The following is a 113,404-nucleotide window of genomic DNA, read 5'->3' as shown; positions in this document are numbered from 1 at the left end:
CCATGCCGTGTTTTTAATGATGCATTGCAACGGAAGGCACCACATGAAGGAATTTCGCGGCATCCTCTGGCGCTATGACCGTGGCGAGATTATCGCCGACGGCATCGTCCATGGCGTCGGCGTCGTTGCCGCGCTGATTGCCGTCACCGTCCTGATCTTTTATGCGACCGTCTGGGGCACCGCATCCAGCCTTGCCTCGTCCTGGATCTATGGCGTCGGCCTGGTGGCATCGCTCGGCATTTCATTTGCCTACAACATTTGGCCGGTCTCACCGGCCAAATGGTTCCTGAGGCGGTTTGATCATTCGGCGATCTTCATCCTGATCGCTGCGACCTACACGCCGTTCCTGGTCGCGGCGCTTCCCGACCGGCTGATCGCCGCAAACCTCATGGGCATCTGGGCCGTAGCGATTTTCGGCGTCGTGCTGAAATGCGTCTGGGCCGGCCGCTTCGACCGGCTGACCATCCTGCTCTATCTCGCCATGGGCTGGAGCGGCATCATGCTGATCTCGCGCCTGCACGATGCGCTGTCGCTGGCGACGCTGGTCCTCATCCTCGTCGGCGGCATCATCTATTCGCTCGGCGTGATCTTCCACGTCTGGGAAAAGCTCCGCTACCAGAACGCCATCTGGCACGGCTTCGTGGTGACGGCGGCGGGGGTGCACTACGCAGCGGTGCTGACCTGCGTGGTGTCGCAGAGCTAGGGTTTACTGGCGTGGCTACTCCCCTCCTGTGAACAATGGAGGACTGCCTTGCGTTAGAAGCAGCCACGAAGCCATTGGGTCTCCAGATTTAGAGCCTGCTAAACGGAGCGAATGTTACGCCGGGCATGGCGATGTTACGGTTGCGTTACTTTACATTCCGCGCTGTGGCACCCTTAGCTTATCCGCGATCAGCGCGATCCTCGCGGACACCAAAACAAAATCCAGACGCGCTCGCTTACATGCACATGGACGGGACCAATCGTAACACTCGGAGAGTGCGAGATGGATATCGCAGTTGCATTGAAGTCGTATGCCGATCTGTCAGAAATGATCGCAATTCCCGGCGGCTGCGCTCCCAACTACTGCAGGCGCTATCGCCCTGCCGCCCGACATGCGCAACCTATCGATACTTCTGCCAGTCACGTTGGATTCAGATGCGTCATTCGAACAGGAGCAAGTCATGACAAAGGATAAGACCCCGACCAATCCGGAAGATGGACGCGCTGTCCCGACAGGGGGCCTGAGCCGCCGCGAATTGCTGGCCGGGACGGCACTGACAGCCGCGGCCGTCACGACCACTGGACTTCCGCTATCGACGGCCGAGGCCGCTACCACCATTATCGTTCAGGAGCCAGCTGTAGTCCCAGCTGGCGGTTATCAGTATGGCGAGGTATTGCCAATCCTACCTCCCAAGCAGGCACCGATTACCGAGCCTGACTGGCGCAAGGTTCCGCAGCCTGCAAATTTCAAGGTCCGTCCTCCCAAGGGTGCGCCGAACGTGCTGCTCGTATTGCTCGACCAGGTCTCTTATTCCGACCCTTCGACGTTCGGCGGGGCAATCAAATTTCCAACGCTTGACAAGCTGGCGGCAGAGGGGCTCACATACACCAATTTCCACGTCAACAGCCTTTGCTCCCCGAGCCGCACAGCCTTGTTGACGGGCCGAAACCAGCACCAGAACAGTCAGGCCGCTGTCGTGGACGGTGCAACGTCGTATCCCGGCGACACTGGAATGCGCCCGAAGAGCGTCGCACCAATTGCTGAAATCCTGCGGCAATGGGGTTACTGCACCTCTATGTTCGGCAAGAGCCATGAGACGCCGCCGTGGGAAACCAGTGTCTCAGGGCCGTTTGATCGGTGGCCTGTACGACAGGGTTTTGAAAAGTTCTATGGCTTTATCGGCGGCGAGAAGTCGCTGTTTAGGCCGTATCTGGTTGATGGCACCACCGAACTGGGTGTGCCTCGCGCAGAGAACTACCATTTCAGCGTAGACATGACCGACAAGGCAATTGCCTGGGTTCGCGCAACTCGAGCGCTCACACCTGATCGCCCCTTCTTCATGTACTACGCCGCTGCTGGTGCACACCCGCCGCACACGCCCCCAAAGGAATGGCTCAACAAATACAACGGTCAGTTCGATAAGGGATGGGACAAGCTGCGCGAGGAAATCTTGGAGCGCCAGATCAAGATGGGCTTGATGCCACCCGGCACAAAGCTCGCGGAAAACCCGCCCGAGATCGCCAAATGGGACACGCTTTCTGCTGATGCTAAAAAGGTCCTTGCTCGACAGATGGAAGTCTATGCCGGTTATTGCGAACATACCGATAGGGAGATTGGTCGCCTGATCCAAGCTGTTGAGGACCTTGGCGAACTCGACAATACCGTCGTGATTTATATTGCTGGTGACAACGGCGGCACAGCCATTGGTGGTCTCAACGGCACGTTCAATGAATGGTCCAACCTCAACTCGGCACCCGAAGACATCCCCTATCTTCTTTCGCGGCTGGCTGAATATGGCGGCCCCAATTCCTACCCGAATTATTCAGTGGCATGGGCAATGGCAGGTTCAACACCCGCGACTTGGTGCATCAACGCTTGCCAAGGCGGTGGCCAGAACCAGGGCATGGTCATCCGTTGGCCTAAGGGCTTCCAGTCGAAAGGCGAGATACGCAAGCAATACACTCACCTGATCGACATCGGCCCAACCATCCTTGAAGCGGCAGGCATTCCCGAGCCCAAATGGGTAAACGGTGTCGAGCAGACACCCATCGCTGGAACGTCCATTTCCTACAGCTTTGACGCGGTCGCCGCACCTGATCGGCATACAGTTCAATACAACGAGTGCAGTGGTAACCGCTCGATGTACAAGGACGGTTGGCTGGCCTGCGTCATGCATCGGGCACCGTGGGAAGATCATCCACGCGTCGATGATTACGCCAAGGACAAGTGGGAACTTTACCATGTGGCCGAGGATTTCGGCCAGGCGGTTGATCTGGCCGACAAATACCCTGAGAAGCTGAAGGAGCTTCAAGACCTCTTCCATGAGGAGGCGATCAAGTACGGCGTCTATCCGTTGGACGACCGTTCCTTCGAGCGGCTGAATGCTACCAATGCAGGACGGCCAGACATCATGGCTGGGCGCACGGAAATGACGCTCTATGCTGGAATGACGGGTATGGCGGAGAACGTCTTTATTGACACGCTCAGCCGCTCCTTTGTCATCACCGCAGACATTGAAGTGCCAAAAGGCGGGGCGGACGGCGTGATCCTGTCGCAAGGCGGCCTGTTCGGTGGTTGGAGCCTTTACATCAAGGAGGGCAAACCGAAATTTGCCTACAATTGGCTGGCCCGCGAGTACTACTACGTCGAAGGCACGGAAAAGCTGCCCGAGGGCAAGGTCACGCTGGTCCACGACTTTTCGTATGACGGTGGCGGCCTTCACAAGGGCGGCACCGGGCGGCTGTTCATTAACGGCAAGCAGGTCGGCGAAGGACGGATCGATAAAACCCAAGGCGCTGTCTACTCGCTTGCGGGGGAAACCGCCGATGTCGGCATGGATGCCTATTCTCCGGTTTGCGACGACTACGATCCCTGGGACAATGCCTTCAAGGGCACGATCAACGTAATCAAGGTCAAGCACAAGGAAGCCTGATCGGCGGCATCATCTATTCGCTCGGCGTGATCTTCCACGTCTGGGAAAAGCTCCGCTACCAGAACGCCATCTGGCACGGCTTCGTGGTCACGGCGGCCGGGGTGCATTACGCAGCGGTGCTGACCTGCGTGGTGTCGCAGAGCTAGGAGTTAAGCGGATAAAATGCAGCTAAAAGTGAACGATCAGGTTCGTGAAGATGCCAGGCTGCTACCGGCTCAAAAGCGCATTCCCCAGGAGAGGATCAGATATATGGTTTGATCCCGCTGACTTTCCGGGCATGACGACATACCCGGAAAGAACCGAGGCAAATTGAACGTGCGATCGTCAGTGTTCCCCAATGTGAAAAAGCACGCAGCTCATATCATCGAGGCAGCACGGGCGGGTGCGAAAACCAGGCACGAACGAGCAGGACACCCAACACCGCGTGAAGCACAGTGGCGGGCAACAGTAGTTTGCCAACCAATGATCCTTCAACGTCAAGCGTGGCGAGATAGACGGCCGCGAGGACATTGTAGGTCAGCATGGCTGCAAGCGCCGGGCTCCGTCCGGGGGCCTGCCGACCGACCCACGCCATGACGGCCAGCGAAAACAAAGCAATGCCGGCAAGACGGGCAACCGCAAGCCCGGTCGCAGATAGCGAATTTCCCAGAAGCAATAGCGCGACCATATCGGGCACCAGAACCAGTGCGATGCCTGTGAGCGCTTCTATGCAGGCTGTTATCAGGATCAACAACGTTCGCGGCATAACCGGTTTCCCCCAGGTGGTTCTCGGTATCATACGCCGTTTTCGCGACCTGAAAGCAAGCAGGTTTACCGGTGTCCGCGGCAAGGGTCCAATCGGCGCTTGAGCCAATGCCGGCCGGCGGCCTTGGCTCGGCTCACGTCCCGCGTATCGCGGCTCATTTTCCCCTGCATAATCCATTTTCGGCTGGTATCCCGCGGTGTCCCACCTTAATGCTTGTGCACAAAGCAGGAGATACCAGCGATTGAGTGAGGCGGGCAACATACTGACGACAGCAGGCCTTTTCCTGCCTCTCGTTGGTGCGGCCATCGCCCCCGTGCTGACCCGCGTCCTCAAGCACAATGCCGCCTGGCCGCTGTCCCTTGCGATGTTCATTCCGTTCCTGATTTTTCTCAGCCACATTGCTGAGGTATCGTCCGGCAGTGCGATCTCCGGTGGCTTTGCCTGGGCACCGTCGCTGGGGCTCGACTATCTCTGGCGGCTCGATGGTCTGTCGCTGACCTTCGCGACTCTGATCTCCGGCATCGGCACGCTGATCGTGCTCTATTCCGGCGGCTATCTCAAAGACCATGAGCAACAGGGGCGGTTCTTTTCCTTTATCCTGATGTTCTCCTTTGCCATGCTGGGGCTGGTCGTCTCCGATAACCTACTGATGCTGTTCGTCTATTGGGAACTCACCTCGATCACCTCCTTCCTGCTGATCGGTTTTGATCACTCCAGATCGGCCTCACGCCGAGCCGCACTGCAGGCGCTGCTGGTCACCGGCGGCGGCGGGCTGTTTCTGCTCGCAGGCCTGCTGCTGCTGGGTGGGATGGTCGATGTGAGCAGCGTCAGCCAGTTGATCGCCAAGGGCGCCGAGGTTCGCGAACATCCGCTTGCGGCCACAGCGCTTCTGCTGGTGCTGGTCGGCGCCTTCACCAAGTCGGCACAGTTTCCGTTCCATTTCTGGCTGCCCAACGCCATGGAAGCGCCGACGCCGGTGTCGGCTTTTCTGCATTCCGCGACCATGGTCAAGGCCGGCGTCTACCTGTTGATGCGGCTCTATCCGGTGTTTTCCGACACGGTGCTCTGGCAGACCTTGCTGCCGCTGTTCGGCTCGGTCACGCTGCTGGTCGGCGCCATTCTGGCGCTCCGCCAGACCGACCTTAAGCTGATGCTCGCCTATACGACGGTCGCCTCGCTCGGATTGCTGGTGATGCTGACCGGGCTTGGTTCCGAAAAGGCGATCGAGGCGGCGGTGCTCTACCTCATCGCCCATGCACTGTTCAAGGGTGGGCTGTTCATGCTGGCCGGCGTCATCGATCACGAGACCGGCACGCGCCACATCACCCAGCTCGGCGGCCTTGGCAAAGCCATGCCGCTGACCTTCGCCGCCGCCTGCCTGGCCGCCATGTCGATGGGTGGCATTCCGCTTTTCGCCGGCTTCATGGCCAAGGAGGAGATCTATGCTGCATTGCTCGAACATGATGGCATGGGGCCGATCCTGCTTCTGATCGCCATCATCGGCAACGCCATGATGTTTGCCATCGGCTTTGCCATTGCGCTGAAGCCGTTTCTCGGTGCTCGACGCGAGACGCCCAGACACGCCCATGACGGCCCTGTATTGCTGATGGCGGGGCCTGTGCTGCTCGCCGTTGCAGGCCTGGTTGCGGGTCTTGCCGCGAGCATCTTGCACGACTGGTTCTCCTCGCCGATGGCGTCGGCGATATCGGCGCAGCCGATCGCCATCCATGTCTCGGCGGTGCCGCATATCAGCCTTGCCTTCGGCCTGTCGATGCTGACGATCCTGATCGGCGCCGGCATCCTCGCGGTACTCGGCACAATGCGGCGGCTGGTCGACAGCAGCATCACCGGCATCGGCTGGGGGCCTGATCATGGCTTCGACCAAGCGGTGCGCGGGCTGATCCGCATCAGCCACCGGATCAGCCTGTTCCTGCAGCCGGGCAAGCTGGAGATCTACCTGACGGTCACCTTCGCGGTCATCGCGCTGGCGCTGCTCGTGCCGCTGTTCCAGTTCGGCGAACTGCCGCAATGGCCGGTCTGGCCCGCAAAGCTCAGGCTCTATGAGGCGGCTTTCATGCTGATCGCGGTGATCGGGCTAGTCGCTGTGCTGATCGCCCGCACTCGGCTGACGGCGGTGATCTCACTCGGCATTCAGGGCTTTGCCGTGGCAGTGCTCTACCTGTTGTTCGGCGCGCCGGATCTGTCGTTTACCCAGTTCATGGTCGAGACGTTGTCGGTCATCATCCTGGCACTGATCATGACGCGGCTGCGGCTGAAACTCACGGATCGTCGGCCTGTCGCCGAAATGATCAAGGACGGAGTGATCGCCGTGGCTTGCGGCCTCGGCTTCACGCTGATGTTGCTGAAGGCGGTGGAGCGGCCGTTCAACACGGAACTCTCGGATTTCTTCGGCCAGTACTCCAAGCTGCTCGCCCACGGCGCCAATGTCGTCAATGTCATCATCGTCGATTTCCGCGGTACGGATACTCTGGGCGAAATCGCGGTGGTGGTGATCACTGGGCTGTCGATCCTGGCGCTGATCCGACTGCGAGCCGCAGCGCCAGGCCGTACCTTCAGCGATCCCGACAGCGAGGAGGGCAGGCAGGCATGAATTCGCTGATCCTCAGGACGCTGGCGCCATTCCTCACCGTGCTGATGCTGGGCTTCTCGGTGTTCATCACGCTACGCGGTCACAATGCGCCCGGCGGCGGCTTCATCGGCGGCCTGCTGGGTGCATCGGCCATCGCGCTCTACGCGCTGGCCTTCGGCGCCGAGGCGGGCAGGCGGGCGCTACGATTCCACCCGCTGACGATCGCCGGGGCAGGGCTGTTCATATCCACGCTGTCGGGGATGATATCGGCCTTTTACGGCGTGCCCTACATGACCGGTCTGTGGTTTCATGTCGGCAGCCTCGATCTGTCCACCGTCATGTCCTTCGATATCGGCGTTTATCTCGTCGTGCTCGGGGCGTTTGCGACCATCCTGCTGGCGCTTGAGGAAACGGAGGATTGATGGAAACGCCCTTCGCCATCCTCACCGGATTGTTCTTCGCCTCTGCCATCTATCTCATGCTGTCCCGGCACATCATCCGCATCATGCTGGGCGTGGCGCTGCTCGGCAATGGCGTGAACCTGACGCTGTTTACCGCCGGCCGCATCACCCAGGATATCCCGCCGGTGATCACCTCGGGCGACACGCTGTCGCGCGCCGCTGCCAATCCCCTGCCGCAGGCGCTGATCCTGACGGCCATCGTCATCTCCTTCTCCTTCTTCGCGTTCCTGATGGTGCTGGCCTATCGCGCCTGGCAGACGCTGGGCACCGACGATACCGACGCGATGCGCTTTGCCGAACCGGCGGAATCGCCGCTGCCACCGTTGGAGTATTGATGGTGGTGCCCGACAAGAGAAGACCCCCTCATCCGGCCCTGCGGGCCACCTTCTCCCCGTTGGGGAGAAGAGGGAATATGCGGAGCAATCGAGGCGGCAGCAAAGCCTTGCGGCCTTTGCTTGTGTTGCGACCAACAAAGCAGGCTCCCTCTTCTCCCCAGCGGGGAGAAGGTGGCCCGAAGGGTCGGATGAGGGGGCGCTTGGTCGTCATTCAGTGTTTTGTGCCGGGGCTTGCCCCATGACCCCCGACCTCGCCAAAACCTTCGTGCCCGCAATCGCGCCCGAATCCTGGCTGGTCATCACGCCCGTCGTGCTCTGCATCCTCGTCGGCGCGGCCCTCGCCGCCATCCGCAAACGCATCGACTGGCATGCACCAATCGCCATCGCGGCCCTCGGCATCCTCACTCTGGTCGATGCAGCACTTCTGGCCAAGGTCGCGACGTCGGGCCCGTTGACCATGGTGCTCGGCCGCTGGCTGCCGCCTTTCGGCATCGCCTTCACCGTCGATGTCCTCGGCGCATTGCTGGCACTGACATCGGCGATCATCGCCTTGGTCGCCGCCATCCATGCGCTCGCCGATACCGACACCAATGCGCGCCGTTACGGCTTCTATCCGATGCTGATGTTCCTGATGGCTGGCGTCTCCGGCGCCTTCCTGACCGGCGATATCTTCAACCTCTATGTCTGGTTCGAGGTGCTGCTGATCTCGTCCTTTGGCCTGCTGATCCTCGGCGGAGAGCGCGAGCAGATTGATGGCGCGGCAAAATACGGGCTGCTCAATCTGGTCGCCACGACGCTGTTCCTGATCGCCACCGGCTATCTCTACGCAATCTTCGGCACGCTCAACATTGCCGACATTACCCTGAAGGTCGCCAGGGCCGAGAGCGGCCTGCCGCTGATGACGCTGGCCACGCTCTATCTCACCGCCTTCGCCATGAAGGCTGCCGCCTTTCCGATGAATTTCTGGCTGCCGGCCTCTTACCACACGCCACGGATCACGGTGTCGGCGCTGTTTGCCGGACTGCTGACCAAGGTCGGCATCTACGCGCTTCTCAGAGTGCTGGTGATGATCATGCCGGGCGAGGGCGAAACACTCCAGCCACTGATCTGGGCTGTCGCCATCCTCACCATGCTCACCGGTTCGATCGGCGCGATCGCGGCAAGCGACATCAGGCGGACCCTCGGCTATTGGGTGATCGCCGGCATCGGCGTCATGCTGGCCGGTCTCTCGCTCGGCGGCCAGGCCGGCCTTTCGGCGACGATCTTCTACATGCTGCACTCGATGGTCACCATGACCGCGCTTTATTTCCTTGCCGGCATCATGGCGCGGGCGGTGGGTGGCTTCGATATCGCTGGGCTGTCGGGCCTCTATGCTGCACGGCCTTATCTGACGGCACTTGCGATGATCCTGCTGTTTGCCGTCTCCGGCCTGCCACCGTTCTCCGGCTTCTGGCCGAAGGCGATGCTGGTGAAGGCTGCGCTGGGGCAGGGCAGCTGGTTGATCGCCGGTTCCATTCTGCTGTCTGGCTTCCTCATGACCTTCGCTGCCGGACGCATCGTGCTGCTGGCCTTCTGGCGACCTGCCGAGGCTGGCCAGTCGCAGCAACCCGTATCGACCGTGGCGATATCCTCGCTTACCGCGCTGGCGGCAATCGTGGTGCTGGCAGGCGCCTGGCCCGAGCCGATCGCCGAGATTTCCGCGAGAGCTGCGGCTGGCCTGCTCGACCCCCAAGCCTATATCGGTTCGGTGTTCAGGGGGCCGCGCCCATGAAATTCGTACTCGCCAATCTCGTGATTTCGGTGCTGTGGATGGCCGTGACGGGCATGTGGTCGGCCGGCGGCCTGCTGCTCGGCCTGGTGATTGGCGCCGTGCTGTTGTCGCTGCTGCCGGGCAGGCAAGGCGGTCTGCGCTACGGCATCAGGCTGCTGCGTGTCCTGAAGCTGCTGCTCGTTTTCCTCAGGGAGTTCTCGCTCTCGGTGTTTCGCGTTGCGGCGATGGTCGTCAGTCCGAAAATGAAGATCGAGCCCCGCTTCTTCACCTTTCCGCTGACGATTACCAGCGACCTCGAAATCACGCTGCTGGCAAACATGATCACGCTGACGCCGGGTACGCTGACGGTCGATGTTGCCGAGGATCGCAAGTCGCTGCTGGTGCATGCCATCAGTTGCCCGGATCCGGAAGCGGCACGACACGACATCGCCAATGGCTTCGAACGGCTGATCAGGGAGGCTTTTGCGCCATGAACGCAGTTCTGGTTCTCACATGGTCCGTTCATCTCGCGCTCGGCATCCTCATGCTCGCATTGCTGCTGACGTCGATTCGGGTGATCATCGGGCCGACGCCAGCCGACCGTATCCTGGCGCTCGATCAGCTCGTGGCGACGTCCATCGGATTTATCGCCTTGGTTGCGATACGGTCGGGCTTCTCATTGTATGTCGATATCGCGCTTGCGCTCGGCTTGATCGGATTTCTGGCGACCGCGGCTTTTGCCCGCTATCTCTATGTCAGCGGCGCAGCCAACGAAAAACAGGATGGCTCCACAGTAAATCCCCTAGAAATCGAGGGGGGAAATCGCCCATGAGCGAAACATTATTGACGCTGCTTGTGTCGTTTCTGGTGGTGCTGGGTGCGGTTGTTTCGCTGATCGCCGCAATCGGGCTGTTAAGACTACCAGACATCTTTAGCCGCATGCATGCTGTTTCGAAGGCTGGGACGGCCGGATCGGGGCTCGCATTGGTTGCATTGGCTGTTCACGCAGCAGAACTCTCAACAACGGTCAAATGTATTGCAGCAGTAATTTTCCTGTTCCTGACGTCGCCAGTTTCTGCACATTTGCTTGCCAAAGCTCAGTTGAAAATTCGAGGCAATCCGCAAGAAACATGGACGCGAGATGAGGATTAGTCGCAATTTCTGCGGAACTGTTACTTCATGCTTGAATGAACACTTTCACATATTCGTGAAGCTATAGATAAATGCCCTCAAAAAACCGGAGTAATGATTTATGGCACGCTTGTAGCCGAACGGTTTCGCTAAGGGAGATCTGATCGACTAGGCAATATTTCGTTAAGCGTGTTTATCGACAACATGCTCGTTATCTGTCATAATGATTTCGTTGTTGTGAAAAGATGAAAATTTTATATTGGACAATCCTCCGAAAAATGTTAATTCGGCAAAAGTAGAGCCTTAATGTCGATTCATTATTGGACTTATTGCATCACTGCTATGGTCTGATCCGCCTCAAGTTCTGTATTTGCGGGCAGTGCTGTTGAAGAATGTGGATTTGTTCGATCGGATCACCATAAGAGCCGCAGGAAAGATGATTGGTCTGGAACTAGGGGTAGTACTGGAGCAGTCTATAATAGGTCTTTCTTGCGGTGTGTTCTGCATTTTTGATCGCTTCGACCAGCCTGGCTGGATGAAGCAGGGCAAGTAGATCAGGAGAAAGAAATGAACGATTCAACGATGACAGGCAGCAGGGAACTGCTTGTTGAATTGACAGCCGAAATCGTCGCGGCCTATGTCGGAAACCATGTTGTTCCGGCAGGCGACCTCGGTTCCCTCATTGCGGATGTCCATTCCGCATTGTCGAACACCTCCTCTACGGAGGCTCCGGCCCCGGCTGTTGAAAAGCCGAAGCCGCCCGTGCCGGTCAAGAAGTCCGTGCACAACGACTACATCATCTGCCTGGAAGACGGCATGAAGTTCAAGTCGCTCAAGCGTCACCTCATGACACATTATGGCCTGACGCCGGAAGAATACCGCGAAAAGTGGGAACTGCCGGCTGACTATCCGATGGTCGCCCCTGCTTATGCGGAAGCCCGCTCGCGGCTTGCCAAGGAAATGGGCCTCGGACAGGGTCGCAAGAAGCGCGCCTGAGGTCTTCCCAACCTCTCGCCGACTGCGGGCAGCCCTCCAGGGCTGCCTTTTGCATTTCAATGATTGCGGTACATAAGAAATAATTCCTATTTCTTTTCAGCCTGTTAGGGCATTCCAGCTAAATATTCAACGAAAAATTGCATTCTGGTCTTCAACTGTGGCGTATTTTGCGCTATTTCTAGGAATATATACCTAGTTCTGTTGGAGTCTCATAATGCGAGCTATTGCCCAGGCTGCCGATGCCACACTATCCGATCCTTTTCATGACCTCGAAAGCGTTATTCCGGTTACCACGCGACAGCGGCTGCTGAAGCGGGCCGAGCCGTGGCGCAGTTCTCTCGCCCGTTGCGCGCCCGGCAGCGTCGCCCGCAAGGGCACCTTGCCGGGTCACCGCCGCACGCTCGCCGTTCGCTCCGTCTGCAAGATGGTGCGGGTGGTTGCCGGCGAGATGGTGTTCCTGATCGGCGATCCCGATGTATCCGCGCGCAATCAGCGCTTCGCGTTGGCGCATATCCAGCAGATCAGCATGTATGTCTGCCATGTCGTGCTGCAGCTGACGATGACCGAGATTGGCGCCGCCCATGGCCGTGATCGCACGACGGTCGGCCACGCCTGCGCCCGCGTCGAGGACCGGCGCGACGACCGCGCCTTTGACCAATTGATCTCGGCGGTCGAGCGCGTGGTCAATGCTCTCTTCAATCCAGTTGGCACGCGGCTTCACTGAAAGGTCTTACTCGATGCAACCCAATCCCGAACAATCGACTACCAAGGAAATCGCCCGCCTGCTGCGGTTCATCGGCAATTCCGGCGCCAATCTGCAGGTATCCCAACAGGAGCAGGTGGGCACGCAAAAATGCCTGTTGTCGCGACCTGGCCGCGCCGCCGAGACCTTTACCGACAGTGCGCTTAAGTCTGCCGCCAAACGCGGGCTGCTACTGGTGCGCGAGGGCAGGATTTTCGCCACTGCGGAAGCCAGACCGTTTCTGCGCCGCTTCCTGGCCGCCCGCGAGGAAGCCTTCCTCGACCAGCACCGCACCGTCGAGATCGCCGAGATCCGCGCCGAGGCAGGCGTCGAACATGTCAGGTTCAACGCCGCGTCATCGCCACTTTCGGCGCTTTCGCGGCTCAAGGACACGGCTGGCCAATGCTGGTTTCCCGGTGACGCGTTGTCGGCCGGCGAGCGGCTGTCGCGCGATTTTCAATATGCCAATCTCCAGCCGACGATCACGCCTTCCTACGAGCCGCGGCTTGGCAACCGCGTGGGCGCGGCGCCGGGCGCCGGCGTCGATATGAAGGACAGCGTCGTTGCGGCTCGTCTCAGGATTTCGCGCGCGGTCGACGCCATGGGGCCGGAACTCTCAGGCGTGGCGCTCGATATCTGCTGCTTCGAAAAGGGATTGGAACTGGTGGAGCGCGAACGCCAGTGGCCGGCACGTTCGGCCAAGCTGATGCTGAAGACGGCATTGTTGCAACTGCATCGGCACTATCATCCCGCTCCAGCCGTGTCGCGCCGCAGCCATAGCTGGGGCGGCGAGGGATACCGGCCGGAAATGGGGTGACGTCGTGTAGGGGTCACTGGCCCGCGACCCTCAGTTCCGCGTGCCGGGGACCAGAAATCTTCACTGCGCGCCGACACGCTCGACATCGGGCAGCACCCACTTCTTTTCGAAAAGCGCCTTCGTCGGAGCGTAGAGCCGGAACATCAGCTCGAAGCCGCGTTTCCCGTCGGTCGGTATCCAGTTGGCGTCCATTCCCTTGGGCGCCTTCGGGCCCATGAATATGTCGATAGAGCCATCGGCATTTTTCTTGAGCTCAGGAATCTGCGATGAACGACTGGCGCGCGGCATGTTGCGGATCAATGCGTGGGTCTGACGGTCATAGGCCGTCACTGACCAATATTGCTCGACCGGGGCGTTCGCCGGTACAGTGAGGCGATAGGTCTTGCCACCGTCGAATGATCGACCGGATTTGTCCTTGATCGATATCAGGTAGAATTGTCCGGCGCCGAGGCGCTTGATGCCGATATAGCCGTAGCTATAGGTAAGGCCGCGCGCATCGACCGGATAGGTATCAGGGTCAGCAAAAGCCGCCTGCGCGGCCTTCACAAGATCAGGCTGAGCAGGGAAGGTCCACTTGCCACCCTCGAAGAACGGTGGCAGACCTGCATCATACCTGGCCTCCAGCAGGTCACGAGCTTCCTGAATGCCTGCCTTGAGCGCCTTGCTTGTCCGCTTGTCCGGATTGAACGGTTTGCCTTTCTCGATGCCGAGCGTTCTCAACTGGTCGATCATCGCCCGGTCTCTGGCCAGCCATGGTTCATCCTGGATGATGCGGTTGAGTGATGCGAAGAAACTGGCGTCATATCGGATGGTCGAATCGAACACGACGTCCTTGGCATCGGTGAATATCGTCTCCGGCGGATTGGCTGCAGCTGAAAGCGGATAGACCTTGAGGCGCTTTGCATAAGCGACCGATGTAGCGACATCCGCGTCGCTGTGACTTTTGAGGTTCGAGCGCAACAAGGCGTAACCGCCAAACGTGTCGGACTGGAGCGGGATATAGCCCTCGGGCACCTTGTCCTTGTAACCTGGCGGCAGGATCAGATATTTGCCGCCCTTGCCCGCGTCGGCGCCAGATGGGCCGGCGTCCTCCAGAGGCATCTGCCAGATATTGACGATATTGCCGTTGATCGAGCCGCCTTCCGCCGCTGGCACCTCGAGCACGAGGGGACCGACGTCCCTGGTGTCGATGAACGTCATCAGGTAAATTGCATCAGGATTGGGCGTCAGCGTCTGGTTATGCCAGTCGAGCGGCCGGGACCAATAGACGATCTGGTTCACCTTGCCCTTGGTCTTGTTGAGCATCTCCTGCAGCATCAAATCATAATTGACGGCAGCCATGCCCCAGATCGTCGCTTCAACCGCCCGCCGTTCAATGTTTTGGTAAGCGAGTTCGTCGGGCGAGCGCTTGTCGGCATATGCGAATGAGACGCACAGCATTAGCACTGCGACAACTGCGATGGCTGGTTTCAGAAGCGTTTTGATCATCACCATTCTCCAAGCAAGATCACCATCAGGTGAAGCTAACCGGAGCAGCCGTATTCGATAAGTACGTTACGGTAACAATGCACCTTGATGCGCGGTGAATGCGTAAAACACGGCCGCTTCGGGTCGACAACTGCGGCAGCAGGCCGCCCACTCCATCCTCGAGGGAGATCCAGGTGGCAGGCCGCAGCTGGGCAGGAAAACTCAGGCGGCGACGCGTGCCGCCGCTTCTGTCTGGATGCGATTGACCATCGAGCGCAGGCCGTTGGCGCGCTGGGCGGAGAGATGCTCGACCAGGCCGATGCCGCGGAACACTTCCAGTGCATCGAGCCGCTCGATCTCGGATGCCTTCTTGCCGGAATAGATGGCCAGCACGATGGCGACCAATCCACGCACGATATGGGCATCGCTGTCGCCGCGGAAGGTCAGGACGGGGTCCGCCCCACCGCCGGTTTCCGTCACCAGCCATACCTGGCTCGCGCAGCCCCGCACCTTGTTGTCGGCCGTCCTGTCGGCTTCGGGCAGGTCGGGCAGCGCCTTGCCGAGTTCGATCACGTAGCGGTAGCGGTCTTCCCACTCCTCCAGATATTCGAAATCTTCCAGTATTGCGTCGATCGATGCCATGGTCGGTCCCAGTCTTATGCTCTCACCCGCATATAAGCCTTCCCGACCTGATTTGAAAGCTTCTAACCTCCTCGCAGACTGAACAAAAAAGAAGCGCCGCGAAGTGGGGTGCTTCGCGGCGTGTCAACAAATTGACAGTCTAGGGCAGGGTAGTTCAGGCAGGCTATTCCCCGATTTCGCAGCCTTAGCTGCGCGGCCGGGGGACCGGAATGGGAATGTTGCGAATTGGATTGTCCGTGGCGATGTCGGTCACTGCGACCGACCCGGTCAGTACGGCATCGGCGACCTTGGTCTTGTTGTCGTCGGCAAATTGATCGTCGAGATAGGTATAGGCGACGCGGGCGCCTTCGCGGGCCCGGCTGCCGAGGGTGGAGAAGGTCTCCGCACCCTTGACGCAGACATCCGGCTTTTCGCTGCACATCGAGCCGACATAGGAGATGGCGCCGGCAGCCGCACCGAGCGCATCGGTAAGCTCGACACCCTTTTCGCTCTTCAGCCGCGTCGATGCTTCATTGTCGAAGATCGGCAGCATCACGAGCACCATTGAAAACCAGAACGCTGTTCGGATCAGAAACCACATTTTCGTCGCCTTGCCCTGTTTAACCCTGTGACCGGTCGTTTCGCCGGCTTGACCGCTTGTCATGCCGGCCTGACCGCTTGTCACGCCGGCTTACTTGTCGTCCGGTCTTGGTGCCGGTTCGATGGAGACCACCCTAGGCGGGCCAAGCGAACAAGCCCTTCCGGCGAAACCGACGATTCGCGTCAAATTCGCCGAAAATTTGAAACATCGGCATTTGAATCGCTTTTGAACGGCACTTTATTCAAATTGTCCGGGCTTTTGTTAAGGATAAAGGCGGACCGATCCATCCATTCCACCGGGTTAGCCGGCTTTGCTTTGCCACAGAGGTTAACGGCAGCGCTTAAATGCCGGATTTTCCAGCAATTACACCCTGTTAACCACGATCCGAAGAGATCGGCCGAACTGTCGCTTTTTGGGAATTTCGGCTGTGTTTTGGCCTCCTGTAGCGCCTGCTTTTATTGTTTCCTTAAGTCGGCAATGCGATTTTCGGAGCGTGGCAGGAAGCCATTGCTGCGTCGCACGTCCGACTGGACACGCAAGGCACGCAGTAAAATTGAAACTGGGCATGTCGCCGAAATCGATATTGATTTCAGTGAAGTGCGCGGGGATCAAGGTCCGGACGCGTTGAGTGTATTGAGTAACATCGCTGCAAAAGCATATTTCCTTGGGGAAGAGGCCGGTTTCGTGTCTGCATCCCAGGGCGTTGTGCGCAGCCGTGCGAAATTGCTACCCATCCAGTTCGCGGTTGCCGCCTCCATTTCCCTCGCCGCGCTTGCCTTGATGATCCTCGGTGGCCACATCTGGTCGACGGCCGTTCCCGCCGCTTCGGCCGTGTTTGCCGCCGTGCTGGCTGCCTGTGCCGCCGTCCGCGACTCCCGTCCTTATAGATTCCAGGGCCAGCCCGGCTTCGAAGCGGCAGAACCCAAGCGCGCCAGCGATCCGCTCGACTTGCTCAAGGGACTGATCACCCGCCATGACAGTGCCGGCATGCTGGTTTCCATCCACGGCGCCGATCGCAAGGCTTTTGGTTTTGCCCATCCGCAGGTCGATCCCTCTGGTTTCATCGACTCTGTCCACCTGACGGGCCGGATTCTCTATCTCACGGCGATCGATGATCTTCGTCAGGGGGCAACCCACACCTCTGCCGACGTGCTGTTTGCAGCGTCGAGCCACGAGGGCGGCTATCGCCCCGTTCGCATCGAGATGTCGGCAGAATATACCTCCGATGGTACATTTTGCGGTTTCCTGGCCCAGACCCGCGATGTCAGCACCGAGACCACGCTTCGTCAGGATGTCGCGTCCTGGAAGGCGCAGGCCCGCACCGCCAACGATGCCAAGACGCGCTTCCTCGCTGCGGTCAGCCACGAACTGCGCACACCGCTCAATGCCATTCTCGGCTTTTCCGATATCCTCACCGGCGAGTATTTCGGTAAGTTCGAAAACGACCGCCAGCGGGAATATGTCGAACTGATCAACCAGTCCGGTCACCACCTGCTCGCCGTCGTCAACACGATGCTGGACATGTCCAAGATCGAGGCCGGCCGCTACGACCTGGTCAAGGAACCCTTCCAGATCATTGATGCCATCGGCACGGTCGATGAGATGCTGTCGCTGCAGGCCCGCAGCAAGGGTGTGGTGCTGACTGCGCGCGTTGCCCGTGGCCTTGACGATGTCGTCGCCGATCGCCGCGCGCTTCAACAGGTGCTGATCAACCTTGCCGGAAACGCTATCAAGTTCACGGATGCCGGCGGTGTCGTCGCCGTCGATGCGACCACCGACGGCCGCAATCTGGTCATTTCGGTCAGCGATACCGGCATTGGCATTCCATCCGACAAGCTCGCGCTGATCGGCAAGCCGTTCATGCAGGTGCAGAACGATTACACCCGCCGCTATGACGGCACCGGCCTCGGCCTGGCGCTGGTCAAGGGCCTGGTGGCACTGCATGGCGGCTCGTTCGACATCGAGAGCGAAGAGGGTGTAGGAACCGTCATCACGGTCAAGGTGCCGATGAATGGCGAAGGCGATGGCAGCGCAGAAACCTTCGAGTTTCCGCCGCGCCTGAACGAAAGGGTTTTGGACGTGGAAGCAGGAGAGGTCCGCCATGGCGCAGCCGAAGCGAAAATCGCCTGAGAAGAGATCGACGAAGCGATCGCCGCCCTCGCGCGCGGTCAGGCTTTTGCACGCGACCGGCTCAAGCCTTGCGCGCCACCCGCGGCTCCTCATCGGGCTCGCGGGTTTCACCGTCGTATTTTCCTTTGTTGCGGCAAATGCACTCTGGTACCAGCCAAAGCATCATCCCGCGCCGTTGCTGGCGACCCGCTCGTTCGAAGGCGACAACATCAACCCGGTGAATGTTGCACAGCTTCCTGAGGCGGACGACGTCGACACCGACCCCGGCGTGACGACATTCCGCATCGAGCGCCAGTCGGACGAGCAGGCCACCGAGAGTGCGCAGCCGGCTGCCAAGGAGGCCTCGCCGCTGGTGAAATCGGTCCAGCAGGGCCTCGCCGCGCGCGGACTTTATGATGGTCCCGCGGATGGCCTGATCGGGCCCAAGACCACCTCGGCGATCCTGTTCTTCCAGGAGACCGAGGGCCTCGACATGACAGGCGAGCCGAGTGCCGAACTCGTCAAGCGCTTGAAGTCCGTGCGCAAGGATGTCGCCGTCATTCCCGATGAGCGTCCGTCGATGGACCAGACGGCGAGCACCAAGAAGACCGTTGTCAAGAATGAAGACGATATCGCCGATCTCATTCGCCAGGCCAATGTCCCGGTGCCGACGCCGAGCGCCACGGACAGCGAACCGCCAGCTGAGATGGTGATGAAGATCCAGAAGGCGCTGTCGGGCCTTGCCTATGCCGATATTAAGGTCGACGGCATCCCAGGCGCCACCACCCGCGCGGCGATCCGTAATTTCGAGAAAAGCTACCGCCTGCCCATCACTGGCGAGCCCTCCGAGCGCGTACTCAAGAAGCTGAAATCGATCGGCGCGATCTGACTGTCCGCTTTGCACTTTGACAGCACCCATCGCTCCGCCTAAACCCGTGGCATGCGCGTCACCTCCGATCTCTTCGTCTCTGCCCTGATCCGCCGGGTTTTCTCGTCCGGCGGCTTTGCCGCGATCGAGCGCAAGGGCGCCGCGGAAGCCGGCGCAATCTTCATCCGCCAGCGTCATCGTGATGGCCTGGAGACGCTCTATGCGCCCGCGCCACAAGCATTCTTCGACGAGGGCAAGCCCAACGATCGCCGCTTCGAGATACGGCTGGAGAAAGCGGAGGGACCGGCCATCGACGAGATCATTGCCCGCGAGGCAAGATTCGACAGCGACCTGTGGGTGGTGGAACTGGAGCAGGACGAGATCGGGGATTTGTTTATGGTCTCCACTTTGGATCATTGATGCGCATACATTGCGCATATATTGTTATCCGGTTATGGTGAGGCTAAATACAGGAGCGACGCCCATGAATCTGTCGATTGGTCCGCGATGGGAAAGATTTGTTGAAGCTGTCGTCAGCGATGGCCGCTATGGCTCCGCCAGTGAAGTGGTGCGCGAAGGGCTTCGGCTGGTGGAAGAGCGAGAGGCTAAGCTAACCGCGCTGCGAAAGACGATAGAGCGGTCAATTGCCGCCGGCGGCGATGTGAGTGACGATGATCTTGGTAGGGAACTCGACCTTCGGGCCGCGGCACTTACTGAGAAAGGCAACTGATCTTGCGCCGTCTCCGGTATCTCGACAGTGCGCGGACCGACATTCTTCATATCTTTGACTACATTGCCAGCGAGAGCGGAAGTGTTGTGGTCGCAACGAAATTTGTTGGCACGCTCAGGGAAAAATGTCGTCAATTGGCTGCTTTGCCAGGGACGATGGGACGCGCTCGGCCCGAACTTCATGTGGACCTCCGGAGCTTTGCGCTTGGAAGCTACGTGATTTTCTTTCGCTATGTCGACGATTGCTTCGAGGTCGTCAACATCCTGGAACGGCATCGGGACATCGATGAGCTTTTCCAGCATCCATTGGCTGATTAAGAGCAGGATTGCCGCAGACATCCTCTTCTGAATCAAAACGGCCGACCGCGCATTTGCGCTGTGCCGGCCGCTCCGTCCCCGCCCGGATGAGACTATTCTGCTGCCTGTGTCGATGCCTGATGACGGCGTGCGGCGTCGATCATCACGCCCGATACAGCACCGTAGGCGGCAATCCACATGGCACGGATTTCTCTTGTGAAGGCGCTGCCGAACGACAGTGCCAGCGTCTGGATCAACGCGTCGCCGACAATAGCGTAGTGGCTCTCTTGCACCCCATAGGCGACATGCTTGACCGCGAGATTTTCGAGCACCGGCGCAACCTTCTCGAAGTTTCTGAGATTGCCGACCACCATTGCCAGTGCCGCCATAAGCTTGGCCTGCTGGGTCTTCATTTCGGTGTTTGTGAAGAGACGCCGTAGCGAAGGGTCGATCGCGAAGAGCCGCTCGTAGAACAAGGCAGCGGACTCTTCCTTGCCCTTGGCGAATTGCGAAAATGTGGCTTCCAGTGTTGAGATCGTATGCTCGTCCAATGCCTTGCTCCTTGAGATCATTGTTCTTCTGATGACAGCAATCTGGATGAGGCATGTTTCTTCCTGACTTCAGCAGGAGGCTATTTTTGTTTCAATTGTTTCCTTGAAGCAATGATGTGCCTGATCAACCGACCAGAACCTGCAGCACCCGAGCGATATCCTCCGGCGTGAACGGCTTTTCGATCACGGGACAGCCGGTGCGGGCAAGGAAGCGGCCGGCCGAGGGGCCGAGCGTGTCGCCGGTGACGAAGCCGATGCGGGTCATCAGTTCGGGGCGGTTGGCCGACAGCCAGTCGTAGAGGCCCGGGCCGTCGCCGTCCGGCATGCGGATATCACAGAGGATGGCAGTGATCGGCGCGCCGCTCCCGGCAAGCAGCTTTTCGGCCGCATGGCCGCTATGGGCAATAAGTGCGCGATGCCCCTGGGATGAGACGATATCGGCGATCAATTCGGCAAGATCGGGTTCGTCATCGACGATCAGGACGTGCGATTGCGCAGCACGGGCCGTGATCGGTTCGGGCGCGGCAGCTTCGGCTGGGTCGTCGCCTTCCCTTGCAGTCACCGGCAGGCGGATCAGGAACTCGGCGCCCGCCTTGGGCTGCGGCTCGGCCAGCTCCAGCGTGCCGTTATGCGCCTCGATCAAGCCGCGTGATACTGCCAGCCCTATGCCTGTGCCATGATCTTGCGGCTTGGTGGTGAAGAACGGATCGAAGATGCGACTGCGGATCGCGGCAGGAATGCCGCCGCCATTGTCGCGCACCCGGATGACGATCGTGTCGCTTGCCGCCTCATGGGTGGCGCTGAGCTCGACCCGGCGGCCTGCGCTTGCTCGTTCTTCCAGTGCCTGCCGTGCGTTGACGATCAGGTTGACCAGCACCTGATGCAGCAGATCGGCATCGGCGAACGTGTCGGGCAGCGGCTCGGCCACAGTGACGTCCAGCGCCGCGTCCGATGTCTTGAGGCTGTAGGACAAAAGCTCGACCGCATCGGCGATCACCTTGCCCAGGGAGACATACTCGCGTTCGGCCTTGCGCTGGCGAGCCATGGCCAGGAAGGTCTTGACGATGCGGGCGCAGCGATTGGCTGCTGTCTCGATCCGCAGCGCCCGCTCGGCATAATCATGGCCGTGCGGGATCGCATCGCCTTCGCGGCTGATCCGCTCGCGCAGCATCATCGCCTGGCCGAGAACGATCGACAGAGGATTGTTGAGTTCGTGGGCGACGCCGGAAAGCAGCGAGCCGAGAGCGGCGAGCTTCTCCTTCTGGTAAAGCGCATCGCGCTGGCGCTCGATCTCGAACTGAGCTGTTTTGGCGGTGGTGAGATCGCGGATATGGGCGGTGAAGAAGCGGCGGTCGCCTTCGCTGACATCGGCGAGCGACAATTCCACCGGCACCATCGCGCCGTGCTTGGTGACGGCTTCGACTTCCACGCGCTGGCCGATGACCGAGGTGATGCCGGTGGCCATGTAGCGCGCCATGCCGGAATGGTGGGCCGAACGGTACTTTTCCGGGATGATCAGCGAGCTGATCTCGCGGCCGACGGCCTCGGCGCGCGTATAGCCGAACAGCTTCTCCGACGCCGGATTGAAATCGATGACGCGGCCTTCGCCGTCGACGATGATGATGCAGTCGAGCGAGGTGGCGATGATCGCCGAATAGAGCGCATCGTTTTCCCGGCCGATGCGATATTGCTGCTCCAGTTCCTGCTCGCGCAGCTTGCTTGCCGTCAGGTCGATGGCGAGCATGAAATATCCCGAAACGCCGTCGCGGCCATTGTCGAACGGCGTAAAGCTTTGACGCACATAGTGCGTCCCATAGGGCGATTTGCTCCAGCCCTCGAGATGGATCGGCTCGCCGGCAAACACCCGCGCAATCAATGGCGCCATGGAATCGACGATGTCCTGCCCGAACAGGCCAATCGTGCTGTTGCCGAGCACATCTTCGGGCGTGAGGTTGAGGCCGGTCAGGAACGCGTCGTTGGCATAGAGAACGGTCTTGTCGCGAGCGACGAAACAGGCGGCACCCGGCATGCCGACGATGACGGCCGATATGGCGCCGTGGTCGGCTGCGGATACGCCCTCGGCGCGGCTCGCGAGCTTTCCAGAGGGCAGTTCGACGAAATCGTGCGGCGCTTCGTTGCTCATGGTTTCCTTGCAGGCGAATAGATGTAGCCGGCGCCGCGCACGGTCTTGATCGTCTGCGGCTTGGACGGATCGTCCTCGATCTTCTTTCTCAGCCGTGTCACGCGAATATCGATCGAGCGGTCGAACGGATCGTCGTTCTTGCGATGGGCGAGGTCGAGCAGCCGGTCCCGCGACAGCACGCGATACGGGTTCTGCAGGAAAACCTCGATCAGGTCAAATTCCATCGAGGTCACCGGCTCCTCGCTGCCATCGGCACGGATCAGCTTGCGTCCTTCCCGGTCGACCAGCATCTTGCCGAAGGCCACGAGTTCGGGATCGGGCTCCGGGCGGACAACAGGGGCAACGATCACAGGCTGCGGCAAGACATCCGTGACCGCCCGACGCAAGACGGCGCGCACCCGTGCCTTGAGTTCACGCAGGTCGAAGGGCTTGGTGACATAGTCGTCTGCGCCGACTTCAAGGCCGACGATCTTGTCGATGACATCGTCCGCCGCCGTCACCATGATCACAGGTACGCGGCCCTTGGCGCGCAGCCGGCGGGCGATCGAAAAGCCGTCCTCTTCCGGCATGTTGACGTCGAGCAGGATCAGGTCGGCACGCCTCTCAAGCAGCAGCGCATCGAGCGCCTTGCCGCCGGATGCCGTGCGCGTCGAAAAGCCCTGGCCTGCGAGATATTCCGCGACCATATCAGCAAGATGCGCCTCGTCATCGACGACGATAATTTCTGGATTGGCCCCTGTTTCCGCCACGTCTCATTTCTCCAAGTCTGCGGCGCACCCCTGATATCGCAATACAGCAATTCATACGGGTATGCGCGTCCATTTTCATCGATGTGACGAATAACATTGCCGGTCTATTTGCCCGTGTGGGCTTATTGAAACAATTGAAACAAATGAAACAATTAAAACCAGGTCGAAGTCCTGGCGACATCCGTTGATGCAGTAGGAACTGCTAACGTTTGGCAAGTTCACGAACCAGTCGAAAGAACGAACCTTTCTGTTCTGATTGTTTCAACATCCTTGTTCCTTGAGGAACTCTGTCGAGCATTCGTTTCAAATACATACGCATCAACTGGATGGCAGACACTGCTGTTCCGAACAATCAAAGGATGAGCCGGTGGACAAGCATACGATCAAGCAGGATCAGACGACAGCGTGGGTCATCAATGACAGCGGCGACGAATGGGTGTTGAACAAAAGTGCCAGCATTACTGTGCACGCAGCAACTGCGATTTATAGTGCTGGCAGCCAGCACGACAACAGGATCGTCGTGGAAGGCGATGTGACGGTCGATAATCCTCTAAAAATCCAGGCTTACAGCGCGATCAGCATCTACGGCGCTGACAACATCGTCGAGATCGGCTCCGACAGCATAATTACCAGCGACTCGGGCATATCCATGTCGGGCGACCATGACCGGCTGGTCAACAAGGGCCACGTCAAATCAACTGCCGAAGGCGTCTACATCCCCGGCGTTCATGCGACCGTGATAAATTCCGGGACCATCGAGGGTTCCATCGGCATCTTCTTGGACGGCGAGGCTTCCAAGATCGTCAACGACGCCACTGGCAAATTGATCTCGACCGGTCGCGCTATCTATGCAACCAGCGACGCCAATTTCTTCATCGACAATGCCGGTCTGATCAAGGGTGGCCTCGGCGCCATCCAGACAGGCGATGGCGAAACCCAGCTGACCAATACCGGCACGATCAAAGGTGATGTGATTCTGGGCGGTGGCGACGACGTCTTCGATACGCGCGGCGGCAACTTCGCGGGCACGGTGGACGGCGGCGCCGGCAATGACACCTTCGTCACCGACAATGCCGCTCTCAAGATCGCGGAGAGCCTGTTTGGCGGTGATGACACTGTCAGGTCCACCGTCAGCTACACCCTGAGCGGCTATCTCGAAAATCTCAGCCTGCTCGGCAACAAGGACATCGACGCGAAGGGCTCGGATTGGGCAAACCTCATCAGGGGCAACTCCGGCGACAATGAACTGAGGGGTCTCGGAGGAGCCGATACGCTGAATGGCGGTAAGGGAAACGACCGTCTGGTCGGCGGCATCGGTACGGACACCTTCGTCTTCAAGACCGGCGACGGCCATGACGTGATCACCGATTTCAATCCGCTTGAGGACAGCATCAACCTCAAGGGCATGAACGCGATCACCAGCTTTTCCGATCTCATGCATCATCATCTTGAGGTGGCGGGCGACGACCTGCGCATCGTGGCCGGCGGCGACGAGATCCTGCTCAAGCATGTCGACAAGGGCGATCTCACGGCGGCAATGGTTGATTTCTGAAGATCTCGGAACTTGGAGAGAAAGCCCGGCCCCGCGCCGGGCTTTTTGCGTTTCTGGTTGAAACAATTGAAACGAAAAATACGATCCGGTGAAGTGCTGCCGAAACAATCCATCCCGATAAAGGCGTCACTGAGATCGACCTGCCCGGGTCGGTCATTTTGATTACGCTAGACATTGCAATGGAGGCTCACATGGCCACGCACACAATCGACCACGACCGCACGACCCAGTGGAAAATCAACCAGGACAACGACACCTGGACACTCGATGCCAATGCTCAGCTCCATGTCACGGGTGCCCCAGCGGTTTTCATCGATAGCGGCTTCGACAACAACACCGTCAACGTCAATGGCGACATCCTGGGTGGGGAAGCAGTCGGAATTTATTCGAATGCGAACAACACGGTGATCAACATCGGCACCAAGGGCGAGATCAAGGCAGTCACCGGCATCTTTAGTGGGGGTCTTGGTATGGCGATCGACAATAAAGGTCAGATCGACGGTTCTCAATTCGGAATCCATGCCAGCGAGTCGGTCGATGTTGAAAACAGCGGCGAGATTAGCGGAATGACCGCCGTACTCTACAACGACAACGCCGTGCCCGGTTCAAAATTCCACAACGTTCTTGAAAATCACAAAGGTGGCGAGATCCTTGGTGGCTTCCTCGGCGTGGACTTTTATGGCGAAGGTCGGCACACGCTCGTCAACGATGGATTTATCACAGGCATGACCGCTGTAAAGGTCTCGTCAGGCATCGCCCACATCGTAAATCACGGCCGGATCGACGGTGTCGTGGAATTCAGCGACGGGAACAATTATCTCGATACCCGTACCGGCAAGATCAACGGCGAGGTACGCGGCGGTACCGGCAATGACACTTATGTCGTCTCCAAGGCGCATGTAAACATCGTTGAAGGTCTCAATAGCGGCTACGACACCGTCAAGTCCGACGCCAGCCATACGCTCGGCGACAACATCGACAGGCTGCTCTTGATCGGCAAGGGCGATATCGACGGCAAGGGCAATGCGGGCGACAACTTCACGCGCGGCAATGCCGGTGACAACCACCTCAAGGGTCTCGCGGGCGCCGATGTCCTGGGCGGCGGCAAGGGCAACGACGTCCTCACCGGCGGCGCCGGTGCCGATACCTTCGTGTTCTACAAAGGTGACGGCAAGGACGTCATCACCGACTTTCAACACGGCACGGACGGCATCAGTTTGCTCAACTTCAACGGCGCCGATAACTTCGATGAGGTTTCCAACCACATGGCCGATCACGGCAAGGATCTGTGGATCACCTACGGCGACGACACGCTGGTCCTCAGAGGCGTCCATGAGGCCGACCTCGACGCCAATGACTTCCACTTTTCTGTCGTGATCTGACGCGTCTCCCTTAGCGCACCTGACACGACATCAACCCCGGCGGATCTAGCCTCTCCGCCGGGGTTTTCGTTTGTTTTCCGACTGAAACAATTGAAACAAAAATGGCTGCGCGAGAATTCTCGCTGAAACGTCTTCTCTACATAACAGGCAAAATACATCTGGAGATCTTGCTGACCGGCGACCGGTGGCTGGGACCTTCTTCGGAAAGCTCAACGCACCAAGGAGGCTCACATGGCCACGCACACAATCGACCACGACCGCACGACCCAGTGGAACATCAACCAGGACAAAGACACCTGGACACTCGATGCCAATGCTCAGTTGTTCGTCACCGGCAAGTCGGCAATTTACGTGGGCACGGGTTTTGACGGCAACACGCTCAACATCAATGGCGACATTCTTAATACCGGCGCAGCGTCCTGGGGCACGTTTGTCTGGGGAGATGAAACCAAGATCAATGTCGGCGCCAAGTCCGAAATCAAGGCCGCTACCGGTGTCTATAGTGTTGGTATCAACACCACGATTGTCAACAAGGGTGACATCGAAGCCAACTACAACGGCGTGTTACTGACCCGCACCGGCCATGTGACCAATAGCGGCGAAATCAGCGGCAATGTCGCGGTCGTCATGGGTTCGGAAAGCATCGATCCGAACGCAACTTTCGAGAATCTAGTCGTCAACCACAAGGGCGGCGAAATCCTCGGCGGCCAAGCCGGGATTCAACTGACCGCAAGTGGCCACCAGACCGTCATCAATGACGGGCTGATCAGCGCGGCTGGTTCGGCGGTCTTGAGCGTCACCGGCGACCTGCATCTGGTCAATCGCGGCCGGATCGACGGCAATATCCAGCTCGGCGACGGCGGCGACGTGATCGACACCCGCAAGGGCGTCGTGCATGGCGAGATCAGGGGCGGCGACAACGACGATGTCTATCTGATCGGCAAGGGCCCGGTTAATATCGTCGAACACGCGGTCGAGGGCTATGATGTCGTCAAGTCGCTGGCCAATGCCACACTGGCCGACAATGTCGAAACCCTGGTCCTGCTCGGCAAGGCCGCCCTGAAGGGGCATGGCAATGCCATGCTTAACAATCTCCAGGGCAATAGCGGCGACAACAAGCTCTATGGCGAAGCCGGCATCGACTTCCTGTCCGGTGGCAAGGGCAACGACCTGCTGACTGGCGGCGCCGATGCCGATCACTTCATTTTCCACAAGGGCGATGGCATCGACACGGTGACCGATTTCGAAAACGTCTTCGACCATATCACCTTGGTCGATTTCAACATTTCCGCCTTCAGCCAGTTGCAATCGCATATCAGCGCCCATGGCGACGATGTTTGGGTCAACTTGGGCGGTGGCGACAAGCTGGTTCTCCGCGATACGCAGCTATCCGAAATGGATGCCGGCGATTACTTCTGACCGCACATCCAACTTTTCGGTCCCTCGCTGCATGAGCGTGGACCAAGTAACCCCGGCGGATCCAGCCTCTCCGCCGGGGTTTTCGTTTCTGAAACAACTGAAACAAATGTCCCGACCTTGAGAGACGCAGCTGAAACAAAAATGAGAGATACAGATCCATAGAAATTCATGCCGCCGAGGGGCCTTAACATGTCAAAGATGCAGATTTACAGCCAGAAAACGCCATTCTCCGCCAATGCCGCCGACACGGATTACGTTCTTGGCCTTCGCAACATCGTGACAAGCACAACTGTGGGTATCGACGCGACATCGGCTGTTTCAGGCCGAACATTTCTCATCAATGGCGAAATTGATGCAGACCAATATGGCATCGTGCTGGGCACGTTAGCGACGCCATCGCCGTCTATCGATATCACCGTTGGTGAGACGGGGGCCATCCACGCTACATCTGGCGGCATCGTTAATAATTCCGATGCAAGCAAGGTAAGCAATGCAGGGGTAATCACCGGGCAATATGGTATTTACTCCGCCGGTGACAGCAATCACTTCAGCAACTCTGGCCTCATTTCCGGTAACCAAGGCGGAATCTACACCGAAGGCGATGGTGGCTCCGTTAGTAATAGTGGAGTAATTTCAGCGGCTTACGGCATCCAAATCGGCTCCGTCAGTGACGAGAAAAACACCGTGATCAACACGGGAACGATCTCGGGAACTATGATGGCCGTCTACGGCACCGGCGGCGATGAGAAAGTCGTCAATTTCGGCAAGATTTACGGAAGTGTCTTTCTTGGCGATGGCGAGGATACCTATGTCAGCAAGGGCGGGTTTGCGACCCGGCCGATCTCCGGCGGCAACGGCAATGATACCTATGTGCTAGACAGGGCCGGGATTAAAGTATCTGAAAACGCTTTGGGTGGCTTAGGAGATACAATAAAAGCGTCGGTCTCCTTCACGCTCGGAGACAATGTCGAATATCTCACCCTCACCGGCAAGGCCGATCTCAAAGGTCATGGCAATGGGCTCGACAACGGTCTCAGGGGCAATTTGGGTGACAACAGACTTTTTGGACTGGATGGCGCCGATGTGCTTCAAGGCGGCAAGGGCACCGATATGCTGATCGGGGGTTCCGCTTCCGATATTTTCGTTTTCCGTCCGCATGCGGACAAGGAAATCGTCTCCGATTTTGTCGATGGGATTGATCAAATCGGGTTTTTCGCGGGCAAGGACGTGACAAGCGTCGAAGATCTCATCAAGCATCACGCCCATAATGATGGCGACAACCTCGTCATTTCCGGCGACGGCACCGAGATGATCCTGAAAAACATGCACAAATCTGATCTTGACGCATCCGATTTCATCTTCTGAACCGTTGTTCCCAACGACCAGAACCCCGGCGGGTCTAGCCTCCCCGCCGGGGTTTTCGTTTGTTTCCGGCCTGAAACAATTGAAACAAAAATGGCTGCGCGAGAACTCCCGCTGAAACGTCTTCTCTACATAACAGGCACTACAAATCTGGAGATCTTGCTGGCCGGCGACGGCGGCTTGAACCTTCTCCGGGGACCAAAACACGGCAAGGAGGCTCACATGGCCACGCACACAATCGACCACGACCGTACCACACAATGGAAGATCAACGGCAGCAACGACACCTGGACGCTTGCCAAGAACACGGAGTTGCATGTCACGGGTGCGACGGCGATCACCGTCGGCGCGACTTCGCATGACAACAAGATCAACATCAACGGCCACCTCGTCAACACAGGCCTAAATTCCTTCGGCATCTACGTTGAGGGGGCCGACAACACGATTACCTTCGGCAAGGACTCGCGCGTCGATTCGGCCTCCGGCGTCTATGGCAATGGCGCCAACACGACGGTCAACAACAAGGGCGAAGTCAACGGCACCTATTACGGCGTTTTCCTGGACAGTGCAGCGCATGTCACCAACAGCGGCGTCATCCGTGGTGTGGATGCCGTTGCCATCGGCCATGACCCGGTAAAAAAGCAGAGTGGCGAAATCACCGGCGGGCCGTTGGAGGACTCTGTCGTCAACCAGAAAGGCGGAGAAATCTGGGGTGGCGAGGCCGGGGTGCTCTTCAGGGGTGAAGGAGACCACAGTTTCGTCAATAATGGCTTCGTCAACGGCGCCGTCACCGCCGTCGCCAATACGCTGGGTAGCTTGCACCTTGTCAATCATGGCCGCATCGACGGTAACATAGTGTTCGGTGACGATGCCGATACGCTCGACACACGGCATGGCAAAGTCAACGGCCAGGTCTTCGGCGGCGGCGGCGATGATACATTCGTGATCGACTCGAAGTCGATCCAGTTGTTCGAAGAGTTCAATGACGGTTACGACACCGTCAAGACGGTGGTCAGCTACACGATGGCCGACAATCTTGACAAGCTGGTCATGCTCGGCAAGGGCAATCTCGTCGGCCGCGGCAACGATACTAGCAACCTTCTCCAGGGTAATGCTGGCGACAACAAACTGTTTGGTGAGCTCGGCGGCGATCAGCTGGCTGGCGGCAAGGGCACCGACTTCCTCACCGGTGGTGATGGCTATGACACCTTCATTTTCCACAAGGGTGACGGCGTGGACACGGTGACGGATTTCAACAATGCCACCGACACGATGAGCCTTTCCGGCTTCGCGGGCGTCGGCAATTTCGCCGAACTGTCCTCCCACCTCAGTGCACATGGCAACGATGTCTGGGTCAGCTTCGGCAGCGACAAGTTGGTTCTTCATGATACCGCGCTGTCCGATATGGACGCAGCCGACTTCAGCTTTGTCCTGTGACAACGATACGATTTCCGGTCCCTGATTGTTTGAGTGGGGACCAAGCAAACCCCGGCGGGATTAGCCTCTCCGCCGGGGTTTGTTTTTGTGGCGACAGGCCTGCAGATGGAGGGGCGGCGACGCCCCTTCGCTATCCTTGCATAGTCCCGCTTATTCGGCGGGCTTCAGCGACGTGATGATGCCGCCGAGTTCGGCGCCATGCTTCTCCTGCGTGCCCTTCGATCCCCAATAGGTGATGACGAGCAGCTTGCCGGGTTTCGGCGACAGCACGGAAAGGCCGATATTGACGTCGCCTTCGCTGTCAGTCCCTGTCCAGTCGAAATTGGTCATGTCCATGCCGTTGATCTTCTCGTCCGACTGCTTCTGCGTCGAACCGTCGATCTTCACGCCGTTCTTTTCGAGGAAGGCGACGGCATCGTCGATGACCTTGTCGCTGGTCTTGGCGTCGGCGATATCGATCGACAGATAGATCGCCTGGTCATCCGAGGTCGCCTCGATGCCGCTCTCGGTTTCGGTCGGCTTCCAGCTGTCGGGAATGGTGATGGTGGCGATCGGCGCGTCGCTGGGGAAGTTGAGTGTCTCGGCAAACGCAGCCGACGAGAACGAAACGGCCAGCACGGCCGCTGCAAACAGGGTCTTCATAGATGTGTCCTTCGGGAACTGTTTTAGGCGAGAAATTCTATACGTTCCGGCCGGTTAAAGCGGCGTGAGGTTTCTTGCTTAACGAAGCACTTTGGCTTTGCGGTTCAGTTAAGTCCCCTCCTAAATCCTCCCCACAAGGGGGAGGACTTAACCAGTCGCACCCACTCGCTCTCCATTCGGCGTCCATTGACATGCAGAGGCGGCGCCGCACATTAAGTCCTCCCCCTTGTGGGGAGGATTTAGGAGGGGACTTTCTTTATCTAAGGAATAATCCCCCTCAGCACCGTCTCGGCGATGGTCTTGGCGGCCATCTCGTAGTCTTCGACCTTGAGCCTGCTCTTGCCGAGCCCGTCGGCGGCGACCGGCTCGAAATCGGCATAGAACTGCGTGGCAGCCCAGAGCATGATGAACAGATGCCGCGCATCCACGGGCAGCATCTTGCCCGCGGCAATCCAGCCCTCGACGATCAGCACGCGCTCGTTGGTGACCTCCTGCATGTGCTGGCGATCCTTCTTCTTCAGGAAGCGTGCGCCCTGGATGATCTCGCTGGCAAACAGCCGGGATTCGGCGATGTTCTTGCGGGTGTAATCGAGCTTGGCCTTGATATAGAGGCGGAATGCGTCGGCAGGCTCTCGATCGGCCGAAATGTATTTCAGCGCATCGTCCCAACTGGCGATCAGGTGGGCGATGATGGCCGTGTAGATCTCTTCCTTGGACGAGAAATAGTAATAGACATTGGCCTTGGGCAGGCCCGAAGCCTCGGCGATCTCGGCAATTCGCGTGCCATCAAAACCCTTGCGCGCGAAGATCTCGATGCCGGCCTTGATGATCAGCCGTCTGTTGCGCTCGCGGATGCGCTCTTCCGGCTCTTTTGCCGTTCTTGCCATACCGGTGTCCTCGCCTCCTTACCGTCATCAACCCCGCGCCATGCAATCGAGCGTGGCACGCCGGTCGTCAAAGCAATTGGCGCGTTTCACGCGGCAATGCAAGCCTCCATCGATTCGAGGAAAGCTGACGTTCCGGTCGAAAAATTTTGACCATTTGGTCACTTTTTCGATTTTCAGAAGTTGACACTTTGGTCAGCTTTTGTCTAGTCTCATCTCAACAAATGAAAACGGGGACGGCGATATGCCGATGCAATTGAGAGAGGCGATGGCGGAGACGCTCGCCGGGTGGGAGGCTGATCTGCCGCATGTCTGGCAGGCAGACCTCGGCCCGGTCGGCGATCATTTCGACCGCGTCGATGCCGATCTCGAATTCGAAGCCTGGGAGCCGATTTTCCCGGCCCGTCGCGGCAAGCATTTTCCCGGCCAGCCCAAGGGCGCACACGCTCTCGCCGCCTTCGACGGCATCACGCCGCATGGCGTCCGTTGCATGATCCTCGGCCAGGATCCGTATCCCGAGCCAGGCTTCGCAACCGGCCGTGCCTTCGAGGCCGGCAATCTTGCGGGCTGGGATGAACTCGACAAGATGTTCTCCAAGAGCATCCGCGCCTACATGCAGTTGATCGTGGCAGCGCGGACCGGCGATGACCGGTTGGCGGCGAGCTTCGACCAATGGCCGGCTGTGCGTGCCATGCTCAATGACCCTGCAATGCACTTCGAATGTCCATCGGCCATCGGCGATCGCTGGGTGGGGCAGGGGGTGTTGCTGCTCAACGCCTCGCTGACGCTGTCGCGCTTCCAGGTCGGCATCGATCCGCACCAGTCTCGCGGCCATCTGCCCTTCTGGCGGCCGTTGATGCTGCGGACGATCGAGATGCTGCTGGCCCGCAATGCGCCCGTCGTCTTCATCGGTTTTGGCGCGGCCGCCGCCGATATCTTCAAGCAAGCCGGGCTTGCGGAAGGCTTGTCTGACGGCACGGGTTGCATCCTGCGCGAACACCCTGCTTTTGCCGACAACGTGTTGGGCAAGCCCAATCCCTTCCTTCTCTGCAACACCTATCTGGAGAGGATGGGCGCATTGCCCATCGCATGGTGACGATGATGAAAGCACCGGAATATGATTTCATCATCGTCGGCGCAGGCTCCGCGGGCTGCGTGCTGGCCAATCGCCTGAGCGCCGACCCGGCCAACAGGGTGCTGTTGCTCGAAGCCGGTGGCAAGGACCGCAATCCACTGTTCCGTCTACCGATGCTGATGGGCAAGCTCTTCCATTCCGGCATCTACAACTGGCACTATCACACCGAGCCCGAGCCCTATCTCAATGGTCGCTCGCTCTACTGGCCGCGCGGCAAGGTGCTGGGCGGCACATCCACCATCAACGGCATGATCTACGTGCGCGGCAACCGCCACGATTATGATCGCTGGTCGCAGCTCGGTCTGCCCGGCTGGTCCTATGACGAGGTGCTGCCGGCTTTCCGCCGCTCGGAAGCCCATGTCCAACGCGATGGCGAGTTCCACAATGTCGGCGGCGAACTGACAGTCTGCCGGGCGCGCGGTAACAATCCCCTGATGGACGTATTCTGCGAGGCGGGCAGCCAGGCCGGCTATCCGCTCAACGACGACTTCAACGGCGCCACCCAGGAAGGTTTTGGCCGCTACGACTTCACCATCAAGAAGGGCAAGCGCTGGTCGACCTCCTGGGCATTCCTCCGGCCGATCCTCGCCCGCAAGAACCTGACGGTGATCACCGGAGCCGAGACCACACGGCTGATCATCGAGAGCGGCCGTGCGACTGGCGTCGAATACCTCAAGGACGGCAATCTCTCCAAGGCATATGCCGCGCGCGACATCGTGCTTTCATCCGGCGTCGTCAATTCTCCCAAGGCGCTGCTGCTTTCAGGCATTGGTCCGGCCGACGAACTCAAGGCATTGGGCATCAATCCAGTCCATGACCTGCCGGGCGTCGGCAAGAACCTGCAGGACCATGTCGATTGCGTCATGAGTTGGGAATGCCGGGAGCCGATCACCCTGTTTGGCGATCTGCGTGCCGACAAGCTGATCCCGTCCGTGGTACAGGGCATGCTGTTCGGTGAAGGCATCACCACCACGTTCCCCTACGAGGCCGGTGCTTTCATCCGTTCCAACGAGGGACTGGTGGCGCCCGATATCCAGCTGCATTTCATGCCGGCTTTGGAAAAGACCGCCAACCTGCACTTCCCCAATCCGTTCAAGAAGGAGGCGGTCGAGGCCAATCACGGTTTCACGCTGCGTGTCGGCCCGGTCAATCCCGCCAGCCGTGGCGAGATCACGCTGCGTTCGAGCAACCCGACCGACAAGCCCAAGATCCAGGCCAATTACCTGCAGGCCGATTTCGACATCCGCACGATGATCGACGGCATCCGGCTGACCCGTGATATCATCAACCAGAAGGCCTTTGACAAATATCGCGGCAAGGAACTCGCCCCCGGCCCGACAGCCATGAACGATGAGGACCTGACCAAGTGGCTACGCGCTACCGCCATGACCACCTTCCATCCCGTCGGCACCGCGAAGATGGGCAACGACCCGATGGCCGTGGTGGATGCGAAGCTCAAGGTTCACGGCATCGAGGGCCTGCGCGTCGCCGATGCCTCTATCATGCCGATCATCTCGAGCGGCAACACCAACGCGCCCGCCATCATGATCGGCGAGAAATGCGCCGAATTCATCCTGAATGCATAAGGGACAGATCCGATGATCCTCGAACACCGCACCTACACGTTCAAGCCCGGCACAACAGACAAGTGGATGAAGAAATACGAAGCCGATGGCCTGCCGGTGCAGAAGAAGCACCTCAACAAGTTCGTCGGGCTCTACGTCTCCGAACTCGGCACGCTGCACACGACGGTGCTGATGTGGGCCTATGACAGCCTTGCCGACCGCGAAGCGCGGCGGGCGGCCATGTATGCCGATCCGGACTGGCAGAAATTCATTTCCGAGGTCTGGGCGCTCGATGCGATCCAGAAGCAGGAGGTGATGATCATGAACCCGGCATCTTATTCCCCGGCTCTTTGAGCAGGAGATATTCTACCCCGCGGCATCCTGGGGGCTGCCGCCGGCCTATAACGACAGACTGACAACAACCAGCAACAGGGAACAAAGCAATGACTGATATCAAGACTGGGACGTCCATCAATTCCGGCATCGATCGCCGCACCTTCCTGCAGGTAAGTGCCGGCACCGCAGCGCTCGGCCTCGCCGCCAACCTGATCCCCAACCTTGCGCATGCCGCAGGCGGGCTCGTGGCACTCGTCCACACCCAGGCCGCCGGCGACAACGGTCCGGTCGATTCCATGATCGGCAAGCTCAAGGAACTGGCAACCGAGAAGGGTTTTGAATACCGCGCCGTCTATGCGCAGGATCCGGCGACCTATGAAACCGTGTTCCGCACGCTCGGCGATGCGGGTGCTGCGATCATCGTCTCGACCTTCAACGAAGTCGCCGAGCCCTTCAAGGCGCTCGCCCCGTCATACCCCAACACCAAGTGGATCCAGCTGTTCGGCGACCCGATCGAGCCGACCATCCCCAACGTCGTCACCGTCTCCTACGATTACTATCTCGGCTGCTACCTCTCCGGCATGTTTGCCGCCAAGGTCTCGAAGTCCGGCAAGATCGGCTATATCGGTGGCGTGTCGCTGCCGCCGCTGAATGCAGACTTCAATGCGCTGAAGGCCGGTGCTCTGTCGGTCAACCCGAAGGCCAGCGTCACCGCCGCTTTCGCTGGCTCGTTCCAGGACCCTGCCAAGGGTCAGGAAATCGCCACCCAGATGTACAATGACGGCATCGAATATATCCAGACGGACTCGGCGGCGACCGATGGCGGCATCATTGCTGCTGCCAACGAGAAGGAAGGCCGCATGGTCAGCGGCATCTCGCCCGCCCAGTACAAGCTGGGTCCGAAATCGGTGATCGCGCTTGTGGCGCTCGATTTCGGCCAGTCGCTCTACAACGAAGTCAGCAGGGCACTTGGCTCCGATTGGAAGGGCGGCCACCAGCCGACCGGCCTCGGCACCGGCGTCATCGATTTCGTCGCATCGCCGGTGTTCGCCGAGCAGGGTCCCGCTGAGCTTTCCGGCAAGGCCAAGGAGATCTGGGCTGAGATTGAAGCTGCCAAGAAGGGCATCATTGACGGCTCTATCAAGGTTGAGTTCAATACCAACCTCTAGCGTAACCCCCCGGATCGAAGATCTCGGGGCCTGGATCGGAGATCCGGGGAAAGGAATTACGCACCACTAAAAACCGGCTACAATCCGCTCTTCTAGGGAGGATTGTCTGCGGTTCGCGGCCTCGTCACTAGCCCTGTTCGGGGCCGCGAACCCATGAATTCCGTTGGGAACCGTTCCATGTCCAATTCCAGTCAGCTCGCTCTGACCTGCCGAGATGTCACCGTCAGATATGGCGAGGTGGTGGCGCTCTCCGATGTCTCGGTGTCGTTTGCGCCCGGCCTGATCCATGCGGTCGTCGGCCAGAATGGAGCCGGCAAGACCACCTTTGCCCGTGTCGCCTCCGGTCTCGTCCAGCCGACGCAAGGGGCGGTGGAGATTTCCGGTCGCGAGATCCGCACCGGCCACGTCAATGACAGCCGCGCCGCGGGCGTCGAACTCGTGCACCAGAGCTTCGCCCTGCCGCCTTCGTTTACGGTCGCCGAGGCAATGGAGTTCGGCTCGACCGGCAAGGGCGGCATCTATTCCAGCAAGGGGCTGGTCGACAAATGGCGCGATCATTTGAAAAGCCTCGACGTACAGGTCGATCTCTCCAGGCGCATCCGCGACCTGCCGGTCGAGACGCAGCAGGGCATCGAAATCGCCCGGGCGCTGGTCACCGATGCCAAGGTGCTGATCCTCGACGAGCCGACGGCGGTGCTGTCGCCCACCGGCATAGAGATGCTGTTTACCTGCGTCCGCAGGCTGAAAGAGCGCGGCGTCACCGTGATTCTCATTCTTCACAAGATCCGCGAAGTGCTTGGAATTGCTGATACAGTGACCGTGCTGCGCGGTGGCAAGCTGATCGATGGTCCCATGGCCTGCGCCGACATCACGGCCGACAAGCTGGCATCGATGATCGTCGGCGAGGCCGCCAAGACTCTCACGCAGGAAGACAAGGATGCGCTGGTCGGCGCCCGAGCCGACCATGGCGACGACGCCGCTGCGACGGCCCGAAATGCCCTGCCGCCAGTGCTGACGCTGAAGTCCGTTTCCACCAAGCCTGACAGCGAGGGGGCGCCGCTCGAAAATGTCGATCTTCAGCTACGCCCCGGCGAAATCCTCGGCATCGCCGGTGTCGAAGGCAATGGCCAGAAGACGCTTGTTCGCACCATCGCCAGCCTTGCCGATCTTTCCTCCGGCAGCGTCACGCTCGCCAGCCGGGATGTCGGCGGGATGTCGCTCGCCGCCCGACGCGCACTTGGCCTGCGCATCATTCCCTTCGAGCGAAATGTCGAGGGGCTGAGCCTGACCAGTTCGCTCTGGGAAAACTGGAGCGCTCGCGAATTGCTTCAGGGGCCGCTCCTGAAGCTGGTCAACCCGTCCTCCATTCGTGCGCTCTGCGACAAGGCACTGAAGAACTGGAGCGTCCACTATCATTCCTCGACGCAGAAGGCCGGTTCGCTGTCCGGCGGCAATGCCCAGAAGGTCATTCTCGCCCGCGAGGTCGATCCGGATGCCAGGGTGATCATCGCCGCCCAGCCGACGCGCGGCCTCGATATCGGCGCCACCGCCTTCGTCTGGCAGTCGCTGCGAGCGGCACGGGACAGGGGAGCCGCGATCCTGCTGATTTCGTCGGACCTCGACGAACTCTTCGATATCTCGGACCGCGTGGTCGTGATGCTCTCGGGCAAGGTGGCAGGCGAATTCACCGCGCCCTACGACATCCAGTCGGTCGGAAGTGCAATGACAGGAGCCAGACAGACCGCCATGGGGGCCGCGCAATGAGAGACCGTATCCTGTCGATTATCCGCAGCCTGATCTTCGTGGTCTTCGCGCTGGTGCTTTGCGCGCTGGTCTTCCAGCTTGCGGGCTACAATGCCGCGCTGATGCTGGGCTCGGTCGCCGACGGCGCCTTCCTGCGGCCGGGAGCCATCGAGCAGAGCCTGCGCTGGGCGCTGCCGCTGTTCATCACCGCAGCCGGCGTCAGCATTTCCTTCCGTGCGGGCTTTTTCAATATCGGCGCGCAGGGCCAGTTCTATGTCGGCGCAATCTTTGCCGCTTTCGCAGCCGAGTGGCTGAAGGGCGGACCCGCCTTCGTCGTCATCCCGGCCTGCTTCATCGCTGGCATGACCGGCGGCGCGCTCTGGGCGCTTTGGCCGGGCCTGCTCAAACTGCGCTCCGGCACCGATGAGGTCATCACCACGCTGATGGGCAATTTCCTCGCCGGCCTGCTGCTGGTCTATGTCACCTCCGGCCCGCTGAAGGATCCTTCCGGCTCCGGCCAGCAGGCCTCCAGCCGGCCGCTCGACGCCGCCTATCGCATCTCCAATTCGCTGGGCCTGTCGCCGACCATCATCGTCATTGCCATCGTCGTCGGCATTGCCATGTGGCTGCTGGTCAATCGCACCGCCTTCGGCGTGCTGGCGAGCCTTGCGGGCCGCAATGGCACTATGGTGCAATGGCAGGGCGCCAAGCTCTGGCAGCTCGGCCTGTCGAGCTTCATCATCTCGGGCGCGCTTGCAGGCCTTGCCGGCACGATCGAACTGATGGGTCCCAACGGCCGCATCGCCTCTGGCTTCCTGCCCACCCATGGCTTCACGGCCATCCTGATTGCGCTGGTTGCGAATCTCTCGGTGGTCGGCACGGCGGTGGCTGCAGTGTTCTTCGGCGGGCTGGCATCGGCGGCGCTCTACCTGCCGATCATGGCCGGTCTGCCGGCGGCGGCGATCGATATCATCAACGCGGCCATCGCGCTGTTCATCACCGCGCGATCCAATTTTGTCGAGAAATTCCTGCGCCTTGGAGGACGTTCCTCATGAACGACATCATCATTGCCATCCTCCGCTCCGGCACTCCGTTGATCTATGTGACGCTCGCGGGCGTTATCGCCCAGCGGGCCGGCGTCTGGAACCTCGGCCTCGAAGGCATCATGATCATTGGTGCCTGCTCGCTGATCCTCGGCATAATGGTCACCAACTCCTTCACGCTGGCGCTGCTGATCGCCATCGTCATGTGCGTGCTGGCCTCGGTGCTGCTGTGGTTCGTCATCGAGAAGCTCAAGGCCAACCCGATCATCGCCGGCCTTGGGCTCACCGGCCTCGGCATTGGCGGCACGGCACTCGCGGTCGAAGCTATCTTCGGCAGCCAGGCGACCGTCAGCGCCCCCTTCGGCGTGCCCAAGCTCGGCCCGGCCTTCGGCTCCTATGGGGTTCTGTCGATCTTCGTCGTTGCCATGCCCTTTGTCGTCTTCGGCATGTGGGTACTCTTGCGCCGCACGCGTTTCGGCCTGCAACTGGCGGCCTGCGGCGAACATCCCTTCGCCGCCCGCAGCGTCGGCGCCAACCCGGCTCGCATGCGGCTGATCGCGCTTGCCATCGGCGGCGTGCTCTGCGCCATCGGCGGGGCGGAACTCGCGGGCGGCAGCCTGCAATTCTTCGCTCAGGGCATGACCTCCGGCCGCGGTTTCATGGCCTTTGCCGCCGTCATTTTTGGCGCAGCACATCCGATCGGCGCGACCTTCGCCGCGCTGTTCTTCGCCGTCGTTGGCGCCATCGGTATCCGAGCGCAGTTGATGTTCGGCGACAAGGTCCCCCACGACCTGCTGCAGGCTTTGCCCTACCTCGCCACCATCTTCGGTGTCTGGCTGAGCGGCAAGCTGCGCGGCGGCACCAAGGCGGCGGGCACTTTCGCCGAGCTCAAGGATCAATAAGCATTCAGGGAAGAGACATCATGAAATTCGCCCAAGTCCATCCGATCCAGGATGTCTGCATCCTCGTGACCGACCTCGAGAAATCGATCACGTTCTACACCGAGAAGCTTGGTTTTGAGCTCAAGCACCGGGCGCCCGGCTTTGCTGATTTCACCGGCGCCGGCCTGACGCTGGCACTCTGGGATCGGACACATATCGAGAAACACGCCGACGTGCGCATAAAGCCGGGATCGGCCTCGGCGGTGCTGATCGCTGTCAAGCTCGATAATCCCGCCGCGATCGACGCAAGCTATGACGCATTGCGCAAGGAGGGGGTTACCTTCGTCAACCCTCCGGCCGACTATCCCTGGAATTCGCGCTGCCTGTACTTCTACGGGCCTGACGGCGAGACATGGGAGCTTTATGCGTGGCTCGAAGGCGGCGCACCGGGCAAGGTGGAGGCTGCGGCGTGAGCAGCACATGTGCGATCCAATGCAGGGCCGGTAGGCGAGCCAAGCTCTCCCTCTTCTCCCCACCGGGGAGAAGTGCCGAGCATAGCGAGGCGATGAGGGGGCGCCGCGCACTGGATGGCCCCCTCATCCGGCGCTACGCGCCACCTTCTCCCCGCTGGGGAGAAGAGGGAGGAAGCGGCAAGATTGGAGTACTCAAATGACTCAGCGAAAACTGATCATCCTCACTGATCCCGGCCAGGACCAGGCGGCCGCGATCCTGATGATTCTAGGCCAGCCCAGTCATTTCGACGTGCTGGGGCTGGTGGCGACGGCGGGCAACATCAATCTAGACCACACCATTACCAATTGCCTGAAGCTGATGGAACTGGCCGCCCGCCCGGACATCCCCGTCTTCGCCGGCTGCCCGCAGCCGATCCTGCGGCCGCTTGTCATGGCCGAACATGTGCACGGCCCGACCGGCCTCGACGGCCCCGACCTGCCGGAACCAAAGATCAAACTCCAGGAGAAACACGGCGTCGATTTCATCATCGACACGGTCCGCGCCCATCCCGGCGAGATCACCATCTGCTCGCTGTCACCGCTGACCAATCTCGCCGTCGCGGTCCGCAAGGCGCCGGATATTGCTGAAAAGATCGTCGATGTTGTCGCCATGCTCGGCGCCTATTTCGAGGTCGGCAACATTACCCCATCGGCCGAGTTCAACTGCTATGTCGATCCCGAAGCCGCCGATATCGTGCTCAGGTCCGGCATCAAGACCACGCTGCTTCCTCTTGATGTGACTCATCAAATGCGCTCGACGCGAACGCGCCTTCAAGCGATGCGCGAACTCGGCAATCGCTGCGGCATCGCAACCGCCGAGATGCTTGAATTCTCCGAAGCCTTCGACCTCAAGAAATACGGCTGGGAAGGCGCGCCGTTGCACGGCCCCTGCGTGCCGGCCTTCATGATGGCGCCGGAAATCTTCTCCGGCCGCCAGATCAACGTGTCGGTGGAACTCAACGGCACACTGACATCAGGCATGACGGTGGCTGACTGGTGGCAGATCACCGATCGGCCGAAGAACGTCTTCTACGTCAGGGATGGCGACCATAACGCCTATTATCATCTGCTGATCCAATCGCTTGGGAACCTGCCATGACCGAAATTCTCATCCGTGGCGCGAAGATCCTCGCCGTCGATGCCGAGCACGGCACCGAGCCCTTCGACGGCGATATCCTGATAGAGGGTGCCATCATCAAGGCTATCGGCCAGAACCTCGTCGCGGCGCCGGATGCCGAGATCATCGAAGGGCGCGGCAAGCTGGTCATGCCGGGCCTCGTCAATTCCCACACCCATTCCAGCGAGACGTTCTTCAGAGGCCGCTATCAGGGCATGCCGCTGGAAATCTGGCTGCTCTATGCCTATCCGCTACTGATGAATGGGGCGATCGGCGAGCGGCTGCTCTATCTCCGCAGCCTGCTGCTGGCGATGGAGTCGCTCCGCAACGGCGTCACCACCTTCTGCGACGATTTCTTCGATCCTCCCAAGCACGATCTCGACCGGCTGGGCGTGGTCTTTCGCGCCTATGACGACGCCGGCATCCGCGCCAACATCTCCAGCGCCGTGATGAACATCCACACGCTCGATGCGCTGCCCTTTGCCCGCGAAGTGATGCCGCAGAACCTGCAGGACCAGCTCGATTTCGGTCCGCCGATCACAGCCGATGCCTATGTCGATTACTGTAAGTCGGCATTTTCCAGCCTGCACGGCAAATCCGGCCGGCTGAACTTTATGATCGCCCCATCGGCGCCGCAGCGCTGCAGCCGCGACCTGATGCTCGCCTGCATGGATCTCGCCGTCGATCGTGGCGTGCCGTTCCACACCCACGTGCTGGAAACCAAGACCCAGGCCGTGACCGGCCACGAACTCTACGGCAAGAGCCTCGTTGCCTATATGAACGACCTCGGCCTGTTGAAGCGCAACACGACCTTCGCCCACTCCGTCTGGGTCAGCGACGACGATATGCGCCTGATGGGTGAGGCTGATATGTCGATCGCCCACAATGCCGTCTCCAACCAGAAGCTCGGCGCCGGTATCTCTCCCATCCGCCGGTTGCTGGACGCCGGGGTCACGGTCGGCCTCGGCACCGATGGCGTCTGCTCCAACGATACGTCGCGTATCTTCGACGTCATGCGCGTCGCCGGCCTGATCCACAGTGTCTCGGGTCCGGATTGCACCAAATGGGTGACCTCGGAAGAGATCCTCCGCATGGCGACCATTGGTGGTGCCCGCACTGCGATGCTGGAGCATGTGACCGGCTCGCTGGAAGTCGGCAAGGCGGCCGACCTGCTGATCCTCAATCTCAACAGCTATTCCTTCATGCCACTCAACGATGTCGCCAAGCATCTCGTCTATTCGGAAAACGGCTCCTCGATCGAGACGGTGATGGTGGCCGGCAGGATCGTGATGCAGGGCGGCAAGCTCACGACCGTTAACGAGGACGATATCTTCGCCGAAATCAATGAACTCGTCCCCGCCCATCTCGCCGAACATGCCGAGCTTGAAAAGCGCAACGCGGTGTTCGAGCCCGTCATGGCCGAGATCCACCGCCGCTCCGTCATGCAGGATATTGGCCTCAACCGATACCAGGGCGACCTGCCTGCCTGGCCGGGCAAGAACTGATGCGGAGCGCGCTCAATCCGGCCTGACGCCGCACAGCATCTCGCGCTTGCCGGCAAAGCCCGGTCGCCGCTCGACGGCAAAACCCGTCGCAACGAGGTTGCGGCGGACAAACCCGGCCGCGGCATAGGTGGCGAAGGAGCCGCCCTGCCGTGTATGGTCATGTACTTCCTGCAGAATGTCCGGCGACCACATCGCCGGATTGCGCGATGGCGCAAAGCCATCGAGATACCAAGCGTCGAAGGTGGTGTCGCTCGAAGCGAGACTGGTGAGCGCGTCGCCACAGATGACGCTGAGCGTCACGTCCTCGGCCAGTTGCAAATGCACCACGCCGGTGGGCTCGTCCGGCCATGCAGCGACCAGCGCCTGCCGCTCCGCGTCGATCTCGGGCCAGCGGGAGAGGGCCTTGTCGATGCTTGTGCGATCCATGGGGTAGAGTTCGAAAGAGATGAAGTGGAGGGTTGGTGTTGAGGCCCTCGCCGCAGGTCTCAAGTCTTTCCACACCCGCCAGGTCTCGCAGAAATTCAACCCCGTCCCAAAGCCCAACTCGCCGATGACAAATGCGCCCGCGCCCCACCGCTCAGGCAGGCCATTGCCGGCAAGAAACACGTGGCCGCATTCGGCGCGCCCGTCCTCGCGGCAATAAAAATGATCGCCAAACGCGGTCGAATAGGGCATATCGCCGTCGATCCATTCCAGCGTCGGTTTTTGAGAAGTGTCGGTGTCCATGCGCTCAGGCGATAGTTTGCTTTCCGCCTCCGGTCAATTGTCCGCCGACATCCTCGTGGTCGGCGGCGGCATCATGGGCCTCTGGGGGGCGGTCAAGGCAGCCAACGCCGGGCTCTCGGTCATCCTCATCGACCGACAGGAAATCGGCTCGGGCGCCAGCGGCGGCGTGCTGGGCGCGCTGTTTCCGTGGATGCCGGATCGCTGGGACGCCAAGAAGCAGTTCCAGTACGAGGCGCTCACCAGCCTGCCGGTAGAACTCGCCGCACTGGAGGCCGAAACGGGCCTCTGCGCCAATTTCCGACGTTCCGGCCGCATCATCCCGCTGCCGAAACCGCATCTCGCCGTCATCGCCCGCCGCCACGAAGCCGACGCGCTGAACAACTGGCATCAGGGCGACAACCGCTTCTTCTGGCATGTGCGGGAGACGCCGGCGGTCGCCGATTACCTCGCGCCGGAATTCGGCGAGGGCGGCTATGTCGAGGACACGCTGGCCGCGCGCTGCGAGCCGCGCGCGCTGATCGCGGTGTTGAAGGCGTCGCTGGCGATGCAATCGAATGTGCGGGTGATCGAGCATGCGGCGCTGGTGGCGCTGGATGCGGCGAAGGGCAGGGCGGAGATTGCAGCGGCGGCCCCCTCATCCGACCCTTCGGGCCACCTTCTCCCCGCGGGGGAGAAGAGGGAGCGGGCGGCGGCGGCAGAGACCTCCTCTCCCCAGCGGGGAGAGGGTGGCGCGCATGCGCCGGGTGAGGGGGCGCCGCAATCTCGGAACATCGCCTTCTCCCGTATCCTCATCGCCGCAGGTGTCGAAAGCTTCCCGATCCTCCAGTCGCTGCTGCCGCCGATGAAAAAGCCGATCGGCCAGGGCGTCAAGGGCCAGGCAGCCCTGTTCCGGGCCGATATCGATCCGGCATGGCCAGTGGCATTCCTTGATGGCATCTACATCGTGCCGCATGAGGGCGGCCGCGTCGCGGTGGGGTCGACCAGCGAAAACCTCTATGCCGATCCGCTTTCGACCGATCATCACCTCGACCATGTCATCGAAAAGGCCCGTACCCTGGTTCCCGCACTTCGCAATGCCGAGGTCATTGAACGCTGGGCCGGCATCCGCCCCAAGGCGATCGAGCGCGATCCGCTGATCGGCCCGCTCCCGGGCCATCCGAATGTCATCTCCCTGACCGGCGGCTTCAAGATCTCCTTCGGCATGGCCCACCGCCTCGCCGAGCGCGCCGTGGATTTTGCGATGGACCGCGGCCCACAAGACCTGCCCGAGAATTTTACGCTGCAGGGGCAGGTGACGCGGCAGGCGCCGGACGCAGAAAGCTCCGGAGATTTCCCGCCGGAGCTTTCTCACTGATCACACGAGCCGCGACGGTTCATTCGTCGGGCAAAATAAAGCATGCTGCGGAAAAGTGTACTGCGGTTTTGCGCGCTAGAGCGCGACAAGCAAATCCGGAGGGGCGGGCTCGCTTTAGCGCGCAGGCGGCACCACATGGCTGGGTGCCGCCTGCCAGAGGATCGGCCTGTGACGTGGCCGATGCTCTCAAGAAGCCGGCAAGGGGTTAGTTGGCAGCCGGCTTCACGGGGGTCTTGTCAGTCGCAGCCTTGACCGGCTCCTTCTTGGCGGAGGTCTTGGTGACAGTGCTCTTCTTGTGGTGCTTGACGACCTTGTGGTGAACCGGGCATTTCTTGTCCTTAGACGGCGTGCAGGTCGGCTTTTTCACCATGGAGGTCTTGGCCGGTGCAGCCTTGGTGGTGGAAGCCATTGCCGGAGCCAGCGGTGCCATGGCAATGGCTGTGCCGAGTGCCAGCGAAGCTGCGAGAGCGAGCGAGGAGAAAATCTTCATGGTCGTGTCCTTCGGTTGATATCAATCTTTGGGAAGGGCAGGCTGGCTGCCCATGATCTTCAATGCCTTGGCGTAGGTCCTGAGCCCCTGCGCGGTCTTGCCTTTCGTGCAAAGCGAACGCGCCTTGTCCGAAAGTGTGCCGACGCTTTTCGGGGCCGGCTGCCTGGATTTCTGCACGACGCCGGACAATTGCTCGTCCAGCGTCAGGCATCGTTTCTGGCCGATCGTCGCCCCCATAGAGGGAGAAGCAACAAGCATCGACGCCAGGGCAAGGGCGACAGCACCACCGAACTTTTTGGCCACTCGTGACATATCTTCCAATTCCGGTCGTGAATCGCTGCCCGACACCGTTCTAGGCCGCGAAAGTCTCAGGCGCGTTTCGGCTTTTCGCAGATTTGTTGCAGCGATGTTTCTGAATGTAACACTTGCTTTTTGAGGGACTTGGCGGTCTATTCCCGGCAAAAAGCCGGAGACGGAAAATGGCCGGATCGCCTTCCAGACTGCTGATCGTGGACGATGATCGGGAGATCTGCCAACTCATCGTCCTCTACTTCGAGAAGCACGGCTTCGAGGTCATCTCGGCCTATTCCGCACGCGAGATGAACCGCATGCTGGCGGCCCATCCCATCGATCTTGTGCTGCTGGACGTCATGCTGCCCGATGCCAGCGGGCTCGATCTCTGCCGCGAAATCCGCCAGACCACCGAGATCCCGATCATCATGCTGACCGCCGTCAGCGATCTTGCCGATCGCGTCGCCGGGCTGGAGATCGGCGCCGACGACTATGTCGCAAAGCCCTTCGAGCCGCGCGAGTTGCTGGCCCGCGTCCGCGCCGTCATCCGCAGGCGGGCACAGGCGCATCCCGCCGAAACGGCCAAGGCGAGCGAGATTTACCTGCTCGACGGCTGGACGCTCGATATCCAGCGGCGGCGCTTCGTCAGCCCCAATGACGTGCTGATCAGCCTGACCTATGCCGAGTTTGAGTTGCTGACGATCCTCTCGCGCAACGCCAATCGGCCGCTGACCCGGGGCCGTATCCTCGAACTGGTCTCGGGCATCGGCTCGGATGTCTATGACCGCAGTGTCGACGTGCTGGTCAGCCGCCTGCGCCGCAAGCTCGAAAACGCCGCCTGTCCGCTCAACATCGCCAGCATCCGCAATGTCGGCTATGCGCTGCAGGCCGAGGTCGAGCGGCGATGACACGCTTCTTTCCACGGTCGCTGCCGGCCTGGATCCTGATCATCGTCGTTGCCGCCGTCATCTCCTTCCAGGTCGCGACCTTGCTGGTTGCCTCTCATTCAGTGGCCGACAATCTGCGCACCGCCGATCTCTTCCGGCTGGCCGAACGGATATCGGGCGTGGCGCGGGCATTGTCGGGCCAGACCAAGGAAAATCGGGCCGAACTGGTTGCAGGCCTGCAATCGGCTTTCGTCGCCGTCAGTATCGACAATGTGCCCGCCGTGCCCAATATCATCGCCGAAGACGACGAGATGGCCGAGCTCGAAGACATCCTGACGGCCAAGCTGGCGACCAGCGGTGTCAACGATCTCCGCATTGCCGAATATGACACCGACAAGCTGGCCAAGGGCCCCGGCCTGCTGTTGCGCGGCGAGAGCGAGGAGGGCATCGAGGCCGAACTTGCCCGCGAATCCCAGCGCTTCGGGGCCGCGGGTTATTTTGCCGCCTCGATGAAGATGGCCGATGCCGGCTGGATCAATTTCGTCGTCAAGAAGACGCCGGACACGATGCCGCTGACGCCGCGCAACCTCTATGTCTATGTACTGGTCGCCGCCGTGCCGCTGCTGATCACCGTCTGGGCCGTCAGCCAGCTCGTCTGGCCCTACCGCCGGCTGGAGCGCGCCGTCCGAAAGCTGGGCGAGGACCTCAATACGCCGGAAATTCCCGAGCGCGGCAGCTATGAAGTCCGCGCCGTCATCCGCGCCATCAATGCCATGCAGGCCCGCCTGAAGGATCATCTGTCGGAACGCGAGCACCTGGCCGCAGCCCTTGCCCATGACCTGCGCACGCCGCTGACGCGGATGAAGATCCGCTGCGAACTCTCCAAGAGCGCCACCGTGCAGCTGGTGCGGCAGGACATCCGCGAGATCGAGCGGATCGTCAATTCGGTGCTGGAATTTTCGCGTGCGGGCGCATCGAGCGGCCCGCTTGAAAAGGTCGAGCTGACCTCGCTGGTCCAGGACGTCTGCGACAATTTCCCCGAGGCAACCTATCGCCTGTCGCCCTCCGGCCAACGCCAGCCGGCCGTCGTGCGCGCCAACGCGACGTTCCTGTCACGCGCCGTCACCAACCTGGTGGAAAATGCCGTGCGCCACGGCGGCTCGGCCGAAGTCTCCGTAAACCTCTCGGACGACTGGGCGTCCGTTATCGTCGAGGACAACGGCAAGGGCATCCCGCCCGAAGAACTCGCCAATGTCATCAAACCCTTCTACCGGGTGGAAAGCTCCCGCAACCGCGACACCGGCGGCACGGGGCTGGGCCTGGCCATATCAGACAACGTCGCCCGCGGTTTGGGCGGGAGGCTGGAGCTAGCCAATAGGGAGGGCGGCGGACTGAAGGCGGAATTGGTGCTGCCTGTGGCGTGAGGATCAGAAGATGAAGTTGATATCCGACAAATTCCCCAGATACTTCGCATTGGTATGCAAATCGATCACAGTGTCGCCGAAGCTTACGAGTCCATCATCGGACAGGTGCGCCTTGAAGTCGCTGATGTTGTTGATGATCTTCGACTTTGAGAAGTCCAGGATGTCCGTCTCGCGACCGTTGTTTGTAAAATCCATTATCCCATCATGTCCCGCATGATCATTGAAGACAAAGGTGTCATTGCCACGGTCGCCTCGTACCTTGTCGTCTAATTTGGTTCCGATGAATGTGTCATCGCCGCGTCCAAGATCTATGCCCTGCCACTCCCGATCTACACGCGTGCGCGACAGGTCAACGGTATCGTTTTGGCTGGAACCGAAGAAACTGACCTTGCCCTGAACAGATTGAGGTTTGAAGACACCCCCTTCGGAAAGGGTTATCGAAATGCGCCTTTCCACGCTGCTTATCTCCGGAATGTCGTTGAGCAGCCTAGGCGATGCGATGATGCCTGCGGACTTCCAGATGTCCACATCGATACGCGCGCTGTCGAGGATTTCGCCGGTGAACTGGAGAATGTCCTTACCGGCCCCGCCAACAATCGTCAAATTACCGCCCAGATCGTAGGAGAGTTGAAAGAGATCGTTGCCCGCGCCACCGTGCCATTCGCCGTTAAGTCCAGATTTCCGACCGAAGCTACTGCCAATGATCAGATCGTCGCCCGCGCCACCGAAGACAGTACTGAAACCTCCTTCACCGACGGTGATCTCATCATCGCCGCCGCCGCCAAAAGCCAGGTTGGTTCCTGTCCCGGATTGTGCCGTATGATCTAGGTTTTCAACAAATATTTTATCATTGCCCCCACCTCCGAAAATCGTGTCGTCGCCGATACCGGCGTAAAGCTTGTTGTCAGCCGAATTCCCCTTGAGAATGTCGTCGCCATCGCCGCCATTAAGTTCGATGCTGTTCACAGCCCGGGAGAAATTCAGGACGTCATCGGAGTCAGAACCCGTTATCGTGCCGTGAAAACTCGCGTCGAAGAGCGTCGCATTAATGTTCGTGGCGTTCGTGAGATAAATGACGGATTTTTGACCCTCATACGAGGAGATACGGGTGATGGTCTCCAACATCTCTGCGGCCAACGTGACGGAATGATTGACCTGGAGTTCTTCTATGCTGTCGAAGGTGACTCTCTGGAGTGAGCCAAAAATGACGACCGTGTCGAGCCCTTCTCCGCCTACGAGGTCGGCGCTATCCGTATAGCCAAAACGCCGGCCAAGAACAAAAGTATCGTTGCCGGTGCCGCCATCAGCCTGTACGTCACCGGTAATCACGATCTTGTCGTTTCCCTCGCCGCCGAACACGGTATCGTGTTCGCCATACGACGCTCGGCTGCGGATAATATCGTCGCCATCGTCGCCAGACAGAAAATCGCCCCCCAGGTTGTCGTTGATAACGTCGTCGCCTTCGCCACCATAGATCGACAGGTGCTGAAAGAACCAGTCACCTATCGGATTTATGGTGTCGTTTCCCCCCAAGCCGTACAAAATCACTTGCTCGTAAATCCCACCCTCCGAATCAGCGAAAGTGTCAAAGACGATGTTGTCGTCGTCGTTTGTGCCGGTAATGGTATTTTCGTCCTTGGTGAACATGAGGCCCTCAAAATTATATATGTTGGTGATTTTGCCTGAACTATTCTTGTGATAAATATTTTATACTTATTCGATCTGCCTAGAACACGAAGGCGCTCTCCTCGAGATTGTTGACTTTAATGTGATAAAGCTCAATCTCTGCGCTGTGAAACTGGATCACCAACCGGTCTCCGTCGCTGGACATCTCGACGTGATGGTCGATCATGTCGTCGAAATCCTTGATCGATTTGACGGCAGACAAATCAATGATATCCCGATCCCTGCCGATACTGTCGTAATCGACGATCGTGGTCTTGCCTGCGCCATCCCCAAACACGAAAGTGTCGCGTCCTCCCTGACCCGCCAAGATACTGTACCCCTTGCCCGCGGTCAGCACATCGTTGCCATCGCCGCCCGAAATTCTCCACGTGTTGTGGCTGGCCCTCATGTCAATGTGATCCACGCGACCGGAGCCGACGATAGTTCCCTTGAGTGGTTCTTCGGATGCCGCATTCCATGTGAAATGGCCTCCCGATGAAAAAACAAACTGCAGGTTTTTTCGGACCGCGACGAATTGGTCGAAACTATCGAGAACATCTGCGTCGGCCGTGATCGAGTTTACACCCCATCCAATTCTCGCAATCTCAATGTCTTTGACCACGATGTTGGATATGTCCCGGCCCAAAACGATTTCGTCGGTCCCCTGTCCGCCGAGAAAGTGACTTGCAGTCGTCGGGTAAAAGCGGAAATCCTTGAAGAGGTCGTTTCCCGCGCCACCGGATACGATCTTGAAATCCTTTTTGCCATCTTCCCAAAACCCGCCACTGGTCGCCGATCCACTCAAGAGGTCGTCGCCGTCCCCACCGCGAATGACATCATCTCCAATCGCTGAGAAAATGCGGTCGTTTCCATTGCCGCCGTAAAGCGTATCGTTCCCCCTGCCTCCGAACAGAAGATCGTTGCCTTCACCACCATCGAGAAAGTCATTGCCCACGCTGCCGTCAAGGGTGTCGCGGCCACTGCCTGTAATGACGGTGTCATTGCCCGCGCCTAATTTGGCGCCGATTCTGGCGTTGCTCTCGGAAATATCGAAAACGTCGTCGAATCTGCTGCCCGAGATCCCAAAGTTGCCGCCGAGAAATGTCACATCGATGACGTTGGCTTGCTTTGAAAAAATAAGGGACCTTCTGGACGACTTGCTGTCCGAGCTGACGAAATCAACGGTGCTGAGATCGAAGTGCCCGATGTAGAGTTCCGGGCTGTACACCACGAGTTTTTCTATTCCTGTGAATTCCAATTGATCGAGAGTTGGATAAAACGCATCCAATTGCAGGGTGTCAAACCCTTCGCCGCCGTCGATCTTATCGTGGCCATCGCCGTAGTTGATGATGTCGTCTCCGCTGCCGCCGTTGAGCGTATCGTCAACATATGAGTCAAAGAGACGATCATTTCCATCCTCCCCAAACAGCTGCACGCCAAAATTGCCGATAATGGCTTCGTCTACGCTCGGCCTGCCGGACAGCACGTCGTTGCCGCCGCCTGCGTAGATAATGTTGTAAACGGATAAGCCGCCGTTTTCCTCGTGCACTACCTTTACAGTGAGTTCGTTCGCTTCCTCGTCCCCCTGAATGATGAAACCCGACATTCTGGACCGTCTCCCTTTTGTGCTAATTCTCTTAGTTGCAATAGCGCCATTCTACATTGCGGATTTGATGGCAGTTGTGAAACTGTTAAGCAAGTGGTGGCGAGAACAAAAGTAGTGGCTGAACTGTATGAGATCTGCGAACACCCACCCTCGACAAACCCATTTCCCCCTTCTAGTTTTGCCTGAAAACAAAATCCGAAGGTGAACCCGCATGCTCGATCTCCAGACCCCTCGCGATCTCATCGGCTATGGCGCCAACATCCCCGATCCGAAATGGCCGGGCGGCGCCAAGATCGCCGTGCAGTTCGTCGTCAACTACGAGGAGGGCGGCGAGAGTTGCATTCTCGATGGCGATGCCGCCTCGGAAAACCTGCTGTCGGAGATCGTCGGTGCGGCGCCTTGGCCCGGCCAGCGCAATCTCAACATGGAGAGCATCTACGAGTACGGCTCGCGCGCCGGCTTCTGGCGTCTGCACCGGATGTTCACCGAGCTCAACGTTCCCGTCACCGTCTATGGCGTGACGCTGGCCATGGCGCGCAATCCGGATGCCGTGGCGGCCATGAACGAGGCCGGCTGGGAGATTGCCAGCCACGGCTATCGCTGGCTGGAATACAAGGATTTCTCCGAAGAGGAGGAGCGCAAGCACATCCTCGAGGCGGTGCGGCTGCACACCGAGGTCGCCGGCACGCGACCGCTCGGCATGTATCAGGGCAAGCCGTCCAGCAACACGCTGAAGCTGGTGATGGAGGAGGGTGGCTTCCTCTATTCCTCCGACAACTATTCCGACGACCTGCCGTTCTGGGTGCCCGGGCTGGATGGCAAGCCGTTTTTGATCATCCCCTACACGCTGGAAACCAACGACATGCGTTTTGCCACCCCGCAAGGCTTCAACACCGGCGACCAGTTCTTCACCTATCTCAAGGATGCCTTCGACACGCTCTATGAGGAAGGCAAGCAAGGTGCGCCGAAGATGATGTCGGTGGGCTTGCACTGCCGCCTCGTCGGCCGCCCCGGCCGCGCCGCCAGCCTGCGCCGCTTCATCGAATATGTGCTGAAGCACGACAAGGTCTGGGTGCCGAAACGCATTGATATTGCCCGGCACTGGCACGAGCATCACAAGCCGCAAGTGTAGATTTCGAAGGCGAGCGTTTCTCACAAGGCCGCGAATCTCGATATCCTGCCGGCGCCACATTTTGCACAGCCGAAGAGGTGTCTGCCGACGCAGGTGCAGCATCAAATCCGGCTCGACAATCCAGCTTGCGGGCGCTACTGCTTTTGTCAAAATCGAGCAGATTTCGAGGCAGGCCAGGAGCAGTTTAGTGGAAAAATCGGAGTTTCTGTCGCGTTTTGGCGGCGTTTTCGAACATTCCGCCTGGATTGCCGACCGTGCCTGGCAAAAAGGCGGGCTGCCCGACACGCTCGACGCCGAGGTGGTCCATCACCATCTCGCCGAACAGTTCCGCGCGGCTTCCGAAGACGAACGGCTGGGGGTTCTGCGCGCCCATCCCGATCTCGCCGGCAAGCTTGCCGTGTCGGGCGATTTGACCGAGGACAGCCGCAAGGAGCAGGCGGGCGCCGGGTTGAGCCAACTCACCGAGACTGAGTTTGCCCGTTTCACCGATCTCAATACCCGTTACCAGACGAAGTTCGGCTTCCCGTTCATTATCGCGGTCAAGGGTCTGGGCAAGGCCGAGATCCTGCACGCGTTTGAGAACCGCATCCACCACAGCCGCCAGGTCGAGTTCGACACCGCTTGCCACGAGGTCGAAAAGATCGCCAGCCTGCGCCTCAATGCCATGACATACGGAGAATAGCATGTTCGGAACCGATGAACGCCCCGGCTTTGCCGCCGGCACCGTCAACCTCGCCTCTGCCCGCCTAGGCGCCAAAGGCATCTTCTCGACGGACGAGTTTTTCGCGCCGCTGTCGCGCATGCTGTCGGATGAATTGCCGCTCTGGGAAGCCACCCGCTATGACGACAACGGCAAATACATGGACGGCTGGGAAAGCCGCCGCAAGCGTGTCGCGGGCCACGACTGGGCGGTGGTCAAGCTCGCCATGCCGGGTCGCATCCACGGTGTCGATATCGATACGCACTGGTTCACTGGCAACTATCCGCCCTTCGGCTCGGTCGATGCCGCCTTTTCGCCGGACGGCGATCCCGATCCCAGCGACGATGCCGCCTGGACCGAGATCCTGGCAAAGTCGCCGCTTGGCGCCTCCGCCCATCATTTCTTCGAAAATGCCGACAAATCCAGGGTCTGGACGCATATCCGCCTGCACATCTATCCGGATGGCGGCGTCGCGCGCTTGCGGGTCTACGGCACTGCGGATTTCGACTGGACCAAGGTGAGGCCCGATCAGGAAATCGACCTCGCATACATCTTCCACGGCGCCAAATCACTGGCCTGGTCGGACGCCCACTATGGACATCCCGACAAGATGCTGGAGCCCGGTCGCGGCGAAAACATGGGATCGGGGTGGGAAACCAAGCGCCGCCGTGGTCCCGGCCACGACTGGGCGATCATCCGCCTTGGCCATGCCGGCACGATCCGGCGCATCGAGGTCGACACCCATTTCTACAAGGGCAATTTCCCCGACACCTGCGAGCTCCTGGGCGCCAACCTGCCCGGACTGGGCGACACGCTGTCCGAGGCGGAAATCGCCGCATCCGAGAACTGGAAGCCCCTTCTTGGTCGCAAGAAACTGCAAGCCGATCATATTCACCACTATGGCGCGGACGATATCGCCGATATCGGCCCGATCACCCATGTCCGCTACGGCATGTTCCCCGACGGCGGCACGATGCGGCTGAGATTGTATGGCGTGAAGGGGTAGCTTCTCGGCTGTTTTCTTATTTGTTCACGGCACCGGCAGCTGCGCGCGTCAGAATGCCAGCCCTGCCTTACGAAGTCCTTCAACGCGGAGCTCGAAGTCCTCGGGGTTCCGGAAGGGGAGGACGCGTCGGCGGTATTCGATGGAAAAATCCGGATTGATCTGCAGCGTATGCGCCCAGGCCTGCCGACTTTCCTCCAACTGGCCGAGATGGCCATAGCAGGACGCGAGCAGGGCATAGGCGGTCTCGGACTGAGGGTTTCGTGCGAGCCGTCGCTCGATTGCGGCAATCGCTTGGTCATATTGCCTCAGGGAAAAGTGTGCGTCGGCGAGAAACTGCAGCGTGATTTCTGGATAATGTGGGTCCAACCGCATCGAGGTATCAAGCGTCTCGAGCGCGCCGGCAGGGTCGCCTGAGAATACCTGAATTCTAGCCTTCAGGAGCAGCATCTCCACGGAGTTCGGCGACAGCGCGAGCCCCCGTCGCACTTCGCCGAGCGCCGGGTCGAGCTGGCCGCTCCATCCGTAAGCCACCCCCAGCGCCCAATGGCCGGTGGGCTCTTCCTCGTCCATCTCCACCGCCCGCTGCGCGAGTTCCAACCCGGTACGCAGCGAGTGATCAGGGTCGCTGGAAAAGCCGTTGACGTAGTCACTGCAGTGGGTGAAGGCGATGAATGCATGGGCTGGGGCATATCGAGGATCAATCGCGACCGTGCGCCCGAGCAGGTTGCGCGCTGCGATATTGCCTGTTCGGGTGGCCGCCCACGCCAGCTCGCGGCCGCGCAGGAAGAATTCGTAGGCCTGCACGTTGACCGCACGTGGCCTGGCCAACCGATCCTGTTCGCCCGCCGTGAGCTTCAGCTTGAGCGCCGCCACGATTTCCTGCGTGAGTTCGTCCTGAACCGCGAAAATATCGGTGAGGTCACGGTCGAAACGGCTAGCCCAGACATGTCCTCCATCCGTTGCATCGATCAGCTGCGCCGTCACCCGAACCCGGTTGCCGGCCTTGCGCACGCTTCCTTCAAGCACATAACGGACGCCGAGCGTCTTGGCGACTTCGGGTATCGAAACGGCGGCCTTCTTGTAGACAAACGACGAGTTGCGGGCGATCACATGCAGTTCGGACAGCTTCGAGAGGTCGGTAATGATGTCCTCGCTGATGCCGTCGGAGAAATACTCCTGTTCGGCGTCGCCGCTCATATTGTTGAAGGCGAGCACGGCGATGGAAGGCTTGCCGGGAGCAGGCGGCTGCGCCGGACGTACCTGCCCGACACCTCCGACCTCAAGTGAATAAACCCGGATCGGCTCAGCGATGTTCTTGAGGTGGGTCGCGCCAAGGTCGGTTACAAGCAGATCGAGCTTTGCCTTCACCTGACGATAAGCGTCTTCCGAAAGGCAGATGGCGCCGGGCCTGGCTATTCCCTCCAGCCGCGCGGCAATATTAACGCCGTCCCCCATGAGATCACCGTCGCTCTCCTCGACCACATCGCCCAGATGGATGCCTACGCGGAATTCGATGCGGCGTTCGGGAGGCAAGCCGGCATTTCTCTCGACCATGGCATTCTGGATCTCGAGCGCGCAGCGCACGGCATCGACGACACTACGGAATTCGACGAGGCTACCATCGCCCGTGCGTTTGACCACGCGGCCATTGTGCACAGCGATGGTCGGGTCGATGAGATCGCTGCGCAGGGCGCGAAGCCGCGCGAGGATGCGATCCTCGTCCGCGCCGGCCAGCCGGCTGTAGCCGACCACGTCCGAAACCAGGATCGCGGCGATTTTTCGCATCTCGCTCATGGCGCTTGTTCCACCTCGACCCAGATTACCACAAAGTGAACGGAAACGCTCCTCAAGCTTACTCTGGCTCGCCGCGACAGCCGGGACGCAGAACGGAAATCCCTGAACCAATTCCGACTATGGAAGCAGAGGACATTCTGCGGATCATTGAGCCTGCGGCCCGTTTCTCAGGCCTCCCTTGCTATCGCCCGCAGGAACTCGAACGTCTCGTATTCGCGGTAGCTGGTCTCGTCATTGGTCAATCCATAGCGCTGGTTGGCCGAGAGCTTGACGATCACCACGCCCCTGGCCGGGTTGACATAGACGAACTGGTTATAGACGCCGATGGCGGAATACTCGCCCTCGTCGCCTTCCGGCACCCACCATTGATAGCCGTAGCCGAACAGCGAATCCGACAGGCCGGTATCGCCCGGCATCAGATGTGGCGCATCAGGCGTCACTGATGCCTTGACCCAATCGGCCGAGACGATCTGCTTGCCGTTCCATTTGCCGTTCAGGCGGAAGAGTTCGCCGATCTTGGCATAATCGCGCGCCGTCGCGTTCAGCCCGCCATAGGCCATTTCCATGCCGACGGAATCGACGATCCAGTAGCCGGGACTTTCCATGCCCAGCGGGTGCCAGAGCTTCTCCTGCATGTAGTCGGCGATCGAACGGCCGGTCGCGGCAACCAGCAGCATGCCGAGCACCTGCGTGTCGGTAGAATTGTAGAGGTTGAAGCTGCCGGGCTCGCGAGCCCGCTTCAGCGTCGGCGGAAACTCGTTCATCGAGCCGCCCAGGCCGAGGATCGAGACGAACCGCATGATGTCGGAGCTCGGATCGCTATAATCCTCGTTCCAGCCGGCGCCGGACGACATCTGCAGGATGTCCTTGATGCGCACGCCGGCATAGGCCGATCCCTCGACGCCAAGCGCCGGCAGATAATCGGTGATCGGCTGCTCGATCGATTTGATCAAGCCCTCGTCGACCGCGATACCGACCGCTGCCGACACAAAGCTCTTGCCCACCGACATCGAGATCCAATGCGTGTCGCGGCCGCCCCAATCGGCATATTGCTCGTGGCGGATCTCGCCATTCTTCAGCACCAGCAATGCCATCGTGTCGGTCTCGGTCATGAAACCCTTGATGTCGCCAGTCTTGCCTTCGAAGACATAGCTCGTCGGCAACGTCATCGGCGCGCCATAGGGGAATGGTTTTGGCGTCGGCGAGGCTGTCATCACTGCTGTCGGAAAGATCTCGCGCTGCTTCTGGAAATTGACGGTCTGGCTGGCGCCGGAGAAAAGGGTTTGAAGATAGTCGATGCGTTCCATTGTCGTTCCCACTGCTTGTTATAGCGGGCAACCTGCCAAGGAAATCGACGGCAGACAACAGTTTGTTTGGGCGAGCCCACGCATCGGGCCAAACCGCCGTTAACACTTGTGGCAGGGTGCCTGTTCTCGAGTCTCGCCACCGCCCGAAGTTTGCAAATGCTTCAAAAGGCAACGTAATCCGCTTAAATGCTAATATTGTATTATCCTATCTTCAATTGAAGGCCCGTGCCTTGGGCTGGCGTGCAGCACTGATGCAATTGCAAGTTATCAGGGGTGCAAACTGGTGGTCCCTTACGCGAGCGACCGATGGTAGGTTATATTAGCACTTGGAGTAACTCGGCGAGGGGACGAGCGATGCCTGGAAATGCGAAAACCACTAGCCAGAACAACCTTGACTTCAAGTCAATCGAAGCCAGACGGCCTGCCAAAGCGCCTGTTCTTGGCGCTGCGGTCGCCGGGCTTCTGCTCCTGCCGCCGGCCACGGCCGCACTTGCTAATTGCAGTCCCTACCCCTCGTCGTCCGGGGATATCGTCACCTGTGACGGCAATCCGAATGGATATAAAGCGATCGGTCTGGACGACCTGACCGTCAATATCGTGCCGGGCACCAATTTCAATGGACCGTTTTTGATTTCCAACAGCGGTATTCTATACATCACCACCGCCGGCAACATGAACAGTGTGACGCTCAACAACAACGACGTGATCCGCTTCGAAAACCTCGGCAACATGAACCAAGGTCTGGTGATCACTGGAGACGGCGATTACACGGTAATCAATCGCTCCGGCGCCTTCATCAACACGCCATTCACGATGACGGGCGACAGCGACAATACCATCCTCAACGAAGGCACCCTTAACAACGGCATCACCGTATCAGGCAACGGTACGACGGGCATCCGCAACGCGGAAAATGCCTTCATCAACAACGGCATCTTCATCAACGGCGCGAGCCAAACCGTTGTCGACAATATGGGAACGATCCAGAGCAACACGCTGCTGGGGTCGGGAGACGACGCCATCGTCAACCATGGCAACGGCACCATAAACGGCACGATCGACGAAGGAGCCGGCGATGACCAGTTCCTGATGAAAAATGGCAAGGTCAACGCCGACATTCAGCAGAATACCGGCAAGGACTATTTCCAGCTCTCGGGCGGCGAGGTCACCGGTTTCATCCGTTCAGGTGACGACGATGACCTGATGGATTGGACCTCGGGCGGCCTGCTCGGCGGCATCGACATGGGTGACGGAACCGATCGGGCGAACCTCTACTCGCTGGACAGCAGCCAGCTGAAGCAGATCCAGATCGATGGCGGTCAGGGCGCTGATGACAAGCTTTTCATCTTCAGCACCGAGATCCAGGATCCGCAGCGTCTCAATCGGTGGGAACTGATCGGCCTGACCAGCGGTACGACGCTGACGCTGAACGACAATCTCGTGCTCGGCGACAGCGGCAGCCTGACGGGCACGCTCGCCATCGACGCAACCGCAAGCGTGCTGGCGGGCGATCGCCACAGCACCATTTCGGCCTTTGACGTCGGAAGCAAGGCAGCGGTGGAGAATGCCGGCACGATCGATCTGACCAATGGCTCGGATTCGACCACAGATACGCTGACGATCTTTGGAGATTATACCGGCGCCTCCGGCTTGCTGAAACTTCAGTCGGTGCTCGGTACTGATGGTTCGCCCAGTGACAAGCTGGTCATCGACGGTGGCACGGCCACTGGCTCCACCGGCATCGACATCGCCAATGTTGGTGGGATTGGCAAGCGCACCAAAGACGGCATCCTGGTTGTCGAGGCCGTCAACGGTGCGACGACAGATCCGAAATCGTTCAAACTTGCCCAACGTGTCACTGCTGGTGCTTATGAGTATCTCCTGTTTCGTGGCAGCACGGACGGCACCAATGAATTCAACTACTACCTTCGCAATCACATCAGGGACATCGATATTCCCGACATCGATCCGCCATATCACCCGCCGCCGGATATCGTGGATCCGGACAAGCCCGACGGCGGGGACGGAGACAACGATAACGATGGCGATGATGACCATATAGGCGGCGACTACGACATCCCGCTGATCCGTCCGGAGGTACCTATCTTGAACGCCGTGCCCGCGGTCACTCGTGGCCTGCTGCGCACGACGATCGGCACCTTCCATGATCGTATGGGCGAACAGGAATGGCTGACCGCATCCGATGCCGGGCATGTGGCCTGGATGCGAGTGTTTGGAAAGACCTACACCTATGACGTGGGCGGCCTTCTCGGCTCGGAATTTGACGGCAACTTCTGGGGCATGCAGATCGGCGCCCCGGTCTACACGATCGAGCACGCTGGTGGACAGGAAGACATCCTTGGCCTTTTTGCCGGCTACAGCCGCGCCAACGGCGACATCGAAGGAAACCTGTTCAGTGTATTCCATGTCAATGTGGGAAATCTGGGCATCGACGCTTACAATGTCGGTGGTTACTGGACCCACACCTGGACAAATGGCAGCTATGTCGACGCCGTTGTCATGCAATCCTGGCTGAACGCCAACACAAGCTCGATCGGCGGCTATTCCACCAAGATCGACGGGTCGGCGACAACGCTCTCACTGGAGGCCGGAACCCCGTTCGCCATCACCGATGGCTGGGAGATCGAACCGCAGGCGCAGATCATCTGGTCGGGCATCGATTTCGACAAGGCGCATGATCCAGGCAGCAGCATACGCTACAATGTCGGCGATGGTGTCACCGGCCGGATCGGCTTCCGGGCGACCGGAACCTATGACGTCGACGGCAAGAGGGTCAACCCGTTCCTGCTCGCCAATGTGTGGCATTCCTTTGAGGCCAAGGACACGTTGAAGTTGAAGGGTGCTGCCTTCTCCAACAAGCTCGACATGACGACGCTAGAACTGGGCGTCGGCGTCTCGGCGCAGCTCAATACCCAGGCGAGCGTCTACGCAAAGGCGTCCTACGACATGAATTTGGGTGGTAACGACTTCCACGCGATCGAGGGAAATATTGGGCTTAACGTCAGGTGGTAGGCTGCTGCCGACCTTGCCGATCGGCGAGGACTCTGCTTTTGCTGGGTGGTGGCGAAGCCGCCAGGCCGAAATAGAAGACGGAAAAGCACATGTTTCTGACCAACGAGGACATGGTGGAGCTGATCGGCTTTCGCCATGAGCTCCACCGCTATCCCGAAATCTCCGGCGAAGAGGCCGAGACTGCAAGGCGCGTTGCCGCTTTCCTGGCGCCGATGCATCCGGACAAGGTTCTGACCGGGCTCGGCGGCCATGGCGTCGCCGCCGTGTTCGAGGGTGCGGAACCCGGCCCGACGCTGCTCTTTCGCTCCGAGATCGACGCATTGCCGATCGAGGAACTAACCGATGTGGCCTACAAGTCCACCATCCCGGGCAAGGGCCATCTTTGCGGCCATGACGGACACTCCACCATCCTTGCCGCACTCGGCCGTGGTCTTTCGCGAGGGCGGCCGACGAAGGGCCGGATCGTGCTGATGTTCCAGCCGGCCGAGGAGAATGGCGCAGGCGCTGCCGCCGTCATTGCCGATCCGCGATTTGCCGAGATCAAGCCGGACCTGTCCTTCTCGCTGCATAACATGCCCGGACTGCCCTTCGGGCACGTTGCGCTGATCTCAGGCATCGTCAACTGTGCCTCGCGCGGCATGAGGATCACGCTGACCGGCAAGACGGCGCATGCCTCGACGCCGGATCAGGGCACCTCGCCAATGCGGGCGGTGTCGTCGCTGATGCCGCAGCTTACCGACCTCGGCCATGGTGAACCCAAAGATGCTGATTTCAGCCTGGTGACCATCACCCATGCGGCGCTCGGCGAACCCGCCTTCGGCATCGCGCCCGGCTATGCCGAGATCTGGGCGACGCTCAGGACGCTGCGCGACGAGCGCATGGATGCGATGTGCCAGAACGCAGAGGCGCTGGTGCGCAAAGCCGCACAGGAAAGCGGTCTTGACGTCGAAATCACCTACGACGATATCTTCCTGCATTGCGAGAACGCACCGGAGGCCGTCGAGCACCTGATGAAGGCCCTTGACGACGAGGCCGTCAGCCACGACGCCGGCGACCTGCCGATGCGCGGGTCGGAGGATTTCGGCCGTTTCGGCGGAGCCGGACCGTCGGCGATGTTCTTTCTCGGCTCGGGTGAGAAGCACGCAGGGCTGCACAATCCAGACTACGATTTCCCTGATGGGCTGATCGATATCGGCGCCCGCGTGTTCATGCGGGTGGTGCGGAATATGCTGGGGTAGGCGCCTTATCGCGTCAGATGGATGACTTCCATGCCCGGAACGGATTTGAAATGCCTGTCGCCAGTCAGGAAGAAATTGCAGTGTGATTCCAGCGCCGTGACGTAGTGGATGGCGTCGACAAGCTTGAGGCCAATGCCGCCGCCATCCATGGCTGCCCGCTTTGCAAGGCCGCTATCCAGCGGCGCCAGTTCGATTTCGTCACTGGCAAACAACGCGTCATAAAGTTCGATTATCGCCCGATCTCCGGTCCTCGACGGTTTCCAGACGCATTCTGCAATCGTGATCTCGCTTGTTACAACGGTCGAGCCGACGGCGGCGATCTCAGCCAGCATTGTTTCGGTCGCATCGACGAATTGCGGATTGCCTTCGATCAGGTAGATCCAGATATTTGCATCCACATAGATGCGTGATTGCCGGCCGAAATCAATCGTCGCCACGCAGCCACCTGATATCGTTGTCTATATCCTCCTTGCTGCGCGGACCGTTCAATGCCGCGCCTGCTCCTGCCAGGCTCAGTATGGTGGAGAAGCGCGATTTCTTCGGCGCCGGAGCTTCCTCCCGCTCGATCTCATCGAGATGCCGCTCAAGCGCTTCCTGGACGATATAAGCACGGGACCGCCGGGACCGGGCAGCAGCCTTGTCGAGCCGCTCGCGGGCTTCCTTTGTCAATCGTAGGGATAATGTTGAAGACGACGACATGGCATTGAACCTCTCAGCTCAGCAGTAATTTGGTTCTGTGTAACACATTGCAACACAATGCGCCACACGCTTATCCAGGGCTCACGTCTAGAATTGACATGCCATCCGGAAGGACTAGCTTGCCGAAAACGACTCAGCTGGACCATGCATGACCCGTATTCTCCCTATCGAACCGCTGACCAAGGCGGCATTTGCCCCCTTTGGCCAGGTTATTGAAGCCGATCCTGCCGCCATGCGATTGATCAATGGTGGTACCACGGAGCGCTATCATGCGCTCGGCGAGGCGGAGGCGTTTGGCGAGGGGGCGAAGGTCATCCTCAACATCTTTCGGGGCCAGCCGCGCACCTTTCCTTATGAACTGGGCATGATGGAGCGTCACCCCTTCGGCAGCCAGAGCTTCCAGCCGCTCGACAGCCGGCCCTATCTGGTCGTTGTGGCGGAGGACGAAGGTGGTAAACCTCAAGTGCCACGCGTTTTTCTTGCGCGTGGCGACCAGGGCGTAAACTATCGTGCAAATATATGGCATCACCCCTTGATGGCGCTCAAGGAAGTCAGTAACTTTCTTGTTGTCGATCGTTCCGGATCGGAGCATAATCTTGAAGAATACTTTTATTCATTGCCATTTATAATTGAAGGGGATTTCCTGTGACAGGTTTGACGACCCATGTGCTTGATACCGCGTTGGGCGTGCCCGCCAAGGGGGTGATGATCGACGTCTTCCGGATCCAGGATGAGATCCGCGAATATATCAAGACCGTCAGGACCAATGCCGACGGACGGATTGAAGGTGGACCGCTATTGGTCGAGCCGGATCTCCGGAAGGGCACCTATGAACTCGTCTTCCACGCCGGCGCCTACCTGAAAATGACCGGCCAGAAGTTGCCTGACGTGCTTTTTCTCGACCTGATCCCGATCCGCTTCGGCATCTCCGATCCGGCCTTGCACTATCATGTGCCGCTGCTGCTTTCACCGTTTGGCTACTCGACCTACCGCGGCAGCTGATCACTGCATTTTCGATTTTGCAACCCTGCTGATGAGTCCATCGCACTCAGAGGTGGTGGCGATATCGATTTCATAACATTTTGAAATAATGTATATTTTCGTGCTCGAGAATATGCGTGGCAATTGCCGCGAATAAACGTGAGCCGCCAGCCGTGCCTTAACCAGTCTTTGAATTCGCTTCGCATGACAGCTTGATCCGGCGCCGGCCGGACATTGTGTCAACCGGCATGAAACTGGAGATTGATCATGGCTATTAACATTCCCACAGGAACAACCGAATACGATATCGAGGACAGCGGCAAGACCTATGTGCTCGAGAAGAACGCCTCCAGGACCGTCAACAACGCCAACGGGATCTTCGTAGGCACTTCTTTTAATGACAACACCATCATCATCAAGGGCGATATCACACAAACCGGGATCGGCTTTGCCGGTATCTGGGTCAATGGCGAAGACACGAAGATCGTCGTCGACGGAGGTGGCTCGATCAAAGGCGCGACGGGTATCCAGTCCGAGAATTTCGAGCCGTCGAGCAGGCTGAACATCCTCAACAACGGGCTGATCGAGGGCGATGGCTTTGCCATCCAGACTGCCGACAGCAAGGAATTCGTCATCAATCAAGGCACGATCCATGGCCGGATCAATCTCGGCAGCGGCAAGGACTTCTTCGATAACAGCGGTGGCACGGTCGACCACAAGATCGAGGGTGGCACGGGCGACGACACGCTGATCACCGACAAGGCAGGTGTCAAGCTCAAGGAAGACGGCGGCAGCGCAGGATATGATACCGTGAAATCGACGGTCTCCTATACGCTGTCCGAAAATGTCGAGCGTCTGATCCTGCTCGGCAACGGCAATATCAACGGCACCGGAAACGCCGATCAAAGCGACCTCTTCGGCAATAACGGCAACAACAAGCTGTTCGCCCTGGCAGGCGTCGACAAGCTCGACGGCGGCAGAGGCAACGACCGGCTGACCGGCGGCGCCAATGTCGATACCTTCATCTTCAAGACCGGTTACGACCACGACACGATCGCCGATTTCCAGAATGAAACCGATCATATCAATCTCAAGAACTGGAATGCGATCGCCAATTTCAACGATCTGAAGAACAATCACCTCACCGTCGACGGCAACGATCTCATCATCCATGCCGGCAGCGACGAACTGGTGCTGCTCGACACCAAGAAGAGCCAACTGGACAGCGGGGATTTCAGTTTCTGACGAGAAGTGACAGACTGCATGAACGATACGTTTAGAAGGGTCTCCGTACATGCGGTTTGCCGCCATCGCCGACATCCATGGCAATTGCCTCGCGCTGGAGGCGGTGCTTGCCGATATCGCTGGTCTGGGGATCACTGATATCGTCAACCTTGGCGATCATCTCTCCGGTCCGCTCGAAGCGGGCCGTACTGCGGACCTGCTGCTGACACTCGACCTTGTCTCGGTCAGCGGCAATCACGACCGCTACCTCATCGAGCATGCCCGCGGCGACATGCACAGCTGGGAAGCGGATGCGTTCGACCAGCTGACTGACGAGCATCTGGAATGGCTGCGTGGGCTGCCGTTCTCGCGGGTCTGGCATGATGAGGTCTATATGTGCCACGCCACGCCGCAGGACGACAATCGCTACTGGCTTGAGGGGGTCACGCCGGATGGCGTCCTGCACCTGAAGCCATTGGCGGAGATTGCAGCACTCGCCGATGGCGTTGCTCAGCCCTTGATCCTCTGCGGCCACTCGCACATTCCGCGTGCCGTCCAGCTTTCGGACGGGCGGATGATCGTCAATCCCGGCAGCGTCGGTTGCCCTGCCTATGATGATGAGACGCCCTTCTATCATAAGGTCGAGGCCGCCACGCCACTTGCCTCCTATGCCCTCCTCGAAAAGACGCCCGCCGGCTGGCAGGTGGATTTTCGCCTGGTGGCCTATGACCACATGGCGATGTCGCGCCTCGCCGCCGAAAATGGCCGCGATGACTGGGCCAGGGGGCTGGCGACGGGTTGGCTTTGAGGTCGCTCTCCTTGTTCCATCTTTGAACTGGTTTAAATCTGCACAAATATTGTATGCACAATACTTTGCTGTTTCCATTTACCGGAAGCACGCGTTGTGCAAAGTCATGTGCTGCCATGGTTCTCGAAATAATTCGGGCACATGGTTGCTTATCTAATATTCGATCTAAGGGGAAAATAGCCGATTGCGGGCCGATCGGACAGGTCGAGAGCAGTGCGTTTTCTTTGTGGAGGAGGGGATGGCAACGCTAAAACATGCCGGAATGGGCGACGGGATATCCGGACTCGCTGCCGCTGTTGGAGCGTCATTGCCGCTATTTCATCTCTGCCGATCCAGGGCCTCGAACGCCCGATCTTGCAGTGCATGCCTTAATGGATTCCGACAGGCTGGGTGTCAAAATCCGGCTCTCGTCAACTCAGGAGAGACCCGATGGGAACAATCACGATATCAGGCACCTATCAGCAGATGCTGACGATTGACGGTCCGAACACGACCGTGAATTTCGCGAAAAACAGCGAGGTCTTAAGCGTCTCGACGGGCATTATGGTCAGCCCTAGTGCCATCAACTCGACTATCAATGTCAACGGGTTCGTGAGCGCCCCTTCGGGTGCCGTCTATGCCTTGGCAACCGGCACCACGGTCAATATCGGCGCATCAGCCGAACTCGTCAGCGGGGTCGGCGTCCTGATTGCAGGTGACGACAGTTCTGCCAGAAATCGCGGTACGATCCATGCCAGTATGGGTTACGGACTCTATGATCCCGGCGGCTTCGGCAACCAGCTGCGCAACGACGGCCAGATTTTCGCCATGCTCGGCATTGCGGGCTCAGGTGACGGAGGAAGGATAATCAACGACGCTGGAGCGGAAATCCACGCCGTTTCCGCCGGCATTGCGGCGATCACCGGCACCGGAGCGCATTACACGATCATCAATCACGGCAAGATTCTGGTTGCTGATGCTGCCTTGGCCATCATTGCAGGCGACGGGAACGACAAGATCACCAACGATGGCCAGATTACCGGGTTCATCATGCTTGGCGGTGGCGATGACACATTCGACAACCGCGGTGGCAGCTACAACACCTTGCTGAAGGGCGGCGTGGGCGATGATACGCTCATCGTCGATAACGCCAAATTCAAGCTCACCGAAAATTCGGGTGAAGGCGACGATACCGTCAAGTCCACGGTCAGCTACAAACTGTCGGCGAACGTCGAGAATCTCTATCTGCTGGGAACCAAGGATATCGACGGTACGGGAACGGCGCTCGCCGACCACCTGCACGGCAATTCGGGAAACAATGTGCTCAAGGGCCAGGCTGGCCTCGATCACCTCTACGGCGGCAAGGGCGACGACAAGCTCATGGGCGGCGGCGATACTGATTACTTTCGTTTCAGCACGGGCGACGGCCACGACACAGTCCTGGATCTCGATATCAGCACCGACTGGATCGACGTGCATGCCTGGAACGGCATGGACAATATCGGCGATATCACGAGCCATGCACACAATCAGGGTAATGACGTCGTCATCGAACAGGGCAACGATAGCCTGCTGATCAAGGGCCTTCACAAGGCCGATCTTTCGATGATGCATTTCGTCTACTAATCCCCAGATCTCAGGAGAATTTCTATGGCTGTCAAGACCCTCTCGGGCTTTCGTGGCGCGGTGTACGAAATTGCCCATTCCAACACGACTGTGAATTTTGAAAGCAGTGCGGAGATACTATCCATCGGCAATGGTATTCACGCTGCAAACACCATCCAAAACACGCAGATCAACGTTGATGGCACAATCTCGGCCGCGCAATACGCGATCTTTACAGAAGGCAAGAACGCAGACGTGGATATCGGCAAGACCGGCGTTGTCAACGGGCAGGCCGGCGTCCTGCTCGTCGGCCAAAATAGCTCCGCCGTTAACAATGGCGAGATCAATGCGATCACCGGCTACGGCATGTATCAGGTCAGCCCGGACGGTACGGATTTGCGCAACAACGGCTCGATCGACGCCATCTACGGCATCGTCGGAACATTCAAGGGTCATATCGTCAATGGTGATGACGGCGAGATTCGAGCCATGCTGATGGGCATCAGCATAGCGAGCGACATTGGCGAGACATTTACGGTCACCAATCACGGCACGATTATCGTCTCGGCCAGCTACGCCGGGATTGTGGGAGGCGGTGGCGACGACAAGATCATCAATGATGGCAAGCTATCGGGATATGTCTACCTCCAGGGCGGCGATGATACGTTCGACGCGCGCGGCGGATCGGCCAGCAGTTCGATCATGGGCGGCACAGACGACGACGTCTACATTGTCGACAAGACCTCGTTCAATATCATTGAAAACAGTAGCGAGGGGATCGACACGATCAAATCCACGGTCAGCTACACGCTGAAGGCCAATGTCGAGAACCTGGTGCTGCTGGGCGACAAGGATATCGATGGCAAGGGCACGCTCCTGGCCGATACCCTGCGTGGCAATTCCGGCAACAACGAGCTGAGGGGCCTTGCCAGCAGCGACCATCTTTACGGCAACGGGGGCAATGACAAGCTGTTCGGCGGCGCTGATGCCGACTACTTTCATTTCGCCACCGGCGACGATCATGATGTCATCATGGACTATGACGACACGATGGACATCATCGATCTCTCCGGCTGGAACGCGATCACCAGCCTGAGCGACCTCAAGAGCCATCACGCCCACAACCAGGGTTCGGATGTGATCATCGAGGCGGGCGGCGACAGCTTGCTGATCAAAGGCGTCCACGAGAGCGACCTCGATACGGGGGATTTCACGGCCTTTTAGCCTCACCCGCGACACGCAAAACAAAGAGCTAAGGCGCGACAAGCGAAACCCGGGGGATCGCGACGCGCCTTAGAATCTGTCAGACTCTAGCCTCTGTCAGACCAGACGGGATTGCAGTGCCCAGGAGAAGGCGCCGCCGTCGGTCGTGCCGATATCACTGGACGAGGACAGACCGCTGGCAGGCGACGTCCGTGACGCGGATATCGGCCTCGCCAATGCGAATGCCGAGTGCCAGCAGCGTATTGTAGAGCACATTGTCGAGCGGTTGAGTGACCGTTGCCAGTGTGCTGGCAAGCGCGGTCTGCACGGCCTGCGGGCTCCCGAGCGTGAGGAGCAGGATTTTTACTTCAAGGTCGAGATTACCAAGCAGGGACGTCGTCAGCGACGTCAATGTGTCCTTGGTCGAGACCGACTTGATTTTCCCGGCCTGGATTTCCGAGGGCAGGAAGCTGAGCGTCTCAGGGCTCATGTTGTCGGCATCCACATGGCCGAGCGCCGTCACCTTGAGAAGAGCAGAGCTGACAATCGTCGCCTTGGTGACACGAGGTGCGGTGCCGAAATTATCGAAGGCCGACGTATCGACAGTGCCAAGCGCAATCTCGGCGACGCCGGGTACAGCCTTGATCTTGACGGTGGCATTGTTCCTGGCGCCACCGAGGCAGTTGATCTCGGAGAGGGCGGCCTCGGCCGTGGCGACCTCCAGATAAAGCGGCACCTGCACCTTCATTCCCGCAATTGCCGAGAGGCCGTCGACCGTAGCGGTAATCGTGGCCCGTGTCTGGGCTGTGCGAACGATGGAGCCCCGGGCACCGACCGCGAGCGACGGGGTGCTGACCGGTGGTTCGCCGATCGCCAGATTGAGCTTGACGGATGCCAATCCGGGCACCGTTGCGCCGAGGTCGACCGCTAGCTGCTTGCCGCCATTGGCGGCGGTTGCGGCGGCGTTGACCAGATCGAAGACGGAGGCGTTGACGATGAGCGTATCGGCGGTGCCCACCATCCGCGACTTGTAGGGATCGAGATTAAGGATGTCCGCGAGCGAAAGATAGACGGACGCCTTGTTCACCGTGCTCTCGAGCCGCGAGAGGATCGCGGCGACATTCGGCGTCAGGCCGGGGGTCTTGGCAAGGGCCGCCAGGAAAGTGCCGTAGCTGATCTGGGTGTCGAGCACCTGCTCGTAGGTCGCGGCAGTGAGATGAAGATCGGTTGCCAGCGAGTCGGCAAACTTGAGTGCATTCACATCCGCATCCAGAAGCGCGTTGTAATCCATGACGCTGAGCGTGATCTTGGTGCCGAGCAGACTTCCCAGGACCTGATTGAGAATGCCTTCGTTCAGGCTTGCGAGCCGGGAACCGATCCAGAAGGCTGCCGTCTTTTGCATGGTCGCCTTGCTTTCGGCATAGATCTGCGGCGCAGTTGCGAAGGAATTCGCAAAGAACAGTTGCGTCTTCTGCACCGCCGTCACGGCAACGGCATCATACGGCGTCTCATTGGCGACAAAGCGCTTTTCAACCGGGATTGCGGAATCGGCGCTATAGCGGCCCTTGGTCAGGATCGCGTAGCCATCGATGTTGTGGAAAGCATCGACCGCATCGAAGGCAACAGTGCCTTTCAGCGTTACCAGCTGATTGCCCTCTCGAATGGCCAAATTCTTCTTGTTCATTGCGAAATAGTTGAGCACCGCTGTATTGGCGTTGCCGATATCGGAGGCGGCAACGATGGCCGCAAGATCAGACGTTTGCTGCAGAGCCCGGCGTTCCAGCGTCAGGTGGCCAAAATCCACTCCAAGCGCAAGCGAGACGGCTAGAACGGGCAGGGATGCCGCTGCAAGGATGCCGATATTGCCCTTCTTGTCGCTTCCAAACGAGGCGATCCTGTCGTGCAGCTTCGTCATTTCATATGCCTCCGATCCTGATGGTAGAGAAGCGTTTGATGTGGTTGTTCGGCATTGCGAAGCTGTAAAGACTCCAGATCGGCAAGTTGGTCGCGTCATATTCGATCGATACCGTGAATTGCTCGGCGTTCTTGGGGTCTGGCGTAACCGCCGCCTTCAGGTTCGCCGATTCGAGCAGGTAGTAGTCGAGCGTGGACTGCGCGATGAAGTCCTTCGCCAACTTGTCCCGCTCTGTTGCGTTGAGGCCGGCAACCGCCGTCCGGGCGGCGTCCGCGGCGATCTGCTGCACGGCGGTGGCCGCCGCCAGGTAGATTCCGAACCCCACTAACGTGAGCAGAATCATGATGAAGAGGGGCGCAATGATTGCGAATTCCACTGCCGACGCGCCGTCCCGGTTCCTCGCTAGACCTGTGATGGTTTTCATGTCTCTATCGCACCTGGATGACTAATTTAGGCATGCATAAATTAAAGAAAAGTTACGTGTAGCTTGGCGAAACTTCTCGAAATACGGTAAAATATGAAATACCTGAGTGATTTACTCATGTAGATAGCATCTCTTCTGCAATGCATAAAATTTTAGCTATAATGTTGCTTTATTTAATTGGTGTTCATGCAGAAATTTATTTGATGTATATTTTGTGCGACGATTTTAACCTCACTATTGTGCCCATCGAACGGGCAGAAATATTACTTTATTTGTATATGTAGGGTTGGTCGGCGATCATTAGTCTTGCCGATCTCAAGAGTAATCATCAACAAGGCCGACCTTGACCCGGACGACGTCTGTTTCGGTGGGCACGTGCCTGCCGGCTGCCAACGCCGCTCCGGGGCCTTTTGTTGCGCAACTTTTCATCCGCGAAACAATTGAAACATTGTTCACCATGTTTCGAAACGCGCGCGAAACATCCGTATGCCAATGTCGCGTCATCGAAGGTTTTGCGAGTGAATGCCGAATAGATCAGGCGGTTCAGCCGTAGATGAGACAACAAGGAGCGCGGCTCGAAGCAGCAAGGCGCTCACCGGAATAAAGGATGAGACCATGACTTTTGCACTCGGCCTGTTCGCTGCCTTGATATCGGCCATGTTCATTGCCACATTTGCATCGTCGGTGATCGCATCCTCCCGCGAAGCGCAGACGGATGCGGAATTCCGACGCCTCAGGATTTTCTGAGGCTCTTAATGCCAGCATGACCCCGGACCCGGAATGGCTCTCCCCTGCGCCATTCCGGGTTTTCTTTTGCCTGTGCTCCAGATGGCCGATGGCCTCTCTTGCGACGGACCCCCTCCAGGCGTATATACTATTTGGCAATCGGAGATATACACATGCCCCTCTACATACGCGATCCGGAGGTCGACAGGCTCGTCGAGGAGGCGCAGCGGCTGACCAACGCGCCCACCAAGACCGAGACGGTCAAGCACGCGCTGCGCAAGGAGATTGCTGCGGCGAAGGTCGATGCCGAGTTGCCATTGAGAGAGCGTATAGCGCAATTGCAGGAAAGGGCTGCAGTTCTGCTTGGCGGCCCCGCAGACCCGAATTTCGACATGAAGGGGTTCATGGACGAGATGTGGGGCGACATCTGATGTTTCTGGACGCTTCGGTCGTGGTGGCAATCCTCTCACAAGAAGACGGATGGGAAGAACTCTACGAGCGCGTCGAAGCGTCCCGTGGCCAACTGCACCATTCGCCCTTGGTGCGGTTCGAAGCGACGATTGCGCTCTTGCGGCATGTGAAAGCGACGTCCGCGGCGGAATCGAAGGCCACTCTCTTTGAGAATGCGCAGAAAATCTTCGATGATTTTGTGGACGCATTTTCGTCGCGCGAAATGGAGATCGACGAGCCAATTGGCCGTGGCGCCCTCGCAGCCGCCCAAGCCTACGGCAAGATCGTCGGGCACAAGGCGCAGCTCAATTTTGGCGATTGCTTTGCCTATGCAGCGGCCAAGTCGCTCGGCGTCGGCCTGCTCTACAAGGGCGACGATTTCGCTCTGACGGATCTCGCCTGATCTCCTGACTATCTCGCTTTTCGCCGCCCGAATGCCTGGCGCTGGGCGGGAACCACTGCTGCGGCAACCTCGGGCACACCATCATTGGCGTTGGCGGCATGTTCGTCCGGCTTCTTGCCCTGCGTATAGTCGTCGGCGCGGATCCAGACGCGGACGCGGTCGGCGCATTCCTCGGCATCCAGCCCTGACCAGACCATTGCCGCGCGCGGCCATTCGCCGGCCAGTTCCTTCAGATGCGGATAGAATTGCGTCAGCATGAATTCGCCGTCGGCGGGCGTGATGCCAACGGCAATCAGCGCGGTCGCCAGTTGCAGGCCGGAAAGGTCAAGCAGGATGCGGTGGCTGAGCCAGCGGCTGGAGCCAAGCGTGTCGGCCAGTGTCGTCGAGAAATTATGCGCATCGCGAAGCCGGGCGAACCGCACCAGCAGCGCCTGCTGCATCAGTTCGTCGTCCTCTTGCGTCTCGTCGGAGTGCACCAGCGTGTCGCGGTGGATCAGCGACTTCAGCGTCTGGCGCATCTCCTCCTCGCGGGCGGCGGCGAGCAATTCTGCGTGGCTGCGGGTTTCCTCGGCAGCCGGGGCCGGCTGACGCTCCTTCTCGATGCCCTGATGCAGCGCCACCAGCGCGTCGACCACTTTTACGGAGAGGTTGTCGCGTGCGGCGACTGCTTTTGCGTAGGCAGGCCCCTGCGTGCGGGACACGGCGATCAGCATATCGTCGTCGATTGCCGGCGAAGTGGTGAGAAAGATCGCGGCCAGCTCGATCGGCTGTGTCGAGATAAACCACATCACCGATTGCGGCATGGACGGGCAGCGGGACAGCGCGGCGATCGAATTACGCCGTGCTTCGAGGCTCGAGGCCTTGAACACCGGCTCGAAAAGCTCGGCGAATTGCTTGAGTTCATGGCGGCCGGGCTGCGACATATGCTCAAAGCTCGACACGGTCGCCATCAGCACCACATCCTTCGTCCGCGCCATCGGCGGTGTTTCCAATTCTCGAAAATCCGACACGCAAATACCCGCTTTACGCAAAAACTGTTCCAATCCAGGAAACTACCGCCAAAGTGTTTAGATGCCGTTAACCATGTGACCGAACGGCTGTCTTCGGTCTCTCACGCAGGCGCCATAAGTGGCTGTTAAAGCGACGAGAGCATGTCGCAAAAACTGTGCAGCAGTTCTGCGATCACGACATGCGCGCAACATGCTTTAATGGGTTGAACGCGCGTTCCGCGGATCTGACGTCCTTATCCAGAACGATGAGCCCGGCAATTTCGCGCCGGTGGGATAGTTGAACGGAATGGCAGGTCCGGACGAAGCTTTGAAAATGGCTTTGACCCGTGCTCCAAGTTCAGGGTCGGCGCACATGAAAGCCGCTGGCGCGACAAGCGAGAAGGGGCGCTTCTCGCACATCAGCATTGCGGCCAGAAGGTATTGTTCGTTGTAGAGGCGTCCGTTCCATTCCTGGGGATAATCGAAAGGCAGGAAGATGTCGTGGACGTGAACGAAAACGCCGGGCTTCAGCCGGGGAAGGACTTCGAAGAAGAACACCGTCACATCGGAATTCGAGAACACTCTGTGTGAGCCATCGTAGAAGACCACGTCCCCCGGCTCCACCGTGTCGAACAGCGTAAGATCGCAGTTCTCAAGGCCGGTGCGGATCATCCGATCGCAGATGGCGTCGATTTCGCGCCGTGGCGTCGGGTCGATCGACCAGATCTGCGTTGCGAGACCCAACGTCTTTCGCGTGAAGTTCGCAAATGCCGTCGAATTGCCCGATCCGATCTCAAGGTAGGTTCGTGGTCGCTTCGAGGCGAGCAGGGTTATGAGGGCCGCGCCGTCAAGGGCCGTGAACCAGCTGTTGCTCCAATAAGGCGAAGCGCTGTCACCCGGTGGCTGCCGATGCGGGACACGGTGAAGTAATGCGCGTGTCGCCTCCATCATGTCGAGGAATTCGACATAATTCGTCCGTTGCGAGTTCAGCGCGGCCGTAAGCTGCGGTATCGGCCGCTCTCCGGCGACCCAGCGGCTACGTGCATCGACGGGATAGTAGTCCTCCACCGTGTGGCTCCACGGCTGCGTGCCGCGTCCCGAACCGTAGACATGCAGACCAGCTGCATTGAGCGTCCTGCGAAGCATGTCATTGATCATGAGATACCTCCCTCCGTTGTGCAGTCTCTCCATGATGCAACAACTCAATGAGCCCTAATTTAGAGCTGATCATGGCAACCCGTCCGTAGACGGAAGAAACAGATGCAATCAATCGGCATTCGCGTCGGCGTTGACTGCACCCAGCGCGGCTATTTCAGGCCAAGGCTCGGCTATTTCAGGCCAAGGAAAGGGAGGGGCCTGGATGTCTCGAAACGATCCGTCGCCTCGGAAACCACAGCTGTTTTCGTCTCAAAAGATGGCATGCGCCCGTGGCAATCTCGTGCTTTTGAAAACGTTTGTGCACTCTTTCATAGAGTGTTAACTATGACATGATCTGATCACAAATCATAAGGCGGCGTTAATATATACGTCTCACCTTGTAACATGCGTAACAGACTACCGTCCCCGCCTTGGATAAGGTTTACGGGACGGCTGAGGAAAGGAGAAAGGCGCAAGTGTCCTGAAACCTTCTGAACGAGGTTTGGGAAGCGTCTGCCGGCAACGGCAGGATGAGATCATTCTCAAGATCATCCGTCTCAATCCAGTTCAATGGAGATGAGAATGGCAGAGATAGTCAGAATAGAGGAGCGGCTTGCCCTCCGGCCGAAACGCCAAAGCGAGCCATGTGAAGCCAGGATCTTGCTGTTTACCGGCGTCCGCTATGAGCGCTGGAGCAGTGTCGATGATCGTCCCGAGAAGCGGACCAGCGGCATCAAGCGCAAGAAGCACTGATCCCGCCCGACGGCATTTGCCGTCCAGAATGCCCCGGGGAGGGTGATTGTCGTCCGATTGGTTCGGGCCCGTCTTTCCGCTAACTGCGTGCTGGGAATAATATGATCGCGGTGCCCACGAGGCAGACCGCCGCTCCCGCCAGATCAAAGCGATCGGGCCATGTGCCTTCCGCCAGCCAAAGCCACGCTATCGACGCGGCAATATAGATGCCGCCATAGGCGGCATAGGCGCGCCCGGCCGCATCGCTAGGCGTCAGCGTCAAAAGCCAGGCAAACAGCGCCAGCGACACCATTCCCGGCGCCACCCACCAGACGGATTTCCCCATTCTCAGCCATGCCCAGAAGGCGAAGCACCCGGCAATTTCGCACGCCGCCGCCGCGGCATAGATCAGATAGGTCATGGTGCCAGACTGCCACGATTCGCGCGGCGAGGCACGAGCGGGTGAGAGCCAGCGGCCGCGATAGAGCGGCGTGTGCGAGCAGAGCTATGCGGCGCTTTTATTTTCCCGCATTTGCACTATCTTCTCCGGCTTAACGTCGAAGGGGAGCTGCACATGATCCGCCACACTGTTGTTTTCAATCTGGCCCATCCGCGGGGTTCGGCAGAAGAGCAGAAGTTCCTGGAAGATGCCTTGGTGCTGACCAAGATTTCCGGCGTCAGACATTTCGAGCAGCTGCGGCAGGTCAGCCCGAAGAACGACTTCAGCTTTGGGTTCTCGATGGAATTTGACGATCAGTCCGCCTACGATCACTACAACGACCATCCGCTCCATGTCGCTTTCGTTCGGGACCGGTGGGTCAAGGAAGTCTCCAAATTCATGGAGATCGACTATGTCAGGCTTTAAGTCAGCGATCAGATGACTGCGCGCAGTTTCATCTGGCTGTCCTGAAAGGGATGCGCCTTCCGCTTTTTGACAAAAACACAACCTAGAGGCGCGTCATCCTTGGGCTTGTCCCAAGGATCTGCCAACGGTTCTTTAAGTCATTGAAACAGCGTAATATTGAAAGTGATTAGATCCTCGGGACGAGCCCGAGGACGACGTTGCAGGGTTGTGTTGGCCTCGTAAGAGAGCGGCCCGCCAGACGCCCCCAACGAACTTTGACTCAGTAAGCCTGCTTCGTCGGCCGGAACAGGATTTCGTTGATATCGACCTCTTCCGGCTGGCTCATGGCAAAGACCACGGCGCGCGCAAACGAGTCCGCAGGAATGGCCACCTCCTCGTAAAGCTTGTTCACGCCCGCTGCTACATCCGGCTCGGTGACGCTGGCGGGCAGTTCGGTCGCCACTGCACCCGGCGAGATGATCGTCGTGCGGATGTTGTACGGCTTGACCTCCTGGCGCAGTCCTTCGGAGATGACCCGCACGGCATGCTTGGTGGCCGCATAGACTGCACCACCCGGCCCCACCTTGTGGCCGGCAACGGACGACACATTGATGATGTGGCCACTCTTCTGCTCTTTCATATGCGCCAGGGCAGCGCCGATGCCGTAGAGCACGCCCTTGATGTTGACATCGATCATCCGGTCCCAGTCTTCCACCTTGCCGCGCTCCAGCGGCGAGTGCGGCATCAGGCCGGCATTGTTGATGATCACGTCGATGCGACCGTGCAGTTTCACAGCATGGTCCACGAGCCGCCTCACCTGATCGACGTCGGTCATATCAGTCTGCAACACGGCGTCTTCGCCGAGCGAAAGTTCCTTCGCCAATGCCTGCAGCCTGTCGAGGCGGCGGGCGCCCAGCACCAGCTTTGCCCCGCCTTGGGCGAGCAGGCGGGCGCTTGCCTCGCCCAGCCCGCTGCTGGCGCCGGTGATGACGACCACCTTGTCCTTGATGCCTTCTGTCATATCTTCTCTCCTGAAAAATACTGCTGAATTGGCAGATGAACCCGTATTTAGCGGCCGACCCGCGCCTGCAGATGAGCCGGATAGCGATCGCCTTCGACCTTGATGGCGGAAACGGCGCTTTCGATATGACGCAGATCGTCGGCGGAGAGTTCCACGGCGGCAGCGCCAAGATTCTCCTTGAGGCGGTGCAGCTTCGTCGTGCCGGGAATCGGCACGATCCACGGCTTGCGAGCCAGAAGCCATGCCAGCGCGATCTGCGCAGGCGTTGCCTGCTTGTCAGCCGCAATCCGGCCGAGCAGGTCGACAAGCGCCTGGTTCGCCTTGCGTGCCTCGGGCGAAAAGCGCGGCACGACATTGCGGAAATCCGTGGCGTCGAAGGTCGTGGTCTCGCTGATCGCGCCAGTCAGAAAGCCCTTGCCCAATGGGCTGAAGGGGACAAAGCCGATGCCGAGTTCTCCCAGTGTCGGAACGATCTCGGCCTCCGGCTCGCGCCACCACAGCGAATACTCGCTCTGCAGCGCCGTAACCGGCTGGACGGCATGGGCGCGGCGGATGGTCTGCGCGCCGGCCTCGGAAAGACCGAAATGCTTGACCTTGCCTTCGGCGATCAGTTCTTTCACCGCACCGGCGACATCTTCGATCGGCACGTTCGGGTCGACGCGATGCTGGTAGAACAGATCGATGACGTCGGTCTTGAGCCGCTTCAATGCGGCATCGGCAACCCGCTTGATGTGGTCCGGACGGCTGTTCATGCCGCTTTGGCCACCATCCGCGGAAAACTCAAAACCGAATTTGGTGGCGATCACCACTTTGTCGCGGAACGGGGCCAGTGCTTCGCCAAGCAGCTCCTCGCTTTTGTACGGACCGTAGGCCTCGGCGCTGTCGAAGAAGGTCACTCCGCTCTCGAATGCGGTGCGGATCAGCTTTATTGCGTCTGCGGTATCCGTTGCCGGGCCGTAACCAAAACTCAGCCCCATACATCCCAGGCCGATGGCCGAGACTTCAAGGCCACTATTTCCAAGTTTGCGCTTCTGCATCGTCTTTCTCCTTAAACTTCGTATTGTTGGTCGCTGACCTTTTCCATCCAGTCGACAGCCCGCCCCTCGAGCGATTCCTGGATGGCGATGTGGGTCATGGCGGTGGTCGGCCCGGCGCCATGCCAATGCCTCTCGCCCGGCTCGAACCAGACGACATCACCGGGCCGGATTTCCTCGATTGGGCCGCCTTGGCGCTGGACGCGGCCGCAGCCTGCGGTGACGATCAGCGTCTGGCCGAGCGGATGAGTGTGCCAGGCGGTGCGTGCGCCGGGCTCAAAGGTCACGGCATTGCCGGCTGCTCGCGCGGGTGACCGGAAAGAGGGGATCGATGCGCACCGTGCCGGTGAACCAGTCGGACGGTCCCTTGGCCGACGCTTGTGATCCAGCGCGCTTGATGTCCATTGTCTTATCCTTTGCAAATATTGTCGGCCCAGCCCGGCTGGCCACGTCAGCCCGGCTGGCCACGTCAGCCCGGCTGGCCACGTCAGCCCGGCTGGTCACGTCAGCCCGGCTGGCCACGTCAGCCCGGCTGGTCACGCCAGCCCAGCTGGCTGCGCCAGCTCCGGCTGGCAACCGGTGAGGTATATTTAGCAATTTGGATTGGCAGCGATTAGGTGGTAAAAGGCGCAAGGGCCTATGAGAAAGATTCATGAATGCCACGCCAGTCCGTCAATGACCTCTTCGCCTTCGTTGCTGTCGCGCGCGAGCGGAGTTTCACCAAAGCGGCCGCGAAACTCGGCGTGTCGCAATCCGCGCTCAGCCACACGATACGGGGCCTCGAGGCGCGGCTCGGTATCAGGCTTCTGACCCGCAGCACCCGCAGCGTCTCACCGACAGAAGCGGGCGAACGCTTGCTGCTATCCATAGGCCCCAAGCTCGACGAAATTGAGGGCGATCTGGCCGCGCTCAGCGACTACAGAGACAAGCCGGCGGGCACCATCCGCATCACGGCGGGCGAGCACGCGGCCGACGCGGTGCTGTGGCCGGCGATCCAGAAATTCCTGCCCGACTATCCAGACATCCACGTCGAGATCACCATTGATTACGGGCTGACGGACATCGTCGCCGAACGCTACGACGCCGGCGTCCGGCTGGGTGAACAGGTGGCGCGCGACATGATAGCGGTACGGATCGGGCCGGATATGCGCATGGCGGCGGTGGGTAGCCCGGAATACTTTGCCAACCGCCCCAAGCCCGTCTCACCGCAGGATCTGACCGGGCACAACTGCATCAACATGCGCCTGCCGACCCATGACTCCATCTATGCCTGGGAGTTCGAGAAGGGCGGCCACGAAATGAGGGTTCGCGTCGAAGGGCAACTGGTGTTCAACAACATCGCGCTTCGGCTGAACGCGGCCTTGGCCGGCATGGGATTGACCTACCTGCCGCAAGACGTGGTGCAGCCGCATATCGATTCCGGCCGTCTCGTGCATGTTCTCGAGCACTGGTGCGAGCCGTTCAGCGGCTACCATCTCTACTATCCCAGCCGCCGGCAATCGTCGCCGGCTTTCGCGCTACTGGTCAACGCGCTGCGCTACCGGGCTTGATGGTCGTCCCGCCAACTCGGTAAATTACACAAATGTGTAATTTGTCGCAAATCTGCATTTACCTCGCCCCTGAAATCGGGCTAGAAATCCCGCCAAACGAAATGCGGGGACTATCATGCAGAAGACCGAGATCGTGATTGCTGGCGACACGCCGGGCGTCGAATGGCGCGTGCCGATGCTGACATTTGCAGGCAAGGACCCCAAGGCGCCCAAGGTCTATATGCAGGCGGCCCTGCATGCCGGCGAGTTGCCGGGCGTCGCAGCCTTGCATTTCTTCGTGCCGATGCTGGAGGAAGCCGAGAAGAACGGCGAGATCCTCGGCGATATCACCATCGTCCCCAAGGCCAATCCGATCGGCGCCTCGCAATTCCTCTACGGCGAGCTGCAGGGCCGGTTCGAGCAGGGCGGCCGCGTCAATTTCAACCGCGACTACCCGCTGGTGCCGCTCGCCGAGCGCGCCTCGCTGACCGCTGACCTGTCAGCCCATCTCGCCACCGACCAGCTCAAGCGCCACCTGCTGTCGATGGCCATCGGCGCCGACCTGGTGCTCGACCTGCATTGCGACGACGAATCCGTCATCTACGCCTATTTCGACAAGCTGTTCTGGCCAGCCGCCACCGACCTCGCCGAGAGTTTCGGCCTGCATTCGGTGCTGCTGTCTGACGGCACCAGTACGGCGTTCGAGGAAGCGGTCACCTATGCCTGGCGCAACGCCGAGCTCGGCCATCGCAAGAACTGGCACGACGATCGCATCTCGCTGACCATGGAATTCCGCGGCCAGCGCGACGTCTATGCCGATGTCGCTAAACAGGACGCCGAAGGCATCATGTCCTTCCTCAAGCGCCGCGGCGCGGTCGCCGGCACGCCCTCGCGCAACGAGCGCTTCCACGGCCCCGCCGCCGGCCTCGATTATGTGCAGATGATCAACGCCCCGATGGGCGGCATGCTGCTGTTCGAAAAAGACGTCGGCGTCACCGTCAAGGCCGGCGACCGCCTCGCCACCATCGCCCCGGTGCCGGGCGACCCCAGCCAGGACGTCGTCATATCAGCCCCCGTCGACGGCGAAATCGTCACCCGCGTCATGCACCGCGTCGTCCGCGCCACCGACAACCTGATGAAGATCGCCAGCCGCGAATTGTCGCACACGCCGAGGAAGCCGGGCGGTGGGCTGGAGGATTAGAGGCATTCAGTTCCACCAAGCGACGCCCGGCAGCCGCGCGGATTGAAAGCGCTTGCATCAATTTCGGGACGGCTGCTTTGCGCCAGTAGCGGACGTCTTGTACTCGGCAGCTCTTCCTGTCAGCGGATAGGCCACCAGTCACCCAGCTGTTCAAGTGTAAGGTTGACGGGACAACCGCAGCGCTCCGTCTGCGGCATGAGCGCTTCCTTCCAAGACCACTTGCAATTTGCAAACAGTCGCGATAGCGTCGACCACTTGCAAACCACAAGCAGTTTAATTTGTGGACCCACTATGAGAAAGGGCCGGTCATGGGCAAACTTATCTTGGCAATGAACGTCTCCATTGATGGCTATGTCGACGACCTTGCCGGAAATCTGGTCATGGGCGCGCCAAGCCAGAAACACTTCGATTACTGGATCGAGACGATTCGCAACCATGCCGGCGCTGTGTATGGCCGGCGGATGTACGAGGTCATGCGCTACTGGGACGATGATCATGCGGAATGGGATGCCTCGCTGCGTCAGTTCGCGACACTCTGGCGCAAGCTGCCCAAATGGGTCGTTTCACGCACGCTTTCAGGGGTCGGCCCGAACGCCGCGCTCATCTCCGGCGATATTGAAACGCAGATTCGCGAGATCGCGGCCCGCACGGACGGCACCCTTAGCGTTTCCGGTCCGGAACTGGCCGGCCTTATGACCAGTCTAGGCCTGATCGAGGAATATCACCTGCACGTGCGGCCGTTCGTGCTCGGCGAGGGCAAGCCTTTCTTCCACGAGGCAAGGCCTCCGCTGCAACTGGTGTCGAGCACATTGATCGATGACGATACGGTTCATATGATCTATGTGCCGCGAGACTGAACGATAAGTCGCTTCAGCGCCAACAGGCGAACCAACGCGGACGTCCGCAATGGGCCATGTGTGGACAAGCCAAGGGTTGACCCTGTCCACACACTAGGGCATTCATTCGCACCATGAGCAACACACACGCGTCATCGATGAAGGAAGGCCGCAATCAGCGGGCTCTCCTCGCATGCGTGTTCGGCGGACGAGGTCTTCACGTCCAGTCGTGATGCTGCGCGTTTCTGCGCGACCGACTGGACGTAAAGCATTCACCTCATCCTTCAATGGCCATCATGGAGAATAGGCCATGCTCAGTATTCTGAACGTAAATTCGCTCGTGCATTGGGAAGAACGCGAGATCCTCCGACGCGAGGAGTTTATCCGTCATTTTTCGGAAGAAGTTCGCGCCTTCCTCCGTTCCGTGAATTCCGCCTGGGACATGCGGCGCGTCGAAGCACCAACACTTGTTCCACGCACACTTATCTCCGACGCCTATGAAAACCGAGATATATGGGTGCAGGAGCGAATGGCCGTCACCGAAACGGAACTCGTCCTCCGACCGGAAACCACCCCTTCAACCTACGCTTACATGGTTCATCTTCTTGAAAGCCACTCTGGTGCGAAGCTTCCTCTATGTGTCTGGCAGGCTGGCCGATCCTACCGCCGTGAGCAGGAGCAGACGACTGCCCATATGCGTTTGAAAGAGTTCTGGCAGATGGAGTTCCAGGCGGCTTTCACAGCAGACACCGGCATGGATTACCACGCGGCATGTCTCGAACCTGTCAGGAAGATGATCGCGTCCGTCATCAGTCTCCCGACCAGGATAGTCGAATCCGACCGGCTTCCAAGCTACTCGCAGACCACGATGGACATTGAGGTTGATAATGGCTTCAAATGGATGGAGGTCTGCTCAATCTCGCGGCGGACTGACTTTCCGCGAAAATTTGTATCGCGAGCAAAAGGCGGCGCAACCCGCGAGCACGATGTGCTTGTTCTGGAGATCGCCATCGGCTTGGACCGATGCCTCTACAACTGGGCGATAGCGGCAGACGGCGCCTAGCGGAAATCTGATAGCGCAAGGTCGCCTTGGCAAAGTGCCGAGGCGACCGGACCCATCGGCATCCGTTCTCGAAATTGGCAATCGCGCTCGATCCGTCGCCGCCACTATTCCAGAATGACGACGGCTTCGACCTCGAACAGCATGGGGTCGATTGCAAGCTTTGGGACGGGAATCAGAGTCTGCGCCGGCAGTGCCTCGCCGAACATTTCCTTGACGTTCTTCGTCAACACCTCAAGCTTGGACATATCGTGATCGACCACGAAGACCGTGAGCTTGGCGACCTGATCCGGCCTTGCACCGAGCGCATCAAGGGCGGTGCCCAGATTTGCATAGGCTTGCTTAACCTGGACGGCGAAGTCGGGCGACAAGGCTCCGGTGCTGTCTTGGCCGCCCTGTCCGGAGATATAGGCTAACCGGGCTCCGCGGGGCACGATCACCGCCGTGCTGTAGCCGTTCGGCGTCGGATCATAGAGGTTCTTGGGATTGACGATGGTCAGCTTGAGATCATCCTCATTGGCTGTCGTTGCTGTGGGAACTGCCATGGTCATGATGATTAGCCCTCCGATAAGCAGATGCTTGATTGCGCGTGACATGATTTTCTCTTGGCTCCGAGGACTGCGAACGCCGTAGCCTCGCGGGCCCCCAAGGATTGAACTTTGATCCATCGCCGGTATGACCGACTCGTACGGCGTACGATTTGATCGTATCGTACATCGTACGAGTCAACAGGTCAGGATCGACATTCCTACGTTCTCGGCTTAAATCGATGTTCTGATCAGTAAGGAAGATGGATGGCGGCCAAACGCAGCGGCGCGCAGAGCAAACGGTCTCAACGGGCAAGTGCGGCACCTCGGTCCGGGCAGGAGCCGCGCAGTGAGCCGCCTCTCTCGCTGGAACGGATCGTGGCGACGGCAGTAGAACTGCTGGACGCCCAAGGGATTGACGGATTGACGATGCGTCGGCTGGCGGATCGCCTCGGCTCGGGCGCGATGAGCCTGTACTGGCACGTCGACAACAAGGAGGAAGTCTTTGATCTGGCGCTTGACTCGGTGCTCAGATATCGCGGACTGCCGCAAACAACCGCGCCTCAAGACTGGCGCGGGGACGTCGTTCATATGCTCGAAGACTGGCGCGCCAGCATGCTGCTCCATCCTTGGTCGGCATCGCTGTTGTCGCAACGGGCGCTCGGCCCGAACATTCTCGGTCGCCTGGAGCTGCTGAGCAAGACCTTGTCGAGCGCCGGCGTAGCGGACAGAGATTTGAACGGCGCGATATGGTCGCTGTGGAACTACGTGATGGGCGCTACCATCACCCGGGCGAGCTTCGACCGCTCGGAGGACGACAGGGCCGCTGCGCACGAGCGCCTGACACGTCTCAGCCAACACTACGTGACAATCGAACGATCTTGTCTGCTGTTGGATAACGAGTGGGACGGCACCTTCAGGAAAGGCCTCGGCTTCCTGCTTGACGGCCTCTCTCCCTGACCACGAGCACTCGTCATTTTGTTGACGAGAAGGTGCCGGACTGCCTTTTGGCATCAGGTTTTCGATCGTATCGCATATCTGCCAGATAAGCCGCCCGCCTACCGGCAATCCAATCCAACCTGCTCGCGCAATTGCCTGAGCTCCTCCAGCGGCCCACGCAGCAGCGCAGGGCAGGCGGTAAAATTGCCTTTCATCTGGCCGTTGTCGAAATACAGCCAGTCGAAGATGTCGGATTTCCTGAACGGGATCTGCTCGGCAAAATGCACGTGTCTGACGAGTTCGGGATCGTTGCCGAGTTGCCCCAGGAACCCGTCGCGGGTTGCGACGATATCGGTCAGCCAGAAATATTCGACGCCCGCAACACCCTGGTCGGTCGTCAGCGCATAGCCCCCGGGCTGGTCCGTGATGCCGACCTTGATGGCGTAATTGCTTGTGCCGTCGGGCGGGTTGGCAAGCTTGGCGAGAAAGCCGTCAAGCCCGGCTTGTGCCTTGCCTGCCGCCACGATCATCGCCCGGTCGCCCATTGGCACGCTGTGGATGCCGGCGAGATCGCCCGCCAATGCCGTAGCAGAAGCACAGGCGAGCGCAATGGCGACGACAACACTCTGGATTGGCAGTTTCGTCATCGTTTGCGCATGTCTCGGTGGATCATTGTTGTTTCAAGCCCCGGCCGAAGACCTCATCGCAAGCGCTGAGATCTGTCATGCCACGATTATCTTATCGCCGCGCAATTCAGTTGTCAGCTGGGCGAGCCAACCACAAAACCACCATTGCCATATTGCGCCTTTTGAACCTATGCTTGCACAGCCGGGGAGGGGCTCCGGCACCAGTCTGGGGTGGATGGATGCGCAGGATTGCAATGGCGGCGATGGTGATGGCTGTGCTCGTGCCGCTGCCGGCCGCGGCGGATTTCTATACCGGCAAGGAAATCAAGAAGTTCTGCGCCACCAAGAGCCCGATCATGCTCGGCTATCTCGCCGGCTGGACCGACAAGTGGGAGCGCGACACCAATATGCTGGCGGCGGGCTATGACGCCCAGAAAACTGCCGTGGGCAAGCGGATCATCCTTCCCCAGCTGCAGAAGGCCACCGAAGGCATTTGCGTGCCCTATGGCGCCAGTCTTGGCCAGATGTTCGACATCCTCTGCAAATATGTCGCCGATCACCCCGACAAGCTCGAACTCGGCTCCACGGCCCTGATTGCCGCCTCGGTCGGAGACGCCTGGCAATGTGATGCCAACGAATAGCTGACCTGCAGGCACTTGCTGCTATTGCAGCTCATACTCCGCGCATTCCGCCTCGCTCAAAAAATTCCTGGCGGCGTCTTCGTAGCTCGGCGCCGGCGCCAGCGTCCGGAGCACGATATAGCCCTCGGGGCGCGGCATTTCGATCAGCACGCTTTGCGAAATGATATCGGGGTCCGATTTGCGGATCTCGGCGAGCTGGGCGGGCGAGGCGATGATTGCATCGAGCGCACCGCCGGCGGCCGAGCGGTCGTTCATCGAAAACACCTCGTTGGACGAGGAATCATAAACCGCAAACGACCAGAACGGCACATTGCCGGATGCCAGGAGATGCACGGGCTGGCTCTCGACCGAGATCAGGCAGGCGCCGGTGCGCAGATAGGGATCGCCATTGGAAAAGCCCATCTCGTCCTTCTGGTCGCTGAACACAACCAAGCTGCCTTCCGCTTCATAGGCGGTCAGCCGCGTATAGGCGTCGAGCCCGGTATAGGCGGGCAGCGCCAGGATAATGATGATGTGCAGCACGGCAGCGCCGAACATGCCGGTCAGGATGGCAAACAGTGCGCGCCGGATCATGAGCAGCTCACTTTCGTGAGCGTGGGCATCGATATGTCCAGCACGCCGGACGAGCCGGCGGTGGGCGTATCCAGCAGCGACAGAACCAGCCGGAACGGCCGGCCACGGCGGATCGCCAGCCAGTTGCCGGGCTGCGGTGCGGCGGAAATCAGCACGCGGATCGAGCCATCGCTCTGCCGCAGTACGTTCCAGGCATTGAAGGCTGCCGGCAGCCCCGCGGCCGGCTTCAGCGGTTCATTAACATTGTCGGCGGCATAAAGCGTCCAGAAACGCGCCGGCGGCGTCTGACCCTTCATCTCGTACGTGCAGTTGGAGGACAGCCGCTTTCCGGCCTGGTCGACATCTGCCTGAAACATAAGCCCCTCCGCCGAACCGAACAGCAGCCGTCCGGCGCGCGCCCGGTGCGACTGGGCATAGGGGTCGGCATCGACGGTCTGGGCCTGCGGAAAGGAGGCCCATGGCCCGAGCCTGATCGCGCCAAAGCCTGACGACGCGTTCAACATCAGCACGGCAGAGCCGATGCCGAGGCCGAAGGTTGTCAGCAGCGCAAGTGCGACGAGGAAGGGCAGGCGAAACATCAGATGGACAATGGCTTTCTCAACGGGGGCTTACTCAGTGGGGTCGATGCGAGAGTTAGCATTGATTCCGGATCGGGGAAATGGCCAGCATGCGTCTCTCCAACGGCATCTGGCGTGCGGTGTTCGGCGAGGGCGAGCGTGGGACCGACCCACCTTTCCGCACGGCGCGAAGTCCAACATCGGGGCAGGGAGACTGGGCTGGTCCTTTCGGCGGGATTTCTCACTCCGAAAAAAGCCCGAATGCCGTGAAGAATACCGGGCTGGCGGACGTTCATGTGGTGTTCAGCCACGTCACCGCACTGTCAGGGCCAAGACATCGAAATGAAACGTGGGCGGGCTAGTTTCCCGTCATGTTCTGCAGCATGAATGCTTCCAGTGCATTGCGAGCCGGCGTTGTGCCCGGTCAACAGACTTTCGCCGGAGATCTGCATGCCCTTTATCGAATACGACGACCTTGGAACCTTCACCGAATACGAAAAGTTCCGTTTTGAGGTGATGAAGTCTGTCTGGGGCGCGAACAAGGAAGCCTATATCGGCGCCAGTGGCCCGATGATCGGTACCAATGTCAACTTGTTGACCAACATGGAACTTGTCGCGGGCACGATCATAGGCGGACCGGTGGATCCCGACATGCTCGGGGAGTTGCAAGCAGCGGCGGTGGGACATACGACCAACAATCAGTTGCGCAATGCGTTGGATGCCGTACTCCAGGATTGGCATGACAACCACGGTCTGAGCAGCATTCCGACTGAATTCCAGTTCGCCAATAATGCGCAAATGCGGGCGGTGTTGAATAGCTGCAGCGAAATGGCGGATGCCGAGGGTGCATTTGACGCGCGCATTATCGACCTGAACTTCGATAACCTCGAGGAGCGCGCTGCGATTGTCAGTATGGCGTTCGAGGAAGAGGATCTGCTGGACCAAGGCGTCATGGACGCTCTGCTGGACGGCACAGACCGTTTTGCCGCCTGGTACGCCCTGCGTTACAACAGCAATGACGGCGTTGGTAAGACGGATCGCACTGAGACCGCCATTCGCCGTTATATCCAGTCGGATTACTTCGAGCTCTACAATGATCCCCAGAGTGTCGGTTTCGCCGAGGCGCGGCAGGTGGCGCACGGCTACCAGGATTTCCGCGACACTATCCTTGCTTACGAGGACAAGTACAATCCGGACGCCGCCAGCAATGCCAATGCCGCAAACGCCGCCGGCAGCCTTTTGCACGGTACGATCAACGACCAACTGCAGCCGACGATCAAGGAAGTTGCCAAGCACTACAATCTGGTGACGGGCCACCTCGAAGAGGTCCTGTTCGTCCGCGGCAGAAGCAACAATCTCAACGGCGACGGCACCGGGTTCGACAGCAAGAAGAACGACGATGACCTGTTGATCGGCGACGCCGACGGCAACACCATTCACGGCCAGCAGGGCGACGATGTGATTGCCGGCCTGGCGGGCGACGACCATCTCTACGGCGACGCCGGCGACGATCGCCTCTATGGCGGCAACGACGACGACCAGCTTTACGGCGCGAGTGGTAATGACCGGTTGTTTGGTGGCGCCGGCAACGATCTGCTCGACGGCTCCAGCGGCAATGACCGAATGGACGGCGATGACGGCAAGGACACGCTCAAGGGCGGCGACGGCAACGACACGATGAACGGCGGCAACAGCGATGACAAGCTCTATGGCGGCGCGGGCAACGATAACCTGACCGGCGGCGCGGGCGATGATCTTCTGGTCGGCGGCGATGGCAACGATACCTATATCTTGAGTCCGAAATCCAAGAGCGCCGGCCCCGATGCGGTTGCGGGCCCGACTCCGAGCCCCTCGCTGGTCGGTGGCAGCAACGACGACCAGATCGTCGAGGCGAAGAACGGCGGCACCGACACGGTCATCATCGAGATGAAGGGATCGTTCAACATCCACAATGTCGAGTTCATGAAGCTGTCCGGCAATATCGACGGCAAGGTTTCGCTCTCTCTCAACGAGTTCGACAAGTTCACGCTGTCGAACAAGTCAGACGACCTGACGCTGACGATCAACAAGCTGCAAAAGGACCCGATCGACATTGTCACCAATGGCGGCGCCGACATAGTCAGGATCAAGTTCGCGGGCGGCGTCGATCCGTCCCAGGTTCTGGACCACAAGGGTCTGACTGCGCGCTTCGATTTCGCCGACCTCAGCAGCAACGACACGATCGACCTCACCTCGATCGGCATCAAGAAGATCGTCATGAACGATCTCGATATCTCCACCGACCAGGGTTTCTATCTCATGGCGCCGGATGCCCAGATCCACCTGATGAAGAACGGCCACGAGACCAAGACCTATACCAACGATACATCAAGCTGGTTCGTGGTCAAATGCGGCGACAACACGCCCTATGGTCCGGAATTCTTCGGCCATGTCCAGAAGGACAATTTCGATATCTGAGAGCGCTCACGCGGGTGTGAGGGGCCTATCGCTTGCTTTATCGACGTTTTGTGCGATTCTTGCAGAACCTCTGACCTCCAGAGGTAAACCGGGCGGGGATAGCTGATCCGGCTATCATGACGCGGGGCGGGAACCCCGCTGCTCATCGCTTCTCGCGACCGCCCGGCCAACAATCAACTGATTTACGTCTGGGTCTTGGTCCTCGTCATTGATTGCATGGCGGGGCCTTAATAAAAGAATCCCAAGCTGTTCCATATCTCGGCGCTTTTGATAATATTTCTTGCGCCTCCGTCGTCACGATCTCACTATAGTTCGTATGCCAGCTCTGAACCGGGAGACGGATACGATGGCAAATACCCTCGTCAAGACAGACCAAACCACCACTTATGTTATCAGCAGCGTTGGCGGCAAGTGGACATTCGCTGCCGAGATGTCGATCTTCACGTCAAACCAATTTGGTATCGACGTCCAGATAACGGCACAAGACGTTGAGGTCGTCGTCAATGGCATTATTTCCGGCTCAAGCGCCGCCTCCGGCTGTGGCATCCGGTCGATCGGCGCGGGCGTCACCATCCGCATAGGATCCGAAGGGGTTTTGCATGGCGAGACGGGCCTGGCAATGTTCAACATCGACCAAACGCTTGTCAACAAGGGGCGCATTTTTGGCCTGACGACTGGCGCGACCATGGACAATGACGGCGTCGATGCCACGAACAGTGGTTACATCCACGGCGCCACCTATGGCTTCACGTTGAATTCCGCTGGTGGCGATCTCGCCAACACGGCCACCGGTATTATCAGTGGCGCCAATGCCGTAGTTTTCAGTCAATTGGCTGGCCAAACCACGCATCTTACCAACAGCGGACTGATCTCCGGCACAGCGGCTGTCACCGGCGGCGCCGGACTGGACTTGATCATCAACCACGGCACTGTCAAAGGCACGATCAATCTGAATGCCGGAGACGACACTTTCGACAACCGCGGTGGCAAGGTGGATAGCTTCATCGCCGGTGGCGCCGATAACGACACGCTGATCACGGACAAAGCCGGGACCCGGCTTTTCGAGAATTCAGGCGAAGGCACCGATACGGTAAAATCGACCGTCTCCTACGAGCTGAAAGCCAATGTCGAACACCTCGTTCTACTCGGGGCCGGGAACATTAACGGGCGGGGAAATGAGCTCGCCAATCTCCTTATCGGCAATGCGGGCAAAAACAATCTGAGTGGTCTGGCGGGCGAGGACAAGATGACCGGCGGGGCCGGCGATGATACCTTCGTTTTCAAGACCGGCTTTGGTCAGGATATCGTCACCGATTTCCATCCCGGCAAGGACATTATCGACCTTCGCGGCCTGAATGGTGTCAACGATTTTGCCGATCTGCGCACCCATCATCTCGATGTTTCGGGCAACAGCGTGATCATTCATGTCGGTATGGATACGCTGACCCTGCAGCATGTCGCCAAGAACGATCTGCATGCCGGCGATTTCCTGCTTTGAAAGGCGGCAAGCATATGGCCGAGATCGCTCATCTCTAATCGCTCTTCTTGTCCTTGGTTTTCTCGGGCAGCTTGCCGGACATGGCAACCTCGGCCTCGAGTAGCTTTTCCAGCGTATCGAACCGCTCGTTCCAGAATTTTTCGTAGTGGCGCATCCATTCCATGCCGGCGTGGATCGGCCTGGCGTCGAGCCGGCACACATGTGTCCGGCCCTCGATGCTGCGTGCCACCAGCCCCGCACGCTCCAGCACCTTGATGTGCTTGGAGGCCGCGGCAAGCGAGATTGCAAACGGCTGGGCAAGTTCGCCGACGGTGCGCTGCGATTGCGACAGGCTGTTCAGCATCGCCCTCCGCGTCGGATCGGAAAGCGCGTGAAACATGTCGTCGAGATGAAGCTCAGAATTGTAAACCATATGGTTGAATATAAGCGACTCGCGACGTATTGTCAACCGATCGGTTGAATTGTTCCCGGCGATTTCAGAAGCATGACAAACTGGGTCGCCGACGTCGACGTGAAGGTATGAGGGGCGTTGACAGGCCGGCCTTGAGACATCACCATGCTGCATCTGCGAACATATTCGCTTGGGCGACGACGTCAAATCGTGGCGGGCTTTCATGAAGGCGAAGTTTGGGTGAAAATCTTGGCATACAAAGATAAAGTTGCCGTGGTGGCCTTGTTTTGTGCTGTTGCCGTGGCGATTTCCGGCTGTGCGTCCAGGAAGGCTATTCCCCCCAAGGCTCAGCCAAAGCCGACGCCGGGACTTGATCAGCCGTTCGTCACATCGGAACGCCGCACGCTCGAACCCTTTTCCCACGTGGTGTTCTGCAAGAAATATTCCGGTGAATGCGCGGCGGCCAGCGGTCCCGACACCGTGGAACTGACGCCGTCGAAAGAGGCTGAGCTGGTCTCCGTCAGCCGCACGATCAACAGCCAGATCGCTCCCCGAAACGACACGCGCGGCGACGATGTCTGGACCCTCTCGCCGCGTTCGGGAGACTGCGAGGACTATGCCGTCACCAAACGCCATGTGCTGATCCAGCACGGCTGGCCGTCATCGGCGCTGCGGTTGGCGATAGGCTATACCAAGCAGGGCGAGGGCCATCTGGTGCTCGCGGTGCGGACCAGCAATGGCGACGTGATCCTGGATAACGAGACCAATGCCATTCGCAACTGGCAGGATGCAGGCCTGAACTGGCTGGAGATTCAGTCTGCGAAGAATCCTCGTGTCTGGTACAAGATCTAGAGTATGTTGCGCAAAAGTGTGCCGCCCTTTCGCCACGATTGACATGCGGGCGCCACGGTATAAAATTCGCTAATATTCAAATGGCGCTGCGGGAGTGGGCGCTCCGACTAAGTTGATCCCTATGGAATTCCGGTGCGTATCGCCACACCGCTCTCTTGTATTGCGCCACAGTCACGGGATTGTGGCAAGGCCATCCTCTGACCGTTTGTTTCATTGTTGAATATCCCTCGACACAAAGGAATACAGCGTGGCATCCGAAGAGAACGTCAGCGAACCGGTAGTGGACGCCAAGAAAACCGGAAATCCCAAAACTGAAAATCCCAAAACCGGAAATCCTTTGCGCGGGGTGGCATTGGTCGTCGTGCTCCTGGCAGTTATCCTATTTGTCCTTTCGGTCTTCATGGAGCGCCGGACACCATCCTCTTCACAGGCGCATGTCCAGGCCTATGTCGTAAACATCGCGCCAGAAGTCACCGGGCGGGTGATCGAAGTCGGCGTCGACGACAATTCGGCCGTCGAGCCAGGGCAGGTGCTGTTCCGCATCGACCCGACAAACTACCGGATCGCGGTCGATCAAGCCGAAGCCAGGCTTGCAACCGTTGGGCAGGAAATCGGTGCGTCGGTCGCCAATGTCGATGCCGCCCAGGCGCGGCTTGTCGAGGCGAAGGTAACCCGGGACAACAAGCAGGATTTCTACGCACGATCTGTCGTGCTGGTGCAAAAGGGCGTCTACTCCAAGGCGAAGTCCGACGATATCCGATTGGAATACGACCAGGCTGAAGCGTCGGTGACGGCGGCGGAGGCCGATCTGATCCGGACGCAGCAGGAGCTTGGGCCGGCGGGCCAGGACAATCCCAAGCTGAAAGAAGCCCTGGCGGCCCTCGAGCGTGCGAAGACCGATCTGGTGCGGACCACGGTTCTCGCCCCTGCTGTTGGCGTGGTCACCAATCTCCAGCTCGCGATCGGCAAGGTGGTCAGCGCCGGCCAGCCGGCGATGACTTTCATCGATGTCGGCACGGTCTGGATAGCCGCTGCCTTCAAGGAAAACAGCCTCGAAAAAGTCGCGGTTGGCAACAAGGCCGAAGTGCTGTTCGATGCCCTGCCTGGCCGCCTGTTCACAGCCAAGGTTGAAAGTGTTGGTCTCGGCATTTCACAATCCAGCACCGATCCGGCCACCGGTCTGCCTATTATTCGTTCCCAAACGGGCTGGGTGCAGGAAGCGCAACTCTATCCAGTCCGGCTTGTCCTCGATGAAGCACGGCCAAAGGGGGTGCGTTATGGCTCGCAGGTCACGGTGGTAATTTATACAGGAGACAATCCTGTCACCAATGCCTGGGGCTCGCTCTGGATCCGGATCATGTCGGTCTTGACCTATGTCGGCTAGCGAGACAGTCCAGCGCCTCTCCATCGAGCTCACCGAGCAGCGGCGCAAGGGCTTGCGGGTGGCGCTTGCCGTTTCACTCGGGGTTACGGTCGCCGTCGCCAACGGTGCCATTATCCCGTTTCTTGGGCCGCTTTTTGCGGCCCAGTTCCTGCTGGGCAGTTCAAAGCCGATGCCCCTCGGCACGACACTCGGCGTTGCGGTGCTCATTCTGGTGGCCGGCACATTTTTCATGGCCTTGACATTGTTGCTCGACGACAAGCCCATGACCTTGTTGATGTTGCTGGGCTTGATCTATTTCCTGCTCTTTTTCGCACAGGCGGTCGGCAAGGGCGGGCCTGCGATATTCTTCGTCCAGGTGGTGGCGATCATGGTGCCGCTTCTCGGCATCCTCAACAGCACGTTGGCCGAGTCGATCCTGTCGATACTGGTCACCGGCGTGGTCAGTGGCACGGTGTGGATGTGGATTGCCTACGCGGTCATTCCTCCAACCGAGTCCGACATGGCGCCACCCGCCGCTGCGCCCATGTCGGCGCACCCCTATTGGCTGGCGCTTGCCAATACCGCGATACTGCTGTCGGCCGTCACGATCTGCCTCACCAATGATGAATTGTCGTCGGCGATGGTCATTCCGATCACGGTGGTATCGCTGCTGGGCCAGTTGGATATCGTCAGGAGCCGTGCCACGGCGATCGGCCTGATGATCGTCAACCTGCTGGGTGGTGTCATAGCTTCTTTCGCCTACTCGATATTGATGCTGCGTCCCAACCTGTTTTCCATGGCAGTGATCGTGCTGGTCGTGGGGCTCGTGCTGGGCGGCCGCGCGGCGGGCAGGTCGGCTTCGGCAAAGATGTTTGCTGGCGCGTTGACGACGTTCCTGATCCTGTTCGGCCTGGGCGTATCGCCCCTGCCGGGAAGCGCGGCTGAATCCTTTGCTACACGCATCGTCTTTGTCGCCGGCGCCATAATATACACATTCATTCTTGCGGCCCTGCTTTGGCCGCGGGCAACGGATGGTGTAGAGTCCGCAGGCAAGACCGAGCCTGCGAACGAGATATGAGACAGAGCATATGCCAGTGCCAAAGCTGACATCGGCGGTATCCCGCTTTAGAACTGCGATGTTCGAACAAGGAGGTTTGGAGGCTGTCTTTCAGCATGTCCGAAACATCATCACCACATCGGTCGTGGCGGCCGCCGGCATCTACACGATCAGGAATGGCGAGCTCCTGCGTATCTGGGGGACATGGGACGATACCGCTGCCGGATATAGCGTGGCAGTCGTCGGGATTGTGCTGTTCACGCTCAATCTGCTTGACGGATTACATCGCCTCGCAAAATTGCGATGGCACTTCACGCTGCAGATTGTCCTGGTGCTTATCTATGTGATGGTCACAGTGCGGATCGCGCACTTGGTCCTGAGCTTCAGGGCGGCGTAAGGCCGGCAAATCAGACGAATGCCGAGCGCTGACTGCTAGACAATCGGTTGAGTATCCATGATAGTTCACTTGGGAAAAGCTTTTTTGGGGGGTAAATTTCGATGGATTTATCAGTCATTGATACGGGCCTCGTGGCAACGCTTCTGCTGCTGCTTTTAGTCGGCATGGGGCCGAAGATCGCGCTGGTTCCTTTCCTTGAAATGACCCACAAGTTCGATAAGGAGACCAAGGCCAGAATAGGCCGGAAGATGGTCCTGACCGGGCTGATAACTGCCCTGGTGCTTTTTGCCACGGGCGCTCTTCTGATGCGGCTGCTGCATATCACAGGCGGCGCGGTCGCGGTTGCAGGCGGCATCGTCCTGGCGCTGCTCGCACTCAAGATGGCGGCTGGACCAGTCAAGAAGCCTCACGACGAGCTGGAAGTGGAAGTCGATCCGGATACGATTGCGGTTTTCCCGCTGGCCATCCCCTATATGCTCAATCCCGTTGGCATCACGGTGCTGATCATTGCATCTGACGAAGTCGTGTCCCTTGCCAGCGCAGCGCTGGTTGTAGGCCTGGTTCTGCTCGTCGCCGCATTCGACTATCTGGTGTTCACCAATATCGACGTACTGGCAAAGCGCATGAAGCCGGCTAGCCTGGTTATCTCCGAGGTCGTGTTCGGCATTCTTCTGACCGCTGTTGCCGTGCAACTTTTCGTCAGCGGCCTCGCAAAACTGGGGATCATCTCCCCGACCGTGGCCGCCCATTGATTTCGCCTGAGATGCCGCAGCGCCACCACGCGCCGCGGGAGCTGCGGCGCGATTCCAACGCTAGCCAGATGTCGAGGTTGTCGTTGTCTGACGCTTGAGATGTTTAGCTACATTAATGCGTGAAGGCTCAGGCCTGGGAGGCAGACATGGTTTCCAATCCGCCAAACGCCGATCTCGCGTCGCAAAAGCCGACTGCGGTCCAAGTAGTGGTTCAAATCGCCCTCATCGCCATTCTGGTCTATATCTGCAGCCGGATCGTATTGCCCTTTATGGGCATTCTGCTCTGGTCGGTTATCCTGGCAGTCATGCTCTATCCCCTGCATGGTCGGCTGTCCGTGCGGCTCGGCAACCGCTGGTCGGCATTTCTCATCGGGCTGGTCGGCATTGCCGTTGTGTTGGTGCCCATGATTATGGTGGTTACGTCGCTTGGGTCTACCATCTATTCACTGGTCTCCGGTCTGCAGAACAACAGCCTGACAATTCCGCAGCCTCCAGCGTGGCTTGCGGGCCTGCCGGTGGTCGGCGAGAAGCTCTCGGAGAGCTGGTCGCTCGCTGCCACGAACATGCCCCAGGCGCTCGCCAAGTACGGCCCGATGCTGAGCAAGCCTGCAGCGTGGCTCGCATCCGTCGCCGGTGGCCTGGCCGCCGGCGGCATGTTCTTTATTCTTTCGATTGGAATCGCCGCTGTGCTTGTGGCCTATGCCAAGGGGGCAGGGGGATTTACCCTGCGTCTGTTGGAGCTGGTCGCCGGAGGCAAGGCGCGCGGGGCCCACTTGATCACACTGACCTCCGCGACGATCCGCGGTGTCGCACTTGGCGTGGTCGGTGTTGCGGTGATTCAGTCGGTGCTCGTTGGCGCCGGCTTCTTTGCCATTGGCCTTCCGGCAGCCGGCGCCCTGACACTCATCACACTCATATTGTCCATCGTGCAGGTACCAGCGGTGCTGGTGACCTTGCCCGTCATTGCCTATGTCTTCGCGACCGAGGCGACGACGGCGGCAATCGTCTTCGCCGTCTGGTCAGCCGTCGCGGGGCTGAGTGACAATGTACTCAAGCCACTGATGCTCGGCCGCGGACTGGAAGTGCCGATGCCGGTCATCTTGATCGGCGTCATCGGCGGGATGCTTGCAGATGGCCTTCTCGGTTTGTTTGTAGGCCCCGTGGTGTTGGCCGTCGGCTACGTGTTGCTGATGGAATGGCTGCCCCAGCGGTCGGTCGAGGACGGCCCCCGGATCGAAGGTCCGGCGTCATGATTAAAGTTCTTGCTGTCGGCTTGCTGGCGATGTCGGTATGCCTCGCACTCCAGGCAATGGCTTCGGTGCTGGCTGCGCGCTACTTTGCTCATACCCGCGGTCAACCTCTCGGCCCAAAGCCCTGGCGGGCTATCTTCCTGCAATTCGCTGTGCTGATGGTGGTGCTCATGATGGGCAATATCATCCAGGTCGTATTTTGGGCGATGCTATATTCATGGCTAGGTGCCGTCGAGGATTTTGAAACGGCGGTGTATTTTTCGGGTGTCACCTTCACCTCGCTCGGCTATGGCGACGTGGTGCTCGAAGGCCGCGTCCGGCTGCTCGCGCCGTTGCAGGCCGCCAATGGGCTGATGATGTTCGGGATCACGACAGCTCTCTTCTTCTCCGCTGTCCAGCAGGCCACGGTGAACTGGGCTGCGGCACATCGGCCCCCGCGTAAGCCGTAGGTCGAAGTTCTTCATGCCGCCATGAACGGTCATTGAGGCGGTGGAAGCTCCGCTCGGTGACTACTGCCGCCTCATCGCCAGCCAGATCATATGCCGCGCACCGGTCTTGCCGCGCGCACGCACCGGCTTTTCCTCGGCGGCGAAGCCCGCATGCTTTAGCCGGCGAGTGAAGCCGGCATCGCCGCCGGAGGACCAGACGGCCAGCACGCCACCGGGCGTCAGTGCAGCCAGCGCTTCACCCAGCCCCTTGGCGCCGTAGAGCGTATCGTTGCTGTCGCGGCTGAGGCCGTCGGGGCCATTGTCGACATCAAGCAGGATGGCGTCATAGCTGCTTTTCTCCGACCTGATCGCCACGCCGACATCGCCTTCGAAAATCGTCACGCGCGGATCGTCCAGCGTGCCGGCATGCAGGTCGGCCATCGGCCCGCGCGCCCAGGCGACCACCGCCGGCACCAGTTCCGCAACTGTGATCTTTGCGTCGGGTGGCAGCACGGCAAGTGCGGCGCGCAAGGTGAAGCCCATGCCGAGCCCGCCGATCAGCACATGCGGCGCCTTGCGCCCGGCGATCTTCTCAGCGGAAAGCGTCGCCAATGCTTCTTCCGAGCCGCTCAGCCGGCTGTTCATCAGCTCGTTGGTGCCGAGCATGATCGAATATTCCTGGCCGCGCTTCTTCAGCCGCAGCGTCTCGTTGCCGCCGGGAATTTTTGCTGTGTCGAGAAGCGTCCAGGCAAGCATGGGGGAGGGGCCTTTCACTGATATCGAATGGTGGTGTCGAAAGTCTCGCTTTACACCGCAGCACGGAAAATGGCGAGAAGATGAAGCCGATGCCCGAACTTCCCGCTGGACATCGGGATGCCATGGGTGCAGCCTGAGCTTGCGTATCTCCGTTGCGTCAATCGGGAGACTGTGCCGTGGCCTATCGTCGATCCGCCGCCAGATCATCGCTTTGGGAATTGTTGGCTTGCTTGTGGGCCATATTCGTCCCGAACGCCGACGCAGCTTCCCTATCCCTGCAGGTGTCATCCCAGACCCCATCGAGCCCTCCGTCGGATTCCTGGCTGGAAATTGCCAAAGTGTTTCCGGCCTGGCCGGTCGCCGTTATCGTGCTCGCATTCCTGTTCAGGAAGCCGCTGGTCAAATTTCTGGAATCGATTGGCGGGAACCTCTCGAAATTGCAGTTCGCGGGCTTTTCGCTGGAACTCGTGACGGCGCGGCAATCGCTTGATTTTCCGTTGCTCGATGAGATCAGGGACCCGAAATCGCAGTTTTCCGCCTCTGGCTCGCCTGCACTTATTGCTGCTTTGCAGTCCACGGAAACGGCTGACTACACGGTTATTGACCTGGGTAGGGGCGATCGATGGCTGACATCCCGCCTGTTCATCGTCGCTGCCATGGCGGACCGGATGCGCGGCGTCAAGGTGCTGGTCCTTGTTGAACGACGTGATGGAATTGGAAACCGCTATGTGGCGACAGTCGATGTGCGCAGGCTGAGGTGGTTGCTGGCCCACAAGTATCCATGGCTCGAGGCGGCATATGTGGAGGCGTGGAACAGGGCGACCGGCGTGTACCAGAAAATGGCTGTGAATTTCACGGAAATTGGCGACAGCGGAAGGGTTCAGCCTCATATGGTGACACAGGTCTTGAGCGCGTTCCTCGAAAACCTGAAGACAAACGCACTGCCTGCGGTCGGCTTTTCCGATTGGGTCACGCTCAAGGATGGGGAATTCGAGCACGCAGCCTGGGTAACGAATGAGCTTCTGAGAGAGCTGCTGCCGCGTGAGGCATTTTCGGCCAGGATCGTGGCGAATGAGGACATGCCAAAATCGAAGCGCATACGAGCCATCCTTCGGTGCAAGGCACCCTTCGTCGCGATAGTCGATGACGGCGGCGATTTTCTCAAGCTCGTGGATCGGTATGCCTACCTCGATAAGGTGGCGGAGACCATGGGCGAGGAAACAGATTGACCTGCCGAGACAAGGGCGTTACGCGGCACGACCCCAGCCGAAGCCCCGCCGGCGGCTGCCGGAAGAAATCACCCGCACCGGCAGGATGCGCATCACCTCGACGGCAAGCTCGCGGGCATTGGTCTGCGCCCGGTCGAGATTGGAGACCTTCTGCGGGTCGAGATCGTAGAGCGTCGCACCAGTATCGAACATCTCGCGATAGGCGGCGCGCTCGACGACCGGGGTGGCCAGCACATTGACGCCGCGGCTCGCGAGCAGGCCCTTGACCTTGAGCAGCGAATGGGTGGTGACCATCGGGTTGACCCGCGACAACAGCACCGAATGGGCGATGTCGAGACCGGTCTCGGCGCGGATCTGGCTGAGGATGTCGAGCACCTTGACGGCGCCCTTGGCATCCATGCCCGAGCCCTGGACGGGAATGATCACATGGTTGGAAAAGGCCAGTGCGGTGGCCGTCAGTTGGTTGCGGTCGCCGGCGAGGTCGATGATGAAATAGTCCGACGGCGAATGGGACTCGCGGATCTGACATTCAAGCGAGGCGGGCGAAACGTGATTGACCAGCGTGATCGCGCCACGCGGCCGGGCCACCTCATACCATTGCGTGAACCACTGCTGCGGGTCGCTGTCGAAGACGGTAACCTTGTGCCCGAGATGCGAAAGCTCGACGGCCAGCAGCGCAGCTGCCGTGGTCTTGCCGGCGCCACCCTTGGTATTTGCGATGGTAATAACCGGCATTAACAAGCCCCTTTTCGATGCACTGTGATCATGACCGAAAAGTTACAAAAGTTGGTTAACAGAGCGTTATGTGCGGGGTGAGAGATTTGATGTGCAGACATCGGGGTTTTGGGGGCTCTGGGGAGCCAGATGCAAGCCTGGCGATGCGGTTCTTCTGAAGCGGTGCAGGCACCGGCTCCGAGCCGGGCATGGGCTGAAAGCGGACGAAGCAACCAATGCAGTATTGAAAGCATGGCGCAGCAACGGCTTTCCATGGCTGCTGCGTGTCCACAATAACATCGAAAAGCGAAAATATTGCGCCGCAACAGCTGAACTATTTCTGGGGCAATCTCGGTTATCTGCTTGCAGGGTGGGCGGCTTTCTCTAGTGTCGGATGGCGGGATGACCGGCGGAGCTGTTTAAGAAATGGCTGCATCTACAGACAACGCGGAAGCCAATGACGGTGAATGCGTCGATATTGTCGCGCTCGCCCCGCGCCCTGCTGCCAATCTTGGAGGTTATGCCACCTTCTGGCATGGGCAACTTTCGCCGCTCGGCTTCACCTGCCTCAAATCGTTCGCCCGGCATGGCTTGCCCCTGAAGCTCTTCACCTATGATCGGAAAATCAGGGTCCCGGAAGGCGTCGAAATTGGCGATGCCCGGCTTATAGTCGACGACGAGTCCCTGTTGTCCCGTTATCTCGTCAATGGCCGCCCTTCGCTTGCCAAATTCTCCAATCTGTTCCGCTATCGCTTGTTGCAGCAGGAGGACTGCTGCTGGGTGGATGCTGACGTCCTTTGCCTCAGGCCGCCAGAGTTTCTTGCGGGGGACATCGTCATCGGTCGGCAGTTGGAGCGATCTGGACCTGCCGAACTGAACGCCGCGGTGTTGCAATTGCCCAGGGCGCACCTGATGCTGAAAGACCTGGCGGCACGTGCCTGGGCTGCTGTGGATGAGGATAGCAATTGGGCGACGCTGGGCCCTAGGCTGGTTACCGAGCTTGCCCGGAGCCATGGGCTGATGGAAATCGTGCGTCCTCCATCGGATTTCTATCCCCTGCCATACGATCAGTTCTGGAAGGTCGTGCTGCCCGGCTATTTCGCCCACTGCGTGCTTCGGACTGCGCAGGCACAACTCATGCATCTTTGGAACGAGATGTTTGAAAGATGCGGCTATGATCAGAATTGCGCACCGCCGGTCGGCAGTTTCCTGCATCAGCGCTGCGAGGCACTGGACACGCTAGGCGAGTTCCAGCGTGTCTATGACCGCCGGGAGGTTTGGGAAATGGTGAGGCATCTGGCAGAGTAATAGTGCATCGCGCCAGGCTGCATCATGCTTGCAGTCGCTGGCATGTCACCCGGCATCGCGACCTTTCCTGCTTCTTCAGCGGCGGCTTCGGCCTTGGTATTTGCGATGGCAATAACCGGCATTAACTCTGGCGAGCCAGATGCAAGCCTGGCGCCCGCGAAACGTTTGTCAGAAGAAGCAAATCCTACATGAATGCTGCTACCCGTTCGACGAGCCAAAAGGCCGAGACGGTGCCGATCAGATACGCCGCCCAAGGCGAAAGCCGCCGGAAGTCTCTCGAAAATGCTAGCCGGAAGCACGCAAGGGCAAGAAGCGCTGCGATGACGAAGGCGAGTTGGCCGGCCTCCACGCCGAGGTTGAACGTCAGCAAAGCAAGCGGCACGTCCTTCTGCGGCAGGCCGATCTCGCGCAGGGCGCCGGCAAAACCAAATCCATGCAGCAGTCCGAAGACAAAGCTGATCAGCCATGGATATCGGCTGGACAGGTCGGTGTGGCCGCGACTGCTTCGAACGATCTCCGATGCGACAAACATGATGCTCAGGGCTATCAGTGCCTCGATCGGCGCCTGAGGCACCGACACCACGTTCAACGACGCGATGGCCAAGGTGATCGAATGCGCAACCGTGAACGAGGTGATCGTCAGAAATAGAGTTCTGGGCCTGCGGATCAACAGCAGCAGGGCGAAGACGAAGAGCAGGTGGTCTATTCCCTGCAGGATATGCTGGACGCCGAGCACGAAATACGCTTGCGCCGTGTCCCAGGCAGTTGGGCTGGCCAGCACTGTCAACGTCGGGCCGGATGGGGAGATGCGGCTTGTCTGGGTGGTGCCGTCCAGGTTTGTTATTTTCGCCAGCGCATCGGTGTAGGTCGATGACAGGCCGTCGATCGAGACCGCTTGGCCAGCCAGTCCTGCTGCACACGACACCTGCCAGCGGCTGATATAGGCGGTATCGATATAGAAGCCAACGGGCTCTGCTTCCTGCTTGCAAGTGGTGGGCAGCCGGACATAAAGCGCCATCCTGTATTCACCACGAGCCGGCACTTTCCAGGTGATCGCGTAGCGGGCCGGTGCGATCTCGATGATGTCGAGAAAGGCAGGCCGCAATTCGTGCGCCCTGGCGGCGGACGCTATCAGCAACAGGAAACCAACTGCCAGGATCAGCAATCGCATCATTTGGCCTCTGACGTTTCGACGGGCGATGTCGCTGCGTTCGCCGGCAACTCTATCTTGACGTCGTATTGCTTCCTCATCTCGGCATAGCGCTTGTCGGCGATTTCCTTGCGCCTGGCACTTTCCCAATCGGACTGGACTGCCGTTTTGACATCGGCAAGCAACGGCGTACGTGCTGCAATCTTTTCCCCGACGAGCACGAGATGCACACCGTATTGCGAGCGAACCGGGCCGAACCATTGTCCAATCGGGGCAAGAAGTAATTGTTTGGCGAACCCCTCGTCGAAGCTGCTGGCAATCATATCGGTGTCGGTCAACGCCATTTGCTCGGGCAAAAGGGTCGGATCGCCCATTCCAGCTGTATCGGTCGAAGGATCGACTTTGAGGAGCGCCAGAGCCTGCTTTGCTGCCGTCTCGCCCTTGTCGCCGGTGCCATCGCTTTTGAAAAATATCTGCCCGAACGCCAGTTGCGGCGGCAAAGAATACTTGTCTGCGTGCGCTGCGAAATAGGCCGCTAACTCGCCGGGCTTGGGCGTCAACTCCTCGGCACTCGGCTCCAGCAGGAATTCCATCTTCTGCTGCATGCGCCGGCGAAGGACTGTGTCGTCCTTATCGAGGCCCATCTTCTGCCCCTGACGATAGAACACCTCCTCCCTCACATAGCCATCGATGAGGCCTTTGTACTCGGCTTCCGTGGGTGGCCGTTGCCAGGTTCGGCTAAACGTTTCGAACATCTGCGCGAGCTGGCCCTTGCCCACTTCGATCGATCGGTCGTCTGCCGAGGGTAGGGAGCCGCTCGTCAACGAATAGAGGCTGAATATAGCCGCGCCGAGAACGAAGAAGTGAAACAGCGGTTCAGACAGAATCTTGCGGATGAACATGAAGCGGCTCGGGCCTTCTGTGCTGGCGATCGACAAGTTTGGCGTGAAAGGCGGCAGCCGAATGCTGCCACCCTGATCATGGTCCAGGTTAGTCGCCGTGCCTCATGCGGGGTGGTACCAGATCGGAGAGGTAAACGCCCGCTCCTGCAGTGTCATCGTGGTGCCGGGCAGAGGCTTCGACCCGAACCGGTAGGCATCGTAGGCGGTCCAGCGCGGAGTCGGGATTTCGATGACCCTGCCGTAGTAGAATGCCCGTTGCGCCGGGTCGAAATCCGGGTCTTTCCAGACAGCGATCAGTTCCGGATCGCCGATCGTGTTGGTCCATGTGGCGGTCGACAAATCCACCGTGTTGCCGACGGCAGGCAGCTTACCATCTGCGCCGGGCTTCCGGTCATCGGACCAGACGACATCGTAGACCTTTTCCTGGGCGTTGCCGTCCTTGTCGAGCCAGCCCTTGACGATCTGGTAGCGGTCGAGATTAGCTCCGATCGGATCCTTGAGCGCCGCAACCAGGAAGGTCGGTACTTTGCCGGCTGGAGCGGCTTGGAGATCGCCACCCATCGGCACGCCCTTTGTATAGCCGATTTCAGCCGGCAGGCGGTTCTGTGCATCCTTGGCCTCGAAATCCCATCCGCCGAAGAAGCGCACCACCATGCGCGGACCAGTCGTCGCATAGGTTTCCTTGCGCTGCATGGCGTCCCATAGAGCGGCACGGGTATTTTCGGCGGCCCAAACGGCCGCATAACCGGCCGCCGACACCTCCCAGTCCATGACCTTGACGCCCGTCGCCTTGTTGTCGATGAAGGTAGCGGTCATGCGTTCGGGGCTAGGCTCCTGCGGCGTGGTTTTGCCGAAGAAGTTGTCCTCTTCCATCGCGGTGAGGCCCGTATGGGCGTCACTGCTGTTGATGAGGCCGAACTTGTAGGGATTGGTGCCGAATTGCGCTTCGAGCTTCAGTCCGTTCTTGTAGGCCGAACGCACATACTCGAATTCGAGCATTTCCTTCTTCTTGGCGACACTGCCGTCGAGATTGCCTTTGTCCCAGATTTCGAAATCCGCGAACTCGTCGTTCGGTGAGAGATAGGGATGCGACTCTCCGGCGCCCTTGGTCTGGGCCGCCTCGTAAAGCCGCTCCCACTTTGCGCGCGTCTGGACATAATTCGCGTCGATTTTCTTGCCGAACTCCTCGACCACGGGGAACATCGTGCCGTTGCTCAGATTGCCGTTGTGCGCGATCGCCAGCACTCTGCCTCCGGTCTTCTGTTCGTAGGCTGCCATCCACTTCCAGAGATTTACAGGATTGTCACTGCCGAATGGCGGATAGACAGTGTAGGGCTCTACCTGACTGGCTTTGTCGCCATTGTCGCGAAAGATGACGTTGCGATGGAGGTTATTTCCGCCCGTATTTGATGTCCATTCGTAGCCGATGAAAGCGGTGAATCGGTTCGGCTCATTGAACTCCTCTGCGGCAGCGATCGTCTCCTGCCAGGCACTTCGATAGGCGTCCGTCCCCGGAAAATACATGAGGTCCTTCGGGAACGTGCCGTGGGAGAATGCGACGATGATTTCGATCGCGGCGTCCGCACCCTTTCCGTTCTGCATCATGTCGTACCATTTGCGACCCGTGGGGTCGGCCAGCAAAGAGGGTTTGCCAGCAAAGAGATCGGGGAAGAAACCCATATTGTCGGAATGATCCGAGACTACGAGAAAGTCGAGCGGCCGTGACAGCTTGGCAGGTTGGCCCGAGGATGCCGTGACCTGTTCGCCCCGGGCAAATCGGTAAGCGTCGCGAGGACCCAGCCTTGCACCGAATGCTCCGGCATCCATCGAAAACGACGTATGCAGATGCGTGTCGCCGAAAAAGGGGCGTGTCGGAAAGTTCCGGTCGGCATAGGGAGAATAAGGCCGCTTCTTCGCGAACACCTGTTCGACCTTGGCCTTGTTGATGTCACCGACATCGGTGTGCTCGGTTTCCTGCGACCAAGCACCGTGTGACAGACTTGCAACGAAAAGGCCCGCGACGAACACCGCTGCGCCACTACTTACTCGCACCATTGTCATTCCTCCCTCAGGGTAGCTTATTTGAATTCGATGGGATGTGCTCAATCGGCGCCAGCGAGCATTAACGCAGGCGGTTTGCGCGCAGTACATACAAGTTCTTCTTGAGGCATGCGTCTTCTGGAAGCTGATACAGGTGAGCACGGTTTTTCGCTGTTGCGTAGTACGTTACGGTAACATTCGCTCCAAGACGAACTTGCCATAGCGCAGGTCCGATCAAGGCGAGCCTGTGATTGCGAGGTTCGCGCCGTGGCAAACTGTTAACATGCGAGGTTCGAAATCGGGGAACCCGGCTTGCCCACTCCGTGCCGGTGAGGCACGACCTCGGAAGATCGAGGTCGTGCTCGCAAGATCAGCCGGCCCATCATTGTCAATGATGACGGTTCACTTGGCACCGCCATTTGCGTCATGCAGCTTCTCCAATACCTGGTCGAGCGAGAAGCTCCCCGGTTTTTGGCGCGGTGGGAATTCCACATAGGTTTGCAGGTGCTTGGCGACATAGGCTTGTGCTGGCACCAATGCGAAGGCGTGTTCGACATGCCACCGGCCGTAGTCTCCGGCATCGTCTTGCGCCCGCTCGAAGTAGCGCGGCATCGGCGAAAGCTGATGCTCGGAAGCCCGTTACGAAATGTCAGGACCGGACGACATCCCGCCGAGAGGCCTCATGCACGCATTTTTGCGCATGAGTCCACGCGAGTTAGAATCGCACGGTGAGTCCGAGGATCGGGCCCTGTTGAACAGTGTCGAACACGAAACCGTCCTGTCGATAGTCGACGCCCATAGCGCGATAACCCGCAATTGCCGAAATGGAATCGCTGAACTGGTAGCCGACGCCTGCCGCCACGTCCCAGTCGATATCGGCTCCGCCCGCACCCACAAATCCCCACGCCGAGAGATACCATTCCGGCGTCAGGAAATATTTGCCGCGCAAGCCGGCAACAGCGTCCACCCAAGTGGCGCTGTCGTCACCGCTCACCCCAGCCAGGGGGCCGCCGTTGAGCTGAATGTCGGTGCTCACGGACCATACCCGAACGCCCGCAACCACGTCCAGGTGTCCGGCGGGGTCGTCGACCACGGCATAACCGGCGCCGAGCAGGCCTGAGAACGTTTCCGAGGTGACGCTCACACTGTCGGTAAGCACGCCAAAGGGCGTATGCCCGGTTGCGCCCAGCTTGCTGTACATGAAGTCGCCGATGACGCTGAAGCGCTGGTAACGCAACTCTGCCGCTGCCATCGCCGCGAAATCGAGATTGCTCAATATGTCGCCGAAGTTGGCATCAATCTTGACGGTCGGTAAACCGAATTGCTTGGTCTTTCCCGACAGGCTGGCTCCCCAGAAATAGGGCGAGGCGGCAAACGACCAGTCGTCCTGCGCCTCCACAGGCTGGGGTTGTTGCAGCAGCGGCGCCACATCCGCTGCCAGCGCATTTGTAGAAAACAATACGGCCAGCGCTGTCGCTGCCCCCAAAAGACGAAGATCGATCATGAAGAGCCCCCCGATTAAACGTCGAACTGGCGACGATCTGGATCACGATCACCAGCATACATTAGAAGTAACAATTCACTAATATTCGAACAAAGCAAGTGTGTTACGGCAACACACAGGCAAAAACAGCCGCTCGCACGGACTTCCGCCGGCCAACGCGCGTTGTTGCAGGCGGTTCGTTCCGAAACCGACGCGGCGTCGCGCCTGCAACCGCGCAGGCCTGCCGGCTTCCGCATCGCCGATGTCACGTTCCTGGCAGAGGCTTGGCTCCGCGCGTGCCGCTTGAGGCGGGATGCCGTCGCGGCGATTGAGATTAGCCGTCTGGGAGCTGCTGGGACCTACGTGGTTGCTTTGTCCTGACGGGGCTCCGCAAGCAGCAGCGCCGCATCTGCTCCTGCCGCCAGCATGCGGGCCGATAATGCCGTGTCCTCCAGGGTGCGGGCAAGCTGAAGCGTGCCGATGAGGGTGGCAAACATGGCCATCGCGGTGTCCTCGGGATTGGCGGTTTGCGGCGGCAGGGCCGATGCCAGCTGGCTGACGAGGGTCAGGAATCGTTCGGTATAGACCTGACGCGCCTCGGCTGGCTGACGCGCGAGTTCCGGCAGAAGCGCTGCAAATGAGCAGCCATGTGCCGGATCGTCACGATGCTCGGTCGACAGGTACGTTGCGACAGCCGCCGCCAACCCGCCGGCAGCTATGGCGTCCTCCACCTGTTTCGACAGATCCTCGAGCGCCGCTGCCACGGTTTCACGCACCAGCTCCGCCTTGGATTCGAAATGCGCATAGAAGGCACCGTTTGTCAGCCCGGCGTCGCTCATGACGCTGGCAAGCCCGGATGCGGCAATCCCATCACAGCGAAAACGTTCGGCTGCGACCTTCATGATGTGGCGACGCGATGCGTCCTTTCGACCTTTTTCGTAGCGCATGATTCTCTTTAGGGCTTTTCAAATGGAATTACGAGTGTTATGTAATATTACGATCATAATTTAAAAGGTGGCGATCGCCGGATCGCGGATTTGGAGAATTCAATGAATGTGCATTCGCAACCCACCGCTGTTGTGACTGGAGCCTCTTCGGGCATCGGCCGCGCCAGCGCCGAGGCCCTGGTGCGGGCGGGATTCAAGGTCTTCGGAACAAGCCGTCGGGTGACCGGCAGCGGCCCGACCAATGTATCGATGCTGATCTGCGACGTGACGGACGATGCATCCGTCAATTCTCTTGTCGCGACGGTGCTGTCGCGGGCCGGCCGGATCGACGTTCTGGTCAACAATGCCGGCATCGGCCTCATTGGCGGGGCGGAAGAGTCTTCGATCGTCCAGGCGCAGAGATTGTTTGATGTGAATGTCTTTGGGGTTGCCCGCGTGGTGAACGCGGTGCTCCCCATCATGCGAGGCCAGAAAAAGGGCAGGATCATCAATATGAGTTCGATTCTGGGTCTTATCCCGTCACCCTTCAACGCCTTCTATGCCTCCACGAAACATGCAATCGAGGGCTATTCGGAGTCGCTCGATCACGAAGTGCGGAACTTCGGTATCCGCGTTGTTCTGGTCGAGCCCGGCGTGACCCGCACATCCTTTGAAGACAACCTCACACGGGTAGACCAACCGCTGTCGGTTTACGATGCCGCGCGCAAAAGCTCAGAGGCGCTGATGCGTGAATGGGTCGACGCGGGGGATTCTCCAGAGATCGTCGCCGCAACCGTCGTCAGGGCGGCCACCGCCGCCAAACCCAAACTGCGCTACTCGGCCGGCAAACAGTCGAGCCAGGTTCGTTCGCTGCGCCGCTACTTCCCGGAGGCGATGGTCGATAAGATCCTGCGCAGGCAATTGGGTCTCGATCAAGTTCTATGAACACCCACGTGCCCCTCAGGAAAATCCGTATGAAAACAATGGTTCTGTGCGCGCTGGCGCTGGTCGTTTCAGGCTGCGCCAAACAACCCGAACAGATAGCGGCAACGCCGGTTGCTACCTATCCCTATCTGCAGCTGTCCTGCGCCGAGCTTGTCGCCGACCGGGCTGCCAAGCGGGTCACCCAGCAACGCCTCGAGGCGGCCCAGCACGAGGCGGCCGAGCGTGACAAGGGTGCGATGACCGTCATCCATATTCCCATTGCCGCCATGACCGGCCAGAACCGGGAGGATGACGTTGCGCGCGGCAAGGGCGAGCTCGCAGCAATCGGTGCCGCCATTCAGTCCAAGAGCTGCATGTGAGAATCTACCCGCCGGCACGAGGCGCCCATTCTGTCGCCCCCATCAAGCCCTGCCATGGCCCGCTTTCAAACAAACGACAATCAAACTCCTGGAGATAAAATAATGCTGACTTTCAAAACCGCCGGCGTCCTGGCGATCACCCTGACTATCGCACTGATGTCTTCCGCCGCCTGGGCGGATGATACTTCGCCGGTCGGCCTATGGAAGAACATCGACGATGTCAGTGGCAAGTCGAGGGCGCTGATCCGCATTTCCGAAGCGAACGGAACGCTCCGGGGCACGGTCGAAAAAGTCTTCCCGGCCCCGACCGAAAACCAGAACCCGACATGCGCCGAATGCGAAGGCGCACTCAAGAATGCGCCGATCGTCGGCCTGGAAATTCTGTCCGGCCTGAAAAAGGATGGCGACGAATACACCGGCGGCCAAATCCTCGATCCTGAGAACGGCAAGGTCTATAGCAGCAACCTGCACCTGATCGACGGTGGCAAGAAGCTCAGCGTGCGCGGCTATATCGGCGTATCGTTGCTGGGCCGCTCACAGACCTGGATACGCCAAGACTAAAGCCTCTCATGCAATCAATGAGAACTGGCAACAAAACCTGAAAGAGAAACATCATGCGTGAGAATATAACATGAAAGCGTTCTTCATCGATCGCTACGGCAAGAACAACGGGGCGCGGATCGGCGAAAGGCCTGATCCGGAGCTGCGGGACAACGATGTGCTGGTCCAGGTCCATGCCGCGGCCGTAAATCTGCTGGATTCCAAGATCAGGGATGGCGAGTTCAAACTCATCCTGCCTTATCGTCTGCCGCTCATTCTTGGCAACGATGTCGCGGGGGTGGTCGTCCGGGTCGGCCCCAAAGTCAAGCGCTTCAAGCTCGGTGACGAGGTTTATGCGCGGCCAGGTAAAGACCGCATCGGCACCTTTGCCGAATTCATTGCCATGAGTGAAGGCGATGTGGCGATCAAGCCAAAGGATCTCAGCATGGAAGAAGCGGCTTCGATCCCTCTCGTCGGCTTGACCGCCTGGCAGGCACTGATCGAAAGAGCCAACCTGAAAAAGGGCCAGAAAGTCCTCATCCATGCCGGCTCCGGCGGCGTCGGAACATTTGCGATTCAGCTCGCGAAGCATATCGGCGCAACCGTGGCGACGACAACCAGTACCGCGAATGTCGATCTGGTCAGGACGCTCGGCGCTGATGTCGTCATCGACTATAAGAAAGAGGATTTCGAGAAGGTCCTCAGCGGCTATGACGTCGTGCTCAACAGTCTTGGCAAGGACACGCTCGAAAAATCCCTCCGCGTGCTCAAACCCGGTGGCAAGCTGATCTCGATCTCCGGTCCGCCTGATCCGGCTTTTGCGAAGGAGCTGGGATCGAGCTGGTTCCTGGCGCCGGTCATGCGCCTTTTGAGCTATGGAATCAGGAAGAAAGCCAGAGGCCATCGCGTCAGCTATTCATTTCTGTTCATGAGGGCGAACGGCGACCAATTGCGCGAGATTACCGCGCTTATCGATTCCGGCATCATACGGCCGGTCCTGGATCGGATCTTTCCATTCGCATCGATCAAGGACGCTCTTGCATACAGCGAGACGGGGCGCGCAAAAGGCAAGGTCGTCATCAAGGTGAGATGACTGGCCTTGCTTTCTGTCGTTGTGCTATCTCGCGACAACAACGCGTGCCGGCGCGATTGCATGCCCTCGGCCGGTACCGATCTTCGCTCGCTATAGTTCGAAATCCGACTGGACGAAATGGATCCTGCCGGTCAGTTCGACGGTCATTTCAGGCGGCCTGTCGGTATCGGTGCTTAGATAGAGGAAGGTGGAATTTCCCTTGATCACATAGCGCGCTTCGGCTCCGCTTGCGGAAAAAGCCGCAGTGCCGATAAATGTGAAGTCGTCGTTGTCGAGGGTCGTGGCGAGTGCGTCGAGTTCCGAGAGATCGATGACATCGTGGCTCTTGTGGGAAAAGTCACCAATGAGATCGCGCCCCGATTTCGCATTCGTCGAGTCGGTGTCGTCGAGATAGATAAACATATCGGCTCCGCCGCCGCCGTAGAGCAGGTCGCGGCCCAGATTGCCGGCCAACTGTTCTCCGCCTGAACCGCCGCGGATGGTGTCATTGCCCCAATAGCCGTCGATGAGGCCGTCCACCGAGCCGCGCCGGCCGTCATAGCTGTCCTTGCCGAGGCCCATGTGCACCATGCCGGTGATCGAGCCCGTATTGACGATCGAAATTGCTCCGCCCGAACTGATCGCATCGAGCGCCGACTCGCCGCCGCCGGTGATCGTGCCGCTGTTGACGATTTCCACCTGGCCGCTGGAACTGAGATAAATGGCATCGGTCTCGCGCGCGCGGATGAGGCCGTGGTTCTCGATAGAGGTCGGGTCTGTCGCAAGCGCGGAAATCACACCGATACCGACGGCGCCATCAATCGTACCCCAGTTCTCGACGATCCCAGAGGTGCAGCGCAAATAGACGCCGATGCCCGCCTGGCTGCCCAGATATCCTTCCTTGCCGATAAAGAGCCGTTGGGAGGAATCGTCGCTCGGCGAGTCGCCGAGAAGAACGGCATCCCCATAAGCGTAGGCGGTTCCCAATATCGTCACGACCTGAAGGCTGCCGCGCGCGGCGATCAGATTCTCATTGATGCCGCTGGCAGTGCTTTCGTTGACCAGAAACGCACTTGCCCCCAGCAAGAGACTATCGTCCGTTCCAAGGTCGAATTGCAGGCCCGTGCCGGTTTTGTCACCATTTAAAGTTTGAATCGCCATGCCGCGCCTACTCCTCGCAACGTTCGGTTGGGGGAAGTGTTATCGAAGCCAGAGGCGGCGTGCAATCCTGTGTGAATGGTGGAAGCGGAAGCGTGGCCGCACTCCGCTCACCCCGCCTCGGCCACCTTCTCCGAGGTTTTCAGCTTCGGGGCCTCTCTCAGCTTTTCGCCGATCTGGCGGATCAGTCGCGTCGAGGCAGCCGTCAAGGTGCGCGGACGGATCATTTCCGGCAGCTTGTTGTCGGCGGCAACTTCCGCCTTCTTCTTGGCTTCGATCGCTGCCGCGGTTTCCTTGGGCCGGTCCTTGGGCAGCGGGTTTTCGATGCCGGGGATGGGTTTGAGCTCGATGCCCTGATGGGCATAGTCCATCAGGATCTTGAAGGTCATCGCCGGCAGCGAGCCGCCGGTCATCTTGTTGGTCGACGTATAGTCGTCATTGCCGAACCAGACGGCCACCGTGTAATTGCCGGTGAAGCCGCAGAACCAGGCATCGCGATAGCCCTGCGTCGTGCCGGTCTTGCCGGCGGTGACGATGCCATTGTCGAGCGCTGCCTTGCGCGCCGTGCCGATATAAGGGATCTGGCTGAGCATCTGGTTCATGTAGTCGGCGGCCTGCTTGGTCATCACCCGCTTGGCCGGCGGCGCGTCCTTGCTGAAGTCGTAGAGCACCTTGCCGTCGTAATCCATGATCTGGGTAATGCCGTGCCGGCGCGATTGCATGCCCTCGGCCGGGAACGTGGCGTAGGCGGTCGCCTGGTCAATGACAGTCAGTTCCGACGTGCCGAGCGGGATGGTCTTGTCGGTGCGGATCGGCGTCTCGACGCCCATGTCCTTGGCGCGCTTGGAGATCGCCTCGGTGCCGATCAGGTCCTTGGCCAGCTTGACCGGGATCGAGTTGATCGACTTGGCGATTGCGGTCAGGATGGTGATGCGTCCGGCATAGGAACGGCCATAGTTCTGCGGCGACCAGCCACGCCATGTCACCGGGCCGTCGACGACGATCGAATCAGGCGTCAGGCCTTTCTCCATGGCCAGCGAATATGTGTAGACCTTGAAGGACGAGCCGGGTTGGCGCAGCGCCTTGGTGGCGCGGTTGAACTGCGTCTCGCCATAGTCGCGGCCGCCGACCATGGCGCGCACCGCTCCGCCATTTTCGATCATCACCAGCGCGCCCTGCTTGACGTGATAGCTGTCGCCATACTGCCTGAGCCCGGTTTCCACCGCCTCTTCGGCTGCCCTCTGCAGGCCCATGTCGATGGTGGTGCGCACGACCAGCGAATGGGTGGGGTAGTTCTTGGCGAGCTTCAGCGTCTCGTCATAGGCCCAGTCGAGATAGAAATCCGGAGCCTCGCGGGCATTGCGGTCGACGACGCTGGCCGGATGACGGCGCGCATCGATCACTTCACCCTCGGTCATCATGCCGCCCTGGACGAGGTTGGTCAGAACCTCGTTGGCGCGGGCACGCGCTGCGGGCAGGTTGACATGCGGCGCATATTTTGCCGGAGCCTTGAACAGGCCCGCCAGCATGGCGGATTCAGCTAGCGTCAGATCGGTGATTTCCTTGCCGAAGTAGAAGCGGGCCGCCGCCGCTGCGCCGAATGTGCCGCCACCCATATAGGCGCGGTCGAGATAGAGCGACAGGATCTGCTTCTTGGAGAAGTTCGCCTCGATCCACAGCGCCAAAAACGCTTCCTTGATCTTGCGGTCGAAGGAGCGCTCGTTGGACAGGAACAGGTTCTTGGCGAGCTGCTGGGTCAGCGTCGAGCCACCCTGGACGACGCCGCCTGCACGCGCATTTTCCGAAACGGCCCGGAACAGGCCGAGGACATCGATGCCGAAATGGTCGAAGAAGCGCCGGTCCTCGGTCGCCAGCACTGCTTTCACCAGATGATCGGGCAACTGGTCGATCGGAACCGAATCCTCATGGATGATGCCGCGATGGCCAACCACATTGCCGTAGCGATCGAGAAAGGTGACGGCGAAATCCTGCTTCTTGCGCCAGTCGCTCTTGGCGATCTCGAAGGCCGGCTTGGCGAGC

At 59.4% G+C, this 113,404-nt stretch carries 112 protein-coding genes and 3 pseudogenes (1 of these 115 cut by a window edge); 74 read left to right on the top strand and 41 right to left on the bottom strand.

What is annotated here, in order from left to right; translation table 11 throughout:
* Positions 1–43 precede the first annotated feature (43 nt).
* From trhA to ACXHRN_RS16760, 3 genes and pseudogenes are all read left to right on the top strand, one after another.
* A complete protein-coding gene (trhA, locus tag ACXHRN_RS16770) occupies positions 44–703 on the top strand; it encodes a PAQR family membrane homeostasis protein TrhA (RefSeq protein ID WP_488637447.1) in 660 nt (219 codons plus the stop codon).
* Positions 704–1,009: 306 nt separating this feature from the next.
* Positions 1,010–1,177, top strand: a pseudogene (locus tag ACXHRN_RS16765) (SUMF1/EgtB/PvdO family nonheme iron enzyme); the annotation flags it as partial.
* Positions 1,164–3,635: an arylsulfatase gene (locus ACXHRN_RS16760; protein WP_488637446.1), complete on the top strand. Its 2,472-nt coding sequence runs from the start codon at positions 1,164–1,166 to the stop codon at positions 3,633–3,635. The pseudogene ACXHRN_RS16765 and the gene ACXHRN_RS16760, both read left to right, overlap by 14 nt.
* A gap of 361 nt (positions 3,636–3,996) precedes the next feature.
* Here ACXHRN_RS16760 and ACXHRN_RS16755 read toward each other — a convergent pair whose 3' ends face one another.
* Entirely contained in the window at positions 3,997–4,380 is a 384-nt protein-coding gene (locus tag ACXHRN_RS16755) for a hypothetical protein (RefSeq protein WP_488637445.1), read from the bottom strand.
* A gap of 241 nt (positions 4,381–4,621) precedes the next feature.
* On the opposite strand from ACXHRN_RS16755, the gene ACXHRN_RS16750 reads away from it, so the two are divergent.
* The 10 genes from ACXHRN_RS16750 (at position 4,622) to ACXHRN_RS16705 (ending at position 13,202) form a co-directional block, all read left to right on the top strand.
* Positions 4,622–6,991, top strand: coding sequence for a putative monovalent cation/H+ antiporter subunit A (locus ACXHRN_RS16750; RefSeq protein WP_488637444.1), 2,370 nt, complete (start codon positions 4,622–4,624; stop codon positions 6,989–6,991).
* Entirely contained in the window at positions 6,988–7,392 is a 405-nt protein-coding gene (locus ACXHRN_RS16745; protein WP_488637443.1) for a Na+/H+ antiporter subunit B, read from the top strand. The genes ACXHRN_RS16750 and ACXHRN_RS16745 overlap by 4 nt, the downstream gene beginning before the upstream one ends.
* Positions 7,392–7,766 (top strand): Na+/H+ antiporter subunit C, encoded by a 375-nt coding sequence (locus ACXHRN_RS16740; protein ID WP_488637442.1) that lies wholly within the window; start codon positions 7,392–7,394, stop codon positions 7,764–7,766. Before ACXHRN_RS16745 ends, ACXHRN_RS16740 begins: the two co-directional genes overlap by 1 nt.
* Positions 7,767–8,004: 238 nt before the next feature.
* Complete coding sequence (locus ACXHRN_RS16735) at positions 8,005–9,537, top strand: Na+/H+ antiporter subunit D (RefSeq protein ID WP_488637441.1); 1,533 nt, start codon at positions 8,005–8,007, stop codon at positions 9,535–9,537.
* On the top strand, positions 9,534–10,010 hold the full coding sequence (locus ACXHRN_RS16730) for a Na+/H+ antiporter subunit E (protein WP_488637440.1): 477 nt from the start codon (positions 9,534–9,536) through the stop codon (positions 10,008–10,010). Before ACXHRN_RS16735 ends, ACXHRN_RS16730 begins: the two co-directional genes overlap by 4 nt.
* Positions 10,007–10,348 carry a cation:proton antiporter gene (locus tag ACXHRN_RS16725; RefSeq protein WP_488637439.1) on the top strand — a complete coding sequence of 114 codons (342 nt, stop codon included), beginning with the start codon at positions 10,007–10,009 and terminating at the stop codon, positions 10,346–10,348. Before ACXHRN_RS16730 ends, ACXHRN_RS16725 begins: the two co-directional genes overlap by 4 nt.
* Positions 10,345–10,668 carry a monovalent cation/H(+) antiporter subunit G gene (mnhG, locus tag ACXHRN_RS16720; RefSeq protein ID WP_488637438.1) on the top strand — a complete coding sequence of 108 codons (324 nt, stop codon included), beginning with the start codon at positions 10,345–10,347 and terminating at the stop codon, positions 10,666–10,668. The genes ACXHRN_RS16725 and mnhG overlap by 4 nt, the downstream gene beginning before the upstream one ends.
* A 546-nt stretch (positions 10,669–11,214) precedes the next feature.
* Positions 11,215–11,643, top strand: a complete 429-nt coding sequence (locus ACXHRN_RS16715; protein ID WP_488637437.1) for a Ros/MucR family transcriptional regulator — start codon at positions 11,215–11,217, stop codon at positions 11,641–11,643.
* Between the two features lie 214 nt (positions 11,644–11,857).
* Entirely contained in the window at positions 11,858–12,367 is a 510-nt protein-coding gene (locus ACXHRN_RS16710) for a helix-turn-helix domain-containing protein (RefSeq protein WP_488637436.1), read from the top strand.
* A 13-nt stretch (positions 12,368–12,380) separates the two neighbouring features.
* A complete protein-coding gene (locus tag ACXHRN_RS16705; RefSeq protein WP_488637435.1) occupies positions 12,381–13,202 on the top strand; it encodes a DUF6456 domain-containing protein in 822 nt (273 codons plus the stop codon).
* A 60-nt stretch (positions 13,203–13,262) separates the two neighbouring features.
* Here the strand turns inward: ACXHRN_RS16705 and ACXHRN_RS16700 are convergent, their stop codons facing one another.
* The 3 genes from ACXHRN_RS16700 to ACXHRN_RS16690 all read right to left on the bottom strand — a co-directional run bounded on the left by ACXHRN_RS16700 (position 13,263) and on the right by ACXHRN_RS16690 (position 15,891).
* Positions 13,263–14,690, bottom strand: a complete 1,428-nt coding sequence (locus ACXHRN_RS16700) for a DUF1254 domain-containing protein (RefSeq protein WP_488637434.1) — start codon at positions 14,688–14,690, stop codon at positions 13,263–13,265.
* Positions 14,691–14,891: 201 nt separating this feature from the next.
* A complete protein-coding gene (locus tag ACXHRN_RS16695; RefSeq protein ID WP_488637433.1) occupies positions 14,892–15,311 on the bottom strand; it encodes a SufE family protein in 420 nt (139 codons plus the stop codon).
* Between the two features lie 184 nt (positions 15,312–15,495).
* Positions 15,496–15,891, bottom strand: a complete 396-nt coding sequence (locus ACXHRN_RS16690) for a DUF5330 domain-containing protein (protein WP_488637432.1) — start codon at positions 15,889–15,891, stop codon at positions 15,496–15,498.
* A 684-nt stretch (positions 15,892–16,575) separates the two neighbouring features.
* Here ACXHRN_RS16690 and ACXHRN_RS16685 point away from each other — a divergent pair.
* The 5 genes from ACXHRN_RS16685 (at position 16,576) to ACXHRN_RS16665 (ending at position 19,915) form a co-directional block, all read left to right on the top strand.
* Positions 16,576–18,021, top strand: a complete 1,446-nt coding sequence (locus ACXHRN_RS16685) for a sensor histidine kinase (protein WP_488637431.1) — start codon at positions 16,576–16,578, stop codon at positions 18,019–18,021.
* Positions 17,993–18,889 (top strand): peptidoglycan-binding domain-containing protein, encoded by an 897-nt coding sequence (locus ACXHRN_RS16680; protein WP_488637430.1) that lies wholly within the window; start codon positions 17,993–17,995, stop codon positions 18,887–18,889. The genes ACXHRN_RS16685 and ACXHRN_RS16680 overlap by 29 nt, the downstream gene beginning before the upstream one ends.
* Positions 18,890–18,940: 51 nt before the next feature.
* Positions 18,941–19,288, top strand: a complete 348-nt coding sequence (locus ACXHRN_RS16675) for a DUF1491 family protein (protein ID WP_488637429.1) — start codon at positions 18,941–18,943, stop codon at positions 19,286–19,288.
* A gap of 64 nt (positions 19,289–19,352) precedes the next feature.
* The gene (locus tag ACXHRN_RS16670) at positions 19,353–19,598 is read left to right on the top strand and encodes a type II toxin-antitoxin system ParD family antitoxin (protein ID WP_488637428.1); all 246 of its coding nucleotides are present in this window, start codon (positions 19,353–19,355) and stop codon (positions 19,596–19,598) included.
* A gap of 2 nt (positions 19,599–19,600) precedes the next feature.
* Complete coding sequence (locus ACXHRN_RS16665) at positions 19,601–19,915, top strand: type II toxin-antitoxin system RelE/ParE family toxin (RefSeq protein ID WP_488637427.1); 315 nt, start codon at positions 19,601–19,603, stop codon at positions 19,913–19,915.
* A gap of 92 nt (positions 19,916–20,007) precedes the next feature.
* Here ACXHRN_RS16665 and ACXHRN_RS16660 read toward each other — a convergent pair whose 3' ends face one another.
* The 3 genes from ACXHRN_RS16660 to ACXHRN_RS16650 all read right to left on the bottom strand — a co-directional run bounded on the left by ACXHRN_RS16660 (position 20,008) and on the right by ACXHRN_RS16650 (position 23,337).
* Positions 20,008–20,445, bottom strand: coding sequence for a globin family protein (locus tag ACXHRN_RS16660; protein WP_488637426.1), 438 nt, complete (start codon positions 20,443–20,445; stop codon positions 20,008–20,010).
* A gap of 124 nt (positions 20,446–20,569) precedes the next feature.
* Positions 20,570–22,588, bottom strand: coding sequence for a hybrid sensor histidine kinase/response regulator (locus tag ACXHRN_RS16655; RefSeq protein WP_488637425.1), 2,019 nt, complete (start codon positions 22,586–22,588; stop codon positions 20,570–20,572).
* The gene (locus tag ACXHRN_RS16650; RefSeq protein WP_488637424.1) at positions 22,585–23,337 is read right to left on the bottom strand and encodes a response regulator; all 753 of its coding nucleotides are present in this window, start codon (positions 23,335–23,337) and stop codon (positions 22,585–22,587) included. Before ACXHRN_RS16650 ends, ACXHRN_RS16655 begins: the two co-directional genes overlap by 4 nt.
* 367 nt (positions 23,338–23,704) lie before the next feature.
* On the opposite strand from ACXHRN_RS16650, the gene ACXHRN_RS16645 reads away from it, so the two are divergent.
* From ACXHRN_RS16645 to ACXHRN_RS16625, 5 genes are all read left to right on the top strand, one after another.
* Positions 23,705–24,889, top strand: a complete 1,185-nt coding sequence (locus tag ACXHRN_RS16645) for a hypothetical protein (protein WP_488637423.1) — start codon at positions 23,705–23,707, stop codon at positions 24,887–24,889.
* A gap of 191 nt (positions 24,890–25,080) precedes the next feature.
* Positions 25,081–26,271: a calcium-binding protein gene (locus ACXHRN_RS16640; protein ID WP_488637422.1), complete on the top strand. Its 1,191-nt coding sequence runs from the start codon at positions 25,081–25,083 to the stop codon at positions 26,269–26,271.
* 231 nt (positions 26,272–26,502) lie between these two features.
* Positions 26,503–27,690: a calcium-binding protein gene (locus ACXHRN_RS16635; RefSeq protein WP_488637421.1), complete on the top strand. Its 1,188-nt coding sequence runs from the start codon at positions 26,503–26,505 to the stop codon at positions 27,688–27,690.
* A gap of 189 nt (positions 27,691–27,879) precedes the next feature.
* Positions 27,880–29,055 carry a calcium-binding protein gene (locus tag ACXHRN_RS16630; protein ID WP_488637420.1) on the top strand — a complete coding sequence of 392 codons (1,176 nt, stop codon included), beginning with the start codon at positions 27,880–27,882 and terminating at the stop codon, positions 29,053–29,055.
* A gap of 219 nt (positions 29,056–29,274) precedes the next feature.
* On the top strand, positions 29,275–30,489 hold the full coding sequence (locus tag ACXHRN_RS16625) for a calcium-binding protein (protein ID WP_488637419.1): 1,215 nt from the start codon (positions 29,275–29,277) through the stop codon (positions 30,487–30,489).
* Positions 30,490–30,639: 150 nt separating this feature from the next.
* On the opposite strand, the gene ACXHRN_RS16620 is transcribed toward ACXHRN_RS16625, so the two are convergent.
* Both ACXHRN_RS16620 and ACXHRN_RS16615 read right to left on the bottom strand, forming a co-directional pair.
* Complete coding sequence (locus ACXHRN_RS16620; protein WP_488637418.1) at positions 30,640–31,131, bottom strand: histidine kinase; 492 nt, start codon at positions 31,129–31,131, stop codon at positions 30,640–30,642.
* Positions 31,132–31,391: 260 nt separating this feature from the next.
* Entirely contained in the window at positions 31,392–32,018 is a 627-nt protein-coding gene (locus tag ACXHRN_RS16615; RefSeq protein ID WP_488637417.1) for a TetR family transcriptional regulator C-terminal domain-containing protein, read from the bottom strand.
* A 265-nt stretch (positions 32,019–32,283) separates the two neighbouring features.
* Between ACXHRN_RS16615 and ACXHRN_RS16610 the strand changes: the two genes are divergently transcribed.
* The 10 genes from ACXHRN_RS16610 to ACXHRN_RS16565 all read left to right on the top strand — a co-directional run bounded on the left by ACXHRN_RS16610 (position 32,284) and on the right by ACXHRN_RS16565 (position 43,021).
* A complete protein-coding gene (locus ACXHRN_RS16610; RefSeq protein ID WP_488641928.1) occupies positions 32,284–33,111 on the top strand; it encodes a uracil-DNA glycosylase family protein in 828 nt (275 codons plus the stop codon).
* Between the two features lie 2 nt (positions 33,112–33,113).
* Complete coding sequence (locus ACXHRN_RS16605; RefSeq protein ID WP_488637416.1) at positions 33,114–34,736, top strand: GMC family oxidoreductase; 1,623 nt, start codon at positions 33,114–33,116, stop codon at positions 34,734–34,736.
* A gap of 12 nt (positions 34,737–34,748) precedes the next feature.
* Positions 34,749–35,069 (top strand): NIPSNAP family protein, encoded by a 321-nt coding sequence (locus ACXHRN_RS16600; protein ID WP_488637415.1) that lies wholly within the window; start codon positions 34,749–34,751, stop codon positions 35,067–35,069.
* 128 nt (positions 35,070–35,197) lie between these two features.
* Positions 35,198–36,220 carry a BMP family ABC transporter substrate-binding protein gene (locus tag ACXHRN_RS16595; protein ID WP_488641927.1) on the top strand — a complete coding sequence of 341 codons (1,023 nt, stop codon included), beginning with the start codon at positions 35,198–35,200 and terminating at the stop codon, positions 36,218–36,220.
* A gap of 177 nt (positions 36,221–36,397) precedes the next feature.
* Positions 36,398–37,984 (top strand): ABC transporter ATP-binding protein, encoded by a 1,587-nt coding sequence (locus ACXHRN_RS16590; protein WP_488637414.1) that lies wholly within the window; start codon positions 36,398–36,400, stop codon positions 37,982–37,984.
* Positions 37,981–39,018 carry an ABC transporter permease gene (locus ACXHRN_RS16585; RefSeq protein WP_488637413.1) on the top strand — a complete coding sequence of 346 codons (1,038 nt, stop codon included), beginning with the start codon at positions 37,981–37,983 and terminating at the stop codon, positions 39,016–39,018. Before ACXHRN_RS16590 ends, ACXHRN_RS16585 begins: the two co-directional genes overlap by 4 nt.
* Positions 39,015–39,908: an ABC transporter permease gene (locus ACXHRN_RS16580; protein ID WP_488637412.1), complete on the top strand. Its 894-nt coding sequence runs from the start codon at positions 39,015–39,017 to the stop codon at positions 39,906–39,908. Before ACXHRN_RS16585 ends, ACXHRN_RS16580 begins: the two co-directional genes overlap by 4 nt.
* 20 nt (positions 39,909–39,928) lie before the next feature.
* Entirely contained in the window at positions 39,929–40,360 is a 432-nt protein-coding gene (locus tag ACXHRN_RS16575; RefSeq protein ID WP_488637411.1) for a VOC family protein, read from the top strand.
* 196 nt (positions 40,361–40,556) lie between these two features.
* Entirely contained in the window at positions 40,557–41,498 is a 942-nt protein-coding gene (locus ACXHRN_RS16570) for a nucleoside hydrolase (protein ID WP_488637410.1), read from the top strand.
* Complete coding sequence (locus ACXHRN_RS16565) at positions 41,495–43,021, top strand: amidohydrolase family protein (protein ID WP_488637409.1); 1,527 nt, start codon at positions 41,495–41,497, stop codon at positions 43,019–43,021. The genes ACXHRN_RS16570 and ACXHRN_RS16565 overlap by 4 nt, the downstream gene beginning before the upstream one ends.
* A 12-nt stretch (positions 43,022–43,033) precedes the next feature.
* On the opposite strand, the gene mnmC2 is transcribed toward ACXHRN_RS16565, so the two are convergent.
* Positions 43,034–43,747 (bottom strand): tRNA (5-methylaminomethyl-2-thiouridine)(34)-methyltransferase MnmC2, encoded by a 714-nt coding sequence (gene mnmC2 / locus ACXHRN_RS16560; RefSeq protein WP_488637408.1) that lies wholly within the window; start codon positions 43,745–43,747, stop codon positions 43,034–43,036.
* Here mnmC2 and ACXHRN_RS16555 point away from each other — a divergent pair.
* Positions 43,746–45,101, top strand: a complete 1,356-nt coding sequence (locus ACXHRN_RS16555; protein ID WP_488641926.1) for an NAD(P)/FAD-dependent oxidoreductase — start codon at positions 43,746–43,748, stop codon at positions 45,099–45,101. The genes mnmC2 and ACXHRN_RS16555 overlap by 2 nt on opposite strands.
* Before the next feature lie 205 nt (positions 45,102–45,306).
* On the opposite strand, the gene ACXHRN_RS16550 is transcribed toward ACXHRN_RS16555, so the two are convergent.
* Positions 45,307–45,591 carry a hypothetical protein gene (locus ACXHRN_RS16550; RefSeq protein ID WP_488637407.1) on the bottom strand — a complete coding sequence of 95 codons (285 nt, stop codon included), beginning with the start codon at positions 45,589–45,591 and terminating at the stop codon, positions 45,307–45,309.
* A 21-nt stretch (positions 45,592–45,612) separates the two neighbouring features.
* Positions 45,613–45,894, bottom strand: coding sequence for a hypothetical protein (locus ACXHRN_RS16545; RefSeq protein WP_488637406.1), 282 nt, complete (start codon positions 45,892–45,894; stop codon positions 45,613–45,615).
* 176 nt (positions 45,895–46,070) lie between these two features.
* Between ACXHRN_RS16545 and ACXHRN_RS16540 the strand changes: the two genes are divergently transcribed.
* Both ACXHRN_RS16540 and ACXHRN_RS16535 read left to right on the top strand, forming a co-directional pair.
* Complete coding sequence (locus ACXHRN_RS16540) at positions 46,071–46,790, top strand: response regulator transcription factor (protein ID WP_488637405.1); 720 nt, start codon at positions 46,071–46,073, stop codon at positions 46,788–46,790.
* A complete protein-coding gene (locus ACXHRN_RS16535) occupies positions 46,787–48,193 on the top strand; it encodes a sensor histidine kinase (RefSeq protein WP_488637404.1) in 1,407 nt (468 codons plus the stop codon). The genes ACXHRN_RS16540 and ACXHRN_RS16535 overlap by 4 nt, the downstream gene beginning before the upstream one ends.
* A gap of 3 nt (positions 48,194–48,196) precedes the next feature.
* Here the strand turns inward: ACXHRN_RS16535 and ACXHRN_RS16530 are convergent, their stop codons facing one another.
* A complete protein-coding gene (locus tag ACXHRN_RS16530; protein ID WP_488637403.1) occupies positions 48,197–49,840 on the bottom strand; it encodes a calcium-binding protein in 1,644 nt (547 codons plus the stop codon).
* 79 nt (positions 49,841–49,919) lie between these two features.
* Positions 49,920–51,464 (bottom strand): calcium-binding protein, encoded by a 1,545-nt coding sequence (locus ACXHRN_RS16525; protein WP_488637402.1) that lies wholly within the window; start codon positions 51,462–51,464, stop codon positions 49,920–49,922.
* Positions 51,465–51,675: 211 nt separating this feature from the next.
* Between ACXHRN_RS16525 and puuE the strand changes: the two genes are divergently transcribed.
* The 3 genes from puuE to alc all read left to right on the top strand — a co-directional run bounded on the left by puuE (position 51,676) and on the right by alc (position 54,302).
* Positions 51,676–52,596: an allantoinase PuuE gene (gene puuE, locus ACXHRN_RS16520; protein ID WP_488637401.1), complete on the top strand. Its 921-nt coding sequence runs from the start codon at positions 51,676–51,678 to the stop codon at positions 52,594–52,596.
* A gap of 187 nt (positions 52,597–52,783) precedes the next feature.
* Positions 52,784–53,278 carry a 2-oxo-4-hydroxy-4-carboxy-5-ureidoimidazoline decarboxylase gene (gene uraD, locus ACXHRN_RS16515; RefSeq protein WP_488637400.1) on the top strand — a complete coding sequence of 165 codons (495 nt, stop codon included), beginning with the start codon at positions 52,784–52,786 and terminating at the stop codon, positions 53,276–53,278.
* Position 53,279: 1 nt separating this feature from the next.
* Positions 53,280–54,302 carry an allantoicase gene (gene alc, locus ACXHRN_RS16510; protein ID WP_488637399.1) on the top strand — a complete coding sequence of 341 codons (1,023 nt, stop codon included), beginning with the start codon at positions 53,280–53,282 and terminating at the stop codon, positions 54,300–54,302.
* 48 nt (positions 54,303–54,350) lie between these two features.
* Here alc and ACXHRN_RS16505 read toward each other — a convergent pair whose 3' ends face one another.
* On the bottom strand, positions 54,351–56,096 hold the full coding sequence (locus ACXHRN_RS16505) for a tetratricopeptide repeat protein (RefSeq protein ID WP_488637398.1): 1,746 nt from the start codon (positions 56,094–56,096) through the stop codon (positions 54,351–54,353).
* Positions 56,097–56,263: 167 nt separating this feature from the next.
* Entirely contained in the window at positions 56,264–57,403 is a 1,140-nt protein-coding gene (locus tag ACXHRN_RS16500; RefSeq protein WP_488637397.1) for a serine hydrolase domain-containing protein, read from the bottom strand.
* A 354-nt stretch (positions 57,404–57,757) separates the two neighbouring features.
* Between ACXHRN_RS16500 and ACXHRN_RS16495 the strand changes: the two genes are divergently transcribed.
* On the top strand, positions 57,758–60,436 hold the full coding sequence (locus ACXHRN_RS16495; RefSeq protein ID WP_488637396.1) for an autotransporter family protein: 2,679 nt from the start codon (positions 57,758–57,760) through the stop codon (positions 60,434–60,436).
* An 89-nt stretch (positions 60,437–60,525) separates the two neighbouring features.
* Positions 60,526–61,674 carry an amidohydrolase gene (locus tag ACXHRN_RS16490; protein ID WP_488637395.1) on the top strand — a complete coding sequence of 383 codons (1,149 nt, stop codon included), beginning with the start codon at positions 60,526–60,528 and terminating at the stop codon, positions 61,672–61,674.
* 5 nt (positions 61,675–61,679) lie between these two features.
* On the opposite strand, the gene ACXHRN_RS16485 is transcribed toward ACXHRN_RS16490, so the two are convergent.
* Together ACXHRN_RS16485 and ACXHRN_RS16480 are read right to left on the bottom strand one after the other, a co-directional pair.
* A complete protein-coding gene (locus ACXHRN_RS16485) occupies positions 61,680–62,111 on the bottom strand; it encodes a type II toxin-antitoxin system VapC family toxin (protein ID WP_488637394.1) in 432 nt (143 codons plus the stop codon).
* Entirely contained in the window at positions 62,098–62,343 is a 246-nt protein-coding gene (locus ACXHRN_RS16480) for a hypothetical protein (protein WP_488637393.1), read from the bottom strand. Before ACXHRN_RS16480 ends, ACXHRN_RS16485 begins: the two co-directional genes overlap by 14 nt.
* Before the next feature lie 178 nt (positions 62,344–62,521).
* On the opposite strand from ACXHRN_RS16480, the gene ACXHRN_RS16475 reads away from it, so the two are divergent.
* From ACXHRN_RS16475 to ACXHRN_RS16450, 6 genes are all read left to right on the top strand, one after another.
* Positions 62,522–63,022, top strand: a complete 501-nt coding sequence (locus ACXHRN_RS16475; RefSeq protein WP_488637392.1) for an ureidoglycolate lyase — start codon at positions 62,522–62,524, stop codon at positions 63,020–63,022.
* Positions 63,019–63,375 (top strand): hydroxyisourate hydrolase, encoded by a 357-nt coding sequence (gene uraH, locus ACXHRN_RS16470; protein ID WP_488637391.1) that lies wholly within the window; start codon positions 63,019–63,021, stop codon positions 63,373–63,375. Before ACXHRN_RS16475 ends, uraH begins: the two co-directional genes overlap by 4 nt.
* Positions 63,376–63,621: 246 nt before the next feature.
* Entirely contained in the window at positions 63,622–64,599 is a 978-nt protein-coding gene (locus ACXHRN_RS16465) for a hypothetical protein (RefSeq protein WP_488637390.1), read from the top strand.
* A gap of 49 nt (positions 64,600–64,648) precedes the next feature.
* Positions 64,649–65,386, top strand: a complete 738-nt coding sequence (locus ACXHRN_RS16460; RefSeq protein ID WP_488637389.1) for a metallophosphoesterase family protein — start codon at positions 64,649–64,651, stop codon at positions 65,384–65,386.
* Positions 65,387–65,815: 429 nt separating this feature from the next.
* Positions 65,816–66,991, top strand: coding sequence for a calcium-binding protein (locus tag ACXHRN_RS16455; RefSeq protein ID WP_488637388.1), 1,176 nt, complete (start codon positions 65,816–65,818; stop codon positions 66,989–66,991).
* 24 nt (positions 66,992–67,015) lie between these two features.
* Positions 67,016–68,194, top strand: a complete 1,179-nt coding sequence (locus tag ACXHRN_RS16450; RefSeq protein ID WP_488637387.1) for a calcium-binding protein — start codon at positions 67,016–67,018, stop codon at positions 68,192–68,194.
* A gap of 154 nt (positions 68,195–68,348) precedes the next feature.
* Here the strand turns inward: ACXHRN_RS16450 and ACXHRN_RS16445 are convergent, their stop codons facing one another.
* The gene (locus ACXHRN_RS16445) at positions 68,349–70,088 is read right to left on the bottom strand and encodes a pilus assembly protein TadG-related protein (RefSeq protein ID WP_488637386.1); all 1,740 of its coding nucleotides are present in this window, start codon (positions 70,086–70,088) and stop codon (positions 68,349–68,351) included.
* A 1-nt stretch (position 70,089) separates the two neighbouring features.
* Positions 70,090–70,512, bottom strand: a complete 423-nt coding sequence (locus ACXHRN_RS16440; protein WP_488637385.1) for a TadE/TadG family type IV pilus assembly protein — start codon at positions 70,510–70,512, stop codon at positions 70,090–70,092.
* Between the two features lie 615 nt (positions 70,513–71,127).
* Between ACXHRN_RS16440 and ACXHRN_RS16435 the strand changes: the two genes are divergently transcribed.
* The 3 genes from ACXHRN_RS16435 to ACXHRN_RS16425 all read left to right on the top strand — a co-directional run bounded on the left by ACXHRN_RS16435 (position 71,128) and on the right by ACXHRN_RS16425 (position 72,091).
* Positions 71,128–71,259: a hypothetical protein gene (locus tag ACXHRN_RS16435; RefSeq protein WP_488637384.1), complete on the top strand. Its 132-nt coding sequence runs from the start codon at positions 71,128–71,130 to the stop codon at positions 71,257–71,259.
* Between the two features lie 152 nt (positions 71,260–71,411).
* Positions 71,412–71,669, top strand: a complete 258-nt coding sequence (locus ACXHRN_RS16430) for a type II toxin-antitoxin system VapB family antitoxin (RefSeq protein WP_488637383.1) — start codon at positions 71,412–71,414, stop codon at positions 71,667–71,669.
* Positions 71,669–72,091, top strand: coding sequence for a type II toxin-antitoxin system VapC family toxin (locus ACXHRN_RS16425; RefSeq protein WP_488637382.1), 423 nt, complete (start codon positions 71,669–71,671; stop codon positions 72,089–72,091). Before ACXHRN_RS16430 ends, ACXHRN_RS16425 begins: the two co-directional genes overlap by 1 nt.
* Before the next feature lie 8 nt (positions 72,092–72,099).
* On the opposite strand, the gene ACXHRN_RS16420 is transcribed toward ACXHRN_RS16425, so the two are convergent.
* Entirely contained in the window at positions 72,100–73,068 is a 969-nt protein-coding gene (locus tag ACXHRN_RS16420; RefSeq protein ID WP_488637381.1) for a DUF2336 domain-containing protein, read from the bottom strand.
* Between the two features lie 228 nt (positions 73,069–73,296).
* Complete coding sequence (locus ACXHRN_RS16415) at positions 73,297–74,238, bottom strand: class I SAM-dependent methyltransferase (RefSeq protein ID WP_488637380.1); 942 nt, start codon at positions 74,236–74,238, stop codon at positions 73,297–73,299.
* Positions 74,239–74,799: 561 nt separating this feature from the next.
* Here ACXHRN_RS16415 and ACXHRN_RS16410 point away from each other — a divergent pair.
* The gene (locus ACXHRN_RS16410; RefSeq protein ID WP_488637379.1) at positions 74,800–74,970 is read left to right on the top strand and encodes a hypothetical protein; all 171 of its coding nucleotides are present in this window, start codon (positions 74,800–74,802) and stop codon (positions 74,968–74,970) included.
* 79 nt (positions 74,971–75,049) lie between these two features.
* Here the strand turns inward: ACXHRN_RS16410 and ACXHRN_RS16405 are convergent, their stop codons facing one another.
* Complete coding sequence (locus ACXHRN_RS16405; RefSeq protein ID WP_488637378.1) at positions 75,050–75,370, bottom strand: YnfA family protein; 321 nt, start codon at positions 75,368–75,370, stop codon at positions 75,050–75,052.
* Positions 75,371–75,523: 153 nt separating this feature from the next.
* Between ACXHRN_RS16405 and ACXHRN_RS16400 the strand changes: the two genes are divergently transcribed.
* A complete protein-coding gene (locus ACXHRN_RS16400; RefSeq protein WP_488637377.1) occupies positions 75,524–75,814 on the top strand; it encodes a Dabb family protein in 291 nt (96 codons plus the stop codon).
* Positions 75,815–76,073: 259 nt separating this feature from the next.
* Here ACXHRN_RS16400 and ACXHRN_RS16395 read toward each other — a convergent pair whose 3' ends face one another.
* The 3 genes and pseudogenes from ACXHRN_RS16395 to ACXHRN_RS16385 form a co-directional block, all read right to left on the bottom strand.
* Positions 76,074–76,814 carry an SDR family oxidoreductase gene (locus ACXHRN_RS16395; protein ID WP_488637376.1) on the bottom strand — a complete coding sequence of 247 codons (741 nt, stop codon included), beginning with the start codon at positions 76,812–76,814 and terminating at the stop codon, positions 76,074–76,076.
* Positions 76,815–76,861: 47 nt separating this feature from the next.
* Entirely contained in the window at positions 76,862–77,851 is a 990-nt protein-coding gene (locus ACXHRN_RS16390) for an aldo/keto reductase (protein WP_488637375.1), read from the bottom strand.
* 11 nt (positions 77,852–77,862) lie between these two features.
* A pseudogene (locus ACXHRN_RS16385) lies at positions 77,863–78,253 on the bottom strand ((R)-mandelonitrile lyase).
* Here ACXHRN_RS16385 and ACXHRN_RS16380 point away from each other — a divergent pair.
* The 5 genes from ACXHRN_RS16380 (at position 78,246) to ACXHRN_RS16360 (ending at position 82,477) form a co-directional block, all read left to right on the top strand.
* Positions 78,246–78,431, top strand: a complete 186-nt coding sequence (locus ACXHRN_RS16380; RefSeq protein WP_488637374.1) for a hypothetical protein — start codon at positions 78,246–78,248, stop codon at positions 78,429–78,431. The pseudogene ACXHRN_RS16385 and the gene ACXHRN_RS16380 overlap by 8 nt on opposite strands.
* Positions 78,432–78,504: 73 nt before the next feature.
* Positions 78,505–79,398 carry a LysR family transcriptional regulator gene (locus ACXHRN_RS16375; protein WP_488637373.1) on the top strand — a complete coding sequence of 298 codons (894 nt, stop codon included), beginning with the start codon at positions 78,505–78,507 and terminating at the stop codon, positions 79,396–79,398.
* Between the two features lie 115 nt (positions 79,399–79,513).
* Positions 79,514–80,578, top strand: coding sequence for a M14 family metallopeptidase (locus tag ACXHRN_RS16370; RefSeq protein WP_488637372.1), 1,065 nt, complete (start codon positions 79,514–79,516; stop codon positions 80,576–80,578).
* A gap of 308 nt (positions 80,579–80,886) precedes the next feature.
* Entirely contained in the window at positions 80,887–81,435 is a 549-nt protein-coding gene (locus ACXHRN_RS16365; RefSeq protein WP_488637371.1) for a dihydrofolate reductase family protein, read from the top strand.
* Positions 81,436–81,724: 289 nt separating this feature from the next.
* The gene (locus ACXHRN_RS16360; RefSeq protein ID WP_488637370.1) at positions 81,725–82,477 is read left to right on the top strand and encodes an aminoacyl--tRNA ligase-related protein; all 753 of its coding nucleotides are present in this window, start codon (positions 81,725–81,727) and stop codon (positions 82,475–82,477) included.
* A 104-nt stretch (positions 82,478–82,581) separates the two neighbouring features.
* Here the strand turns inward: ACXHRN_RS16360 and ACXHRN_RS16355 are convergent, their stop codons facing one another.
* A complete protein-coding gene (locus ACXHRN_RS16355; RefSeq protein ID WP_488637369.1) occupies positions 82,582–83,070 on the bottom strand; it encodes a RidA family protein in 489 nt (162 codons plus the stop codon).
* A gap of 198 nt (positions 83,071–83,268) precedes the next feature.
* Here ACXHRN_RS16355 and ACXHRN_RS16350 point away from each other — a divergent pair, with 198 nt between their 5' ends.
* A complete protein-coding gene (locus ACXHRN_RS16350; RefSeq protein ID WP_488637368.1) occupies positions 83,269–83,961 on the top strand; it encodes a TetR/AcrR family transcriptional regulator in 693 nt (230 codons plus the stop codon).
* A 98-nt stretch (positions 83,962–84,059) separates the two neighbouring features.
* Here ACXHRN_RS16350 and ACXHRN_RS16345 read toward each other — a convergent pair whose 3' ends face one another.
* Complete coding sequence (locus tag ACXHRN_RS16345) at positions 84,060–84,587, bottom strand: DUF2314 domain-containing protein (protein WP_488637367.1); 528 nt, start codon at positions 84,585–84,587, stop codon at positions 84,060–84,062.
* A 218-nt stretch (positions 84,588–84,805) separates the two neighbouring features.
* On the opposite strand from ACXHRN_RS16345, the gene ACXHRN_RS16340 reads away from it, so the two are divergent.
* Positions 84,806–85,207: a Rap1a/Tai family immunity protein gene (locus ACXHRN_RS16340; protein ID WP_488637366.1), complete on the top strand. Its 402-nt coding sequence runs from the start codon at positions 84,806–84,808 to the stop codon at positions 85,205–85,207.
* A 21-nt stretch (positions 85,208–85,228) separates the two neighbouring features.
* Here ACXHRN_RS16340 and ACXHRN_RS16335 read toward each other — a convergent pair whose 3' ends face one another.
* A complete protein-coding gene (locus ACXHRN_RS16335) occupies positions 85,229–85,777 on the bottom strand; it encodes a DUF1254 domain-containing protein (protein ID WP_488641925.1) in 549 nt (182 codons plus the stop codon).
* Positions 85,777–86,358 (bottom strand): DUF1214 domain-containing protein, encoded by a 582-nt coding sequence (locus ACXHRN_RS16330; RefSeq protein WP_488637365.1) that lies wholly within the window; start codon positions 86,356–86,358, stop codon positions 85,777–85,779. Before ACXHRN_RS16330 ends, ACXHRN_RS16335 begins: the two co-directional genes overlap by 1 nt.
* A gap of 429 nt (positions 86,359–86,787) precedes the next feature.
* Between ACXHRN_RS16330 and ACXHRN_RS16325 the strand changes: the two genes are divergently transcribed.
* Positions 86,788–88,794, top strand: a complete 2,007-nt coding sequence (locus tag ACXHRN_RS16325) for a calcium-binding protein (RefSeq protein ID WP_488637364.1) — start codon at positions 86,788–86,790, stop codon at positions 88,792–88,794.
* A gap of 346 nt (positions 88,795–89,140) precedes the next feature.
* Complete coding sequence (locus tag ACXHRN_RS16320) at positions 89,141–90,292, top strand: autotransporter outer membrane beta-barrel domain-containing protein (RefSeq protein WP_488637363.1); 1,152 nt, start codon at positions 89,141–89,143, stop codon at positions 90,290–90,292.
* Positions 90,293–90,326: 34 nt separating this feature from the next.
* Here ACXHRN_RS16320 and ACXHRN_RS16315 read toward each other — a convergent pair whose 3' ends face one another.
* The gene (locus ACXHRN_RS16315) at positions 90,327–90,704 is read right to left on the bottom strand and encodes an ArsR/SmtB family transcription factor (protein ID WP_488637362.1); all 378 of its coding nucleotides are present in this window, start codon (positions 90,702–90,704) and stop codon (positions 90,327–90,329) included.
* 228 nt (positions 90,705–90,932) lie between these two features.
* Here ACXHRN_RS16315 and ACXHRN_RS16310 point away from each other — a divergent pair, with 228 nt between their 5' ends.
* The 7 genes from ACXHRN_RS16310 (at position 90,933) to ACXHRN_RS16280 (ending at position 96,803) form a co-directional block, all read left to right on the top strand.
* The gene (locus ACXHRN_RS16310; RefSeq protein ID WP_488637361.1) at positions 90,933–91,535 is read left to right on the top strand and encodes a transglutaminase-like cysteine peptidase; all 603 of its coding nucleotides are present in this window, start codon (positions 90,933–90,935) and stop codon (positions 91,533–91,535) included.
* Positions 91,536–91,782: 247 nt separating this feature from the next.
* Positions 91,783–92,919: an HlyD family secretion protein gene (locus tag ACXHRN_RS16305; RefSeq protein ID WP_488637360.1), complete on the top strand. Its 1,137-nt coding sequence runs from the start codon at positions 91,783–91,785 to the stop codon at positions 92,917–92,919.
* Positions 92,909–93,976, top strand: a complete 1,068-nt coding sequence (locus ACXHRN_RS16300) for a DUF2955 domain-containing protein (protein ID WP_488637359.1) — start codon at positions 92,909–92,911, stop codon at positions 93,974–93,976. Before ACXHRN_RS16305 ends, ACXHRN_RS16300 begins: the two co-directional genes overlap by 11 nt.
* 16 nt (positions 93,977–93,992) lie before the next feature.
* Positions 93,993–94,352, top strand: a complete 360-nt coding sequence (locus ACXHRN_RS16295) for a hypothetical protein (protein WP_488637358.1) — start codon at positions 93,993–93,995, stop codon at positions 94,350–94,352.
* A 101-nt stretch (positions 94,353–94,453) separates the two neighbouring features.
* The gene (locus tag ACXHRN_RS16290; protein ID WP_488637357.1) at positions 94,454–95,104 is read left to right on the top strand and encodes a MarC family protein; all 651 of its coding nucleotides are present in this window, start codon (positions 94,454–94,456) and stop codon (positions 95,102–95,104) included.
* 146 nt (positions 95,105–95,250) lie between these two features.
* Positions 95,251–96,357, top strand: a complete 1,107-nt coding sequence (locus tag ACXHRN_RS16285) for an AI-2E family transporter (RefSeq protein ID WP_488637356.1) — start codon at positions 95,251–95,253, stop codon at positions 96,355–96,357.
* Positions 96,354–96,803, top strand: coding sequence for a potassium channel family protein (locus ACXHRN_RS16280; RefSeq protein ID WP_488637355.1), 450 nt, complete (start codon positions 96,354–96,356; stop codon positions 96,801–96,803). The genes ACXHRN_RS16285 and ACXHRN_RS16280 overlap by 4 nt, the downstream gene beginning before the upstream one ends.
* 60 nt (positions 96,804–96,863) lie before the next feature.
* On the opposite strand, the gene ACXHRN_RS16275 is transcribed toward ACXHRN_RS16280, so the two are convergent.
* Complete coding sequence (locus ACXHRN_RS16275; RefSeq protein ID WP_488637354.1) at positions 96,864–97,538, bottom strand: spermidine synthase; 675 nt, start codon at positions 97,536–97,538, stop codon at positions 96,864–96,866.
* 338 nt (positions 97,539–97,876) lie between these two features.
* On the opposite strand from ACXHRN_RS16275, the gene ACXHRN_RS16270 reads away from it, so the two are divergent.
* A complete protein-coding gene (locus ACXHRN_RS16270) occupies positions 97,877–98,767 on the top strand; it encodes a hypothetical protein (RefSeq protein ID WP_488637353.1) in 891 nt (296 codons plus the stop codon).
* Positions 98,768–98,785: 18 nt separating this feature from the next.
* Here ACXHRN_RS16270 and ACXHRN_RS16265 read toward each other — a convergent pair whose 3' ends face one another.
* Positions 98,786–99,502: a ParA family protein gene (locus tag ACXHRN_RS16265; protein ID WP_488637352.1), complete on the bottom strand. Its 717-nt coding sequence runs from the start codon at positions 99,500–99,502 to the stop codon at positions 98,786–98,788.
* Between the two features lie 405 nt (positions 99,503–99,907).
* On the opposite strand from ACXHRN_RS16265, the gene ACXHRN_RS16260 reads away from it, so the two are divergent.
* Positions 99,908–100,789, top strand: coding sequence for a hypothetical protein (locus ACXHRN_RS16260; protein ID WP_488637351.1), 882 nt, complete (start codon positions 99,908–99,910; stop codon positions 100,787–100,789).
* Between the two features lie 184 nt (positions 100,790–100,973).
* Here ACXHRN_RS16260 and ACXHRN_RS16255 read toward each other — a convergent pair whose 3' ends face one another.
* The 6 genes and pseudogenes from ACXHRN_RS16255 to ACXHRN_RS16230 all read right to left on the bottom strand — a co-directional run bounded on the left by ACXHRN_RS16255 (position 100,974) and on the right by ACXHRN_RS16230 (position 107,311).
* Complete coding sequence (locus tag ACXHRN_RS16255; protein ID WP_488637350.1) at positions 100,974–101,963, bottom strand: HupE/UreJ family protein; 990 nt, start codon at positions 101,961–101,963, stop codon at positions 100,974–100,976.
* Complete coding sequence (locus ACXHRN_RS16250) at positions 101,960–102,718, bottom strand: peptidyl-prolyl cis-trans isomerase (protein ID WP_488637349.1); 759 nt, start codon at positions 102,716–102,718, stop codon at positions 101,960–101,962. The genes ACXHRN_RS16255 and ACXHRN_RS16250 overlap by 4 nt, the downstream gene beginning before the upstream one ends.
* Positions 102,719–102,943: 225 nt before the next feature.
* On the bottom strand, positions 102,944–104,896 hold the full coding sequence (locus tag ACXHRN_RS16245) for a DUF3604 domain-containing protein (protein ID WP_488637348.1): 1,953 nt from the start codon (positions 104,894–104,896) through the stop codon (positions 102,944–102,946).
* 387 nt (positions 104,897–105,283) lie between these two features.
* Positions 105,284–105,481, bottom strand: a pseudogene (locus ACXHRN_RS16240) (arylsulfatase); the annotation flags it as partial.
* A gap of 115 nt (positions 105,482–105,596) precedes the next feature.
* On the bottom strand, positions 105,597–106,385 hold the full coding sequence (locus ACXHRN_RS16235) for a hypothetical protein (RefSeq protein WP_488637347.1): 789 nt from the start codon (positions 106,383–106,385) through the stop codon (positions 105,597–105,599).
* Between the two features lie 338 nt (positions 106,386–106,723).
* Positions 106,724–107,311, bottom strand: a complete 588-nt coding sequence (locus ACXHRN_RS16230) for a TetR/AcrR family transcriptional regulator (protein ID WP_488637346.1) — start codon at positions 107,309–107,311, stop codon at positions 106,724–106,726.
* A gap of 102 nt (positions 107,312–107,413) precedes the next feature.
* On the opposite strand from ACXHRN_RS16230, the gene ACXHRN_RS16225 reads away from it, so the two are divergent.
* The 4 genes from ACXHRN_RS16225 (at position 107,414) to ACXHRN_RS16210 (ending at position 110,227) form a co-directional block, all read left to right on the top strand.
* Positions 107,414–108,235: an oxidoreductase gene (locus ACXHRN_RS16225; RefSeq protein WP_488637345.1), complete on the top strand. Its 822-nt coding sequence runs from the start codon at positions 107,414–107,416 to the stop codon at positions 108,233–108,235.
* A gap of 29 nt (positions 108,236–108,264) precedes the next feature.
* Positions 108,265–108,594, top strand: coding sequence for a hypothetical protein (locus tag ACXHRN_RS16220; protein ID WP_488637344.1), 330 nt, complete (start codon positions 108,265–108,267; stop codon positions 108,592–108,594).
* Positions 108,595–108,696: 102 nt separating this feature from the next.
* Positions 108,697–109,155, top strand: a complete 459-nt coding sequence (locus tag ACXHRN_RS16215; protein ID WP_488637343.1) for a DUF2147 domain-containing protein — start codon at positions 108,697–108,699, stop codon at positions 109,153–109,155.
* A gap of 70 nt (positions 109,156–109,225) precedes the next feature.
* Positions 109,226–110,227, top strand: coding sequence for an NADP-dependent oxidoreductase (locus ACXHRN_RS16210; protein WP_488637342.1), 1,002 nt, complete (start codon positions 109,226–109,228; stop codon positions 110,225–110,227).
* 90 nt (positions 110,228–110,317) lie between these two features.
* Here the strand turns inward: ACXHRN_RS16210 and ACXHRN_RS16205 are convergent, their stop codons facing one another.
* Positions 110,318–111,367, bottom strand: coding sequence for a M10 family metallopeptidase C-terminal domain-containing protein (locus ACXHRN_RS16205; RefSeq protein WP_488637341.1), 1,050 nt, complete (start codon positions 111,365–111,367; stop codon positions 110,318–110,320).
* 107 nt (positions 111,368–111,474) lie between these two features.
* On the bottom strand, positions 111,475–113,404 hold the 3' portion of the coding sequence (locus ACXHRN_RS16200) for a transglycosylase domain-containing protein (RefSeq protein WP_488637340.1). It continues 236 nt past the right edge of the window; 1,930 of the gene's 2,166 nt are visible here — the last part of the coding sequence; its start codon lies beyond the right edge, outside the window; it ends in the stop codon at positions 111,475–111,477.

The sequence above is a fragment of the Shinella sp. OV683 genome, assembly GCF_057787725.1.
This window is presented reverse-complemented; position numbering and strand designations above follow the sequence as displayed.

Coding starts and splice junctions, on each gene's coding strand:
- trhA (WP_488637447.1), top strand. CDS start 44: ATGAAGGAATTTCGCGGCATCCTCTGGCGCTATGACCGTGGCGAGATT.
- ACXHRN_RS16760 (WP_488637446.1), top strand. CDS start 1,164: ATGACAAAGGATAAGACCCCGACCAATCCGGAAGATGGACGCGCTGTC.
- ACXHRN_RS16755 (WP_488637445.1), bottom strand. CDS start 4,380: ATGCCGCGAACGTTGTTGATCCTGATAACAGCCTGCATAGAAGCGCTC.
- ACXHRN_RS16745 (WP_488637443.1), top strand. CDS start 6,988: ATGAATTCGCTGATCCTCAGGACGCTGGCGCCATTCCTCACCGTGCTG.
- ACXHRN_RS16740 (WP_488637442.1), top strand. CDS start 7,392: ATGGAAACGCCCTTCGCCATCCTCACCGGATTGTTCTTCGCCTCTGCC.
- ACXHRN_RS16735 (WP_488637441.1), top strand. CDS start 8,005: ATGACCCCCGACCTCGCCAAAACCTTCGTGCCCGCAATCGCGCCCGAA.
- ACXHRN_RS16730 (WP_488637440.1), top strand. CDS start 9,534: ATGAAATTCGTACTCGCCAATCTCGTGATTTCGGTGCTGTGGATGGCC.
- ACXHRN_RS16725 (WP_488637439.1), top strand. CDS start 10,007: ATGAACGCAGTTCTGGTTCTCACATGGTCCGTTCATCTCGCGCTCGGC.
- mnhG (WP_488637438.1), top strand. CDS start 10,345: ATGAGCGAAACATTATTGACGCTGCTTGTGTCGTTTCTGGTGGTGCTG.
- ACXHRN_RS16715 (WP_488637437.1), top strand. CDS start 11,215: ATGAACGATTCAACGATGACAGGCAGCAGGGAACTGCTTGTTGAATTG.
- ACXHRN_RS16710 (WP_488637436.1), top strand. CDS start 11,858: ATGCGAGCTATTGCCCAGGCTGCCGATGCCACACTATCCGATCCTTTT.
- ACXHRN_RS16705 (WP_488637435.1), top strand. CDS start 12,381: ATGCAACCCAATCCCGAACAATCGACTACCAAGGAAATCGCCCGCCTG.
- ACXHRN_RS16700 (WP_488637434.1), bottom strand. CDS start 14,690: ATGATCAAAACGCTTCTGAAACCAGCCATCGCAGTTGTCGCAGTGCTA.
- ACXHRN_RS16695 (WP_488637433.1), bottom strand. CDS start 15,311: ATGGCATCGATCGACGCAATACTGGAAGATTTCGAATATCTGGAGGAG.
- ACXHRN_RS16690 (WP_488637432.1), bottom strand. CDS start 15,891: ATGTGGTTTCTGATCCGAACAGCGTTCTGGTTTTCAATGGTGCTCGTG.
- ACXHRN_RS16680 (WP_488637430.1), top strand. CDS start 17,993: ATGGCGCAGCCGAAGCGAAAATCGCCTGAGAAGAGATCGACGAAGCGA.
- ACXHRN_RS16675 (WP_488637429.1), top strand. CDS start 18,941: ATGCGCGTCACCTCCGATCTCTTCGTCTCTGCCCTGATCCGCCGGGTT.
- ACXHRN_RS16670 (WP_488637428.1), top strand. CDS start 19,353: ATGAATCTGTCGATTGGTCCGCGATGGGAAAGATTTGTTGAAGCTGTC.
- ACXHRN_RS16655 (WP_488637425.1), bottom strand. CDS start 22,588: ATGAGCAACGAAGCGCCGCACGATTTCGTCGAACTGCCCTCTGGAAAG.
- ACXHRN_RS16640 (WP_488637422.1), top strand. CDS start 25,081: ATGGCCACGCACACAATCGACCACGACCGCACGACCCAGTGGAAAATC.
- ACXHRN_RS16635 (WP_488637421.1), top strand. CDS start 26,503: ATGGCCACGCACACAATCGACCACGACCGCACGACCCAGTGGAACATC.
- ACXHRN_RS16630 (WP_488637420.1), top strand. CDS start 27,880: ATGTCAAAGATGCAGATTTACAGCCAGAAAACGCCATTCTCCGCCAAT.
- ACXHRN_RS16625 (WP_488637419.1), top strand. CDS start 29,275: ATGGCCACGCACACAATCGACCACGACCGTACCACACAATGGAAGATC.
- ACXHRN_RS16620 (WP_488637418.1), bottom strand. CDS start 31,131: ATGAAGACCCTGTTTGCAGCGGCCGTGCTGGCCGTTTCGTTCTCGTCG.
- ACXHRN_RS16615 (WP_488637417.1), bottom strand. CDS start 32,018: ATGGCAAGAACGGCAAAAGAGCCGGAAGAGCGCATCCGCGAGCGCAAC.
- ACXHRN_RS16610 (WP_488641928.1), top strand. CDS start 32,284: ATGGCGGAGACGCTCGCCGGGTGGGAGGCTGATCTGCCGCATGTCTGG.
- ACXHRN_RS16605 (WP_488637416.1), top strand. CDS start 33,114: ATGATGAAAGCACCGGAATATGATTTCATCATCGTCGGCGCAGGCTCC.
- ACXHRN_RS16600 (WP_488637415.1), top strand. CDS start 34,749: ATGATCCTCGAACACCGCACCTACACGTTCAAGCCCGGCACAACAGAC.
- ACXHRN_RS16590 (WP_488637414.1), top strand. CDS start 36,398: ATGTCCAATTCCAGTCAGCTCGCTCTGACCTGCCGAGATGTCACCGTC.
- ACXHRN_RS16585 (WP_488637413.1), top strand. CDS start 37,981: ATGAGAGACCGTATCCTGTCGATTATCCGCAGCCTGATCTTCGTGGTC.
- ACXHRN_RS16580 (WP_488637412.1), top strand. CDS start 39,015: ATGAACGACATCATCATTGCCATCCTCCGCTCCGGCACTCCGTTGATC.
- ACXHRN_RS16575 (WP_488637411.1), top strand. CDS start 39,929: ATGAAATTCGCCCAAGTCCATCCGATCCAGGATGTCTGCATCCTCGTG.
- ACXHRN_RS16570 (WP_488637410.1), top strand. CDS start 40,557: ATGACTCAGCGAAAACTGATCATCCTCACTGATCCCGGCCAGGACCAG.
- ACXHRN_RS16565 (WP_488637409.1), top strand. CDS start 41,495: ATGACCGAAATTCTCATCCGTGGCGCGAAGATCCTCGCCGTCGATGCC.
- ACXHRN_RS16555 (WP_488641926.1), top strand. CDS start 43,746: ATGCGCTCAGGCGATAGTTTGCTTTCCGCCTCCGGTCAATTGTCCGCC.
- mnmC2 (WP_488637408.1), bottom strand. CDS start 43,747: ATGGACACCGACACTTCTCAAAAACCGACGCTGGAATGGATCGACGGC.
- ACXHRN_RS16550 (WP_488637407.1), bottom strand. CDS start 45,591: ATGAAGATTTTCTCCTCGCTCGCTCTCGCAGCTTCGCTGGCACTCGGC.
- ACXHRN_RS16540 (WP_488637405.1), top strand. CDS start 46,071: ATGGCCGGATCGCCTTCCAGACTGCTGATCGTGGACGATGATCGGGAG.
- ACXHRN_RS16535 (WP_488637404.1), top strand. CDS start 46,787: ATGACACGCTTCTTTCCACGGTCGCTGCCGGCCTGGATCCTGATCATC.
- ACXHRN_RS16530 (WP_488637403.1), bottom strand. CDS start 49,840: ATGTTCACCAAGGACGAAAATACCATTACCGGCACAAACGACGACGAC.
- ACXHRN_RS16525 (WP_488637402.1), bottom strand. CDS start 51,464: ATGTCGGGTTTCATCATTCAGGGGGACGAGGAAGCGAACGAACTCACT.
- puuE (WP_488637401.1), top strand. CDS start 51,676: ATGCTCGATCTCCAGACCCCTCGCGATCTCATCGGCTATGGCGCCAAC.
- alc (WP_488637399.1), top strand. CDS start 53,280: ATGTTCGGAACCGATGAACGCCCCGGCTTTGCCGCCGGCACCGTCAAC.
- ACXHRN_RS16505 (WP_488637398.1), bottom strand. CDS start 56,096: ATGAGCGAGATGCGAAAAATCGCCGCGATCCTGGTTTCGGACGTGGTC.
- ACXHRN_RS16500 (WP_488637397.1), bottom strand. CDS start 57,403: ATGGAACGCATCGACTATCTTCAAACCCTTTTCTCCGGCGCCAGCCAG.
- ACXHRN_RS16495 (WP_488637396.1), top strand. CDS start 57,758: ATGCCTGGAAATGCGAAAACCACTAGCCAGAACAACCTTGACTTCAAG.
- ACXHRN_RS16490 (WP_488637395.1), top strand. CDS start 60,526: ATGTTTCTGACCAACGAGGACATGGTGGAGCTGATCGGCTTTCGCCAT.
- ACXHRN_RS16475 (WP_488637392.1), top strand. CDS start 62,522: ATGACCCGTATTCTCCCTATCGAACCGCTGACCAAGGCGGCATTTGCC.
- ACXHRN_RS16465 (WP_488637390.1), top strand. CDS start 63,622: ATGGCTATTAACATTCCCACAGGAACAACCGAATACGATATCGAGGAC.
- ACXHRN_RS16460 (WP_488637389.1), top strand. CDS start 64,649: ATGCGGTTTGCCGCCATCGCCGACATCCATGGCAATTGCCTCGCGCTG.
- ACXHRN_RS16455 (WP_488637388.1), top strand. CDS start 65,816: ATGGGAACAATCACGATATCAGGCACCTATCAGCAGATGCTGACGATT.
- ACXHRN_RS16450 (WP_488637387.1), top strand. CDS start 67,016: ATGGCTGTCAAGACCCTCTCGGGCTTTCGTGGCGCGGTGTACGAAATT.
- ACXHRN_RS16445 (WP_488637386.1), bottom strand. CDS start 70,088: ATGACGAAGCTGCACGACAGGATCGCCTCGTTTGGAAGCGACAAGAAG.
- ACXHRN_RS16440 (WP_488637385.1), bottom strand. CDS start 70,512: ATGAAAACCATCACAGGTCTAGCGAGGAACCGGGACGGCGCGTCGGCA.
- ACXHRN_RS16435 (WP_488637384.1), top strand. CDS start 71,128: ATGACTTTTGCACTCGGCCTGTTCGCTGCCTTGATATCGGCCATGTTC.
- ACXHRN_RS16430 (WP_488637383.1), top strand. CDS start 71,412: ATGCCCCTCTACATACGCGATCCGGAGGTCGACAGGCTCGTCGAGGAG.
- ACXHRN_RS16425 (WP_488637382.1), top strand. CDS start 71,669: ATGTTTCTGGACGCTTCGGTCGTGGTGGCAATCCTCTCACAAGAAGAC.
- ACXHRN_RS16420 (WP_488637381.1), bottom strand. CDS start 73,068: ATGGCGCGGACGAAGGATGTGGTGCTGATGGCGACCGTGTCGAGCTTT.
- ACXHRN_RS16415 (WP_488637380.1), bottom strand. CDS start 74,238: ATGATCAATGACATGCTTCGCAGGACGCTCAATGCAGCTGGTCTGCAT.
- ACXHRN_RS16410 (WP_488637379.1), top strand. CDS start 74,800: ATGGCAGAGATAGTCAGAATAGAGGAGCGGCTTGCCCTCCGGCCGAAA.
- ACXHRN_RS16405 (WP_488637378.1), bottom strand. CDS start 75,370: ATGACCTATCTGATCTATGCCGCGGCGGCGGCGTGCGAAATTGCCGGG.
- ACXHRN_RS16400 (WP_488637377.1), top strand. CDS start 75,524: ATGATCCGCCACACTGTTGTTTTCAATCTGGCCCATCCGCGGGGTTCG.
- ACXHRN_RS16395 (WP_488637376.1), bottom strand. CDS start 76,814: ATGACAGAAGGCATCAAGGACAAGGTGGTCGTCATCACCGGCGCCAGC.
- ACXHRN_RS16390 (WP_488637375.1), bottom strand. CDS start 77,851: ATGCAGAAGCGCAAACTTGGAAATAGTGGCCTTGAAGTCTCGGCCATC.
- ACXHRN_RS16380 (WP_488637374.1), top strand. CDS start 78,246: ATGTCCATTGTCTTATCCTTTGCAAATATTGTCGGCCCAGCCCGGCTG.
- ACXHRN_RS16375 (WP_488637373.1), top strand. CDS start 78,505: ATGCCACGCCAGTCCGTCAATGACCTCTTCGCCTTCGTTGCTGTCGCG.
- ACXHRN_RS16370 (WP_488637372.1), top strand. CDS start 79,514: ATGCAGAAGACCGAGATCGTGATTGCTGGCGACACGCCGGGCGTCGAA.
- ACXHRN_RS16365 (WP_488637371.1), top strand. CDS start 80,887: ATGGGCAAACTTATCTTGGCAATGAACGTCTCCATTGATGGCTATGTC.
- ACXHRN_RS16360 (WP_488637370.1), top strand. CDS start 81,725: ATGCTCAGTATTCTGAACGTAAATTCGCTCGTGCATTGGGAAGAACGC.
- ACXHRN_RS16355 (WP_488637369.1), bottom strand. CDS start 83,070: ATGTCACGCGCAATCAAGCATCTGCTTATCGGAGGGCTAATCATCATG.
- ACXHRN_RS16350 (WP_488637368.1), top strand. CDS start 83,269: ATGGCGGCCAAACGCAGCGGCGCGCAGAGCAAACGGTCTCAACGGGCA.
- ACXHRN_RS16345 (WP_488637367.1), bottom strand. CDS start 84,587: ATGACGAAACTGCCAATCCAGAGTGTTGTCGTCGCCATTGCGCTCGCC.
- ACXHRN_RS16340 (WP_488637366.1), top strand. CDS start 84,806: ATGCGCAGGATTGCAATGGCGGCGATGGTGATGGCTGTGCTCGTGCCG.
- ACXHRN_RS16330 (WP_488637365.1), bottom strand. CDS start 86,358: ATGTTTCGCCTGCCCTTCCTCGTCGCACTTGCGCTGCTGACAACCTTC.
- ACXHRN_RS16325 (WP_488637364.1), top strand. CDS start 86,788: ATGCCCTTTATCGAATACGACGACCTTGGAACCTTCACCGAATACGAA.
- ACXHRN_RS16320 (WP_488637363.1), top strand. CDS start 89,141: ATGGCAAATACCCTCGTCAAGACAGACCAAACCACCACTTATGTTATC.
- ACXHRN_RS16315 (WP_488637362.1), bottom strand. CDS start 90,704: ATGGTTTACAATTCTGAGCTTCATCTCGACGACATGTTTCACGCGCTT.
- ACXHRN_RS16300 (WP_488637359.1), top strand. CDS start 92,909: ATGTCGGCTAGCGAGACAGTCCAGCGCCTCTCCATCGAGCTCACCGAG.
- ACXHRN_RS16290 (WP_488637357.1), top strand. CDS start 94,454: ATGGATTTATCAGTCATTGATACGGGCCTCGTGGCAACGCTTCTGCTG.
- ACXHRN_RS16285 (WP_488637356.1), top strand. CDS start 95,251: ATGGTTTCCAATCCGCCAAACGCCGATCTCGCGTCGCAAAAGCCGACT.
- ACXHRN_RS16280 (WP_488637355.1), top strand. CDS start 96,354: ATGATTAAAGTTCTTGCTGTCGGCTTGCTGGCGATGTCGGTATGCCTC.
- ACXHRN_RS16275 (WP_488637354.1), bottom strand. CDS start 97,538: ATGCTTGCCTGGACGCTTCTCGACACAGCAAAAATTCCCGGCGGCAAC.
- ACXHRN_RS16265 (WP_488637352.1), bottom strand. CDS start 99,502: ATGCCGGTTATTACCATCGCAAATACCAAGGGTGGCGCCGGCAAGACC.
- ACXHRN_RS16260 (WP_488637351.1), top strand. CDS start 99,908: ATGGCTGCATCTACAGACAACGCGGAAGCCAATGACGGTGAATGCGTC.
- ACXHRN_RS16255 (WP_488637350.1), bottom strand. CDS start 101,963: ATGATGCGATTGCTGATCCTGGCAGTTGGTTTCCTGTTGCTGATAGCG.
- ACXHRN_RS16245 (WP_488637348.1), bottom strand. CDS start 104,896: ATGGTGCGAGTAAGTAGTGGCGCAGCGGTGTTCGTCGCGGGCCTTTTC.
- ACXHRN_RS16235 (WP_488637347.1), bottom strand. CDS start 106,385: ATGATCGATCTTCGTCTTTTGGGGGCAGCGACAGCGCTGGCCGTATTG.
- ACXHRN_RS16230 (WP_488637346.1), bottom strand. CDS start 107,311: ATGCGCTACGAAAAAGGTCGAAAGGACGCATCGCGTCGCCACATCATG.
- ACXHRN_RS16225 (WP_488637345.1), top strand. CDS start 107,414: ATGAATGTGCATTCGCAACCCACCGCTGTTGTGACTGGAGCCTCTTCG.
- ACXHRN_RS16220 (WP_488637344.1), top strand. CDS start 108,265: ATGAAAACAATGGTTCTGTGCGCGCTGGCGCTGGTCGTTTCAGGCTGC.
- ACXHRN_RS16215 (WP_488637343.1), top strand. CDS start 108,697: ATGCTGACTTTCAAAACCGCCGGCGTCCTGGCGATCACCCTGACTATC.
- ACXHRN_RS16210 (WP_488637342.1), top strand. CDS start 109,226: ATGAAAGCGTTCTTCATCGATCGCTACGGCAAGAACAACGGGGCGCGG.
- ACXHRN_RS16205 (WP_488637341.1), bottom strand. CDS start 111,367: ATGGCGATTCAAACTTTAAATGGTGACAAAACCGGCACGGGCCTGCAA.